Annotated in this window: 130 protein-coding genes, 1 tRNA gene, 2 pseudogenes and 1 riboswitch (2 of these 134 running past the window's edge); of the genes and pseudogenes, 21 read left to right on the forward strand and 112 right to left on the reverse strand. The window is 44.7% G+C overall.

The features are described 5' to 3' along the window. The 3 genes from bcd to MHB72_RS13705 all read right to left on the reverse strand — a co-directional run. Window positions 1-119, reverse strand: partial view of a branched-chain amino acid dehydrogenase gene (gene bcd / locus MHB72_RS13695; RefSeq protein ID WP_020452118.1) — the 5' portion only. It extends 976 nt beyond the left edge of the window; 119 of the gene's 1,095 nt are visible here — the first part of the coding sequence; its start codon is at window positions 117-119; its stop codon lies beyond the left edge, outside the window. A gap of 3 nt (window positions 120-122) precedes the next feature. Further along, entirely contained in the window at window positions 123-1,034 is a 912-nt protein-coding gene (gene yqiS, locus MHB72_RS13700; RefSeq protein ID WP_023855157.1) for a phosphate butyryltransferase, read from the reverse strand. A gap of 125 nt (window positions 1,035-1,159) precedes the next feature. Further along, a complete protein-coding gene (locus MHB72_RS13705) occupies window positions 1,160-3,226 on the reverse strand; it encodes a sigma-54-dependent Fis family transcriptional regulator (RefSeq protein ID WP_340904123.1) in 2,067 nt (688 codons plus the stop codon). Between the two features lie 153 nt (window positions 3,227-3,379). Between MHB72_RS13705 and MHB72_RS13710 the strand changes: the two genes are divergently transcribed. Beyond that, complete coding sequence (locus MHB72_RS13710) at window positions 3,380-3,634, forward strand: DUF2627 domain-containing protein (protein WP_020452121.1); 255 nt, start codon at window positions 3,380-3,382, stop codon at window positions 3,632-3,634. A gap of 110 nt (window positions 3,635-3,744) precedes the next feature. On the opposite strand, the gene MHB72_RS13715 is transcribed toward MHB72_RS13710, so the two are convergent. The 32 genes from MHB72_RS13715 to MHB72_RS13870 all read right to left on the reverse strand — a co-directional run bounded on the left by MHB72_RS13715 (window position 3,745) and on the right by MHB72_RS13870 (window position 30,374). Beyond that, window positions 3,745-4,470, reverse strand: a complete 726-nt coding sequence (locus MHB72_RS13715) for a glycerophosphodiester phosphodiesterase (protein ID WP_216920092.1) — start codon at window positions 4,468-4,470, stop codon at window positions 3,745-3,747. A gap of 134 nt (window positions 4,471-4,604) precedes the next feature. After that, the gene (locus MHB72_RS13720; protein WP_020452123.1) at window positions 4,605-5,225 is read right to left on the reverse strand and encodes an N-acetylmuramoyl-L-alanine amidase family protein; all 621 of its coding nucleotides are present in this window, start codon (window positions 5,223-5,225) and stop codon (window positions 4,605-4,607) included. Between the two features lie 35 nt (window positions 5,226-5,260). Then, window positions 5,261-5,566 carry a membrane lipoprotein lipid attachment site-containing protein gene (locus tag MHB72_RS13725; protein ID WP_020452124.1) on the reverse strand — a complete coding sequence of 102 codons (306 nt, stop codon included), beginning with the start codon at window positions 5,564-5,566 and terminating at the stop codon, window positions 5,261-5,263. Between the two features lie 499 nt (window positions 5,567-6,065). After that, window positions 6,066-6,635: a serine O-acetyltransferase gene (locus tag MHB72_RS13730; protein ID WP_023855161.1), complete on the reverse strand. Its 570-nt coding sequence runs from the start codon at window positions 6,633-6,635 to the stop codon at window positions 6,066-6,068. Between the two features lie 116 nt (window positions 6,636-6,751). Continuing rightward, window positions 6,752-7,048 (reverse strand): antimicrobial peptide LCI, encoded by a 297-nt coding sequence (locus tag MHB72_RS13735; RefSeq protein ID WP_020452126.1) that lies wholly within the window; start codon window positions 7,046-7,048, stop codon window positions 6,752-6,754. Between the two features lie 340 nt (window positions 7,049-7,388). Next, complete coding sequence (gene spo0A / locus MHB72_RS13740; protein ID WP_003183361.1) at window positions 7,389-8,189, reverse strand: sporulation transcription factor Spo0A; 801 nt, start codon at window positions 8,187-8,189, stop codon at window positions 7,389-7,391. A 289-nt stretch (window positions 8,190-8,478) separates the two neighbouring features. Continuing rightward, complete coding sequence (gene spoIVB / locus MHB72_RS13745; RefSeq protein WP_268460732.1) at window positions 8,479-9,729, reverse strand: SpoIVB peptidase; 1,251 nt, start codon at window positions 9,727-9,729, stop codon at window positions 8,479-8,481. A 214-nt stretch (window positions 9,730-9,943) separates the two neighbouring features. Continuing rightward, window positions 9,944-11,674 carry a DNA repair protein RecN gene (recN, locus tag MHB72_RS13750; RefSeq protein ID WP_216920088.1) on the reverse strand — a complete coding sequence of 577 codons (1,731 nt, stop codon included), beginning with the start codon at window positions 11,672-11,674 and terminating at the stop codon, window positions 9,944-9,946. A 31-nt stretch (window positions 11,675-11,705) separates the two neighbouring features. Then, on the reverse strand, window positions 11,706-12,155 hold the full coding sequence (gene ahrC, locus MHB72_RS13755) for a transcriptional regulator AhrC/ArgR (protein ID WP_020452129.1): 450 nt from the start codon (window positions 12,153-12,155) through the stop codon (window positions 11,706-11,708). 163 nt (window positions 12,156-12,318) lie between these two features. Then, complete coding sequence (locus MHB72_RS13760) at window positions 12,319-13,164, reverse strand: TlyA family RNA methyltransferase (RefSeq protein ID WP_020452130.1); 846 nt, start codon at window positions 13,162-13,164, stop codon at window positions 12,319-12,321. Then, window positions 13,161-15,062, reverse strand: a complete 1,902-nt coding sequence (gene dxs / locus MHB72_RS13765) for a 1-deoxy-D-xylulose-5-phosphate synthase (protein ID WP_216920086.1) — start codon at window positions 15,060-15,062, stop codon at window positions 13,161-13,163. The genes MHB72_RS13760 and dxs overlap by 4 nt, the downstream gene beginning before the upstream one ends. 232 nt (window positions 15,063-15,294) lie before the next feature. Further along, window positions 15,295-16,185 carry a polyprenyl synthetase family protein gene (locus MHB72_RS13770; RefSeq protein WP_020452132.1) on the reverse strand — a complete coding sequence of 297 codons (891 nt, stop codon included), beginning with the start codon at window positions 16,183-16,185 and terminating at the stop codon, window positions 15,295-15,297. After that, window positions 16,175-16,435: an exodeoxyribonuclease VII small subunit gene (locus tag MHB72_RS13775; RefSeq protein ID WP_020452133.1), complete on the reverse strand. Its 261-nt coding sequence runs from the start codon at window positions 16,433-16,435 to the stop codon at window positions 16,175-16,177. Before MHB72_RS13775 ends, MHB72_RS13770 begins: the two co-directional genes overlap by 11 nt. Beyond that, entirely contained in the window at window positions 16,428-17,777 is a 1,350-nt protein-coding gene (xseA, locus tag MHB72_RS13780) for an exodeoxyribonuclease VII large subunit (RefSeq protein ID WP_216920084.1), read from the reverse strand. The genes MHB72_RS13775 and xseA overlap by 8 nt, the downstream gene beginning before the upstream one ends. Window positions 17,778-17,859: 82 nt before the next feature. Continuing rightward, complete coding sequence (gene folD / locus MHB72_RS13785) at window positions 17,860-18,708, reverse strand: bifunctional methylenetetrahydrofolate dehydrogenase/methenyltetrahydrofolate cyclohydrolase FolD (protein WP_020452135.1); 849 nt, start codon at window positions 18,706-18,708, stop codon at window positions 17,860-17,862. Between the two features lie 16 nt (window positions 18,709-18,724). After that, window positions 18,725-19,114, reverse strand: coding sequence for a transcription antitermination factor NusB (gene nusB / locus MHB72_RS13790; RefSeq protein ID WP_020452136.1), 390 nt, complete (start codon window positions 19,112-19,114; stop codon window positions 18,725-18,727). A 292-nt stretch (window positions 19,115-19,406) separates the two neighbouring features. After that, window positions 19,407-19,790 carry an Asp23/Gls24 family envelope stress response protein gene (locus tag MHB72_RS13795; protein WP_031304734.1) on the reverse strand — a complete coding sequence of 128 codons (384 nt, stop codon included), beginning with the start codon at window positions 19,788-19,790 and terminating at the stop codon, window positions 19,407-19,409. Between the two features lie 47 nt (window positions 19,791-19,837). Then, window positions 19,838-21,190: an acetyl-CoA carboxylase biotin carboxylase subunit gene (gene accC / locus MHB72_RS13800; RefSeq protein ID WP_020452138.1), complete on the reverse strand. Its 1,353-nt coding sequence runs from the start codon at window positions 21,188-21,190 to the stop codon at window positions 19,838-19,840. An 11-nt stretch (window positions 21,191-21,201) separates the two neighbouring features. Then, window positions 21,202-21,681 (reverse strand): acetyl-CoA carboxylase biotin carboxyl carrier protein, encoded by a 480-nt coding sequence (gene accB, locus MHB72_RS13805; protein ID WP_035338362.1) that lies wholly within the window; start codon window positions 21,679-21,681, stop codon window positions 21,202-21,204. A 173-nt stretch (window positions 21,682-21,854) separates the two neighbouring features. Further along, a complete protein-coding gene (locus MHB72_RS13810; protein ID WP_035338363.1) occupies window positions 21,855-22,493 on the reverse strand; it encodes a SpoIIIAH-like family protein in 639 nt (212 codons plus the stop codon). After that, window positions 22,494-23,189, reverse strand: coding sequence for a stage III sporulation protein AG (spoIIIAG, locus tag MHB72_RS13815; protein ID WP_020452141.1), 696 nt, complete (start codon window positions 23,187-23,189; stop codon window positions 22,494-22,496). After that, a complete protein-coding gene (gene spoIIIAF, locus MHB72_RS13820) occupies window positions 23,182-23,811 on the reverse strand; it encodes a stage III sporulation protein AF (RefSeq protein WP_026579321.1) in 630 nt (209 codons plus the stop codon). Before spoIIIAF ends, spoIIIAG begins: the two co-directional genes overlap by 8 nt. A gap of 11 nt (window positions 23,812-23,822) precedes the next feature. Continuing rightward, complete coding sequence (gene spoIIIAE, locus MHB72_RS13825; RefSeq protein WP_026579320.1) at window positions 23,823-25,028, reverse strand: stage III sporulation protein AE; 1,206 nt, start codon at window positions 25,026-25,028, stop codon at window positions 23,823-23,825. A 21-nt stretch (window positions 25,029-25,049) separates the two neighbouring features. Continuing rightward, complete coding sequence (gene spoIIIAD, locus MHB72_RS13830) at window positions 25,050-25,445, reverse strand: stage III sporulation protein AD (RefSeq protein WP_256164082.1); 396 nt, start codon at window positions 25,443-25,445, stop codon at window positions 25,050-25,052. Between the two features lie 12 nt (window positions 25,446-25,457). Next, complete coding sequence (spoIIIAC, locus tag MHB72_RS13835; RefSeq protein ID WP_003183409.1) at window positions 25,458-25,664, reverse strand: stage III sporulation protein AC; 207 nt, start codon at window positions 25,662-25,664, stop codon at window positions 25,458-25,460. Between the two features lie 22 nt (window positions 25,665-25,686). Beyond that, complete coding sequence (gene spoIIIAB, locus MHB72_RS13840) at window positions 25,687-26,202, reverse strand: stage III sporulation protein SpoIIIAB (protein WP_020452145.1); 516 nt, start codon at window positions 26,200-26,202, stop codon at window positions 25,687-25,689. After that, the gene (spoIIIAA, locus tag MHB72_RS13845) at window positions 26,196-27,119 is read right to left on the reverse strand and encodes a stage III sporulation protein AA (RefSeq protein WP_020452146.1); all 924 of its coding nucleotides are present in this window, start codon (window positions 27,117-27,119) and stop codon (window positions 26,196-26,198) included. The genes spoIIIAB and spoIIIAA overlap by 7 nt, the downstream gene beginning before the upstream one ends. Before the next feature lie 91 nt (window positions 27,120-27,210). Continuing rightward, window positions 27,211-27,492 carry a YqhV family protein gene (locus MHB72_RS13850; RefSeq protein WP_003183412.1) on the reverse strand — a complete coding sequence of 94 codons (282 nt, stop codon included), beginning with the start codon at window positions 27,490-27,492 and terminating at the stop codon, window positions 27,211-27,213. 162 nt (window positions 27,493-27,654) lie between these two features. Next, window positions 27,655-28,212 (reverse strand): elongation factor P, encoded by a 558-nt coding sequence (gene efp, locus MHB72_RS13855; protein WP_020452147.1) that lies wholly within the window; start codon window positions 28,210-28,212, stop codon window positions 27,655-27,657. Window positions 28,213-28,243: 31 nt separating this feature from the next. Beyond that, on the reverse strand, window positions 28,244-29,305 hold the full coding sequence (locus MHB72_RS13860; RefSeq protein WP_026579316.1) for a M24 family metallopeptidase: 1,062 nt from the start codon (window positions 29,303-29,305) through the stop codon (window positions 28,244-28,246). A 15-nt stretch (window positions 29,306-29,320) separates the two neighbouring features. Then, window positions 29,321-29,758, reverse strand: coding sequence for a type II 3-dehydroquinate dehydratase (aroQ, locus tag MHB72_RS13865; protein WP_020452149.1), 438 nt, complete (start codon window positions 29,756-29,758; stop codon window positions 29,321-29,323). A gap of 79 nt (window positions 29,759-29,837) precedes the next feature. Next, window positions 29,838-30,374 carry a YqhR family membrane protein gene (locus tag MHB72_RS13870; protein ID WP_020452150.1) on the reverse strand — a complete coding sequence of 179 codons (537 nt, stop codon included), beginning with the start codon at window positions 30,372-30,374 and terminating at the stop codon, window positions 29,838-29,840. Window positions 30,375-30,625: 251 nt separating this feature from the next. Here MHB72_RS13870 and MHB72_RS13875 point away from each other — a divergent pair, with 251 nt between their 5' ends. Together MHB72_RS13875 and MHB72_RS13880 are read left to right on the forward strand one after the other, a co-directional pair. Beyond that, window positions 30,626-31,579 (forward strand): DUF1385 domain-containing protein, encoded by a 954-nt coding sequence (locus MHB72_RS13875; RefSeq protein ID WP_020452151.1) that lies wholly within the window; start codon window positions 30,626-30,628, stop codon window positions 31,577-31,579. 38 nt (window positions 31,580-31,617) lie between these two features. Then, the gene (locus MHB72_RS13880) at window positions 31,618-32,004 is read left to right on the forward strand and encodes an SA1362 family protein (protein WP_020452152.1); all 387 of its coding nucleotides are present in this window, start codon (window positions 31,618-31,620) and stop codon (window positions 32,002-32,004) included. Here MHB72_RS13880 and MHB72_RS13885 read toward each other — a convergent pair. From MHB72_RS13885 to MHB72_RS13895, 3 genes are all read right to left on the reverse strand, one after another. Further along, the gene (locus MHB72_RS13885; protein WP_020452153.1) at window positions 32,001-32,876 is read right to left on the reverse strand and encodes a patatin-like phospholipase family protein; all 876 of its coding nucleotides are present in this window, start codon (window positions 32,874-32,876) and stop codon (window positions 32,001-32,003) included. The genes MHB72_RS13880 and MHB72_RS13885 overlap by 4 nt on opposite strands. 389 nt (window positions 32,877-33,265) lie before the next feature. Next, the gene (mntR, locus tag MHB72_RS13890) at window positions 33,266-33,694 is read right to left on the reverse strand and encodes a transcriptional regulator MntR (RefSeq protein WP_020452154.1); all 429 of its coding nucleotides are present in this window, start codon (window positions 33,692-33,694) and stop codon (window positions 33,266-33,268) included. A gap of 91 nt (window positions 33,695-33,785) precedes the next feature. After that, complete coding sequence (locus tag MHB72_RS13895; RefSeq protein WP_216920082.1) at window positions 33,786-34,622, reverse strand: lipoate--protein ligase family protein; 837 nt, start codon at window positions 34,620-34,622, stop codon at window positions 33,786-33,788. A 154-nt stretch (window positions 34,623-34,776) separates the two neighbouring features. Between MHB72_RS13895 and MHB72_RS13900 the strand changes: the two genes are divergently transcribed. Then, complete coding sequence (locus MHB72_RS13900; protein ID WP_043054396.1) at window positions 34,777-35,190, forward strand: rhodanese-like domain-containing protein; 414 nt, start codon at window positions 34,777-34,779, stop codon at window positions 35,188-35,190. A gap of 154 nt (window positions 35,191-35,344) precedes the next feature. Here MHB72_RS13900 and MHB72_RS13905 read toward each other — a convergent pair whose 3' ends face one another. The 6 genes from MHB72_RS13905 to gcvT all read right to left on the reverse strand — a co-directional run bounded on the left by MHB72_RS13905 (window position 35,345) and on the right by gcvT (window position 42,619). Then, window positions 35,345-36,229 (reverse strand): glycine betaine ABC transporter substrate-binding protein, encoded by an 885-nt coding sequence (locus tag MHB72_RS13905; RefSeq protein WP_023855178.1) that lies wholly within the window; start codon window positions 36,227-36,229, stop codon window positions 35,345-35,347. Continuing rightward, the gene (opuAB, locus tag MHB72_RS13910) at window positions 36,229-37,083 is read right to left on the reverse strand and encodes a glycine/proline betaine ABC transporter permease subunit OpuAB (protein ID WP_023855179.1); all 855 of its coding nucleotides are present in this window, start codon (window positions 37,081-37,083) and stop codon (window positions 36,229-36,231) included. Before opuAB ends, MHB72_RS13905 begins: the two co-directional genes overlap by 1 nt. Further along, entirely contained in the window at window positions 37,083-38,339 is a 1,257-nt protein-coding gene (gene opuAA / locus MHB72_RS13915; RefSeq protein WP_023855180.1) for a glycine/proline betaine ABC transporter ATP-binding protein OpuAA, read from the reverse strand. Before opuAA ends, opuAB begins: the two co-directional genes overlap by 1 nt. Window positions 38,340-38,697: 358 nt before the next feature. Continuing rightward, window positions 38,698-40,155: an aminomethyl-transferring glycine dehydrogenase subunit GcvPB gene (gene gcvPB / locus MHB72_RS13920; protein WP_020452160.1), complete on the reverse strand. Its 1,458-nt coding sequence runs from the start codon at window positions 40,153-40,155 to the stop codon at window positions 38,698-38,700. Beyond that, window positions 40,148-41,494: an aminomethyl-transferring glycine dehydrogenase subunit GcvPA gene (gcvPA, locus tag MHB72_RS13925; protein WP_020452161.1), complete on the reverse strand. Its 1,347-nt coding sequence runs from the start codon at window positions 41,492-41,494 to the stop codon at window positions 40,148-40,150. The genes gcvPB and gcvPA overlap by 8 nt, the downstream gene beginning before the upstream one ends. 30 nt (window positions 41,495-41,524) lie before the next feature. Continuing rightward, on the reverse strand, window positions 41,525-42,619 hold the full coding sequence (gene gcvT, locus MHB72_RS13930; protein ID WP_023855182.1) for a glycine cleavage system aminomethyltransferase GcvT: 1,095 nt from the start codon (window positions 42,617-42,619) through the stop codon (window positions 41,525-41,527). Between the two features lie 245 nt (window positions 42,620-42,864). After that, window positions 42,865-42,969, reverse strand: a riboswitch (glycine riboswitch). Between the two features lie 245 nt (window positions 42,970-43,214). Between gcvT and MHB72_RS13935 the strand changes: the two genes are divergently transcribed. From MHB72_RS13935 to sinR, 4 genes are all read left to right on the forward strand, one after another. Next, window positions 43,215-44,894 carry a DEAD/DEAH box helicase gene (locus MHB72_RS13935; RefSeq protein WP_216920080.1) on the forward strand — a complete coding sequence of 560 codons (1,680 nt, stop codon included), beginning with the start codon at window positions 43,215-43,217 and terminating at the stop codon, window positions 44,892-44,894. A 6-nt stretch (window positions 44,895-44,900) separates the two neighbouring features. Then, complete coding sequence (locus tag MHB72_RS13940) at window positions 44,901-45,695, forward strand: YqhG family protein (protein ID WP_020452164.1); 795 nt, start codon at window positions 44,901-44,903, stop codon at window positions 45,693-45,695. A gap of 191 nt (window positions 45,696-45,886) precedes the next feature. Then, complete coding sequence (sinI, locus tag MHB72_RS13945) at window positions 45,887-46,063, forward strand: anti-repressor SinI (protein WP_096748221.1); 177 nt, start codon at window positions 45,887-45,889, stop codon at window positions 46,061-46,063. Between the two features lie 33 nt (window positions 46,064-46,096). Beyond that, window positions 46,097-46,432, forward strand: coding sequence for a transcriptional regulator SinR (gene sinR / locus MHB72_RS13950; protein ID WP_023855185.1), 336 nt, complete (start codon window positions 46,097-46,099; stop codon window positions 46,430-46,432). Between the two features lie 104 nt (window positions 46,433-46,536). On the opposite strand, the gene tasA is transcribed toward sinR, so the two are convergent. The 3 genes from tasA to tapA form a co-directional block, all read right to left on the reverse strand. Beyond that, window positions 46,537-47,331, reverse strand: a complete 795-nt coding sequence (gene tasA, locus MHB72_RS13955; RefSeq protein ID WP_020452167.1) for a biofilm matrix protein TasA — start codon at window positions 47,329-47,331, stop codon at window positions 46,537-46,539. A 72-nt stretch (window positions 47,332-47,403) separates the two neighbouring features. Beyond that, window positions 47,404-47,988: a signal peptidase I SipW gene (gene sipW, locus MHB72_RS13960; protein ID WP_216920078.1), complete on the reverse strand. Its 585-nt coding sequence runs from the start codon at window positions 47,986-47,988 to the stop codon at window positions 47,404-47,406. Beyond that, window positions 47,985-48,713, reverse strand: coding sequence for an amyloid fiber anchoring/assembly protein TapA (tapA, locus tag MHB72_RS13965; RefSeq protein WP_216920076.1), 729 nt, complete (start codon window positions 48,711-48,713; stop codon window positions 47,985-47,987). The genes sipW and tapA overlap by 4 nt, the downstream gene beginning before the upstream one ends. A 277-nt stretch (window positions 48,714-48,990) precedes the next feature. Here tapA and MHB72_RS13970 point away from each other — a divergent pair, with 277 nt between their 5' ends. Beyond that, window positions 48,991-49,311 (forward strand): YqzG/YhdC family protein, encoded by a 321-nt coding sequence (locus MHB72_RS13970; protein ID WP_023855188.1) that lies wholly within the window; start codon window positions 48,991-48,993, stop codon window positions 49,309-49,311. A 29-nt stretch (window positions 49,312-49,340) separates the two neighbouring features. Here MHB72_RS13970 and MHB72_RS13975 read toward each other — a convergent pair whose 3' ends face one another. From MHB72_RS13975 to MHB72_RS14015, 9 genes are all read right to left on the reverse strand, one after another. Further along, window positions 49,341-49,523: a YqzE family protein gene (locus MHB72_RS13975; RefSeq protein WP_020452171.1), complete on the reverse strand. Its 183-nt coding sequence runs from the start codon at window positions 49,521-49,523 to the stop codon at window positions 49,341-49,343. Between the two features lie 88 nt (window positions 49,524-49,611). Continuing rightward, a complete protein-coding gene (comGG, locus tag MHB72_RS13980) occupies window positions 49,612-49,977 on the reverse strand; it encodes a competence type IV pilus minor pilin ComGG (protein WP_023855189.1) in 366 nt (121 codons plus the stop codon). 11 nt (window positions 49,978-49,988) lie between these two features. Further along, on the reverse strand, window positions 49,989-50,477 hold the full coding sequence (gene comGF / locus MHB72_RS13985; RefSeq protein ID WP_340903076.1) for a competence type IV pilus minor pilin ComGF: 489 nt from the start codon (window positions 50,475-50,477) through the stop codon (window positions 49,989-49,991). Continuing rightward, a complete protein-coding gene (comGE, locus tag MHB72_RS13990; protein WP_216920073.1) occupies window positions 50,386-50,733 on the reverse strand; it encodes a competence type IV pilus minor pilin ComGE in 348 nt (115 codons plus the stop codon). Before comGE ends, comGF begins: the two co-directional genes overlap by 92 nt. After that, a complete protein-coding gene (gene comGD, locus MHB72_RS13995) occupies window positions 50,717-51,154 on the reverse strand; it encodes a competence type IV pilus minor pilin ComGD (RefSeq protein ID WP_020452175.1) in 438 nt (145 codons plus the stop codon). Before comGD ends, comGE begins: the two co-directional genes overlap by 17 nt. Before the next feature lie 5 nt (window positions 51,155-51,159). Then, entirely contained in the window at window positions 51,160-51,453 is a 294-nt protein-coding gene (comGC, locus tag MHB72_RS14000; RefSeq protein ID WP_020452176.1) for a competence type IV pilus major pilin ComGC, read from the reverse strand. Between the two features lie 13 nt (window positions 51,454-51,466). After that, window positions 51,467-52,501 carry a competence type IV pilus assembly protein ComGB gene (comGB, locus tag MHB72_RS14005; protein WP_302052722.1) on the reverse strand — a complete coding sequence of 345 codons (1,035 nt, stop codon included), beginning with the start codon at window positions 52,499-52,501 and terminating at the stop codon, window positions 51,467-51,469. Beyond that, window positions 52,491-53,555, reverse strand: a complete 1,065-nt coding sequence (gene comGA / locus MHB72_RS14010) for a competence type IV pilus ATPase ComGA (RefSeq protein WP_025811157.1) — start codon at window positions 53,553-53,555, stop codon at window positions 52,491-52,493. Before comGA ends, comGB begins: the two co-directional genes overlap by 11 nt. Window positions 53,556-53,712: 157 nt before the next feature. Further along, complete coding sequence (locus tag MHB72_RS14015) at window positions 53,713-54,552, reverse strand: STAS domain-containing protein (RefSeq protein ID WP_216920071.1); 840 nt, start codon at window positions 54,550-54,552, stop codon at window positions 53,713-53,715. A 107-nt stretch (window positions 54,553-54,659) separates the two neighbouring features. Here MHB72_RS14015 and MHB72_RS14020 point away from each other — a divergent pair. Beyond that, window positions 54,660-54,731 (forward strand) — tRNA-Gln (locus tag MHB72_RS14020). Between the two features lie 62 nt (window positions 54,732-54,793). Here the strand turns inward: MHB72_RS14020 and MHB72_RS14025 are convergent. After that, window positions 54,794-55,171, reverse strand: coding sequence for a Spx/MgsR family RNA polymerase-binding regulatory protein (locus MHB72_RS14025; RefSeq protein WP_003183482.1), 378 nt, complete (start codon window positions 55,169-55,171; stop codon window positions 54,794-54,796). A 210-nt stretch (window positions 55,172-55,381) separates the two neighbouring features. Between MHB72_RS14025 and MHB72_RS14030 the strand changes: the two genes are divergently transcribed. Continuing rightward, a complete protein-coding gene (locus MHB72_RS14030; protein WP_020452180.1) occupies window positions 55,382-55,627 on the forward strand; it encodes a DUF2626 domain-containing protein in 246 nt (81 codons plus the stop codon). 35 nt (window positions 55,628-55,662) lie between these two features. On the opposite strand, the gene MHB72_RS14035 is transcribed toward MHB72_RS14030, so the two are convergent. Beyond that, window positions 55,663-56,301: an MBL fold metallo-hydrolase gene (locus MHB72_RS14035; protein WP_020452181.1), complete on the reverse strand. Its 639-nt coding sequence runs from the start codon at window positions 56,299-56,301 to the stop codon at window positions 55,663-55,665. A gap of 155 nt (window positions 56,302-56,456) precedes the next feature. Here MHB72_RS14035 and MHB72_RS14040 point away from each other — a divergent pair, with 155 nt between their 5' ends. After that, window positions 56,457-56,630 carry a DUF2759 domain-containing protein gene (locus tag MHB72_RS14040; protein WP_003183486.1) on the forward strand — a complete coding sequence of 58 codons (174 nt, stop codon included), beginning with the start codon at window positions 56,457-56,459 and terminating at the stop codon, window positions 56,628-56,630. Window positions 56,631-56,690: 60 nt separating this feature from the next. On the opposite strand, the gene MHB72_RS14045 is transcribed toward MHB72_RS14040, so the two are convergent. The 14 genes from MHB72_RS14045 to MHB72_RS14110 form a co-directional block, all read right to left on the reverse strand. After that, window positions 56,691-57,005: an MTH1187 family thiamine-binding protein gene (locus MHB72_RS14045; protein WP_020452182.1), complete on the reverse strand. Its 315-nt coding sequence runs from the start codon at window positions 57,003-57,005 to the stop codon at window positions 56,691-56,693. 15 nt (window positions 57,006-57,020) lie between these two features. After that, on the reverse strand, window positions 57,021-58,121 hold the full coding sequence (locus tag MHB72_RS14050; protein WP_445684626.1) for a YqgU-like beta propeller domain-containing protein: 1,101 nt from the start codon (window positions 58,119-58,121) through the stop codon (window positions 57,021-57,023). A gap of 63 nt (window positions 58,122-58,184) precedes the next feature. Then, window positions 58,185-59,309, reverse strand: coding sequence for a M14 family metallopeptidase (locus MHB72_RS14055; protein WP_095291083.1), 1,125 nt, complete (start codon window positions 59,307-59,309; stop codon window positions 58,185-58,187). Between the two features lie 131 nt (window positions 59,310-59,440). Then, window positions 59,441-60,382, reverse strand: coding sequence for an iron-hydroxamate ABC transporter substrate-binding protein (locus MHB72_RS14060; RefSeq protein ID WP_033155114.1), 942 nt, complete (start codon window positions 60,380-60,382; stop codon window positions 59,441-59,443). Between the two features lie 174 nt (window positions 60,383-60,556). Then, entirely contained in the window at window positions 60,557-62,455 is a 1,899-nt protein-coding gene (locus MHB72_RS14065; RefSeq protein ID WP_216920067.1) for an LTA synthase family protein, read from the reverse strand. A gap of 181 nt (window positions 62,456-62,636) precedes the next feature. Then, entirely contained in the window at window positions 62,637-63,611 is a 975-nt protein-coding gene (locus tag MHB72_RS14070; protein ID WP_216920065.1) for an ROK family glucokinase, read from the reverse strand. Window positions 63,612-63,635: 24 nt separating this feature from the next. Further along, window positions 63,636-63,833, reverse strand: coding sequence for a YqgQ family protein (locus tag MHB72_RS14075; RefSeq protein ID WP_020452188.1), 198 nt, complete (start codon window positions 63,831-63,833; stop codon window positions 63,636-63,638). Window positions 63,834-63,932: 99 nt separating this feature from the next. Further along, window positions 63,933-65,387: a spore germination protein gene (locus tag MHB72_RS14080; protein WP_020452189.1), complete on the reverse strand. Its 1,455-nt coding sequence runs from the start codon at window positions 65,385-65,387 to the stop codon at window positions 63,933-63,935. A gap of 76 nt (window positions 65,388-65,463) precedes the next feature. After that, window positions 65,464-67,002, reverse strand: a complete 1,539-nt coding sequence (locus tag MHB72_RS14085; RefSeq protein ID WP_216920063.1) for a rhomboid family intramembrane serine protease — start codon at window positions 67,000-67,002, stop codon at window positions 65,464-65,466. A 96-nt stretch (window positions 67,003-67,098) separates the two neighbouring features. Then, window positions 67,099-67,272, reverse strand: coding sequence for a hypothetical protein (locus tag MHB72_RS14090; protein WP_020452191.1), 174 nt, complete (start codon window positions 67,270-67,272; stop codon window positions 67,099-67,101). Between the two features lie 42 nt (window positions 67,273-67,314). Further along, window positions 67,315-67,887 carry a 5-formyltetrahydrofolate cyclo-ligase gene (locus MHB72_RS14095; protein ID WP_216920061.1) on the reverse strand — a complete coding sequence of 191 codons (573 nt, stop codon included), beginning with the start codon at window positions 67,885-67,887 and terminating at the stop codon, window positions 67,315-67,317. Window positions 67,888-67,936: 49 nt separating this feature from the next. Continuing rightward, the gene (gene rpmG, locus MHB72_RS14100) at window positions 67,937-68,086 is read right to left on the reverse strand and encodes a 50S ribosomal protein L33 (protein ID WP_003183500.1); all 150 of its coding nucleotides are present in this window, start codon (window positions 68,084-68,086) and stop codon (window positions 67,937-67,939) included. Window positions 68,087-68,189: 103 nt separating this feature from the next. Continuing rightward, complete coding sequence (locus tag MHB72_RS14105) at window positions 68,190-69,302, reverse strand: glycosyltransferase family 4 protein (protein WP_216920059.1); 1,113 nt, start codon at window positions 69,300-69,302, stop codon at window positions 68,190-68,192. Continuing rightward, the gene (locus tag MHB72_RS14110; protein WP_254122062.1) at window positions 69,299-69,787 is read right to left on the reverse strand and encodes a hypothetical protein; all 489 of its coding nucleotides are present in this window, start codon (window positions 69,785-69,787) and stop codon (window positions 69,299-69,301) included. Before MHB72_RS14110 ends, MHB72_RS14105 begins: the two co-directional genes overlap by 4 nt. Window positions 69,788-69,971: 184 nt before the next feature. Between MHB72_RS14110 and MHB72_RS14115 the strand changes: the two genes are divergently transcribed. Next, window positions 69,972-70,322, forward strand: coding sequence for a hypothetical protein (locus MHB72_RS14115; protein WP_011198121.1), 351 nt, complete (start codon window positions 69,972-69,974; stop codon window positions 70,320-70,322). After that, window positions 70,319-70,798: an endolytic transglycosylase MltG gene (locus MHB72_RS14120; protein WP_216920055.1), complete on the forward strand. Its 480-nt coding sequence runs from the start codon at window positions 70,319-70,321 to the stop codon at window positions 70,796-70,798. Before MHB72_RS14115 ends, MHB72_RS14120 begins: the two co-directional genes overlap by 4 nt. 56 nt (window positions 70,799-70,854) lie before the next feature. Here MHB72_RS14120 and MHB72_RS14125 read toward each other — a convergent pair. From MHB72_RS14125 to MHB72_RS14205, 17 genes and pseudogenes are all read right to left on the reverse strand, one after another. Beyond that, window positions 70,855-71,082 (reverse strand): annotated as a pseudogene (locus MHB72_RS14125) (IS3 family transposase); the annotation flags it as partial. 544 nt (window positions 71,083-71,626) lie between these two features. Next, window positions 71,627-71,923 carry a hypothetical protein gene (locus MHB72_RS14130; RefSeq protein ID WP_020452196.1) on the reverse strand — a complete coding sequence of 99 codons (297 nt, stop codon included), beginning with the start codon at window positions 71,921-71,923 and terminating at the stop codon, window positions 71,627-71,629. Further along, the gene (locus MHB72_RS14135) at window positions 71,913-72,467 is read right to left on the reverse strand and encodes a stage II sporulation protein M (RefSeq protein WP_026579300.1); all 555 of its coding nucleotides are present in this window, start codon (window positions 72,465-72,467) and stop codon (window positions 71,913-71,915) included. Before MHB72_RS14135 ends, MHB72_RS14130 begins: the two co-directional genes overlap by 11 nt. Next, on the reverse strand, window positions 72,464-73,171 hold the full coding sequence (locus MHB72_RS14140; RefSeq protein WP_020452198.1) for an ABC transporter ATP-binding protein: 708 nt from the start codon (window positions 73,169-73,171) through the stop codon (window positions 72,464-72,466). Before MHB72_RS14140 ends, MHB72_RS14135 begins: the two co-directional genes overlap by 4 nt. Beyond that, entirely contained in the window at window positions 73,168-74,862 is a 1,695-nt protein-coding gene (locus MHB72_RS14145) for a hypothetical protein (RefSeq protein ID WP_020452199.1), read from the reverse strand. The genes MHB72_RS14140 and MHB72_RS14145 overlap by 4 nt, the downstream gene beginning before the upstream one ends. 72 nt (window positions 74,863-74,934) lie before the next feature. Continuing rightward, the gene (locus MHB72_RS14150) at window positions 74,935-75,279 is read right to left on the reverse strand and encodes an uberolysin/carnocyclin family circular bacteriocin (protein ID WP_020452200.1); all 345 of its coding nucleotides are present in this window, start codon (window positions 75,277-75,279) and stop codon (window positions 74,935-74,937) included. Between the two features lie 24 nt (window positions 75,280-75,303). Continuing rightward, window positions 75,304-75,957: a YIP1 family protein gene (locus MHB72_RS14155; RefSeq protein WP_020452201.1), complete on the reverse strand. Its 654-nt coding sequence runs from the start codon at window positions 75,955-75,957 to the stop codon at window positions 75,304-75,306. Window positions 75,958-76,114: 157 nt separating this feature from the next. Further along, window positions 76,115-76,386: pseudogene (locus MHB72_RS14160) on the reverse strand (IS3 family transposase); the annotation flags it as partial. 170 nt (window positions 76,387-76,556) lie between these two features. Continuing rightward, complete coding sequence (gene pstB, locus MHB72_RS14165) at window positions 76,557-77,336, reverse strand: phosphate ABC transporter ATP-binding protein PstB (protein WP_023855209.1); 780 nt, start codon at window positions 77,334-77,336, stop codon at window positions 76,557-76,559. A 12-nt stretch (window positions 77,337-77,348) separates the two neighbouring features. Next, window positions 77,349-78,161: a phosphate ABC transporter ATP-binding protein PstB gene (pstB, locus tag MHB72_RS14170; protein WP_043054596.1), complete on the reverse strand. Its 813-nt coding sequence runs from the start codon at window positions 78,159-78,161 to the stop codon at window positions 77,349-77,351. Window positions 78,162-78,195: 34 nt separating this feature from the next. Next, the gene (gene pstA, locus MHB72_RS14175) at window positions 78,196-79,083 is read right to left on the reverse strand and encodes a phosphate ABC transporter permease PstA (RefSeq protein WP_025811149.1); all 888 of its coding nucleotides are present in this window, start codon (window positions 79,081-79,083) and stop codon (window positions 78,196-78,198) included. Next, on the reverse strand, window positions 79,083-80,012 hold the full coding sequence (gene pstC / locus MHB72_RS14180) for a phosphate ABC transporter permease subunit PstC (RefSeq protein ID WP_003183532.1): 930 nt from the start codon (window positions 80,010-80,012) through the stop codon (window positions 79,083-79,085). Before pstC ends, pstA begins: the two co-directional genes overlap by 1 nt. Before the next feature lie 75 nt (window positions 80,013-80,087). Then, complete coding sequence (locus MHB72_RS14185) at window positions 80,088-81,005, reverse strand: phosphate ABC transporter substrate-binding protein (RefSeq protein ID WP_023855212.1); 918 nt, start codon at window positions 81,003-81,005, stop codon at window positions 80,088-80,090. A 192-nt stretch (window positions 81,006-81,197) separates the two neighbouring features. Beyond that, window positions 81,198-83,321, reverse strand: coding sequence for a peptidoglycan D,D-transpeptidase FtsI family protein (locus MHB72_RS14190; protein WP_035338382.1), 2,124 nt, complete (start codon window positions 83,319-83,321; stop codon window positions 81,198-81,200). 101 nt (window positions 83,322-83,422) lie between these two features. Beyond that, complete coding sequence (locus tag MHB72_RS14195; protein WP_340903094.1) at window positions 83,423-84,709, reverse strand: MFS transporter; 1,287 nt, start codon at window positions 84,707-84,709, stop codon at window positions 83,423-83,425. Between the two features lie 382 nt (window positions 84,710-85,091). Next, complete coding sequence (gene sodA / locus MHB72_RS14200) at window positions 85,092-85,700, reverse strand: superoxide dismutase SodA (RefSeq protein WP_023855215.1); 609 nt, start codon at window positions 85,698-85,700, stop codon at window positions 85,092-85,094. A gap of 182 nt (window positions 85,701-85,882) precedes the next feature. Then, window positions 85,883-86,365, reverse strand: coding sequence for a DUF456 domain-containing protein (locus MHB72_RS14205; protein ID WP_023855216.1), 483 nt, complete (start codon window positions 86,363-86,365; stop codon window positions 85,883-85,885). A 158-nt stretch (window positions 86,366-86,523) separates the two neighbouring features. On the opposite strand from MHB72_RS14205, the gene MHB72_RS14210 reads away from it, so the two are divergent. The 3 genes from MHB72_RS14210 (at window position 86,524) to ispG (ending at window position 88,897) form a co-directional block, all read left to right on the forward strand. Next, complete coding sequence (locus MHB72_RS14210; RefSeq protein ID WP_105981083.1) at window positions 86,524-87,282, forward strand: DUF1189 domain-containing protein; 759 nt, start codon at window positions 86,524-86,526, stop codon at window positions 87,280-87,282. Between the two features lie 84 nt (window positions 87,283-87,366). Beyond that, a complete protein-coding gene (locus tag MHB72_RS14215) occupies window positions 87,367-87,672 on the forward strand; it encodes a LysM peptidoglycan-binding domain-containing protein (RefSeq protein WP_254122022.1) in 306 nt (101 codons plus the stop codon). 106 nt (window positions 87,673-87,778) lie between these two features. Beyond that, entirely contained in the window at window positions 87,779-88,897 is a 1,119-nt protein-coding gene (gene ispG / locus MHB72_RS14220; RefSeq protein WP_085959519.1) for a flavodoxin-dependent (E)-4-hydroxy-3-methylbut-2-enyl-diphosphate synthase, read from the forward strand. A 37-nt stretch (window positions 88,898-88,934) separates the two neighbouring features. Here the strand turns inward: ispG and MHB72_RS14225 are convergent, their stop codons facing one another. Continuing rightward, complete coding sequence (locus tag MHB72_RS14225) at window positions 88,935-89,306, reverse strand: hypothetical protein (protein ID WP_023855219.1); 372 nt, start codon at window positions 89,304-89,306, stop codon at window positions 88,935-88,937. A 137-nt stretch (window positions 89,307-89,443) separates the two neighbouring features. On the opposite strand from MHB72_RS14225, the gene MHB72_RS14230 reads away from it, so the two are divergent. Then, window positions 89,444-90,028 carry a 5' nucleotidase, NT5C type gene (locus tag MHB72_RS14230; RefSeq protein ID WP_026579293.1) on the forward strand — a complete coding sequence of 195 codons (585 nt, stop codon included), beginning with the start codon at window positions 89,444-89,446 and terminating at the stop codon, window positions 90,026-90,028. A 70-nt stretch (window positions 90,029-90,098) separates the two neighbouring features. Here MHB72_RS14230 and MHB72_RS14235 read toward each other — a convergent pair whose 3' ends face one another. The 4 genes from MHB72_RS14235 to MHB72_RS14250 form a co-directional block, all read right to left on the reverse strand. Beyond that, window positions 90,099-90,530 carry a Fur family transcriptional regulator gene (locus tag MHB72_RS14235; protein ID WP_023855221.1) on the reverse strand — a complete coding sequence of 144 codons (432 nt, stop codon included), beginning with the start codon at window positions 90,528-90,530 and terminating at the stop codon, window positions 90,099-90,101. Beyond that, entirely contained in the window at window positions 90,508-91,368 is an 861-nt protein-coding gene (locus tag MHB72_RS14240; protein WP_340903097.1) for a metal ABC transporter permease, read from the reverse strand. Before MHB72_RS14240 ends, MHB72_RS14235 begins: the two co-directional genes overlap by 23 nt. Next, window positions 91,368-92,144: a metal ABC transporter ATP-binding protein gene (locus tag MHB72_RS14245; RefSeq protein ID WP_023855223.1), complete on the reverse strand. Its 777-nt coding sequence runs from the start codon at window positions 92,142-92,144 to the stop codon at window positions 91,368-91,370. Before MHB72_RS14245 ends, MHB72_RS14240 begins: the two co-directional genes overlap by 1 nt. Before the next feature lie 143 nt (window positions 92,145-92,287). Beyond that, the gene (locus MHB72_RS14250) at window positions 92,288-93,172 is read right to left on the reverse strand and encodes a YitT family protein (RefSeq protein ID WP_026579292.1); all 885 of its coding nucleotides are present in this window, start codon (window positions 93,170-93,172) and stop codon (window positions 92,288-92,290) included. Between the two features lie 126 nt (window positions 93,173-93,298). Between MHB72_RS14250 and MHB72_RS14255 the strand changes: the two genes are divergently transcribed. Next, window positions 93,299-93,553, forward strand: coding sequence for a DUF2624 domain-containing protein (locus MHB72_RS14255; RefSeq protein ID WP_023855226.1), 255 nt, complete (start codon window positions 93,299-93,301; stop codon window positions 93,551-93,553). A 29-nt stretch (window positions 93,554-93,582) separates the two neighbouring features. Here MHB72_RS14255 and MHB72_RS14260 read toward each other — a convergent pair whose 3' ends face one another. Together MHB72_RS14260 and MHB72_RS14265 are read right to left on the reverse strand one after the other, a co-directional pair. Beyond that, window positions 93,583-94,476 carry a deoxyribonuclease IV gene (locus MHB72_RS14260; RefSeq protein WP_216920048.1) on the reverse strand — a complete coding sequence of 298 codons (894 nt, stop codon included), beginning with the start codon at window positions 94,474-94,476 and terminating at the stop codon, window positions 93,583-93,585. Window positions 94,477-94,487: 11 nt separating this feature from the next. Then, complete coding sequence (locus tag MHB72_RS14265; protein WP_050820709.1) at window positions 94,488-95,807, reverse strand: DEAD/DEAH box helicase; 1,320 nt, start codon at window positions 95,805-95,807, stop codon at window positions 94,488-94,490. 255 nt (window positions 95,808-96,062) lie between these two features. Between MHB72_RS14265 and vrrA the strand changes: the two genes are divergently transcribed. Both vrrA and MHB72_RS14275 read left to right on the forward strand, forming a co-directional pair. Then, window positions 96,063-96,713 carry a VrrA/YqfQ family protein gene (gene vrrA / locus MHB72_RS14270; protein WP_145654282.1) on the forward strand — a complete coding sequence of 217 codons (651 nt, stop codon included), beginning with the start codon at window positions 96,063-96,065 and terminating at the stop codon, window positions 96,711-96,713. A gap of 120 nt (window positions 96,714-96,833) precedes the next feature. Further along, the gene (locus tag MHB72_RS14275; protein WP_023855228.1) at window positions 96,834-97,778 is read left to right on the forward strand and encodes a 4-hydroxy-3-methylbut-2-enyl diphosphate reductase; all 945 of its coding nucleotides are present in this window, start codon (window positions 96,834-96,836) and stop codon (window positions 97,776-97,778) included. Between the two features lie 26 nt (window positions 97,779-97,804). Here MHB72_RS14275 and MHB72_RS14280 read toward each other — a convergent pair whose 3' ends face one another. The 16 genes from MHB72_RS14280 to glyS all read right to left on the reverse strand — a co-directional run. Further along, window positions 97,805-98,926 carry a Nif3-like dinuclear metal center hexameric protein gene (locus MHB72_RS14280; RefSeq protein ID WP_216920046.1) on the reverse strand — a complete coding sequence of 374 codons (1,122 nt, stop codon included), beginning with the start codon at window positions 98,924-98,926 and terminating at the stop codon, window positions 97,805-97,807. After that, window positions 98,923-99,570, reverse strand: coding sequence for a tRNA (adenine(22)-N(1))-methyltransferase (locus tag MHB72_RS14285; protein WP_031304752.1), 648 nt, complete (start codon window positions 99,568-99,570; stop codon window positions 98,923-98,925). The genes MHB72_RS14280 and MHB72_RS14285 overlap by 4 nt, the downstream gene beginning before the upstream one ends. A 155-nt stretch (window positions 99,571-99,725) precedes the next feature. Continuing rightward, entirely contained in the window at window positions 99,726-100,451 is a 726-nt protein-coding gene (locus tag MHB72_RS14290; protein ID WP_216920289.1) for an endonuclease V, read from the reverse strand. Window positions 100,452-100,675: 224 nt separating this feature from the next. Beyond that, entirely contained in the window at window positions 100,676-100,900 is a 225-nt protein-coding gene (locus MHB72_RS14295; protein WP_035338386.1) for a hypothetical protein, read from the reverse strand. Between the two features lie 197 nt (window positions 100,901-101,097). Continuing rightward, window positions 101,098-101,805, reverse strand: a complete 708-nt coding sequence (locus MHB72_RS14300; protein WP_254122018.1) for a hypothetical protein — start codon at window positions 101,803-101,805, stop codon at window positions 101,098-101,100. Window positions 101,806-102,014: 209 nt separating this feature from the next. Further along, the gene (locus MHB72_RS14305) at window positions 102,015-102,524 is read right to left on the reverse strand and encodes an Imm6 family immunity protein (RefSeq protein ID WP_020452229.1); all 510 of its coding nucleotides are present in this window, start codon (window positions 102,522-102,524) and stop codon (window positions 102,015-102,017) included. Window positions 102,525-102,540: 16 nt separating this feature from the next. Then, window positions 102,541-104,559, reverse strand: coding sequence for a ribonuclease YeeF family protein (locus MHB72_RS14310; protein ID WP_216920038.1), 2,019 nt, complete (start codon window positions 104,557-104,559; stop codon window positions 102,541-102,543). Between the two features lie 25 nt (window positions 104,560-104,584). Then, window positions 104,585-104,848 carry a YwqI/YxiC family protein gene (locus tag MHB72_RS14315; RefSeq protein WP_025811144.1) on the reverse strand — a complete coding sequence of 88 codons (264 nt, stop codon included), beginning with the start codon at window positions 104,846-104,848 and terminating at the stop codon, window positions 104,585-104,587. Then, a complete protein-coding gene (locus tag MHB72_RS14320) occupies window positions 104,848-105,282 on the reverse strand; it encodes a YwqH-like family protein (protein WP_216920036.1) in 435 nt (144 codons plus the stop codon). Before MHB72_RS14320 ends, MHB72_RS14315 begins: the two co-directional genes overlap by 1 nt. Before the next feature lie 324 nt (window positions 105,283-105,606). After that, complete coding sequence (gene cccA, locus MHB72_RS14325) at window positions 105,607-105,966, reverse strand: cytochrome c550 (protein ID WP_020452233.1); 360 nt, start codon at window positions 105,964-105,966, stop codon at window positions 105,607-105,609. Window positions 105,967-106,321: 355 nt separating this feature from the next. After that, entirely contained in the window at window positions 106,322-107,443 is a 1,122-nt protein-coding gene (gene rpoD / locus MHB72_RS14330) for an RNA polymerase sigma factor RpoD (protein ID WP_020452234.1), read from the reverse strand. 206 nt (window positions 107,444-107,649) lie between these two features. Continuing rightward, window positions 107,650-109,473, reverse strand: a complete 1,824-nt coding sequence (gene dnaG, locus MHB72_RS14335) for a DNA primase (RefSeq protein WP_216920034.1) — start codon at window positions 109,471-109,473, stop codon at window positions 107,650-107,652. A gap of 32 nt (window positions 109,474-109,505) precedes the next feature. Then, window positions 109,506-109,997, reverse strand: a complete 492-nt coding sequence (locus MHB72_RS14340) for a YaiI/YqxD family protein (RefSeq protein ID WP_023855238.1) — start codon at window positions 109,995-109,997, stop codon at window positions 109,506-109,508. A gap of 264 nt (window positions 109,998-110,261) precedes the next feature. Beyond that, window positions 110,262-111,074 (reverse strand): pyruvate, water dikinase regulatory protein, encoded by an 813-nt coding sequence (locus tag MHB72_RS14345; protein ID WP_023855239.1) that lies wholly within the window; start codon window positions 111,072-111,074, stop codon window positions 110,262-110,264. Window positions 111,075-111,099: 25 nt separating this feature from the next. Beyond that, window positions 111,100-111,738 (reverse strand): helix-turn-helix transcriptional regulator, encoded by a 639-nt coding sequence (locus MHB72_RS14350; RefSeq protein ID WP_025804968.1) that lies wholly within the window; start codon window positions 111,736-111,738, stop codon window positions 111,100-111,102. 197 nt (window positions 111,739-111,935) lie between these two features. Beyond that, window positions 111,936-112,804, reverse strand: partial view of a glycine--tRNA ligase subunit beta gene (gene glyS, locus MHB72_RS14355; protein ID WP_145685675.1) — the 3' portion only. It continues 1,171 nt past the right edge of the window; 869 of the gene's 2,040 nt are visible here — the last part of the coding sequence; the start codon falls outside the window, past its right edge; the stop codon is at window positions 111,936-111,938.

The raw sequence follows: 112,804 nt of genomic DNA on the forward strand, positions 1-112,804 counted from the left end.
AGAGCCGGCCCGAGCGTCGTATCATGAATCGCGATGATCGCTTTTAATCCGGACTGTTTATCTTGGCAAAATACCAATTGCTCATAGTCATACTGTTCCATATATCGAAATAGTTCCATTTTTTATTCCTCCTCTTGTCGTGCTTCAGACGTACACAGCGCCAAAGCAATCGAATACAGCTTGTTTTCTGCGGAATCGGCCCTGCTTGTCAAGGCGATGGGCGCTTTTGCCCCTGCCAAAATGGCTCCCACTTTCGCACCCGCAAAATGAATCAATGATTTGTAAAGGACATTGCCTGTTTCAATTGAAGGAACAAGCAGGATGTCAGCCTCGCCCGCAACGATTCCGGAAATGTTTTTATGCCGGGCGGCAAGCGGTGAGATCGCGTTATCCAACGCAAGAGGCCCGTCAACGATGCAATTTTTGATTTGGCCCCGATGATTCATCTGCGTCAAGGCAGCTGCATTTAATGTCGCTTCCATTGCGGGATTCACCGTTTCCACCGCGGCGAGGCAAGCGGCTTTCGGCATTTGCACGCCGACCGCTCTCGCCACGCCGACTGCGTTTTCTAAAATTTGTTTCAGCTCATCAAGCTTGGGGCTGATATTCATTGCCGCATCTGTTACATAAATCAGCCTCTCAAACCCGCTGACTTCAAAAGCTGCTACATGTGACAGCACATGCGAGGAACGGAGCCCGTACTCTTTATTCAAAACGGCTTTTAATAGCACGGCTGTCGGGACATTCCCCTTCATGAGAACATCAGCATTTCCGCTTTTGACAGCTTGAACGGCAATTCTCGCCGAATCCGCCGGCGATTCCGAATGAATGATATCCACGTGCCGTTTTGAAATGTTCTGTTCTGTCATCATATGCCTGATCTTTTCTCTGTGCCCAATCAGCAAGAACCGGGCAAATTGTTTGTCGACCGCAAGTTTGACTGCTTGCAGCACTTCGTCATCTTCTGCATGTGCGACGGCGACCGTTTTATTGTCAAGCTCCGCCGCTTTTTGCAATAATTGTTTCAGCTTCATAGTACCCACCTTTCTTAGCAAACATCCGCCCACTATATCATGCAAGTTTCGTGCCAGTATAAAAAAGCGGTTCGGTACTGTGATCCTGTTTTACAGTTTGCATGATTTTGCACTCATTTTGCAATTTATCGCATGCTATCTTTTGCAAGATTGTATTTATCCATTTTGTAATAGAGATTGCGGATACTGATTCCAAGCGCTTTCGCCGTTTTCGTTCTGTTGTATTGATGCTTTTCAAGCGTTTCTTTTATGACATGAGCTTCAAACCGTTCAACCGCATCAGACAGCTTTTCCTCTTCAATCTCAGGGAAAGCTGCTCCGGCTTCCACCTTTTTTTTCGGACGGTCTGCTTCAGGCAGGTGTTCGAGATCAATCCATTCCATTTGCGGTTTTAAAAAGATCATCGCCCGCTCAAGGACATTTTCAAGCTCTCTGACATTCCCCGGCCACTTCCGTGCTTTTAACGATTTGAGTGCGTTTTTCGTGAGCCCCTTTACATTGCGTCCGTATTCTTGATTGATCTTCCCAATCAAATGCCTGCTCAAGGCTTCGATATCCTCTTTCCGCTGCCTGAGCGGCGGAATTGATATCGGATAGCGATTGATCCGGTAGTACAAGTCTTCGCGAAACCTGCCCTCAGCGAGCGCTTTTTCAATATTGACGTTTGTCGCTGCGATGACCCGGACGTTCACAGAAATCGGTTTGGTCCCGCCGACTCTGACAATTTCTTTTTCCTGAAGAACGCGGAGGAGCTTCGCTTGTGTGTTTTGCGTGAGCTCTCCGATTTCATCCAAGAAAATGCTGCCGTTGTTCGCCTCTTCAAAAAATCCTTTTTTGCCGCCGCGGCGCGCGCCTGAAAAAGCGCCTTCTTCATAGCCGAACAGCTCTGATTCAAGCAGTGATTCCGAAATGGCCGCACAATTGACGCGAACAAACTTATTATACTTTCGGTCACTTTCGTTATGTATGGCATGGGCAAAAAGCTCTTTCCCCGTTCCCGATTCGCCTCTCAGCAAAATCGTCGCAGGCGTCTTCGCCCCCAATTTCGCCTGTTCCAGCGCGACGAGCATCTGCTCGCTTGAACCGATGATATCGGCAAATGTATATTTCGCCTCGAGTGTACGGATAATCTGGCGCGCTCTGTTCAGCTCGTTTGTGAGCGATTGAATTTCAGATACATCGTGAATAACACCGACGCTCCCTTTTAAAATACCGTCAACAATAATCGGCGCGACATTGACGATCACTTCTTTTTTATTGGGGCCGACTTTCATTCTGACCCCTCTGACAGGGCGCCTCGTTTCAAGCACTTTCAAATGCATGCTTTCACCTTCGGATATGTCGGTATTGGCCGGCTTCCCGATCACCTGGTCTTTTGTCAGGCCCGTCATCTTTGTATACGCCCTGTTGATCATCATCCCGTTTCCGTTTTCATCAACGACCGATATCGCTTCATCCGAAGATTGAATGATCGCTTCAAGCATCGTTCTGACTTCCTTCAGGTTGGTCACCTCTTCAGCCAGCTCGACCGCATCGGTAATGTCCTTAAATATGCTAAGCGCCCCGAGCAGCGTCCCTCCGTCATCGATAATCGGAATTCTGGTCGTGACGATCTGCCTGTTCGGATGGAGAAATTGTTTTTGATGATACTCAGGCTCTCTCGTATTGAGAATGCGCGGCAGCTTCGTCGTCGGGATCACGCTTTGAATATGCTGGCCGATCGCTTCAGTGCGCTTTGTCCCGGTCATCACTTCCGCCATTTTGTTAAACAAAATGATCTCTTCGTTAATGTCGATAAAAATCATGCCGTCATTCATAGAGTTGAAAATACGGTCGTGTTTATACGTCTGCTCTTTTAACATTTGGATGAGCTGCTGCTTTTCGTTCATCAGCTGAGAGATGATATAAGCGAGCGATCCCGGCACCACGATCGTACTGTCGTGCTTTTTTCGCATCAGTTGCTTTAATACGCCGGCGTCTCCGGTCGTTTCAATGATGATATCGATCTGTTCTGTGATGTACGGCGCCCAATCGAGCGCCGTTTCGATATCGTTTTTTTGCGCGATGAAAAGCCCGGGAGCTTCCGGATTTTTATCGATGACCGCCTCGATATGCATCGTCTTTGTTTTCAGCAGCACATCCAAGAGAGCGGTCCCCCCTTTTCCAGCACCAACGATCAGTACTTTTTGCATCATCCCTTTACCCCTTTGTATGAAAAATTTTGCACACTATCACGTTCACTTGCAACAATTTGCACAACATCTATGTTATCATGTTTTCCTTTCTTGACAAACTTTTTTTTCAAATAGACAATAAAGGTAAATCTTTGGTAAGGGGATTCGTGTATGGGGAGAATGATCGCACTGCTCGTTTTGCTGATACCGGGAGGCCTGGCTGCTCTCGGAATTAAATTGATGCGCGACACTGTTTTCGGCGTTTTGATCAGCCCGTTTCAGATCCTTTGGCTTCAGGGGCTGGCGGGGTTCATATGCTTCGCAGGCGGCCTTTATTTATTAGGCGGATTTATTCTATACAGAGACAGAAAACGCAACCAAGTAAGCCCCCGCTTTAGAAAAAAGCAGAGCGGCCGCGAGGTGTGATCTCTGCGAACGGAAAGCAAAAAGCCGCAGATATTGTCTGCGGCTTTCAGATTGTTGACAAAATCCCAAAACGACTTTTAGTTTTGGGATTTTGTCATCCTTTCAGCGTGTCACATCTCGGCTTTTATTTTTAACGCTTTTTCGGGAAAATCGGTGAAGAAACCGTCAATTCCTTCAGCAATCAGCTTTTTCATCTCCTCTTCACGGTTGATGGTGAACGGCCGGACCGCTTTTTGTTTCAAATGGGCGTTTTTGATCATGTCAACCGACATTGAACGGCGATACGGATGAAATCCTGTAGCCGGAATCATTTCAATGTACTCCTCCGGCTTGTAGATGACATCCATGTAAAGCGCGGCCAACTCGATACTTGGATTCAATCTGCTGCATAACGCAAGGCTTTCATGATTAAATGATGAAAGAATGATCCGGTCTTGAAGGCCGTACGCTTCAATCATCGACATCACCTTTTCTTCCATCCCTTCATAACGGATAATGCTGTTTTTCAATTCCACATTGAGAAGAAATTCAGCATCTGCCGCCCACTCAAACACTTCTTCAAGGGTCGGTACCGGGACAGAGCCGGTTTTTTCTGAAAAACGGTGGCTTGCGTCTCCGCGCTTGATCTCCTTATATGTAAGATCCTTCACATATCCTTTCAGCGAAGTCGTCCTGTCAAGCTTTTCATCATGTATTACAACAAGACGTCCGTCTTTTGCCATTTGTACATCCAATTCGATGCCGTCTGCACCGATGGCCGCCGCCTGCTTAAACGCCGCCATTGTATTTTCGGGGAAAGTGCCTGAAGCTCCTCGGTGTGCAAATATTTTCGTCATTTCTGGTTCACCTCTACAAGAATTGCAAGTTTATATCCCATTATGAAGGTCTTACTGTTTTCTTTCCACACATAAGGCCTTTTTTAACATAAACATAACACAAGAACCCCGGTCTTATACCGGGGCCCCTATTGTTATTCGTAATAAGCTGTGACAGCGTCAGCAATCGCGTCTGCCGCTTTTTCCTGATATTCCGGACTTTCGAGTTTAGCTGCATCAGTTTTGTTCGTGATAAAGCCGAGTTCGACTAAAACACTCGGCATTTGAGAATTTTTGATGACATAAAACCCTGATTCTTTTACACCTCTGTCCCGAGTGCCAAGCGCATCCGGAAGGCGTTCTTGAATGTTAGACGCCAGGCGTTCGCTGTCAGCGGCTTGATAGGCAGAATCGAAGTATGTTTCTGTACCTGACGCTTCAGGGACGGCCGAGTTTGCATGAATGCTGATCAGCAAGTCCGAAGCGTGCTTGCTCGCTTTGGCCACCCGGTCTTCCAGCGTCAAAAACGTATCATCCGTTCTTGAGGCGACTGTGGCAGCTCCCTCTTCTTTCAGTTTTTCATCAACCAGCTTTGCCACTTCAAGATTGACATCTTTCTCAAGCAGCCCGTTCCCGACCGCACCGCTGTCTTCGCCCCCGTGACCTGCGTCAACATATACCGTCTTACCGGAAAGCGGCTCAGCTGCAAAAGCAGCTGGAAAAACCGCAATAAACGAAAACAGCAGCAAAACTAAACTCCTCATTAACAGTTTCACGATTAGTTCCTCCTACAATCCCTTTTTGCAAACGATCATTCTTTCTCTTTCATATCTTCAAGCTGTAATGTTCCGTCCTCTGTTTTCGTGTACTTCACTTCCACCTTTGTATCATCCTTGATCCCCTTATATTTATCCCGTTTTTCGGGAGGGACCTGAAACGTCGTTTCTTTACCGTCAATATTGACGGCGACGGTATGCTGATCCGCCAAACCGACAAAGGTGCCTTCTTTCACAAACGTTTCCCCGCCTGTTCCTTTTCGGCTCTCATTATGTTGCGTTGTCCCGCAGCCTGCCAATAGCAGCATAGCGAACAAAACAAGGATGACTCCTTTTTTCATGTCGACCACCTCGCCCGCTGAATTTTTTACACCCCGTACCTTATCTTTAATACCCGGCGGCTGTAAAGCAGGCCACTCCAGCAGATATTCGCCCGATTTACCCGTCCAACGCCCCAGGGATTTCCGAATTGTTAGAAGCCATCCGCTCAAAAACGTCTGTGAAAAACGGTCTACCCAAGGCGAAAAATGGTTGTCATCTGGAAGAAATCAGATCTATTTCATCATTTTTATTTTTTTGTATAAAAAAACGTCTTTTTTCATAAGAAAAAAGACGTTTCATGCGGCTTTCGCTTTATATGATTCAGTCTATGACGCCAATGCACCGGGCGTGAGACAAACTTTGAAAAATAGACGGATACACCGAAAGCTGGCTGTGTGCTATGTGGCTTTTATCAGAACTTGCAGGAATGCATTTTTTAAAGCCCGGCTGCTTCATGACAACATTTAGTCCTTCATAGCGGATGATTTAGCAGCGCTGCTCCTTCCGCAGTTCTCATGCTTATATTTGCTGCTGCAGAGCCTGCTTCCGGTCCATTGTTGACGGCGCCTCTTTAATTTTTTTGGCAGGCACACCGGCTATTGTAATGTTTTCCTCAGTGAAAGATTTGTTGACTACGGCGTTTGCGCCAATCGAAATGCCGTCGGCAATGTGAATGCTGCCAAAGAGCTTTGCTCCAGGCCCGATCCAGACATTGTCTCCGATTGTTGGAACATCGTGGTGAGCGTGATTTTGACCGATGTTAACTCCTTGATGAATGTCACAGTTTGCACCTATTTTTGCATTGCTGTTTACGATGAGCAATCCGTAATGGTTGATCCTCAACCCCGGACCGAAAACATTCACCGGGATGTCAAATCCGAGATTCAATCCTCTCTTTTTATGCAGATACCGGTAAACATGCTTGAACACCTTGGAGTTGGCATTTGAGTAATATTCATGTTTGCGCAAGGCTATCTGATACTTCCAAATATCATCGCCAAACCATTTAGGCCTTTTTCGACTTGAGATTCCTAACGCTTTCTTGTCTTGTTCGAGATAATAGCGAAGATCTGTTTTCGTAAAGATCATCATACCACCCGCTTATTTCATACTTTTAACTCGAGATTGGCTTTTTTCGAAAGGTTTTACATTCTCCGCCATCTATTTCCGTGAAAACAAAAAAAGGGGGAGCCCCCCTTTTTTGTTCATCCTTCGTAAAAACCAACCCAAGTGTTAAAAACATTACTGTAAAATTTCCCTTTGAAATACCATGTTCCATCGCTATCAGAAAATTTGTTACTGAAAACTCCTGAAGAAGATTTTACACATTTTGATGATTTGCTGCTTTTGAATGAGCTTGGCAAGTCACTTGGACAATTGATGTATTGAGCAGTCGGATGTGCAATCACCTCAGATGAATGCGGTGCAGCAAATACCGGCGCTGTAGAAATAAGTAAACCAACAGCCAGAGTCGTACCAGTTAATAATTTATTGACTTTCATTTTAAAACAACTCCTTTTCCATTTATTTCATTTCGATTTCATCATATAACAAACAGGCATGTCTAAAAAGTGCACAAATTACAATATTTTGGTATTTTTTGATAAGCTGTTAGGCTGACTTTACACAATACACACCGTGCTGAAACACAAACAGTACATTTAAGAGCAAAAAAACAGCCTCGTTTATAAAAACGAGACCTTCAAATACTGTATGAAACCCTTCGGATCGCAATTCATCGCAATAAGGCGAAAAATTCATCGGAATTACGATAAACTATTCGTTATAAAAAGGTCGGCAATTCAACGGTAAATCTTCGTCAAAACCGCGCCATGTCAACGTTTAAGAAGCCTTATGCTCCAGTCTCAGCTTGTCTGCGACCATCGCGATGAATTCTGAATTCGTCGGCTTGGCTTTTGACATGCTGACTGTGTAGCCGAAAAGTGACGAAATCGAGTCGATGTTGCCTCTGCTCCATGCGACTTCGATGGCGTGGCGAATCGCCCGTTCGACTCGGCTTGCAGTCGTGTTGAATTTTTTGGCGATATCCGGATAAAGCACTTTTGTAATGCTTCCGAGCAGTTCGATGTCGTTATACACCATGGAGATGGCTTCCCTTAAGTATAAATAGCCTTTTATATGAGCGGGCACGCCGATTTCGTGGATGATGGTCGTAATGCTGGCATCCAGGTTTTTCTTCGGCGATTCCGGCTGCGGCCGAAGCACACTGCTTTGAGAAGACGGGGCACGGTGTGTCAATTGAGATCCGTTTCCGCTGACCTGGCGGATATGGCCGACTAAGTTCTCCATGTCAAAAGGCTTCAAAATAAAATACGACGCGCCCAAATCTACAGCTTTTTTCGTCACGTCTTCCTGACCGAACGCCGTCAGCATAATGACATTCGGCTGCTTTTTAAGCTGCGATTCCCTCAGCCTTTCAAGAACGGCCAATCCGTCGAGGTGAGGCATGATAATATCCAGCACAAGCACATCGGGCTCCTTGTCTTTAAACAACGAAAGGCATTCCTGTCCGTTGTATGCGACACCAAGTACTTCCATGTCGCTTTGTCCCTCGATATATTCGCTTAATAGGCCGACAAGCTCCCTGTTATCATCAGCAACACATACTTTAATTTTCTCCACGTTTCTTCCTCCCCAATGTGTATGTTGATAAATTTCATCATTCTTTTTCTAATATGTTTAATTCGACAGCACCACTTTATTCCCTTTTTTTAAAAAGGATTTTTCCAATAATAGTGGTATCTCTCGCTTTTTCTCTGTTTTTTTCTGATTTTCTCGATTTTTCGACTCGAAATGCGACTTGACAAACCGGGGAACGTGAATTTGTCGAAAAATCTTTTCTTCTTTCATTTTAACGCACAACGCGCAAGAAAAAAAGACGAAATCAAAAACTGCCGGAGGAATCCGGCAGTCAGCTTGCTTTTTCTTTTTTATAAACATCGATTCCCGCTTCAGACAGCATCCATTCAATATGCACGCCGTATCCGCTCGTTGGATCATTGACGAAAACGTGAGTTACGGCGCCAATGATCTTTCCGTTTTGGATGATCGGGCTTCCGCTCATCCCTTGAACGATGCCTCCTGTTTTGCTCAACAGCCTCGGGTCGGTAATTTTCAGCACCATCCCTTTTGTAGCCGGAAACTTCTGAGGTGTCGTACTGACGACCTGAATATCGAATTTCTCGACTTTGTCGTTTTCGATAACCGTTAAAATTTGGGCAGAGCCTTCTTTTACTTCATCTGAAAATGCAATCGGAATGGCTTTGTCAGCGATGCGGTTTTTGATTGACTCGTGAAGCGTCCCGAAGATCCCGAATGGACTGTTTCTGTTGATATCACCGATCACTTTTCGTTCTGATGCGAAACGGGCCAGTTTCTCTCCGGGATTTCCGCCTGTTCCTTTTTCAATCGAAGTGACGGTCGATTTCACGATTTGCCCTTTTTCAACAACGATCGGTTTTTTCGTATCCATGTCTGAAATGACGTGACCAAGCGCTCCGTATTTTTTCGATTTCGGCTCGAAAAAAGTCATTGTGCCGATTCCTGCGGCAGAGTCCCTGATATATAAGCCGATTCTGTATTTATCTTCAGCCTGGTCTTTTTTCGGAATGAGCTTCGTTTTGATTTCTTGTTTATCTCTTTTAATCGACAGATGTAAGGTTTCTCCTGTTTTCCCGGCCTTTTGAATAAAAGGGGTAATGTCATTCATTTTTTCGATTTTCGTGCCGTTGATTTCGGTGATAATGTCGCCTACCGCGATTCCGGCTGCTTCACCGGGCGATTTTTTGCCTTCAGAGGTATTGATTTGATGAAAACCTACCACCAATACGCCAACGGAGTGAAGCTTTACACCAATAGACTGCCCGCCGGGGACCACTTTCAAATCAGGCAGGACATTTACTTTCGTTTTTTTAACTGGGAATCCGGCAAAATCATAGACGAGTTCTGCCTTTCCATTCTTTTCACCTTTTATTTCCACTTCGCTTTGATTTTCTTTCAGTGTGAATGCTTCCGATGATCCATCTTTCGAAGCACTGACGGATAAGCTCGTTTCAACCGCACGGGTACCCGTCTCAAAAATGTTCAAGTTTTTTGGGATTACAATGTATTCTTTCACCGGTTTGTAAAACCCTACACTTATTAAAGAAACAAGGAGAATCATACCCACAACTTTTCTGATTTTTTCAACATCCACCTTTTCACTCTCCTCGCACCTAACCCACACCATATAAAATTTCTTTCGCTACATTCATTACTTTTGCCTTTCGGACAGCGATTTATAACTGCGGACGGAAGAAAATCATTGGATAAAATGATAAGAATGAGTTTGTATAAGAAAATGCCGACAAAAAAATAAGCTGTTCAGGATGAACAGCTTATCCGGTAGTTTTAACAAGCTTAGCTTGGTTCAAAAGTTCTTTCGCATGGCGCTTCGTCAGATCCGTTACTTCGACTCCGGCGATCATCCGGCCGATTTCCGCTATTTTTTCCTGTTTTGTCAACGGTGTGACGCTTGTCGTCGTTCTCCCGTCTTTCGACTGTTTCGTAATCAAAAGATGGGTGTCAGCCATCGCGGCCACCTGCGGCAAGTGGGTAATGCATAAAACTTGAGAGCCGATCGAGACGCGGTGTATTTTTTCGGCGATCGCCTGCGCGACTCTGCCGCTTACACCCGTATCCACTTCATCGAAAATGATCGATGTAACATCCTGCTGAGCAGAGAAAATGCTTTTCATGGCCAGCATGATTCTTGACAGCTCTCCTCCAGATGCAACCTTTGACAAAGATTTGAGCGGTTCTCCCGTGTTTGTTGAGATTAGGAAATGGACGGTATCAATGCCGTGCTTTGTGAGCTGAACCGGCATACCGTTGACGACGGGTGCATCATCATCCCGTTCCGCTTTTTTCACCTGGAATTCCGTATCGAATGTCGATTTTTCCATATACAGATCTTTCAGTTCCTGCTGAATCTGTTTGGCCAGTTTTTTCGCCCATTTTTTTCTGATTTCGGACACATTGGCGGCTTCAATCGCCACATCCTTGCCGATTGATTCGAGGCGGGATTTTAAAGCCTGCAAGTGGCTGTCCCGGTTTTCGATCCGGTCGATCTCTTCCTCTATCTTAGCCGAATAAGCTTGGATATCTTCGACAGTAGCGCCGTATTTGCGTTTCAGCTGTTTGATTTCGTTTAATCGCGATTCGATATAATCGAGGCGCTCGGGGTCGTATTCGAGTTCATCCAGCATATTTCTGATCTGAAAAGTTGAATCTTCGAGAATGTAGTATGCGTTGGCTACAGATTCAGATACTTTATTGAGCCCTTCATAGATACCTGAGACGTTTTCAAGCTCGCTTGAAGCCATGCCGACCCAGTCAAGCCCAGCCTGCTCGTTGCGTAGCGCATTATAGGCATTTTGCAGAGCTTCGTATATTTTTTCGAAATTAGCGATTTGACGGCGCTCTTCCTGAAGAAGTTCGTCCTCTTTCGGCTCAAGGTTTGCAGATTCGATTTCATCAAGCTGGAACTGTATTAAATCGAGTCTGTGAGCCATTTCCTGCTCGCTTTCAGAAAGCTCTTTCACCTTTTTCATGACGTCCATGTAGCGGCTGTAAACTTCCTGATACGCTTTTAGAGCATGCTCGATTTCTTCTCCTGCAAACCTGTCCAGAAGCTGAAGATGGTGCTCATCCTCCATCAGCAGCTGATTGTCGTGCTGCCCGTGTATGTCAAGCAGCAGTCTGCCGACTTCCCGCAAAGCGGCAATGGTGACAAGTTTTCCATTGACGCGGCAGATGCTCTTGCCGTTTGCGTTAATATCTCTCCTCATAACGATCATGTCATCCGAGGCTTCAATCCCCAGTTCTGTGCACAAATCAAAAACCGGATGACCGCTGTCAAGGAGGAAAAGCCCTTCCAATTCGGCTCTTTTTTCGCCATACCTGACATATTCGGACGAGCCGCGGCCTCCGACAAGCAAAGAGACGGCGTCGATGATGATCGATTTTCCGGCCCCGGTTTCACCGGTCAGAACCGTCAGCCCTTTTTCAAAAGAAACGGTTAATTCTTCGATAATGGCAAAGTTTTTGATCGATAATTCAGCTAACAAGCTTTCATGACACCTCTTTTCAGGCCTTCGTTTATAAAAGCTCCAATATTTTCTTCTGTACGATTTTGGTATCATCATGCGTCCGGCAGATGATCAAAATGGTATCATCTCCGCAGATCGTTCCCATGATTTCTTCCCAATCCAAATTGTCCATCAGCGCCCCGATCGCCTGCGCGTTGCCCGGCATTGTTTTTAAAACGATCAGATGGCTGGCTGAGTCGATTTTGACAAATGCGTCCATCAATGATCTTTTTAATTTGGAAAGGGGATTAAAGCGCTGATCAGCAGGCAGGCTGTATTTGTAGGAACCGTTGTTTGTCGGCACCTTGACCAAATGAAGCTCTTTAATGTCCCGCGAGACGGTGGCCTGCGTCACATTATAGCCGTCTTTCTTTAAAATATCGACAAGCTCATCCTGCGTTTCAATTTCATTAGCGGTGATAATCTCCCTGATTTTAATATGCCTTTGACCTTTGTTCATTTCACACCTCGTTTTATACACAAATTGTGTATGTTTATACATTTATGTTAAATGATTTTGTCGGAAAAGTACATGTTTGCAGTAAAAAAGGAATAATAGCCCACTATTATTCCTTTTTGCGTGCCGGCCACCCTCGCATTCGCCGTACGACTCTCAAGGGTTTTTAATCACGCGGATCCGTTTTTTTCGCTTTTAATGTCTTGTGAGCTTCTTCGACAATTTGATTGATCGTTTCTTCTGCTATCGGCGTGCCAGGTTGCTCTTCTCCGTCCCAATGCAAATGGAGAAGGAATTCGATGTTGCCGTCGCCGCCGGTAATCGGCGAAAACGAGACGTTTCTGCAGTCATATCCTTCCCGAGCCGCAAACCGGCTGATGTCATCAAGCACAGCTTGATGGACGAGGGGATCGCGGACGATCCCTTTTTTCCCAACGGATTCCCGCCCTGCTTCAAACTGCGGTTTGACGAGAGCGATGCAGTCGCTTCCCGGAACTAAAATGCTCTTAAGCACAGGCAGGATGATTTTCAGTGAGATAAAAGAGACATCGATCGTCGCGAACTCCGGCAGTCCTTCCGTAAAATCGGCAGGTGTGCAATACCGGAAATTCGTGCGTTCCATCACTACAACCCGCTCATCCTGTCTCAGCTTCCAGGCGAGCTGATTATACCCGACATCAACGGCATATGAGCGGAGAGCGCCGTTTTGCAGCGCGCAGTCTGTGAAGCCGCCGGTGGAAGAGCCGATGTCAATCATCAGCTTGCCTTGAACGGAAAGCTGAAACTCTTTTAATGCTTTTTCAAGTTTTAATCCGCCTCTTGAGACGTATTTTAACGGGTTTCCTTTAACGGTCAGCGGAATCGTGCGGTCGACCTTTTCGCCCGGCTTGTCCAGTCTGTTTTCATTCGTATAGACGATGCCGGCCATGATGGCTCTTTTCGCTTTTTCCCGCGTTTCCATTAACCCTCTTTCTACTAATAAAACGTCGAGCCGTTCTTTTTTTCCTGTCATGATCCAATTCCTTTATGAGTCTTTACGGGCGTCAATAGTCTTATTCGTCTGATGACGTCTTCTTTTGTCATTCCGATCTCTTCCAGAAGCTTGGCGACGCTGCCGTGTTCAATAAATTGATCAGGTATCCCCATTCTGTCAATGATCGGGCTGTATGACTGATGTTCATGGGCATACTCAAGGATCGAGCTGCCGAATCCGCCTTGGAGCACAGCCTCTTCGATCGTTAAAATCGGAAGCCCTTCGTTCAGGATTTCCATCAGCATGTTTTCGTCAAGCGGCTTGATAAAACGGGCGTTAACCACTCTGACCGAACGTCCTTCTTTCTGCAGCTCCTCCGCGGCAGCAAGCGCCATCGGAATGGTGGTGCCGAATGTTAAAATGACCGCGTCTGTCCCGGGTCTCAGCACTTCCCACGTTCCGATCGGGATCACTTTCAATTCTTTATCCATTTTGACGCCGAGTCCGTTTCCGCGCGGAAAGCGCATGGCAATCGGGCCGTCATCGTATTTGACAGCCGTGTTGACCATGTGCTGGCCTTCGTTTTCGTCTTTCGGCATCATGAGAACCAAATTCGGAATATGCCGTAAAAAAGCAATGTCAAACACGCCCTGGTGTGTTTCCCCATCAGCGCCGACTAGGCCCGCTCTGTCAATGCCGATAAATACATTTAGGTTTTGCCGGCAAATATCATGGACAACCTGGTCATAAGCGCGCTGAAGAAATGTCGAATAGATCGCCAGAAACGGCTTCATATTCTGAGTCGCGAGACCAGCCGCCATCGTTGCCGCATGCTGTTCCGCAATGCCGACATCAAACATGCGCTCCGGAAACTCGCTCGCAAACCCTTCAAGTTTTGAACCGACAGGCATGGCCGGAGTAATGGCTACAATCCTTTCATCCTCGCGGGCAAGCTTCCTGACCGTTTCGCTTACGAGCGCGCTCCATGATGGCGCAGCGGCTTTCGGCTTAACAAAATCACCGGTATCGATTTTATATGGGCCGGTTCCGTGCCATGTGCCGGTTTTATCGGTTTCCGCAGGCTCATAGCCTTTTCCTTTTTTCGTAATAACGTGGAGGAGTACCGGGCCTTTCGTCTTTTTCGCATACTGCATGTTTTCAAACAGCTCATCATAGGAATGACCGTCTACAGGCCCTAAATACGTAAATCCGAGCTCTTCAAAGAACATCCCGGATACCAGCAGGTATTTCAGGCTGTCTTTGATCCGCTCGGCTGTAGCGGCAAGCTTCCCGCCAACAGCAGGAATCCGCTTGAACAAATACTCAAGCTCATCTTTGACCCATTGATATTTTCCGGCTGTGCGCAGCCTTCCGAGCATGGAATGAATCGCTCCGACGTTTGGAGCGATGCTCATTTCGTTGTCATTCAAAATGACAATCATGTCTTTTTGCTCATGGCCGATATGGTTAAGCGCTTCAAGAGCCATGCCGCCGGTCAGTGCACCGTCTCCGATGATCGGGATGATATATTCGTTTGTCCCTTTCAAGTCTCTCGCAGCGGCCATCCCCATCGCACCGGAGAGAGAAGTCGAACTGTGGCCCGTTTCCCAGACATCATGTTCGCTTTCATTCCGCTTTGGAAAACCGCACAGTCCTTTATGCTGACGCAGGGTGGCGAAGTCCTTTCCGCGGCCGGTCAGCAGTTTATGGACATACGATTGATGCCCCACATCCCACAAAAACTTATCTTTCGGGCTGTTAAATTCTTTATGCAATGCAATGGTAAGCTCGACAACGCCGAGATTCGGACCAATGTGCCCTCCGGATTCAGAAAGCGTTTCAATTAAAAAACGGCGAATTTCAGCGCTCAAGCTTTCCAGTTCTTGATTTGAAAGGTTCTTCAAAAATGCAGGGTCCTTTATCGATAACAGATCCAATCGGATCAACTCACTTTCAGCATGATTTCTGCAAGTATGCGCCTTGCTTCATTTTAAGTTTCAGCTTGAATTATTATATGACGAATTCATCCCCATGCGCAAACTTGCATATGCGGACGCTTCGTTTGAAAAAACAGCCGCTAACACAACGTGATAACGGCGCGGCGTTTTAGAGTTCAACTCTTTATATTTTAGCATAATAAGCCTTTGATGCTCAAATGGAAGCCCTGTATCAATGATCCCTTGCGGCAATCATATCGCAAAACTCGTACATAAGCTCTTTTTCAAGCGGAAGCTCTGAAATCAGCCGTTTTGCTTTTTCAATATGTTCATCAAGCTTTTGGCTGGCGCCCTCAAGCGAAAGGAGCGACGGATAGGTCGATTTTCCGTTTGTCTCGTCAGATCCGATCCGTTTGCCGATTTTATCCTCTGATCCTTCAAGGTCGAGAATGTCATCTCTGATCTGGAAGCCGATGCCGATATGATGGCTGAATTCGCGGAGCTTTTCGATCTCTTTTTCAGATGCATCTGCTAGAATCGCCCCCGCGATGACGCTGAAGCTGAGGAGTTTAGCCGTTTTTCCTTCGTGAATCCGCTGCAGTTCATCAAGAGAGACAGACTTTGATTCCGCTTCCATATCTAAAATTTGACCGCCGACCATGCCTTCAGCCCCCGCTGCCGATATCAGCTCATTCACCAGTCTGATGCGTTTTTCAGCAGATACATCAGAAGGCATATTGGAAGTGATCATTTTGAAGCTTTCGGTTAATAAGGCGTCTCCGGCGAGAATGGCCGTCGCTTCCCCGTATATTTTATGGTTTGTCGGCTTTCCCCTTCTGAGGTCATCGTCATCCATACAAGGGAGATCGTCATGGATTAATGAATACGTATGGATCATTTCAACCGCGCACCCTACCGGAATTCCGGCTTCTTCGTCTTTTCCGTACGCATGAAGAAGCGCAAGTACCAAAATCGGTCTCAGCCGTTTCCCTCCGGCTTCCAATGAGTACAGCATGGATTCCTTAAGGATGGACGGCGCTCGCAGGTCTTTAATATACATCGGAAGGCGTTCTTCAATTACTGTTTTTCTCGATTTTAAAAATCCGTCAAGTTTACCGGTCACCTTTTTCCTCCTCCCGAACACTGAAAGGAGCTAATTCCCCATTTTCCCGCAAAATGTAGTCCATCTGCTTTTCGACATTTTGCAGTTTTTCGTGGCACATTTTCGAAAGAGCCATCCCTTCCTGGAAGTAGTCGATCGCCTTTTCCAAAGGCACATCCCCTTCTTCAAGCTTTGATACGATCTGTTCCAGACCTTTCATCGCCTCTTCAAATGTCAGGTCTTCCCGGTTTGTTTTGTTTTCTTCAGCCATTTGTTTCGCCTCTCTTTTGCAGTACCTCACAGGTCAGCGTCCCATCGTTTAATGTGACGCGGATCTCGTCTTTTTCATGAACCTGTTCAATACTTTTAATCAATTCGTTTTCTTTATATGTCAAACTGTACCCTCTTTCCATCACTTGGAGAGGGCTTAATGCATTCAGTTTACCAAGAACCGTTTGAAACTGCGATTGAATCTGCTTAAGCTGCACATCCATATTCCGCTTCAGCCGGACTGTCTGCTCTTCATGCCTCTTTCTCGCTTGTTTAAGCTGCTCCTCGGGATGAAGCATCTCCAGCTTGTATGTCTGTTCGTTCAGTTTTTGTTTTTTGCGTTCAACGGTCATCGCCAGCTGTTTTTGGAAACGGTCGAATATCAGGTCGAATTCCTGTTCCTTTTGGGCATACAGCCGTTTCGGGTAGCGGAAGGCATAAGAGGACTGGAGGGTTTTCACGCGCTCCTGCCGCTTTCTTAAATCCTGCTTCATCGATTTTGCAATTCTCGCTTCGAGCGTTTTCAGACGCTCCAGCAAATCAAGCATATTAGGTACGGCCTGTTCGGCCGCTCCCGTCGGGGTCGCCGCTCGCAAATCCGCGACAAAATCGCTGATTGTAAAATCCGTTTCATGCCCGACGGCGGAAATGATCGGAATGTCGGAAGAAAAAATGGCCCTGGCGACAGCCTCTTCATTAAATGCCCACAGCTCTTCGATCGATCCCCCTCCGCGTCCGACGATTAATACATCGCATAACTCTCTGCGGTTAGCCTCTTTGATGCTGCTGACGATGGACTCGCCCGCGTTTACTCCTTGAACGAGCGTTGGAAAGACGATCACTTTTACAAGGGGGTATCTTCTTTTAATGGTGGTGATCACATCGCGTACAGCCGCTCCGGTTGGAGATGTGACAACACCGACGACGGATGGGAACGCGGGGATGGGTTTCTTATGTTTTTCATCAAACAAGCCTTCTTGCGACAGCTTTTTCTTAAGTTCTTCATACGCGAGATGAAGCGCGCCTATGCCGTCAGGCTGTATTTCTTTCGCATAGAGCTGATAATTGCCGCTCGGTTCATATACCGAAATGCCGCCTCTCACCAATACCTTCATCCCGTTTTCAGGGGTAAAGGCGAGATTTCTGTTTTGTCTGGCGAACATGACGGATTGAATGCGGGCGTTATCATCTTTCAATGTAAAATAAATATGGCCTCTGCTATGTATTTTAACATTTGACAGCTCGCCCTTGATCCAAATATCTTCAAGATGGGGGTCCACGTCAAATTTGCGCTTAATATATTTTGTCAAAGCCGTGACCGTGACAAATGAAATTTCACTCATGGCACAGTCTCCTTTCTAAGAAGGCACAAGAACGTTCATCCGCCGGCGCGAGACCAGGCGGATGAACGGCTGTACATTAAAGTTAAATTGTACGCTTCGCTGATTTAACCGTGTTATGGGCCAGCATTGTAATCGTCATCGGACCGACACCGCCCGGTACGGGTGTAATATAGGAAGCCTTTTCCTTCGCTTCTTCAAAATCGACATCACCGACGAGCTTTCCGTTGTCAAGGCGGTTAACGCCGACATCAATGACAACGGCTCCCTCTTTCATTTGATCCGCTTTGATGAAATTCGCCTTTCCGACAGCGACAATCAGAATGTCGGCTTTTTTTGTGTGAGCCGTAATGTCGGCCGTTCTTGAATGGCAGTACGTAACGGTTGCGTTTTCGTTCAAGAGCAGCTGCCCTACCGGCTTTCCGACGATATTGCTTCGCCCGACGACAACAACCTCTTTTCCCGACAGATCAATCTCGGTTTTCTTTAAAAGCTCCACGATGCCCGCAGGCGTGCAAGGCAGAAATGTATCTTCGCCAAGCAGCATCTTTCCTACGTTTAATGGATGAAAACCGTCAACATCTTTGTCAGGGGATATTCTTTCAATCACCGCTTGTTCGGAAATATGATCCGGAAGAGGCAGCTGGACAAGAATTCCGTGAAAGTCGTTATTTTGGTTGTACTGGTCAATTACTTCAAGAAGTTCCTGTTCAGAGAAACTTGCATCGAAATGATCCAGCTGAAAACGAATCCCCATGGCTTCAGCTGCTTTTTTCTTTCCCCGTACATATGAAAGAGACGCCGGATCATCACCAATTAAAATAACGGCCAGTCCCGGGGTCACTCCTTGTTTTTTCAGCTCTTCAACTTCCTTGGCCAGCTGCCCGCGCTTTTCCTTTGCTGTTTCTTTCCCGTCGATGATGGTTGCTGTCATTTGCTCTCCTCCTAGATTATTCAAGATCGGATTTAATGTTAGAAAGAACACCGTTTACAAACTTCGCCGACTTGTCATCTCCAAATTGCTTGGCCAGTTCAATCGCTTCATTCATAGAGACGTTGACAGGTATGTCTTCTAAAAAAATCATTTCATAGGCGGACAAACGCAAAATCGCGCGGTCGACATTCGCTAGCCTGTCAAGCTTCCAATTGACGAGATGCCGTTTGATCATCTCATCGATTTTCTCTTTGTTCTCTAAGACCCCGTAAACAAGCTGCTCGAAAAAAGCGTCGCTTTCCTGCCCGTCCAAGGCGTGCTGCATCGCTTCATTCGGTTCTGTATCACTGACATCAATCTGGAATAGTGACTGCAAAGCCTTTTCTCTTGCTGTTCTTCTTTTCATTCTTTCTTTTTCTCCTTTAACCCTCTTTGCCGCTTGCCGTTTAAGCCACAAAGAGATCATATCATATTTTTAGTCTTTCCGCATGCAAAAATCGCGGTTTTATCGTCAATAACCGAATAATAAGAAACAAACATTTGTTATCATTCGTTTTTCGAACTTCTTTGCAAACTTTCCGGTTCCTCTTATTTTTGGTCGATAACAGCGGAAAGATGCTTTTAAACGTCATTTTTTAAAACGGAACATGAAAAAACCAAAGGGCCGTCATTCCCCTTGGTTCTTCCACTTCACCGCACTACATCTCTTGATCGACTTCCACCTCGTGCGTTTTTGAATCGAATTGAATGCCAACGATGTGAATATTGATTTCATTAATCGAAAGAGCTGTCATATTGAGAAGCGTCTGGCGGATATTATCCTGAACGGCATTTGCAACTTTAGGAATCGAAACGCCAAACATCATCACGCAATAAACATCAATGATAATTCCGTCATCTGACAAATCAACTTTGACGCCTTTGCCGTGATTCTTTTTTCCAAACCGTTCCACGACACCTGTCGCAAAATTGCCGCGCATTTCAGCTACGCCTTCAACTTCGGAAGCTGCGATTCCGGCAATGACTTCGATGACCTCCGGAGCGATTTCCACTTTTCCTAAATGATTGTCTTCATGGCTCATTTCCAATAAGCTGTTGTCGTCTTTCAATATGTTCACCTCCGTTAAAATTACGACCCCATTACATCATATATTTCTAAAAACTTCGTATTGAATTCTCCGCTTACGAATGTTTCGTGCTCGAGCAGTTTCAGATGGAACGGTATCGTCGTATGAACGCCTTCGATGACGAATTCGCTCAACGCTCTTTTCATTCTTGATACAGCTTCTTCCCTCGTCTTCCCGTATGTGATGACTTTTGCAATCATGCTGTCGTAATAAGGAGGAATCGAGTATCCCGGATAAGCCGCAGAATCCACTCTGACGCCGAGCCCGCCCGGAGGCAGATACATCTCGATTTTTCCCGGAGAAGGCATGAAGTTTTTCTCAGGGTTTTCCGCATTAATCCGGCATTCGATGGCCCAGCCGTTAAAAGTGACTTCATCTTGGGTGAGGGCTAATTTTTCACCTGATGCCACTCTGATCTGCTCTTTAATCAAATCAACGCCCGTCACCATCTCTGTTACCGGATGCTCAACCTGAATGCGCGTGTTCATTTCCATAAAGTAGAACTTCTGCTCGCGGTAATCGTAGATAAATTCAACTGTTCCCGCGCCCGTGTACTTAACGGCTTCAGCCGCTTTGACAGCCGCCTGCCCCATTTGCTCCCTGATTCCTTCATCAAGCGCAGGTGAAGGGGTTTCTTCAAGCAGCTTTTGGAGCCTTCTTTGGATTGAGCAGTCGCGTTCACCCAAGTGAATCGTATTTCCGTGTGTGTCCGCAAGCACTTGGATCTCGACGTGTCTGAAGTCTTCAATGTACTTTTCAATGTACACACCCGGGTTTCCGAAAGCGGTGGCCGCTTCCTGCTGAGTGATTTTAATGCCGTTGATCAGTTCTTCTTCCGTACGGGCGACCCTGATTCCTTTTCCGCCGCCCCCGGCAGTTGCCTTTATAATGACAGGATACCCTATATCGCGCGCTAATGAAACCGCATCTTCAATATCTTCAATAATTCCTTTGGAACCCGGTACGATCGGAACGCCAGCCTGCTGCATCGTTTCCCTGGCAACATCCTTTGTCCCCATCTTAGAGATCGCGTCTGCTGTCGGACCGACGAAGGTTACGTTTACCTCTTCGCAAAGCTCGGCAAAATCGGCGTTTTCCGCCAGGAAACCGTAGCCCGGGTGAATCGCATCAGCGCCGGTCATTTTGGCGACGCTGACGATGTTCGTTATATTCAAGTAGCTGTCTTTTGATAGCTTAGGTCCGATGCAAAATGCTTCATCAGCCATCTGAACATGGAGCGCCTCTCTGTCGGCCTCGGAAAAGACGGCTACTGTATCGATCCCCAGTTCTTTACAAGCTCTGATAATTCTGACAGCAATTTCTCCCCTGTTCGCAATTAATAGCTTTTTGATCATCTTATTGCTCCTTACTCTGCTTTTACTAAAAATAAAGGTTGTCCGTATTCAACCAGCTGGCCGTTTTCAACCAATACTTCAACGATCTCGCCTTTCACTTCGGCTTCGATCTCATTAAAGAGCTTCATTGCTTCCACAATGCAGACGACAGAGGATTCTGTTACCTTCGAACCGACTGTTACGTAAGGGTCGGCTTCAGGCGAAGAAGACGCATAAAACGTTCCGACCATCGGAGAGGTGATTTTGTGGAGGTTTCCGCCGTCTTTTGCGGCTTCTTCTGCTGCAGGCGCATCCTGAACTTGCGCTTGCATCGCGGGAGCTTCCGGAGCCGGTGTTTGAACAGGCGCCGCAGCCACTTGCTGGATGGTTTGCACGGTTCCGCTTTGTTTTTTCAGTTCAACCTTCGATCCTTCGTTTTCGTATGTAAATTCATTTATCGAAGATTCATCAATTAATTTTATCAACTGTCTGATTTCATCAATGTTTAACATGCTATCGCACTCCTAATGAAAAAGATTTTACGCATTTATCAGTTAGTACTAAAAGTACATACTATATTCATCTTACAGGAGAGGAATGCCGAATTCAACTACAATCATGAGCGCCCTGCATCAACAGGGGCCTCAAGCATAAAAAAATCCCGCTTTTTGCAAGCGGGACATGTTTACTCTGCTGGCTCGAACGTCACAGCCACATCGTTTAAGTTTTTCACCTCTTTTGCGACGATGTCGATGATATCGGTGGCAGCGGCCTTCGAGTGCTCCTTCGCCTTCACCGTAATATTGACTTTATCGCCGTCGGCATTGACCAAGGCGTCTTTATAGCCTTTTGTTTTGATCAGCGTTTCAAGCGTCTTTTCCGTTCCTTCAGCTTCACTTAGCTCTGTCATCTTGTCGTAAGCTTCGCTTTTTTCTTTTGCCGTCGCTTTATCGCTTCTGACGATTTCGGTTAATTCCTCCCTCTCCCTGCTGCGCTGATCGTCCATTTCCATGCGGTATGTTGTGAATAAATCTTCATCACCGGATGATTCTTTTGTTACAACTTCTCCGTTCTGCTCACTCGCAGACGTTTCTTTATCTTTTGTGTCTTTCCCTTCAGTTTTGTCTTTAGCAGGCGCGGTGTCTTCTTTGCCATCTTTGGCAGGCTCTTCTTTCATCGGTTTTTCTTTTTCAGCAGCGACTTGTTCTTTGTCATCCACCGTGACGACATTTTCTCCTTCAGGCGACATAATGTAGTAGACACTCAGCACAACGACGAGACTTAACATGGTTAAAAGCCAAACCGTTTGTTTTTTCAGCATCATTTATGAATCCTCCTTCATTTTTTTAGGGGCAACAGCGACGCGGTGGCTCGGAACATCAAGAACCCTTGTCACTGCTTCAATGATGGTCTTTTTTATTTGAACGTTGTCGACTCCTTGAGCGACAACGAGAACACCCCTGATATCGGGCTTTTTCGTCTGAACGACGACAGGCGTCTCTTTATCTCCGTTTTTGATGATGACAATTTCTTCGTCAGAAGACATTTCAGACACCGTTCGCTTGCCTCCCTGTTTATCTGTCTCATTCGTTGAAGTCTCCTGGGTTTTTCTATTTTTCTCGAATATTTTCAATGAGGTTGCATCAACATTGACGACGATTGATACGTCTTCCACGCCGATAATCGTTTCCAATATGTCTTTGAGCTGATTCTCATATTCCTGTTCGTAATCTTGGATCGAGTCCTTCGGTTTGTCATCTGAGGCGGGTTTGAACACTTCTTTTTCACCTTCACCGCTCTGTCCGGCGCTTTCAGACGAAGCTTTTTGTGAAGCCGACGGCTGATCTGCCGCTCGATCTTGAGAAGGTTCGGAAGAGAAGATTTGACTGACGAGCATGAAGGAAACGCCGAGAACAAAAAGCAGCAGAAAATAGTGATATTTCGTCAGCTTTTTTCCGTTTTTCTCGTCTTTGGGTAGCAGGTGGCCGATCAGCTTTTCGATCCAGGTTCTTTTATTCATTGCCGCTTCGTTCTCCCCCTTCAATATGAACTGTAATCTTGTCGGGGCTTATTTCCCATATGCCTGCAAGCTGTTCTCTGACTTCCCCCGTCTCTTTCTTTTCTCTTTCTCGCATTGGCTGGTAGCCTCGATCCGTATTGATTTCGACAGGAGCGACGGCTTGGACCGTTTTTTCGGATGCCGGTTCCATGAATACCGAGACTTCCGCATGCTTACTGAGATCTTTCTCTGTTTTCAGCTGGCCGTCAGAAGAGACCGCGACTCGGTCAATCTTGTATTTGTCGCTGGTAAACCTTCCCTCTGCGCTCTTTTTCAATTGAACAGCCATCTGTTCTAAGATATATGCTTGTTGTGAGGCTTGTATTTCTTTTTTTTCTGAATTCAACTGATTTTTTATTTCGTTTGACTGAACTTGTCCGTTTTTTGTAAGCCTCTCAAAGATTACATCCGGATCGGTCCTGAATAAAGAGAAGATCGGATTCAGTATCACAACGATCAAGAGCAGGCTGATCACCATTTTCGCGTATTTTTGCATGCTCGAATTCGGCAGAAGCATATCGATGACGATCGCCATTAGAATAAATAGAATAATGTTCGTGAGCCACTCTGTCAGAAATTCCATCTCATCCCTCCCTACTTCATCATCATCGTCAGATTCCCCGCTGTAATGATCACGGTTAAGCTTAAAAAAAACATCAGCGAAACGATGGCCATGGCCGCGAAAATGTAGATGACGCTTTTGCTGATGACATCCAGGCAGCTGATCACCGGACCGCCTCCGAGAGGCTGGAGAACGGCTGCGGCAATTTTGTATATGAGCGCGAGGGAGAGGATTTTGATTGCGGGAAAGGCTGCGATGCAAATCAAGATCGCCACCCCGAGTATCCCGACGGTGTTTTTCAGCAGGAGAGACGCGCTGATCACCGTGTCCGTCGCTTCGGTAAACATGCGGCCCAATACGGGGATGAAGTTTCCGGTGATGAATTTGGCCGTCCGCAAAGTAATGCCGTCCGTCACTGCGGCTGAGGCGCCCTGAACCGAGATGACACCGAGGAACACGGTTAAAAATGCAGCCAGCGTGCCGATCGCCGCGTTTCTGAGGAGCTGAGCCAGCTGTGTGACTTTATACTGGTCCGTCATCGTGCTGACAATGCTTAAAATCGCTGATAAAAACAAAAGCGGCAGCACGATATATTGGATAAACAAGCCGCTCGTGTTCATGAGAAAGAGAATGACCGGATGAAAAAATGCGGCTGAGGCGGCTCCTCCCGAAGTCGCCATCAGCGCTAGAAGCAAAGGTACGAGCGACAGAATAAAGCTTGTCATCGTCTGGATCGCTTCATTCGCATATGTGACGGCAACCCGAAAGCTGTTGAGCGCAAGAATGATCAGTACCATGTAGACAATTGCATACGCCACTTTGCTGACGGTGCTTTGCTGAAACGCGTTTTGCAAAAGCTGAAGCAGCACGCAGAAGATGGTCAACAGGATCAGCGTCCCGAGCAGTTTCCCGTTAGCCAGCACTTCATGAAACAAGTAAGAAAACAGCGCTTTGCTCCATTCCTCAGGCGAAAAGTGCTTTTCACCTTTGACAAATTCAAGCAGGCTTCCTTTTTGACTTTCGGGAAGGTGTCCTCCATACTCAGTCAAAATGTTGTTCCAGAACTCCCCGACCCGGTCAAGCTCCAAACCTTCAGCCTGCTCTCTGGCCATCGCTTCAGCCGATTCTTCCGCGGCGGGTTCCCCAGCCGGCTCCGCTTCTTTTGGCGAAGCTTGTACATCATGCGCTCCAAAGCATACGATTCCTATGACCAAGAGCCAGAACAGAAAACGCTTCACTCAGGAAATCCTCCTTTCTGACTAAGACATGGAAGGGATGAGTCCGATGATCGTTTCGATAATGACGGTTAAAATAGGCACGGCCATGACTAAGATGAGGATTTTGCCTGCCAATTCGATTTTTGAAGCAATCGCACCCTGTCCGGCATCTTTCGTCAGCTGGGCGCCAAACTCCGCTATATAAGCAATCCCGATAATTTTCAAAATCGTTTCGACATACATCATGTTGATGTTGGCATTGGCAGCTATTTTTTCAATCATCCGAATGATTTCGTAGACTTGATCGACTAAGAATAAAAAAATCGTGCATCCGGCAAAAACGACAATCATAAAAGCAAACGTCGGTTTTTGCTCTTTCACAATCAAGCTGAGGAAGGTGGCGATCATTCCCAATCCTACGATTTGTACGATTTCAATGAGTGAGCCCCCCTATCCTTGAAATAGAAAGACAGCTTTTATCTTTTGGAATAGATCATCGACAACAGTAGCCACCATGAACAATATATAAATGAATCCTAAAAGCGTGACCCATTGGGCATATTCCTTCTTCCCCATTTGATCCAGTATGGTGTGAAGAAAAGCGACGACGATCCCGACGCCGGCAATTTGAAAAATAATATTTACGTCTACTCCCATTTCGTGTATGCTCCCCTCTTCATTACATCAATAGAAGAATCAGCAGCAGTCCCGACAAGAACCCAAGGCTCTTCACCATTTTTTCATTTTTCGCCTGGGCGAGATTTGCTTCAGCTTCCTCTGTCTCTAAATGGGTTAACGCCAGTTTGATATGTTTTTGCTGAGAAATCAGATCATGACGGCCAAGCGTTTCGCCGAATTGCCGTAAAATCTCGTATTCTTTCTTTTTGAGAGCCGTTTCGGGCCATACTTTCTCCAAGCTGTCTTCCCATGCCGTCCCCGCTGAAGCGCTGCCTTTTTCCAGCTGTTCTGCAAATGTCTGAAACAAAGAAGCTATCGGCCCGGAAAGCTGGTGTGCGATCTGCTTTGACGCCTGAAGGAGCGGTGTGTGCCCGTACATGATTTCAGCCTCTAAAGACTGCAAAGCGGCCAACAGCTGGCGGATTTGCTTCGGTCTATCCCTGAAAGGCTTCGCCATTTCAAATCCTGTCCATGTGGCTGCTGCCAAAATAAGCACGGCACCTAAAAGCTTCAGCATGATAACATCCTCTTCGCCGCACCGAGCGGCTCTCCATTCCCGTTCAAGATGCGGCTCAGGCTGCCGGGACCGTTCTTTCTGGATAGTTCCACGATTCTCTCAAAAACCCGGTGCTCCTGAAGCATTTTCAATGATGGACGCCTGGCGATATCGGCATATGAGGAGCCGTGAGCCGAAACGATGACAGACACCCCCGCATGGACCGCTTCCAAGAGCGCTTCTGCGTCTTCCATTCTTCCGATCTCATCGGCGATCATAACCTCCGGACTCATCGATCTGATCATCATCATCAGGCCTTCCGCTTTTGGACAGGCGTCAAGGATGTCTGCCCGGTCGCCGAGCCGATATTGCGGGATGCCGTTTACACAACCTGCGATTTCAGACCTTTCGTCGACGATTCCCACCTTTTTGGCAGACACGTTGCCGCTCCCTGAGCTGATCAGCCTGGCGAGATCTCTGAGCAGTGTTGTTTTTCCGGTTTGCGGCGGACCGATGATCAGCGTGTTCAGCCACGAGTTTTGAAATAAATGAGGGACATACGGTTCGGAAATGCCGATTTTTTCTTTGGCAATGCGGATATTAAATGATGATATTTCTCTGATTCCTTTGACTGCTCCGTTTTCGACGACAACCCGGCCGGCAAGCCCCACGCGGTGTCCGCCTCTGATCGTGACATATCCTTTTTTCAATTCCTCTTCCAGTGTATACATGCTGTAATTTCCCAGCCTGTTTAAAAGAAGCGCCGAGTCTTCAGGCGTCGCCGCATAAGGGAGAAAGCGTGGCTTTCCTTTGTTCACCAGTTCGAGCGGACGACTTGTCCGAATCCGAATTTCTTCTATCTGATTGATTTCATGGTCGCCAAGACCGTTGAGCGCGCGTTTGATCGTATCGGGGAGAATCTCTGTGATGTGATGCAAAAACACTCCCTCCTCTTTTTGCTTGTCTTCTATAAAAATGTATGATCAACGGAAGACATTATGACAAGTCGGTCTCTCTTATCATGTGTCACTATTTATAGATCCCCGCGATGATCAACACCACTCCCATAAAGATCAAAATCAGCTTTGCGTAAGAAAGCTGCCCTGCAATCTGATAGATGCCGATTGTCATTGTAATAATAAAGATGAGCGGTCCGACCATCGCAAGCACACTGTTGACCGCCACGGCTTTTCTGACGTCGTTTGTCAAAAGCATTACGACAGCCGCCGTCAGTTCGATCAAAGATGACACCACTCTTAACGCAGCCATTGTCAAAACCGTCGGATTGACTTGTCCAAAGAAAAGCTTCATGATCTTAAACCTCCAGTAACACATCCTCTTTTTTTACAATCTATGCTCCTCATTGAAAAAGTAGTCTTCCGATTTTTCTATTTGGCCTGTGAGAGGTAAAAGATTTCAGACAGCAAAAAAAGAGCCGGCTTCAATGAAGCCGGCTCTTTCCCGCTGTTACTCTTATGCTCTTGATACGTAAGATCCGTCAGAAGTATTGACAACAAGCGTATCTCCTTCGTTTACGAAGAACGGCACGTTGACAACAAGGCCTGTTTCTGTTTTTGCCGGTTTTGTTCCGCCTGAGGCTGTGTCGCCTTTAATGCCCGGTTCTGTTTCCACAACTTTCAGTTCAACTGTATTCGGAAGTTCGATTCCGATCGTCTCTGTCTGATACATCATGATGTGGACAGACATATTTTCAAGCAGGAATTTGAGCTCGTGTTCGATTTGCTTCTCGTTCAGCTCAAGCTGCTCGTAAGATGTCGTATCCATAAAAACGTGCTGGTCGCCGTTGGCATACAAGTACTGCATCGTTTTTGTTTCAATTTGGGCGCGTGCCACTTTTTCACCTGCGCGGAATGTTTTTTCCTGAATCGCGCCTGTGCGAAGATTTCTCAGTTTGGAGCGGACAAATGCCGCACCTTTTCCCGGCTTAACGTGCTGGAAGTCAACAACGCGCCAGATGCCTCCATCTACTTCAATCGTTAATCCTGTACGAAAATCGTTTACTGAAATCATGATTATCCTCCTATTGCTCCAATCAAACGGATTATAAAATAATTAATTCTTTCGCGGAATGGGTAAGGGATTCGTTTCCTTCCTCTGTCAGGACAATATCATCTTCTATCCTGACCCCGCCTTTTCCCGGTATGTAAATTCCCGGTTCAACCGTTACAACCATGCCTTTTTCAAGCATCTGGTCCGAACGTGCTGAAAGCGCCGGACTTTCATGAACTTCCATGCCGAGGCCGTGGCCTGTTGAATGGCCGAAATACCCGCCGTAGCCTTGTGAAGATATGTAGTCCCTTGTATAAGCGTCAGCCTGTTTCCCGGTGATTCCCGGCTTGATGCTCCGCATGCCGATAGCCTGCGCCTCAAACACGGTTTGATAAATGCGTTTCAGCTCATCATCCGGCTCTCCTACCGCGACCGTACGCGTTATGTCCGAGCAGTAACCTTTATAGTAAGCCCCGAAGTCCAATGTCACAAGGTCGCCTTTCTCAATCGCTTTGCCGCTTGCCACTCCGTGCGGCAGACTTGAGCGTACGCCTGATGCCACGATCATATCGAAGGACGAATGATCCGCTCCCTGGCTCCGCATGTAAAACTCGAGCTCATTGGCGACTTCAATTTCGGTGATGCCGGGCTTTATGACCGTCAGAATATGGCTGAATGCATCATCTGCAATCTTTGCAGCTTCCTTTAATATCTTAATCTCTTCACTAGACTTAATCAAGCGCAACTTTTCCACAGATTGAGAAACAGGAACGAGTTCAGCTGCGCCAAGCTGCTCTTTGTAGGCGGCATACGTTCCGTATGTCATTTTATCCTGTTCAAAACCGATTTTGTTTATCCCCATCTCTTTGATCACTTCGGCGGCCTTTTGAACGATTCCGCCGGCATGCTGAACAATGTCAAAGCCTTTGACTTGATCTTTCGCCTGTTCTGTATAGCGGAAATCTGTAATAAAGACCGCTTGGTCGCCGGAGATGACCGCCAGTCCTGAAGATCCGGTAAATCCGGTGATGTACCGCAGATTAACGCTGCTCGTCACCAAAATCCCGTCAATACCCAAACCGCCGAAAAGCTCTCTCAATTTGTTTAGTTTCATTGTCCACTAGTCCCCCTATTTGTTATTTGCGTTCATAAAATAACAGATGGCCAGCTTATAACCTTCAAAGCCGAGTCCCGTGATCTGGCCTCTTGCAACCGGAGCGATGACCGAGCGGTGCCGGAACTCTTCCCTCGCATGAGGGTTTGAAAGATGGACCTCAATCACCGGTATGCTGATTGCTGCCACCGCATCGCGGATGGCATAGCTGTAATGGGAGAAAGCCCCCGGATTCAGGACGATTCCATCGTATTGTTCCTCTGCCTCATGAAGAGCATCAATCAGGTCCCCTTCGTGGTTTGATTGAAAAAAAGTCAATTCAATCTGAATGCCTTCGGCAAATTGAAAAAGTTTTTGTTCCAAATCAGTTAATGTGTCTGTACCGTATACATCGGGTTCGCGTTTTCCAAGCCGGTTTAAATTCGGTCCGTTCAATATTAAAATATGCGGCAACTCTGCCTCCCCCTTCTCATCACGCAAAAAAATGTCCACTTACAGTGAACATTTTATCATATTGCTTCCTGATCAGGCACTATTCTCTTGTTTCTCCAAGGGCCCGCGTCAACTTTTCAGAATTGAGCTCATTGTATTCAAACGAAATGGAATAGCCGACGAATAAACCGTAAAGCAGGTAAATGCAAAGCGTCGTCACAACCGTTTCCCTCTTTAATTCAGCCACAGTCTGAACATCTGGGAACATCGGATTGAACAGGTAAAACACGACAGCCCACAAAACGGCTCCATATACAATGCCTGCCCACATGCCTTTGACCTGCTTCAAAGTGCCGTAGTAAAGCAGGGCAGCTCCGATGGAAATAACACCGATCAGCAGGATGCTGATAAACGTCCCGAGAAATCCGTTTTTCCAATCGCCGATGACAAAAGGCTGGAGAATCATGTTTGCATTGACTTCGGAGAACTTAAAAAGGTACGCAAGCTCACCGAGTGCACTCCAAAGCACTCCGCCGACAAAGCCAGTCGTGATCACCCTTCCGATGAAAGTCATCGGAGTTTCACGCTTATTTTGCTCAAGCTCTTCCGGCTGTTTTTGATTGTCTTCATTACCCATACAGTCCAGATCACCTCCATTTCCAGTATGTCCAAAAACAGCCTTGCCAACATCAGCTTTCCCGGATTTTTAAGATCCGAGTGTAAAAAGCATGAAAAAGGGTATACTTTAATTAGATTTGGCTTTGTAATAGGTTCGAATTTCTTAAATTTTTGAGCCCGTCAATCTAGAGGTTTCAGCGTTTTTCCTGTACAATAGGTGTAAGGAAATGGTTAATGTACTCATAGATTGATACAGATAGGTTGATGCAAATGTCAAATCAAACAAAACAGCCCGCATACGGAGGGCAGGCTGTCGTCGAAGGCGTTATGTTCGGCGGCAGGCGCCATTATGTAACCGCGATCCGCAGAAAAGACGGAAGCCTTGAATTTTTTAAGCTGCCTCGGAAAACCAATCCGGCGCTTGAAAAATTTAAAAAAATTCCTTTTCTCAGAGGGATTATCGCGATTATTGAAGCAAGCGCGAACGGCACCAAGCACTTGAATTTTTCGAGCGAACGCTATGACCTCGATCCTTCTTTAGACGATCAATTGAAAGAAGAGAAGCCGTCCAAGCTGACGATGATTTTTGGCCTCGCCGCAGTCGGCGTCCTGTCTTTTTTGTTCAGCAAGTTTATTTTTACGCTCGTGCCCGTTTTTTTAGCGGAGCTCACCCGTCCGGTCTTTCAGTCGGACGTCGCGCAGATTATGATCGAAAGCTTTTTTAAGCTGCTCCTTCTCTTAAGCTATATTTACGCCATATCATGCACTCCTTTTATTAAAAGAGTTTTTCAATATCACGGAGCAGAACACAAGGTCATAAACTGTTACGAGCAAAATCTGCCGGTCACGGTTGAAAACGTTCAGCGGCAGTCAAGACTGCACTACCGATGCGGAAGCAGCTTTATTTTATTCACCGTCATCGTGGGCATGTTTGTTTACTTGCTCGTTCCTACTGACCCTCTCTGGGTCCGTATTTTGAATAGACTCGCACTGATACCCGTCGTTCTCGGCATTTCATTTGAAGTTCTGCAGCTGACAAACAAACTGAGAGACATCCCCGTATTGAAGGTGCTCGGCTATCCGGGTTTGTGGCTGCAGCTTTTAACAACGAAAGAGCCGTCTGACGATCAGGTGGAAGTCGCCATCGCAAGCTTCAATGAGCTTCTTCATATGGAGACCAAAGCAGAGGACGAACAGAAGGAACCTTCTAATATCGTAATGTAATGCAACGAATTGGTTAATTTTTTGGGAGGTGGACAGTTATGAAGCAACGCGTACATCCTGTCTCAGCTTTAATTATTGCGTTTGGAATTTTTGGGTTTGTCTATTTCGCCGTCACAAGTCCGGGCCGCCTGCTCCAATACTTGGTTGTTTTTGCAGCGGTCGGCGCCATCATTTATTTCGTGATCAGGCGCATTTCCAATCGCGATATGGGCAGTGAAGGAGCCGCTTTTAAGAAAGCAGCCAAGCAATCCAACAAGCGTTTTCAAGATCACAAAAAACGCTCTATAAAAGGCAAGGTTAATCATCTGAGAAGCGTACCGTCTATTAATAAATCGAAGCCGGTATTGGTGAAGAAAAAAAGCCAGACTCAGCTGACAGTGATTGAAGGCAAAAAAAGCAAAAAGAAAAACAGGGCTTTCTTTTAAAACGTCCACTGTTTCAAAAATAATTCTGTTCGTTTTTTTCCTAGCTCGATTAGAGCTAGTTTTTTTTCTGCCGACATCGCGAATTCAGTCGACAGGACTTCCTCAACAGGTAAAAAAATGATGTTGCGCTCATGTTTTGTGGCAATGTGCCTGGCGTCATGCGCCTCTTTCATCGTCTCAAACAGCGCCCCGAACAGTTCGAACGCATTTTTAATCGTTTTCTTCGGCCTCTCTTTTTCATTGGGCATCAGCGTGATCCCCAATACCGGCCGTTTTTTTTCTGTTGTAAACAGCCACATCGGAAAATTGCTCAGAACTCCGCCGTCTACGACAACGCTGATGCCGCTGGAGGACTTGAGCTTCACCGGCTCAAAAAAATAAGGAATGCTGCAGCTCATCCGGACCGCCCTGGCGACGGAAAAACGCCTTGGGTTTAAGCCGTATCTGTTTAAATCGTCAGGCAGCACAAGCATCTTGCCATTCGATAAGTCGGAGGCGATCAACTTCAGTTTTCCCTGTTCAAGATCCCCGAAAACTGAAATGCCTTTCGCTTTCAGCTTTTCGGAAATCCAGTTTTCCAGTTTATCTCCTTTATATAAACCGAGCCGCCAATAAATCGATGCCCATTGCAGCATTTTCAAAGGCAAGAGTGAAAATCTCGGGTCAAGGAGCTCGCTTTCATTTAATTCTTCCATCATTTGACGGATCTCCGCGCTTGTATAACCTGCCGCAATAAACGAGGCAATAATCGAACCGGCGCTCGTTCCGGCCAGCCTTTTAAATCGGAAGCCCCGTTTCTCAAGCGCCTCGTATGCCCCCACAAGTGCAATCCCTTTCATACCGCCGCCTGAAAAAACCCCGTCGATGTACATCGCGATCTCCCTCCCTTAAAAGATGGCTTTACACCATTTTAAGAAACGGACAGAAAAAAAAGACCATGAGACAAAGCGGCAGCTGGAAAAACTGATACGGAAAGAGAAAAGCCGCCGTTCCCCGGCGGCTTCAGCGTGTCGACAAACCCTCGCATTCGTTGTCAGGCCTGCGCGTCGGTGCTCACGAATAGAGGAAGGATCGGCGGCTAACCGCCCAGGCGTCCTGCCTGAACGCCGCCGTCATCACTTCCTGTGAAAGTCTGCTCCGATGCTCGGCCTTCCTAGACTGCAAGGGTTTTCAATCACGCTGATAGGATGACAAAATCCCAAAACCAAAAGTCGTTTTGGGATTTTGTCAACAATCTGAAGCCGCCGTTACCCGGCGGCTTTTATTGATTTTCCTGTTCGTTTCTTTTTTGGACGCTTCTCAAATCGTCGATTCTTTTGCTGTCGTCTTCAAAATACTGCACAAGATCTCCGACACGGTCAATGCTGTTCCAGCTTAAATGATGCTCGATTCCTTCGACATCATCATAAATTTTCTCTTCGTCAACACCAATGATTCGTAAAAACTGCTCCAATAATTCATGTCTGTATACTAAACGTTTGCCTATTTTCTTCCCTTTAGGCGTCAGCACGAGGCCGCGATACTTTTCATAAATCAAATATTCGTCTTTATCGAGTTTTTGAACCATTTTTGTAACCGAGGAGGGATGGACGGCCAGAGCTTCGGCTATATCTGAGACCCTTGCATATCCTTTTTCTTCAATCAGCATATAAATTTGTTCTATGTAATCTTCCATACTCGGTGTTGTCATCAAATCCCTCCAAATCACACCTATTCAAATCATAACAAGTTTACACTATGTGCATGTAAAAAACAAGCAACGGGATAACGTTTTCACCCGATTACCTTCTATAATTCCATTCATCTGCCGCATACTTCGTTCTGGCGAGATCGGCGACAAATTCCGTTTCCTCTTCTGTCAGTTCATAAGGCTCCAAATGAATGTTAAGCCCCTTTTCGAACCCTTTTTTAAAAGCTTTGCTCGCTTCTTCAATCGTGATTTTTTCTTTTGCGAGCTCATTGATGGCGACCGCTTTTTGTTTGAAGTTTCTCTGCATGCGCTCTCTGAGGCGATCATTTTTGTAAATAAACAAATCAAAGAGCTTGTCCTCATCCAGATCAAGAAGGATCGAACCGTGCTGGAGAATGACTCCTTTCTGCCTCGTCTGGGCGCTTCCTGCGACCTTTCTGCCTTCGACAACGAGCTCATACCACGACGGCGCGTCAAAACAGACGGAAGATCTCGGGTTTTTCAGGCTCTGTTTCTCTTTTTCCGTTCTTGGTATGGCGAAATACGCATCAAGTCCCAGCTCTCTGAAGCCTTCAAGAATACCTTCTGAGATGATGCGGTACGCTTCCGTCACCGTCTTGGGCATTTCCGGGTGTTCTTCAGACACAATAACACTGTAGGTCAGCTCTTGATCATGGAGCACGCCTCTTCCGCCGGTCGGCCTTCTCACAAAGCCTAAACCGTGTTTTTTGACGGCATCCAGATTGATTTCCTTTTCGATATTTTGGAAATAGCCGACTGAAAGCGTTGGCGGATTCCAGCCGTAAAAGCGGATGGTCGGCGGAATCTTATTTTCGCTGTGCCAATAAAGGAGCGCCTCGTCGAGCGCCATATTAAAAGCGGGATCCTGTCGTCCCGAATCGATAAAACGCCATATTTCTTTTTCCATAACCTACCCTCTTTTTCTTTGGTATAAAATAAGTCTACCATTCCCTCTTAAAATTGAAAATAAATTCGGCGAATCAGATGACAGATTTCTGAGGCTTTACTATAATAGTATTTGTCTTAACATATCGTTAAAAATCTCCCGATTATCAGACGGGATGAATTCAAAAAGGAGTCGGATCAGATTGTCTACCAGCAGCATTATCATTCTCTTGATTTGCGCCGCGCTCATCATCTACGCGGTCGTTTCATACATCTATCAGCAGCGCATTATGAAAACCTTGACAGAAGAAGAATTCCGGGCCGGCTATCGCAAAGCGCAACTCATCGATGTGCGCGAGCCGAACGAGTATGAAGGCGGCCACATTTTGGGTGCGAGAAACATTCCGCTTTCACAGCTTAAGCAAAGAAAAAGCGAAATCCGTCCTGACAAACCGGTTTACCTGTACTGCCAAAACAACGTCAGAAGCGGAAGAGCCGCCCAAACGCTCCGCAAACACGGCTGTAAGGAGATTTACAACCTGAAAGGCGGGTTCAAAAAATGGGGCGGAAAAATTAAAACGAAAAATTAATAACCGCAGCTGTCTCCAGTTGCGGCCAACATCCTAAAGCGTCTTTGCGTTTTAGGATTTTTTTTAGCATATCCTGCAGACAATCAAAACAGGCGGAGCAGATGATCCTTCAAATAAAAATAAGCCGGCGAAATGGGTTCGCCGGCTTTGTTCGTTATTTTTTCAAGTCTTCGATTGAATTGACATCTTTCATGTATGTCGGAACGACAAGGCCAATTTTTACGCCTGTCATGCTTGTACCGATATCTTCGTATTTGCCTTTGTATTTTTCAGCATATGTTTTATGCGTTTGCGGCAGCCATGCAGCAAGTGAAGCATCGACGCTTCCATTTGCAATTCCAGTCCACATCGGGCCTGCTTCTACTTGGCTGAGCGTCACGTTGTAGCCTAAGTCTTCAAGAACTTTTGCGATGACATTTGTGCTCGCAATTTCACTGTCCCATGCCACATAGCCGAGCTTAATTTTTTCGCCGTCCGCTTTATCGACGCCTTTTGTCCATTTCTTAACAAGGTCTTGATGTTTTTTAACGAAATCTGCTGCAGCTTCTTCCGCTTTTTTGCCTTCCTGAACGGCAAGCATGACTTCTCCCATATCATCCTCTGTCCAGCTGAATTGGCTGAGCAGCTTGTGTGCGCCCGGATGATCGTCCTTGAATCCTTTGCGCGTAACAGTATGGATTTCTTCGGCATCGCCGTAAGAACCTTTTGGATCTTTCAAATATTTGAGATCGTATTTTGCAAACATCCAATGCGGTGTCCAGCCCGTAATAATGATCGGATCTTTTTTATCGTAAGCTTTTTTCAATGCGGCTGTCATCGCTGAGCTTGAGCCTGATGTTACAGCCCACTTGCTGAGATCGTAGTCCTTGAGCGCCTTGTCCGTTGCATTCATAATGCCCGCTCCAGGATCAATGCCGGTAATTTTATAACTGACTTGATCGCCTACAGACGCGTTTTCATTATTATTGCTGCTTCCGCAGGCAGCCAGACCCAATGTCAGTACTGCTGCAGTGCCGATTCCCGCTATCTTTTTCCACATTATGCATTCCCCCTGCTTTTTTTCAATTTTATATTTTGTGTAACCCGGTCAAGTACGATCGCAATAATAACAATCGCAAGCCCGGTTTCTACACCGGTACCCGTTTGCAGCTGGGTAACAGCCCGGTAAACTTCTTCTCCAAGTCCAGGCGCACCTACCATGGATGCAATAACGACCATTGACAACGCAAGCATGATGCTTTGATTGATACCGGCCAGAATGGTTTTCGTCGCAAGCGGCAGCTGCACTTTAAAGAGCCGCTGGCTTGTCGTTGAACCAAATGCTTCTGTAGCTTCAATCAGATCTTCCGGCACCTGCTGAATTCCTAAGATTGTCATCCGGATTGTCGGAGGCATCGCAAAGATAACGGAAGCGACAACACCCGGCACAACCCCGATATTGAAAAAGAAGATGGCCGGAAGCAAATAAACGAATGCCGGCATCGTCTGCATTAAGTCAAGAATGGGCGTAACGATTCTCCGAACCGTTTTCTTTTGGGAGCCCCAGATTCCGACCGGAATGCCGATAATGACAGAAATCAGAACGGATGTGACGACAAGCGCCAATGTCTGGAGCATGGCGTCCCAATATCCTAAATAATCAATGATAAAAAATCCGATTAAAGTAAACAGCGCAATGCCTCTTTTGCTGATCAGCCAGACGAGCGCGGCAAAGATAACGGTCAAAATAACCGGCGGAACAAAACCCAGGCCTTGGACAATCGCATCAACAAACGATTCCACTCCGCTGGCAATTCCGTTAAATACCCCGCCGAACGACACCGTCAGCCAGTCAACAAACTGATCGATCCAATCGGCTAAAGGAATGCGGGGAAGCGATGATAAAGTAAACATTATCTCACCTCCTGAACAACAGTTTCATGAGCTGGTTCATGATCTGAATGTGCATTAATATACCGGTCATTTCCGGCAAGCGCTCCGATTAACGCGCCTTTGACGATGATCCCTTTCATCCGCTGTTTTTCATCGACGACAGCAATCGGGATGCTGGCATCAGAGACCAATTCAAAAATATCCGTCAGGACCGCATTCTCTTCCACGGTTGTAATGTCTCTCGAGATGACGCTCTCCAGCGTCTGGCTTTTTTCGGCTGCTTTTTTAGCTGTTTCAGCATCAACAGAACCAAGAAGCCTATTGTGTTTGTCAACGGCATAAATCGAGGAAATCCCGAGGTTTTTCATCAGCGTCAGAGCGACGCGCGGCCCTTTGTCTGCGCGTACGGTTTCAGCGCGTTTCATAATATGACCGGCTGTCAGCACTTTAGACAAGTCGACATCTTCAACGAATTTTTCAACATATTCATTTGACGGGTTCATTAAGATCTCTTCCGGCGTACCGATTTGAACGATGTTTCCGTCTTTCATCAATGCGATTCGATCGCCGATTCTCAGCGCTTCATCAAGATCATGGGTAATGAAAATAATCGTTTTGCCTACTGATTCATGCAAATCGAGGAGTTCATCCTGCATATCTTTGCGAATCAGCGGGTCAAGCGCGCTGAACGCTTCGTCCATCAGCAGAATGTCCGGATCATTCGTCAATGCGCGGGCAAGCCCGACGCGCTGCTGCATCCCGCCGCTCAGCTGATCCGGATATTGCTGTTCATATCCTTCAAGACCGACAAGCTTTAATGATTCCATAGCTCTTATCCGGCGTTTACTTTTATCGACTTTTTGCAGTTCCAATCCGTACTCTGTGTTTTCAAGAATCGTTTTGTGCGGAAACAGAGCGAACTTTTGAAAGACCATGCTGATTTTTTTCCGGCGGATTTCCCGAAGCTGGTCTTTGGACATATTTGTTATCATGTCACCATCTATGTACACATGTCCTGCAGTCGGTTCAATCAGCCGGTTTAAAAGCCGCACCAAGGTTGATTTACCGCTCCCTGATAGACCCATGATGACAAATATCTCACCTTCATACACGCTAAAATCCGCTTGGTTCACCCCGACGGTCGCCCCGGTTTCTTTCAGAATTTCTTTTTTGGTTTTGCCATCGGCAAGCAGCTGCGTTGCTTTCTTTGTATTTTTCCCAAAAACTTTAGACACTTTTTCTACTTTTATCTTGATTGGCTTTTCGTCTGAATTCATATTTCTCCTCCCGTATGAAGCAATCTAATATACCGTAACATTTATGTAACATATGAGACAAACGGCATATTCACTGTCATTTTGTATCAAACCTTCATATTCATCGTTGTCACTCTCTACCCTTGTGAATCCTTTTAAATACTCCATAATCCTCTTCTTTTAAGGCAAATTAAACCATTATATTTGATAAAAACATTGAAACTATCACGTTTTACAATGTAATTTTTATTTTTAATTTTAAATTTGATGAATTTACTATTTAATACGAGAGAAATCCTTATCATTCAGTACATAAACCGTTTACATAAAGATGTTTTTTTTACAAAAAAACCGGCGAAATCGATCCGCCGGCTTCTTATCATTTTTCATAACGCAGCACGGGCTTCCGCGCAGCTTTTGTTTCATCCATGCGTTTCACAACGGTTGAATGCGGTGCTTCCTGAACGACTTCAGGCGTTTCCTCCGCTTCTTTTGCAATCTGGATCATCGTATCGATAAACGCATCGAGCGTTTCTTTAGACTCTGTTTCTGTCGGTTCAATCATGATGCATTCCTCGACATTGAGCGGGAAATAGATAGTCGGCGGATGGAAGCCGAAGTCCAAAAGCCGCTTTGCGATGTCAAGCGTCCTGACTCCCAGCTTTTTCTGGCGCCTTCCCGACAGCACAAATTCGTGCTTACAGTGCCGGTCAAACGGCAGATCGTAGTATGGAGCAAGCTTTCTCATCATATAATTCGCATTTAAAACGGCGTTTTCCGTTACTTCTTTTAGCCCGTCCGGCCCCATTGAACGAATGTACGTATAAGCTCTCACATTGATGCCGAAGTTTCCGTAGTAAGGTTTCACCCTGCCGATCGAATGCGGACGGTCATGGTCAAAGGTATAACGGCCATCTTTTTTCACCAGCACCGGCTTCGGCAAATACGGAATCAATTCCTTCTTGACGCCGACAGGGCCTGATCCAGGTCCTCCGCCTCCATGCGGTCCTGTAAAGGTTTTGTGAAGGTTCAAATGGACGACGTCAAATCCCATGTCACCCGGCCTTGCTTTGCTGAGAACGGCGTTCAGGTTCGCTCCGTCATAGTACAGCTTTCCTCCGGCTTTATGGACGATTTCAGCCATTTCTAAAATATTTTCTTCAAAAAGGCCGAGCGTATTTGGATTAGTCAGCATTAACGCGGCTGTTTCTTCATCTACGACACGCTTTAAATCTTCGAGATCAACAAGACCGTCGTCATTCGATTTGACGGTGACCGTTTCAAATCCGGCAACAGTCGCAGACGCCGGGTTTGTACCGTGGGCCGAATCAGGTACAATGACCTTCGTCCTTTTATGATCGCCGTTTGCCTCATGGAACGCGCGGATCATCATCAGCCCGGTCCACTCGCCGTGCGCACCCGCAGCCGGCTGAAGGGTGACCTCATCCATCCCCGTGATCTCTTCCAAATGCTCGCTCAAGTCGTACAAGAGCTCCAGCGCACCCTGCACGGTCCGTTCATCCTGGAGCGGATGGATCGCAGAAAGTCCTGGGATTCTCGCGATTTTTTCGTTAATCTTCGGGTTGTACTTCATCGTGCATGAACCGAGCGGATAAAAGCCCGAATCCACTCCGTGGTTGCGCCTCGATAAAGCCGTATAATGGCGCATAATATCAAGCTCAGACACTTCGGGGAGATCTGCCGGTTCATCTCTGAGATACGCTTCGTCAAGGACGTCTGTCACATCTGTTTCAGGGACGTCAAGCTCAGGAAGGCTGTAGCCGACCCGCCCTTCTTTTGATACTTCAAAAATAAGCGATTGATCCTGATTATTCATGGCGATCCCCCAATTCATTCATGAGTGTATCGATTTCCTCTCTTGTTCTGAGCTCTGTCACGGCGATCAGCATGTGCTGTTTTAAATCCCGATATGAAGCGCCGAGATCGTAGCCTCCGATAATATTTTTCTCAAGCAGGCGTTCATTCGCTTTTTCGACAGGTTCATTGAGCCTGACGACAAACTCATTGAACATCGGCCCGTCAAACACGACTTCAAGACCGGCCCGTTTAGCTGCTTCTTTTGCGTAAGCCGCTTTTTGCAGGTTCTGCCATGCGATTTCCTTGACGCCTTTTTTGCCGAGCGCCGTCATGGCGACTGATGCGGCAAGCGCATTGAGCGCCTGGTTGGAGCATATATTTGATGTTGCTTTATCCCGTCTGATATGCTGCTCGCGCGCCTGCAAGGTGAGAACGAATCCCCTTTTCCCGTTTTCATCTTCCGTCTGACCGACGAGACGGCCAGGCACTTTTCTCATCAATTTTTTCGTGACGGCAAAGAATCCACAGTGCGGCCCGCCGAAAGCGGCCGGTATTCCGAACGGCTGGGCATCCCCGACAACGATGTCAGCTCCCAGTGCCCCGGGCGGTGTTAAAAGCCCGAGAGCCAGCGGATTGGCGGACACGATGAACATGCTTTTCCCTTTATGGGCGATCGGTTCAATGTCTTTCAGCGGCTCAATTCGCCCGAAAAAGTTAGGGTATTGGACGATCACTGCTGCTGTATCTTCGCAGACGGCTTCATCAAGAGCCGCAAGATCTGTTGTTCCGTTTTTGGCAGGGACTTCTACCACGTCGATGTACTGTCCTTTCGCATACGTTACTAAAACCTCGCGCGATTCGGGATGGACGGTTTCCGAAACGACGATTTTTTTCTTTTTTGTATGTCCTGAAGCAAGCATTGCCGCTTCGGCTAATGCCGTTCCCCCGTCATACATCGACGAGTTGCTGATATCCATGCCCGTCAGCTCGCAAATCATCGTTTGAAATTCAAAGATCGCCTGGAGCTCCCCTTGAGAAATTTCAGGCTGATACGGTGTATAAGCCGTGTAAAATTCCGACCGCGAAATCACGTGGTCCACGATGACGGGCTGGTAATGATCGTATACGCCCGCTCCCAAAAAAGAGGCGTGCATCACTGTATCTTTATTTTTAGCCGCGAGTTTCGTCAGCTCTTTTGTGAGCTCAGTCTCGGACTTTGCCTTTTTAATTTGGTATTCCCCTTTAAATTTGACGCTTTCGGGTATATCGGAGAATAGCTCTTCGATCTTCTCGACTCCAATTGCCTCAAGCATTTCTTTTTTATCCTGATCTGTAGCTGGCAGGTAACGGTGCTTCATCTTCAGTCTCCTTTCACGGCCTTGGCAAACTTACGGCTGCCGTTTGTAAAATGGGGTTTTCACGATTTTGGCTTTCAAGCGCTTATTTCTGATTTCCACTTCAACGACGGTGTCGAGGGCGCAGGCTTCTTTTTTCAGCAATGCGAGGCCGACGTTTTTCTTTAAGGTCGGCGACTGTGTGCCGGTTGTCACCTCGCCTGCTTGTTCGCCTTGATAATAGACGGCGTAGCCGTGCCTTGGAATGCCTTTATCGATCATTTCAAGGCCGACGAGCTTTCTGTCCGCTCCATGTTCCTTTTGGCTTGCCAGGACGGCTTTTCCGAAGAAGTCCGAGGCTTTGTTTGTTTTGACGGCGAATCCGATGCCGGCTTCGATCGGTGTAATATCTTTTGAGAGCTCTTGTCCGTACAGCGGCAGCTTCGCTTCAAACCTCAGCGTATCTCTGGCCCCGAGGCCGCACGGCACTAATCCCGAATCCTTGCCCGTTTCAAGAAGCAGCTTCCAAATGTAGGCTGCATCTTCACTCCGGCAGTAAATCTCAAAGCCGTCCTCTCCCGTGTATCCCGTTCTGGACACAAGCGCCTGCACGCTGCCAATCGCCGCATCATCCCTGAACGTAAACGGCTTTAACCCGGCAAGATCGCTATCTGCGACCTGTTTTAAAATCGATTCGGCCTTCGGTCCTTGAAGGGCAAGCAGCGCAATCTCGCCAGACACGTTTCGAACCGAAACGTCTCCTTCTTGGTGCTTGTTCATCCAATCGACGTCTTTGTCGATATTGGCTGCGTTAATGACGAGCATGTAGACATTGGCCGCTTTTTTATAGACGAGGAGATCGTCGATCGTTCCGCCGTCTTCATAGCACATGGCCGTATACTGGGCACCGCCTTCTTTCAGTGTCGAAACATCGTTTGTCAACAGTTTTTGCAAAAACGGAAGGCTGTCTGTTCCTGTGATTTCGACCTCCCCCATGTGTGAGACGTCAAAAAGCCCCGCTTTCGTCCTGACGGCTTCATGCTCCTCTTTAATTGAAGAAAATTGAACAGGCAGTTCCCAGCCGCCAAAATCAATCGTTTTTCCGCCATATTCCTTATAAAGGTCAAATAAAGGCGTTCGTTTAAGCATTCTGCTTCCCCCTTCGCTTTTCAAACTAAAAACAAGTTTGCCAATCATCAGAAAACAAGAAAGATTCCAACATCACCTGGATGGTTCCGCCGCTTTGGACGGCACAAAAAAGGACAGAGAAGCCCCTTTGTCAGTTCTGAGGCTCTCTGTCCTGGCACCTGAAAGTTTACTTTGCATCAAAAGCAAAGATGTCCCCTTTGGTGGTTTGTTAAAACATCATATGATACAAACTCTCTCCAGAGTTGCGTCAAGCAAGAGTTCTTTTGCCTGAGAGATTCACTGTTTCCCCAGCTTGCTCCTTCGGCGCCGCTTTAAGGTTTCCCGCTATCGGTCTCTCCCCTTGCTGTCATTCGCTCATATTCATTTCTTTTCATGGACATACTATATAAAGCTTATGATTTTTTTACTGATGATCTACAAATATCCTACCATCATCACAACAATTGGGCAACAGGAAAAATCATTAACAATTTATTATTTTAAAATAAGAATGTTCGTGTTTTGTTTATTTGTTAGTAAAATCCGTTTTTTTCACCGCAAGATTTTCTTTTAAAAAAGAACATTTGAATCTCAGAAGAGAAAGGCGGCATTAGTGATGAGACCAGACATTCATTTCGACAACGAGTGGCCGGAACAGTTCAAAAAGCACCTTGATGAAGACGGACCATGGGCGAATTGGGAGCTTTACAAGCTTTCCTGTGAAGTGCAGAAAAGGCTTGCGATTCCGACGTTTGAAGGCTTGCAGGCCCCTTATCACCTCCCAGGCTTCACCCCGCTTCCCCATCAGCTCGAAGTCGCCCGGAAGGTAGTCGAGCAGATGAACGGAAAAGCCATCTTGGCGGATGAAGTGGGCCTCGGCAAAACGGTCGAGGCTGGGCTGATATTAAAAGAATACATGATTCGCGGGCTGGCCAAGAAAATCTTAATCCTCGTCCCCGCCTCGCTCGTCTCGCAATGGGTGAAGGAACTGCGGGAAAAGTTTTTAATTCCGGCCGTGGAACAGAAAAAAAGCTATGTCTGGGAGCAGTGCGATGTTGTCGTCTCCTCCCTTGACACGGCAAAGCGGTCGCCGCACAGGGAGACGGTTTTGTCGATCCAGTATGATGTGGTGATTATTGATGAAGCTCACAAACTGAAAAACAATAAAACAAAAAATTACGAGTTTGTCCGCAGCTTAAAGAAAAAATATTGCCTGATGCTGACGGCGACGCCCATCCAAAACAAGATCGACGAAATATTTAATCTCGTTTCCCTGCTAAAACCCGGACACTTGGGAAATGAAAGCAACTTCAACAAAGATTATACAAAACAGATCAATTCAGCTGAAGCGCATGAACGCTTAAAGTCCCTTATCAATAAAGTCATGATCAGAAACAGACGGCATGATACCGGCATCACCTGGACGAAGCGCCATGTCGAAACCGTGCCCATTTCCTTTTCTCCTACAGAACAGGCTTTGTATGACGAGATTAAAAAGCTGAAGACAAGTCATCAGCATTCATCAAGCATGTTCTCAATCATGACATTGGAGCGCGAATGCTGTTCAAGCAGAGAAGCTGTCTATATGACGCTGAAAAACATGCTTGACCGAAAGGATCGCGAAGCGCCGGTGATCTCCGAACCTGTCATCCACCATTTGATCGAAAAGGTCAACGAGGTCGCGCAAAATTCAAAAGCGCTGAAAGTTGTTGAGCTCATTCAAGAACTCGATGACAAAGTCATCATCTTTACTGAATACAGGGCGACGCAGATTTATCTGCAATGGTTCCTCCAGCAGAACGGCATCAGTTCTGTACCGTTCAGAGGCGGATTTAAAAGAGGAAAGAAAGACTGGATGAAAGATTTGTTCAGGGGCAAAGTTCAAGTTCTGATCGCGACTGAAGCAGGCGGTGAAGGGATCAACCTTCAATTTTGCAATAAAATCATCAACTATGACCTTCCGTGGAACCCGATGCGTCTCGAACAAAGGATCGGCCGGATTCACCGGCTCGGCCAGGAACGCGATGTTTACATTTACAACATGGCAACAAAGCATACCGTAGAAGAGCATATTTTAAAACTTCTCTATGAAAAGATCCATTTGTTCGAAAAAGTCGTCGGAGACTTGGATGATATTTTAACAAAAATCGAGGTCGGCAATTTTGAAGACCACCTTCATGACATTCTCTTTTACTCCGCGACAGACGAGGAAATGAAGATTAAAATGGAAAACTTAACCTCTTTCATTTCATACGGAAATGAAGCCGTTTCAAACCAAGAACAGACCGGAGGCTAAAATCAAATGCGTCAGGAAGAAATATACCTGTTTTTAGAACGCTTTTTCATCGCAAACGGCTGCACGATCACCGACAAAAGTTCAGGCCACATGACTGTGCAGCTGACGGTTGAAGTCGATAAACAGATTATGAACAGGCCGTTTTACTGGCACTGGCTCGAAAAGACGGGCGGAGAACCTAATCCGATGAAAATCACGCTGATCACGAATGAAGACGAGGCCCCTTCCGATATCGAAGGTGAGTTTATTCATTTTGGATCACCAAGACTTTTTCAAATTTTCCAGGCCGTGCAAAAAAACGGCAAATTTATTCGCCTTTATGAGAAAATCCGTTCCGATGGAGCCCATATTTCCCTGGAACCGTGGCTCGGCATGAATGTGACGATCTCGTACCAATCCGACATGAAAAAAGATAAGCTTCTGTCTCTCGGCCTTCATTTAATCAGCGGTCAGCTGGTCGAATCGTTTCAAGAACAAATGGAGGCCCGAGATCTCTCTTCACAGATCTCTGACTACTGCTACACGATGTCGCCGTTGATTAAGCCGGAAAGCGGCATTAAACGGCTTGAGCGCTATATCGAACAGGCGGCCAGAAGCGAGCCGCTTGATTGGGCTGAAGCTTCCCTGAAACGCTGGAATAACGACCTGTCACTTTTAAACCAATTTTACGAGGATACTGAAGAAAAACCGGAGGAATACGAAATTGAGAAAAAGGCTCTCCAAACGCTTTACGAGCCTAAAATCGATATTAAAGTTCAAAACGGGGGATTATTTTATTTGCACAAAAAAAATTCAGGATAATTTTTCCGATTCGACAACATTCTTGTTTTTATTCAGTGAGCTGGACTTATAATAGAACTAAAGAGATAGGAGGAACTTTCGTAACACCATTTGGACAAGCTTGGTAAAGTGTTGAGTCTCGGGGTTTATCTTTGTTTATCACAACACGGTTGTCTGAAATACATAATGAAGTATTTTGGGGGGGGAAATGTATGAATAAAGATAAAAATGAGAAAGAAGAATTGGATGAGGAGTGGACAGAACTGATTAAACACGCTCTTGAACAAGGCATTAGTCCAGAGGATATACGTATTTTTCTCAATTTGGGTAAGAAGTCTTCAAAACCTTCCGCATCAATTGAAAGAAGTCATTCAATAAATCCTTTCTGAATGTGCTATAATATCGAAAGGAAGGTGATGACATTGATTGGCCAGCGTATTAAACAATATCGAAAAGAAAAAGGCTACTCACTATCTGAACTAGCTGAAAAGGCTGGGGTAGCGAAGTCTTATTTAAGTTCAATAGAAAGAAACTTGCAAACAAACCCCTCCATTCAATTTCTAGAAAAAGTCTCCGCTGTTCTGGACGTCTCGGTTCATACCCTGCTCAATGAGAAAGATGAAACCGAATACGATGGTCAATTAGATAGTGAATGGGAAAATCTAGTTCGTGACGCTATGGCATCAGGGGTTTCTAAAAAACAATTTCGAGAATTTTTAGATTATCAAAAGTGGAAGAAAAGACAGGAAAAGGAGTAAGGGAAACATATCTTACTCCCTTTGGCATCTTTTACGCTGAATAAGCCGATTCCTCATGAACATAAAAAAACGGATCATACAGATCCGTTTTTTAAATTGCACCATTATTTATCTTCACTGTGCGCTCTTTCGTTCTCTTTTACATAACCTTTTTCATCGGCATGTTTTTTGCCGTCGATTGTCAAGCCGTTCCATTGAGTACCTTCGAATGAGAAGTCAAGCTGCACAGAATCTCCTTGATATTTGTTCTGTACCATTCTGCCGCTGGCGTCTGTTGTTTTGTCATTGACGAACTCAATCACCAATTGAACTTTGTCAAAGTCATATGGATCTTTCGGAATGCCGTCGTATTCAGGCGCCGTTTTTCCGTTGATTGTCGCTACATTGATTTTGCCATTGTCATGCAGGAACTCTGGCTCGATTGCTTTCTTCACTTTTTCGTACGCGGCCTTATCTTTTTTCGCGGACATATTGTACAGATCATAAAGGTTGGCTTCATCTAAAATGATGTTTTTAGGATAGCCGTTTCCGCCTTCAACTCCGACAGTCAGAACGCTGACTTTAAATTGTTTCAGGAAGTCTTCCGCTGTGCTTTTTCCGCCGTTTTTCGCGTTTCCGTCAACGAAATTGCTGTAGCCAACCTGCATCAGCACTTCTTTAATCGCAAGTGATCCGTCATTTTTGAATTCGAAATCTTTAGTGAATTTGTCGCCAGGTTTTAAGTTGGACAAGTTCACTCTTGCAGATGTATCTTTCGCATTCAGGTCAAGCGTACCTGCTGCATAAGTTGCTTGAGTTGTTTCGATGTCGTTAAACGCAGCCCAAGTTCCTCCTCCTACTAATGCCAGTCCAAGCGCAGCAGACGCAACGCCTAATCCGAGTTTTTTCTTTGTACCCATTGATAACTCCTCCTTTTATAATAAGAAAATCTGTATATATGGAGACCTGAATGTTCAGGTGACCAACGAAGATTACATGGAAACTGATTGATCTTTCCCGGCGGCTTCAATTGCCTTAGTTTTTTGGTCAATCTCTCTTAAAGCCGCGGATACAGTAATCACTGCGTAAAGAATCAACAAGAGTCCCGGCACGATCAGCAATATGGCTGTGCCGATCGGTTTACTTGCAAAATCCAGCAAATACCCGGCATACGGAACCGTAATGCCCGAATACTTAGCGACAACATTTTCCGCCAGCACCGGATCGGAATCAGGGTTTTGGTTATTGTCACCCTTTGTTTTAAACATGAGGTTTGATTTATTTTTTGTTATACCGATAATTCGGTGGGTAACCATGGTGTTTTCGTCTTGCATGAATGTAATGACATCTCCCTTTTTCAAAGACCCGGGATTTTCAATCTTTTGAACGCCTATCACAGAACCTGTTTTAAATTCCGGCTCCATCGAACCGGATAAAACCGTTTTCAATTGATAGCCGAAAAGCTGCGGCTCTCCGCCGGACGACTTTGTCGAAATTACGACGATGACCGCGGCGATGATGAGTGTGAAAATAATCACATATAAGATATTGCTGACCCATTTGATCACATGTTTCATGACGCTTCCCCGCTTTCTAATGAATTTTCTTCTTTTCTATTTTCTTTATCTACGGATTCACTGCTCTTTGGTGTTTTCTCTATGTCCTGTTCAGACTTTTCCCGTGTTTCTGTCTGTTCTGTTTGCTTCGGCTTTTCTGATGCTTTTTTAGGCGGCTTCGGTGTTTCTTCTTTACAGTCTTGAAGCTTCATCACATTTGACCAAATAAAAGGTTTGCCCTTTTTCACATCGGGATGGCCTTCAGGCTTAATCAATTTAAATGCGTAGAGCCCTCCTTTTGCCGCCCGCTTTGACTCTATCCGGTAGATGTTCTTTTCGGCTTCTTTTTTGAACGCGCCTTTATCGATCACAGTCCCGTCCTCTAACGGTTTTTTGGCATTACCGAGTTTATGCAGCTCCCACTTCCATTCAGAGTCGGCGATTTGGCTGCCGCGGTTTTTATATTCTGCAAACAATGTCAGCGGTGCACAGACCGCTCCTTTCGTCTTTGTCTGTTTTTGAAGCTTCAAATTGCTCCCGTCCCACTGTTTCCCGTCTTGAGGAAATGAAGAGGCCGCTTTCATTGTCATGCTGTATGTTTCCACATCGTGAAATGATGCGTTTGTATGCTGTGACAGCTGACTCCCCAATCCAATTAAAAGATAAATGATCAGCAGCGTTTGAAAAACGATGATGTTTTTTCCGGCTCTTTTTCGGGATCTCCTAGTTCGAGATAATCGGATCATGACTACCCTCCTAGCGAGTATGTAATGGCTTTTTTCGTTCGTTCGTTTTAAAGAACTTGATAGTTAGAGTATAAAGAACAAATGTGCCATTTGAAAACTATCAAAATAGTCGATTAAGTTCGTTTTACAGAACGTTTTCGTTTAATTCCTCAAAAAATCTCTCAAATTCTCATCTTTTTGAAAAGTTTGAAGTTCTTTATAAAGTACATAATTTCTTCTTCATTTTTGTATAAACACTGTTGACAAGGAAAAAATAGGATAGAAAGGATGATGCCCCGTGCTGAAAAATGCTATGTTATGCTCTTTTTTACTGCTTGCAAGCATTGGGCCGCTCAATGCCCATGCGGCAGCTTACGAAACAGCCCGCATGTCTAAGTGGGAAGAAAAAGCGGTTGAGGAAGCAAAAAAGAGATATCCGGAAGCAGAAGTGCGTCTCACGAAAAAAGTATGGGATCGAAAGCGGGCGGATGAAGCGGTCAAACAATACCATGTCACATTGAGTGAAGGAAATAAAAATTTCGGAGTGTTTGTTACAATTTCATTTGAACCTGCGACACACAAAATCAACAAAGTCGTCGTTGTGGAAGAATATAAATAAGCCGCTTTGCAGTAGAAAGCGGCTTGTCTTTATTTATGCCTTTTAAAAAACATGATACAGCCAAGAGGAAGAATGCCGAACCATTGATATATCCTGGACGGCGGCTTTGATTCTTTACGTTTTTCTTTCATTTCTTTTCTTTCCTGCTTAGGCGTGTCCATATATTTTACGAGCTGTTCCGTCATATATTTAACATAATCGTTCGTTTTCATCACATCACCTCTTGGGGAGTTCTGTCAGTTGAAGTGTTGTCATACGAATCTTTTTTTATACATTCTTCATGATTCCGACACACAATTTTTAATATTCTTTCCACTGTGTGATTTTCTTAGTGCTCAAATCATATTGAAATTCAGCGCTCGTTCCTGTGCCGGAAGCTGTCGTTACCTCTATCTTCACTCGCTTGAGCCGCTGATGAGCCGGATTGACAGTATACGATATCAAGCCATGCTGTTTTTGAATTTTCACTTTTGTCTCTTCGTGAATATGAGACAAGGCATGGAGCATTCCATTTTGGAGTAGGTTTTGCTGAATATGAAATTCTTTTGTTTGCTGTGCAAACATTCGTTGATTCGATAATAAAACGGCTGAGTGACCCGCGCAGAGCATGCAAATCACAGCTGTGAAAACAGCAGCCGGATAAATGAATCCTTTTGAATTTTTCACGTGATCACCTTTTACATATGATAGAGCGGAATGGACTTACGGTATGACTTGCCGCTTAAACTTATCGCTTCAAGGATCAGCAGATGATCTTCAATCACAAACCTCATGTGTTTGACATGTTGCAAAAGCGGCACATGACCTTTTCCATTGACTCTTTTTCGAATAACTGTCTGATATTTCTCATAGCGAACGGCGGCACCTTGGCGATTTGTCATTTCCAATGACTGATGATCGTCGCCCGCTCTTAGATCAACCGAGTTCCTGCATTCCTTCAATATTTGCTCGGCAGTAATCGTCCATTCGCGCGGGTGAATATCCGCACCGTTTCTTTCCGGGGATAAAAACAGATGAAATATCGAGGCCATCGTTCCTGCAATGAACATATACACCATTAAGGAAACAAGTACATTAAGAAGGGTAAATCCCTTTTGACCGCAAAATGGTGAAGCAACGCCGTTGACTGTCTCTTTTTTTAATGGAGATGCATACTTTATAATCATCTCCCTGCTCCTTCCATTCAATAAAGTAAGATGTGTTTCGGTAAAGCACAGTTTCTTTAGGCTGAAACCGTCCGGTCAGTGTGTAGCGGCTGATCTTTTCATCCAATATGCGATATGCCTCTTCTTCTTTTTCAGATGCCCCGCGCTGCAAAGACAGCTGATGAACCATAGGAATCAATAACATGGTGATCATGACCCAAATGCCTAATGCGGAAACAGCTTCAACTGTTGTAAAGCCTCTATTTTTTTTGCACATTAATCTTTCCGCTTCCTAAATAGATCGTCAGTGCAAAAGAGGCGTGCTGTGTATCGATCACGATTTTTCCCCCTTGATTCGGAACTCCGCTTGGGTTAAAAGTAAGAGTTCGTTTGAGCGTCGCTTTTTTGAACGCAATATGGCAACTGTATGTCCTGACCAGCTTAGGCGATGAGCCTTCGTCCGCGTGCTTAATAATATAGCGGCAGCCGGCAAAGTCAAACTGCACCTTAACCGTCGCATGGCGGACGAGAGCTGTCTGCTGTGCGTAAAGCAGATCCTCTTCAAGCTGTGAGACAAAGTGCTGAACAACTCTTTTTTCATAAACGGGAGGCAGTGCGGCAAAGAGAAGAGAGAGCATAATGGAACCGATCATCAATACAGTTAGGCTTTCCAAAAGCGTAAATCCTTTTTGATTCATAACCGTCAATCAGCCTGTGCTTTGCCGTTTGAAATTTTAATTGCTTTCCCATTCGGGCACTTTAAGTTCTTCTTCACGTAACCTTCAGATTCAAGGTCCGCCCTACTCGGCGTTTTCCCGTCATGATCCATTTGATAAGCCGTGATTTGCGCTTGAACCATATTAATTAACCCTTCACATCCTTTCTTTTGAATACTTTGATTATGCTTGGTCACATTCGGTATGGTGATCAACAGCAGGATGGAGATGACGAGCATGACGACTAACATTTCTATCAGTGTAAATCCCTTTTCATTCACAGTTCCGTCCTCCTTATAACTGGTTCATCATTTGATACATTGGCAAAAGCATAGACAAATAAAGAATTAATATCATCGCCGCTGTTAGGCCGTAAATCAATGGCTGGATCAAACCTGTCCATTTTTCTGCTTTCCGTTCAAGCCGTTCAATCAAAAATTGACTGTATGAATACAGCTCTCTGTATAAGTGTCCGTTTAATTGGCCGTGAGCAACAGCCTTCGCCAGATCATTTTCATAAAACGGATGCCCGGCCAGCATCTGCTCCAGACTCTCCCCTTGTTTCAGCCGCTCGATCAGGCGCTTCGCTTCATTTTTATGAAATGATAAAAACGGCTGGCTTTCAAATGCTTTTAAACTGTCATATACAGACAGACCAGCTTGCAAAAGATTGCTCAATTGGAGCGATAAAAAATAACTGTTGAATAGTTTGAAGGTTTGGCCCAGCAAGGGAATTCTAATGAGAAAGGTCATTTTGTCTTCTGGAGGTTTACGGCGAAATGAACACAGATAATAGAGGGATAAAGCGGCGGCAATCAACATCATTCCTGTGATAAAAAGATAAAAATGATCAAAAACCGAAAAGATGAGGGTCGTTGCAAAAGACGTTTCAACGTTCATTGATTCATAGATCGCGGAAAATTGCGGGATGATTGCCGATTTCATAATAGAGATAATGACACAGACCGTTAAAACTAAAAACAAAGGATATCTGGCGGCTTTCTTTAGTTTTTCGGTTTGAGCGATCTTGCGGTGAAGCAGCTCTCCGCTCTGCCGAAAGGCATATGGCAAATTCCCGTGCTGTTCGGCAAAGTAAACAATGGTAACAGCATCCTTATGAAATGAAATCATTTCAAGCACTTGAAACACAGGCCGCCCTTCTGTCAGCTTCTCCATCGCAAATGTCAGATCTGCTCTTCGCCTTTCATTCAATTGCAGTTTCAGCATACTTAAAGCATCCAAAATCGTATATCCGCTCTTCATCATGTCTCCGAGTTTTTTCAGAATGTCCGCCTGTTCCCGGACGGGCCACTTCATTTTAATCTTCATGGCCTATCCAGCGTTCATAAGTATTCGACGGCAGATATCCGAGTGCTATTCCCTTCTGGATCAGCGTTTTCAAAGTTTCTGTTTTTATGTCACCGCACCTGCCTTTTGCTTCTTCGATGCAGAGATTGAGGCTTTTTCCGTACAAAAGCTCGAAGACGCTTGCTCTTCTCACAGGCCTCGACAATCTGCAATATAAAGAGCAGCTGTCGCCGCAAAACGGGCAGACGAGACCGACGAGGCGCTGGGCGCTGATTGCGACCAGTGTTTGTTCAATTTCTGTCATATCAACGCCGAACTCGAGCAGCCTGTATATTGCGCCTTTGGCATTTTTCGCATGCATGCTCGATAAAACAAGGTGTCCTGTCAAAGCTGCCCTGACTGCGATTTGGGCTGTTTCGGCATCGCGAATTTCCCCGAGGATGATCATGTCCGGATCGTGGCGAAGCACCGCCTTCAACCCCGCAGAATAAGTCATGCCAGCTTTTTCGTTTACTTGCACTTGCAAAATGTTTTCGCTTCTTGATTCAACAGGGTCTTCCAAGGTAATGATGTTTCGCTTAAAATGCCGCTTAGCGTATTCGATTAAAGAATAGAGTGTTGTCGTTTTCCCCGAGCCTGTCGGACCGGTGAACAGAATTAATCCGTGGGAATGCTTCAGAAAAGACAGCAGCTTGAATGTTGCACTCGGAAACAATGAGAGCTTTGTGAGCGGCTTGCTGCTCATCTTGGGAAGAAGCCTGATGACCAAGCTTTCATCATGGATGGTGGGCAGAGTGGACATTCTTAAATGAACGGGCTGACGGTTGATATAAAGAGTCAAAGCTCCGCTTTGCGGCAGCCGTCTTTCCCCAATATCCATCGAAGAAAGGAATTTAAAGTGAGAAATGAGCCTTGAGCACTCATTTCTCGTTAATCTGTCTTTTTGAAAAAGTTCATCATCAATCCTGAAGCGAACCACCGCCTCTTTTTCACCGGGAACAATATGAATGTCTGACGCCTTCATTCTATATGCCTCGTCAATTAATCTTCCGCTTAATGATTCAATCGTGTACAAACCATTGCGCCTCCTTTCTAAGCGCAGTTTATACGAAAAACATCGGAAGCATCAAATCCTTAAAAATCGCAAATCAAGCTGAATACGAAGCAAAAACGGAATTTCCGAATACCGATTTGACTATTTTATTCAGCTTCCAACTGCTGAAATGAGAAATTTAAACCTTCTCTTCAGCCTTGCCGTTTTCACGGATGCAAAAGCCTTTATTGCAAAGCGCCTTAGCAAGGCTCTGTTCTGTGTTAATATGCGAAAAATCCATCCCAAGCTTCACAACTGTTTGGGCAATCTCCGGTCTCAAGCCCGAAAGAACCGTCTCAACGCCAAGTAGTTTTGTGCTGTCTACGACTTTGAACAACTGGTAGGCAACCATCGTATCGACGACAGGAACACCGGAAATATCAATAAACAGATGCGAGAGATGAAGCTCAGCACACTGCTTAAGCGCAGATTCAATGATCACCGTTGCCCTGTGAGTATCAATTTCGCCAATGAGCGGCAGCACACCGATGTTTTCTGATACCGGTATAACAGGTGCGCTCAGTTCGCGTATCATCTCGGTCTGCGCCTTCAATTGTCTCTTTGTCGTATGCTCATATTCAAGAATAAACTGTTCAATAACCTCATCCATCATTGAGTGAAGCTGTTTATTCCAGATAAAAAAGTCTTTTTTCGAACAGTCCGGTGCATGTTTATCCGAAAAATGCTCGATTTCATCTATTAAAAGTTCACGGCACACTTTAAACCCCTTTATGCTTTCAGTCACCGGAATTTGGCTGACAGCCCTGTCGTAGGCAATTTCCTTGGCGCATCCGGAGGCTTTATCCCAGCATAGCGCCTGTTCATCCTTGGCAAATACCCTTGAAACAGCCAGTAAAAAGTCCTTATATTGCTGTGCCGTTTTTTCTTTTTCAGACGCTGTTCGGGACAGCCATTCATCGGTGATTCTGTCCGCCTGTTTGACCAAATACTCATAAAGGGCTGCATGCTTGTTTTCCATGTCAATCCTCCTCATTGTTTTCCTTTAAAATCAATCGGCTATATGACCAACATTTTGATCACTATGTATAAAACGAAATCGATTGTCTACACTATACGTAAGCGCATTGGGCTATAGCCAAGCGGTAAGGCAACGGACTTTGACTCCGTGACGCGCTGGTTCGAATCCAGCTAGCCCAGTTACACAGGCGAAAAAACGAAGATATGCTGAACATGCAATGTGTCAGCAATCTTCGTTTTTTTCAGGAAACAGAACGGTGTAAGGTGTGTTTTTTTAATTTTAAGAGTTCGCCGGGATTATATCCGACAACCAGCTTATCGCCGTTTACGATAATCGGGCGTCTCAGCAGCTTTGGTTTTTGAATTAACAATTCCAGCACTTCGCTGACCGTTAATTCTTCGATATCAAGATTTAACTCTTTAAATGCCTGGCTTCTTGTCGCCAATATCTCATCAATTCCTTCGGTCGTGAGAGACAAAATATGTTTCAGCTCGTCCTGATTCGGCGTTTCCCTGAAAAGATGCCGCTCTGTAAAATCAACCTGGTTCGCTTTCAGCCAATGTTTCGTTTTCCGGCATGATGTGCAGCTCGGGTATGAATAAAAGGTCAGCTCTTCCATGAATGATTCCTCCTTAAAATGTACTGACTTTGTCTTTGTATGTTTTAGTACCCGTGATATTTTCCGTTTAAACACGTGACAGGTGATTTTTTAAAAATGCTTATCACAAAATTGTAAAAAATGAATTGATTTTCCCAAAATGAAAATGTTTACATTTCAAGATAAATTGGCTTATAATAAAATCAAAGGGGCTTTTTGGGAGGGATATAAATGAATCGCATGTTCCGTGTGTTAGGATTCTGGACAGGTATCTTTGCGGTCATGTTTTATTTAGGAAATATGAAAGATGCATCACTGCTGTTCTTCGGTCAAACTGTATTTTTTGTGTTCTTATCGTATCTCAACTTGACCGAGCGGATGTACATTTATATTTTCGGTGCTTACTTGACAGTCTTTTTTGCCGCATTTACATATTATTCTGTGTTTATTATGGTTCCCGGGCAGGGAGGCCATTAAAAAAGACGATCCATCAGGATCGTCTTTTTTATGTTTTACAAAGTAAATCCGTTGATGAACGGGTTTTGTTCCTGTTCTGTTGCAATGTCCGTCTCGGGGCCGTGACCGCTTAACACAAGCGTCTCTTCCGGAAGCGTCAGCAGTTTTTGATGAATACTGTCCATCAGCACCTTTTGATTTCCTCCCGGCAGGTCTGTACGCCCGACTCCCCCTTTAAATAAAACATCCCCGGAAACGATCAGGTTTTCTTCTTCCGCATAATACGAGACGCTGCCCGGAGAATGTCCAGGCGTAAAGAGCATGCGGAGCGTAAAAGAGCCGATTTTAAGATCCCCCTCTTCTTCGATCAGATGATCTGCTTTTTCTGCTGTGATCGTCTGTCCCGTAAGCAGCGCTGAACCATTTAATGAAGGATCAGTCAGCCATTCAGCTTCATTTTTATGTACGTATACAGGAATGTTCCATTCTTTTCTGACATTGTCCACGGCTCCGATATGATCAAAATGAGCGTGAGTGAGCAATACTGCAAGAGGCTTCAGGCCGTTTTCTTTTATGTATGCATTCAGTTTCCCTGATTCGCTGCCGGGATCAATTATTAAACAGGTACCGTCATCATGGGATAAAATATAAGCGTTCGTCTGGATAGGCCCTAAAGGCATTCTTCTCCATTTCATTTTCTTCACCTCAGATTCATCTTTCTTTGTTCCATTATGAAGGTTTTGTGGGAAACTTTCAATGAATCATGTTGTCCTCGACAAATTTGATGAAAACGGTTAAAATAAAATTGGAAATATACTGCAGGGGATCCAAACGAAGGGGGTTTATATTGATGTTGCTCGTGATCATTTTCGGTCTAGTCACGATATTATCTGCTCTTGGAGTTCTTCGTTCTCTTAAACAAATCAACGTTCTTGGCATCTTATTTGGCGGGGCGGCTTTTTTAGTGTTTGGATGGTTTACCGTCATGACAATCATTAACAGCGGGTATCCGACAGTCCACTAAACCCGGTGCCTTTAGACAAAAACAGCCTTATTCCGTTATTCCGGAATAAGGCTGTTTTTCTTATTGGCTGAAATGACGCTGGACGCTTGCAAGCTTGCCTTCCATCGTCGTTTTCTTGTCGCGGCGGTCGTCAATCCTGATATTCGTCGCCACTCTGTGGATGCCTTTTTGGAAAGGCGCTTCGTGAATCGTCTGAATCACCTCAAATAAATCGCTTAATTCCCCTTCAATCAAAGTATTCATCGGTGTCAGCTGATATTGGATTTTGCCTTCTTTTTTAAATCCTTCTAAAATGGTTTGAATCTCCGCTACATACGCGCTTACGCTCGGAGTTTCGGTACCGATCGGTATGATGGTAACGTCTGCTATGGCCACTGTCCATTCTCCTTTCTATTCTTTTGTCACCAGGGGTGCTGCAGTTTTTGAGTTGAATGAAATGATTTGATCCTGGGTATAACCGTACAATGCATAATCCCCGTCAGGAGATACGGTAATCGGAAGCATTTCCACTTTTTCACGAATGATTTCCCGTTTGCCGGTTTTGAGACTGACGGAAATCAGATCATACAAGGAGCCCGACTCATTCGGCTGATACGTATAAAACAGCTCATGCCGAGGGTCGTAGCTGTATTCCATCGGTGACAGGCTGCCATATTCCGAGAACAGCGGCAATTTGAAAAAAATTTTCTTTTCCGAAGAAGAAACGTCTGAAAATATGTAGGTGCCCTGGCGATGACTGGATGAAGGCGCTACAATCAGCCGCATATCCCCCAGAACATCGAGCAGTACGGCATCACCGGCGAGCTTCTTTTCCCGTCCGTCCGCTGTGTTGAAGGAATAAACAGGAGCCGGTTTTTCCCGGTCCCGTTCATTCCATTTGATATATTCAAAAGTGTCGGCGGAAGTCCAATGAACAAAGGCGGCCTGTGCGATGTCTTTTTCGGTTTGCTGTTCTTTCGCATCAATCAGGCGCGATTCATAATTCCAATCTTTCGTAAAAGTTGTGACGTATAAAAGATAAGGGTCAAACCGATTCCAGTCCACTTGCAGTTCATGCGTGCGAAATTTTTTTGTGTACAGCTGTTTTCCCTGTAAATTAAGCAAAGTTAACTTCATTTCAGAGCCGTTTCCGGCGGTTTGGATGAGAATCATGCCTTTTTCCCTGTTTACTTCCGCCGCTATCAGCCTGTCATCCGTCTTGTAGATCGTTTCGCCCGTCCCTTTAAATATATCATATGATTTGACTTCACTTCCTGCGACCGGATCGGTTGCGGTGTATATAACGGTTTCATCATCAAGCCATCCTGCCGCCTCATCAAAGTGCCGGTCCTTCAGCGCTATCACTTTTTTATCTTTTACTGCTGCACTGCTTTTCTTTTTCCCTTCCGGCTCCTCATGATGAACGCTTTTCGTTCCTTCCTGATGCTGCGGTGTGCAACCAGCCGCAGCCACGGTCATCACAGCGGCAATAAGCCATAACGAAACTCTCAAACCGGCCATTCTCCCTCCATAAATGATTGGCTGTCTAATTTACGATTTTCACCGTGAAAAGTTTCAGCTTTCAAAAAAGCAGGATGCCCAAAGTATGCCTCTGCTTTTACAATATATATCGTCAAATTGTTTCATTGGTAAAGGATTTTTTCCTTTGCCGAGTTCAACAGTATATCCTTCTCTTCCGAAAAAATGAATAAACCAATCTCTAAATCCTGCATAGCTGTCTATATATCTGACGCCCTTATAACCGCTCAGGCGCTCAAATGTTTGGATCACATCGGCTGATTCAGGAGGCTCCAGCCCCTTGTATCCCCAATAAATTTCCTCTCCCTGTGTGTGAAGCGCCACAAGCCGATCAGGCGGCTCGTTTGCGATTAAATCCCTCATCGCTGCCGCTTCCGGTTCTGTCAGCGGTTCATCTCCGGGGTAGTCCCTGTAGGAAGGGGATTTGGGCGGTTTTCTCTGTTTTTCGATCTCCCAAAAAGACGGAAACTGATTATTTAAATCCACTCCGTTTATATTGGCTTTCCATTCCCGGAAATCCGGTTGATGCTCATTCATCTCATCCAGTGCTTCCCGCGCTATCCCAAGATGACCGGGACCGTTAAGCACAAGATCAACCCCGTCGGGATTAACGATCGGCACGACGGAAAGCTTTGTTGATGAAAAAATGTCAAGCGGTGAAAAACCTAAAGCGGACCGGCCTGTACATAAATGATAACAATATTCTTTGAGCCATTTCATCAAAACAGAAGTGGTGATCCATTCATTGGCATGAAAAGAAGCATTCATATGCGTTTTTTTTTCGGCATATTCAGCTCCGAGGAGCAGTTCGTATATAGGCTGGCCCATGCTTGAGCGACCGATGATGCGGGAAGTAACAAACGGAAAGCACTCCGTCAATCTGTCAATTTCCTTTTTCAGTACTGCTGAATCGTAAACGACTGTTTTTGTCAGCCACTGTTCATCTTCAAGTGTGTATTGATTCACCAATAATTGCAGCTGTTCATATGTTTCGGCTGCTGGAACGTTTTTTCCTGCTTGAAAAGACGCTCCCGGAAAATAAAATTCGTCCGCGGCTGCATTCGCGTTTGCGCTGATTAAAAGCGGTTCGGGTATGTTCAGGATATTAGACAATCTTTCCATATTCTGCTTTAACTCCGGTTTGATGTTGATGAATGCCATCAATGATCCCTCCCACAATAGCATATGATGAAGGCTCGTTTAAAAACTCTCCCGGTTCGCTTAAAAAACGCTTTTTCAATAAGGTTTCAGCCCGCAAAAAAACTTCCGCCCAAATAGGCGGAAGTTCATCTTTATTTCGCTAAGCTTTCTGTAATAAAGTCAAGCTGGCCCTCTAATGAAATCGGATCGGAAAAGTAGAAGCCGACAGGGTCGATTTTATAGACATGTTGATTTTTGACCGCGCCAAGGTTCTTCCAAATAGAGGTATTAAGCACGGCGCTGTCGTCTCCGCTTGATTCCCAGGGCCCTATAAATATATAATCTCCGGCGAATTCAGGCAGCTTTTCTAATGAAATGCTCGTGTAGCCCGGCCCTTCGTCGATTGCTTTTTCCTTCGTCAGCTTTGTCGCCTTTAAGCCGAGATCTTGATAAACAATGCTTCCTCCCCTTCCGAATTGATCGCCGAATACAAAGATTTCTTTGCCATTCGTTTGCATAATGGAAACCGTTTTGTCCCCGACCGCTTTTTGAATTTTTGATTTTGCCGCGGCAACTTTTTTGTCCCATTCAGCCAGCCATTTCTCCGCTCGATCTTCAGTACCTGTCATTTTTGCGAAATCCTTCAGCCGTTCAGTGTTATTCAAGCTGTCATATTTCAAAGCGACCGTCGGAGCGATTTTTTCCAGCTTTTCGATATCAGCGCCTTGGGTCGTCCATACGACAATCAGGTCCGGTTTTAATTGAATAACCTTTTCAGCGGAATTTCCTTCACCAATGTTTGTCACACCCTCGGTTTTCCCCTTGAAATAAGGATTTTTGAATACCCTGTCAGGTGCACCCACTACATTGAGACCGAGTGTCTTGAAATAGCCGAAATAATCGTCAGCCATGACAACCACCCGTTTCGGATGCTTCGGAACTTTAACCGTTCCGTTTTCAGCCTTGTATGTAATCGTTTCTTCGCTTTTTGATTGAGAAGACGAATCTTTGCTCTCCGTTTGATTACCGCATGCTGTCAATGCTGCGATCAATAATAGTACAAAGCATGCTCCAGCGAGCGTCTTTCCTTTCATATTCACCTTTCATACCTTCTTTCTGGTTTGAATATCGATAAAGAGAATCATTATCAATTATATCATAACCGGCATCGGCTTGGATCATGATTTTTATGACGGACTCTTGTCATTAAAAACAGGCCGGAACGATATCCGGCCTGCTGCATCAGCTTTCTCCGCCAAAAGAAAAGCTTACTCGTCTTTCGGCTTGGCGTCAGATTGCTTTTTTAAGCGCTCGCTGTCATAAAACCTCAGCAAGTCGCCATAAATGATTTGATCTGAATATGAAAGCTCCTGTTTCGCTTTTTCAATGTACGGCTCACAGCCTTTTTTATCTTTAGACGGCTCTCCTGTCGATTTATCATAGCATATGCCGTCTGTGTATACTTTGTCTTTCGTAATAAAGCTGCCGTCGCGAAGCACTGTAAACTCCGTTTTGTCTTTGGCAAACAGGTCGTTTCCAAACTGGATTTGATCGCTCGAATCGATTCCGAGAAGGTTCAGTACAGTCGGCCGAATATCGATTTGGCCGCCGACGGTGTCAATGGCTTTCGGCTCTTTATCCGTCACTCCCGGAATGTGGATCACAAGCGGGACTCTTTGAAGCTGCACTTCCTCAAACGGGGTTACTTCTCTGCCGAGGAATTGGCTCATCGCTTCGTTATGGTTTTCGGAAATCCCGTAATGGTCACCGTATAACACGATAACAGAATTATCGTAGAGGCCGTCTTCTTTCAGCTTTTCAATAAATCGTTTAAGCGCTTCATCCTGATAGCGGACGGTCGGGAAATATCTGTTTAACGTACGGCTTTTTGAATCAAATTCATCGATCAGTTTATCTTCCTCATCCAGCTCAAACGGAAAATGGTTTGTCAGCGTGATCAGGCGGGTATAAAACGGCTGAGGCATTTCTTTCATCAGCTCTGATGTTTGTTCAAAGAATTCCTTATCTTTCAGTCCCCAGCCCACTGAGTTTCCTTCGTTTACATCATAGGAATTGATATCGTAAAACTTATCGTATTTAAACGTATCGTACATAATATCCCGATTCCAGAAGCTTTTGTTGTTCGCATGGAAAATCGAGGAATAATAGCCGTGGTTTTTCAATATTTCAGGCATTGCCGTATATTCGTTTCCTGCATTCGTAAAGAAGACCGCTCCTCTTCCAAGAGGATAGAGAGAGTTGTCAACGATGAATTCGGAATCTGCCGTTTTGCCTTGGCCTGTCTGATGATAGAAATTCTCGAAGCTGTAGCTTTTCTTTATCAGGTCGTTTAAATAAGGCGTAATCTCTTTGCCGTTTAACTTTTGGTTCACGACAAAGCTTTGGGTGGATTCCAGGGAAACGAGGATCACATTTCGACCCTTGGCGATCCCGGCCAGGTTCTGATTGGTGTCCGTGCGGTTTGCGTTGACATAGTTTTCAATCTCCGTGAGGCTGTTGCTGTCGGCCAGCGCACGCTGTGCAGACTGCTTTGACTGGATCAGCCCGTCATAGATATGGAAGTTGTAAAGACTGATATTCTTCACAAGAACTTCCCTGTCAAACGATCTTGTCAAAAGCTGCGGTCTTTCTGTTTCAGAAATCCCTAAATTGAAAAAGAAAACGGCAGCGACAAATAGATAGTAAGCCGCGCGTTCCTTTCTTGTCGCCTTTCCGCCTGTTTTGGCAGGCTGGCGCTTGTACAGCCAAATTAAAATGGCAATGTCGACGACGAGGAGCAAATCGGTCGGCATAAACAAAGAGTTGATACTGCTTCCCAAATCACCCATATTATTCGTCTGGAACAATACAGGAATCGTTAAAAAGTCGTTGTAAAAACGGTAGAAGATCATGTTCGCAAGCAAGACAAACGTCAGGACGATACTTGCCCCGATAATAAACCGGTTCCTGTTTTTTTCTTTGAAAAACAGGCCGATTCCGAATATAAACAGCAAAAAGCTTAAAGGATTGATGAACAATATAAACTCTTGCATGAAGTTTTCAATTTTAATGTTGAAGCTTGTTTTGTAGACGACATACGTTTTCAGCCACATCAGCAATGTCGCAATTAACAAAAACGAAATTTTTGAAAAAAATGACTTTCGCATTCGAAACCTCCCTATGCAGCAAGACGCATGTTTCCGCAAACTGAATTTCCACATATTGTTTTATTTTAGAAAAATCGCTAAAATTACTAAATCATATCTTAACCTGTCTGTACAAAAAAATCAATCATTTTTCACATTGGCTTAAAAGTGTTAACAATGCTGCAAAGCGGTCCGAAAATGCTTATAAAACAGGCTCCGCCTGGCTTTTCAGCCATTGGTTTTTGGCGATCCATGCGCCGCCGATCACGCCTGCGTCGTTTCCAAGTGAAGCGATTACGATCTCAGCCGCCTCGCCGGCCCGCGGGAATACGAAGCGGTTGAAAGATTGTTCAACTTTGGAGCGCAGGATTTCTCCTGCTTTTGAGACGCCTCCGCCAATTACGATTTTCGAAGGATTGAGCGAGCTCGCCAAGTTGCCGAGGACCATTCCTAAATGACCCGCCACATAATCGACGACTTCGCAAGCAACCGGATCATTTTCCCGGGCCGCTTCAAAAATATCGCGCGCCGTGATATCCGGACATGCACGCAAGTCTGTATCTAGATGATCGGATTCTATTTTTTCTTTGGCAATCCTGACGATGCCCGTAGCCGAAGCGATCGTTTCGATACAGCCGCTTTTCCCGCAGTTGCACGGCGCTCCTCCTTCAGGAACTGAACAGATGTGGCCGATTTCTCCGCCTGCACCGTTTTGCCCGCGGACGATTTCTCCGTTTACAATAATGCCGCCTCCGACACCCGTTCCCAACGTGACAAGAATCAAATCCTTTGCGCCGTCTCCCGCTCCTTTCCACATTTCGCCGAGAGCCGCGATGTTCGCGTCATTTTCAATGACCGCCGCTAATCCTGTCTCTGCTTCAAGGTGGTCTTTTAACGGATAGTTCTCCCAGCCCATGTTCGTCGTTTTATAAACGATGCCGGTCTCCGTATTGACGGGGCCCGGAGCGCCCATGCCGATCCATTTTAAGATGTGCTTCGGTTTGCCGAGCTCTTTTAATTTTCCGTCGATGGCTTTTGCGATGCTTACCGTAACCGTTTCCCCCGATTTATCGGTCGGAATTTCCCACTTGTGCAGGATTTCACCATAAGCGCTTACAAAAGCGAGCTTTACCGTTGTTCCTCCAAGGTCGACTCCAACCAGCCAGCTGTCATTCATTTTGCTCCCCCTCTAATCCCTGTTTTATTTTCTCTTTACTTTTGTGAGTTCATTCTGCAAAATTGAAACGCCTTTAAGCCACTGTTCTTTTTCTATCAGATTCGAAAGAAACATTTCTTTCAGTTCGTCCATCATATATTCAAGTTCAAGTTCGCGATCTCCAAAATAAACATAACATCCAAACTGTTTCAGCAACAGCTGTACATCATAGGCTGTTTTCATTTTATTTCACCATTCTTTAAAGGTCTAACATTAGAGTATTCATAAAGCTGTCCGGCGTCAAGCAAAAAAAAGCCTGTTTTCCTGAAGGAAAACAGACATTCAGCGGTCTGGATCCTGGGGATCCAAAAATACGGGCCTTCTATTTTTCAGCGGCATTGGCGTTCGAATCGCGATATCTCGAAAGGCTCTGTAGTCAAAGGGGATAAACGGCCATAAATACGGCACATGAAACGACTTCATTCTGACCAGATAAATCACCCAGCAGAAGATCGCGATGACAAAGCCGATCGGTCCGAATGCGCCGGCCGCGATCAGGAGAACGATTCTTGCCAGCCTGTTCGCTATGCTCAGCTCATAGCTCGGCGTAGCAAACGTGCCGATAGCCGCAACAGCGAGATACAAGACGACTTCATGCGAGAAAAGTCCGACCTGCACCGCCACTTCTCCGATCATTAAAGCAGCTACAAGTCCGAGAGCCGTAGCCAGAGACGACGGGGTGTGGATTGCAGCCATCCGCATCATGTCGACGCCTATTTCAATTATGATGAATTGCGCAAGCAGCGGAAGGGCCCCTTTTTTTTCAGGCCCTATATATTGAAGGGCGTCCGGCAAAAGATCGGGATGGACAGAGAGCAAAAACCACAGCGGCAGCAAAAAGATCGATGCCAACACAGATATAAAACGGACCACTCGCAAATAGGCGCCTGCAAGCGGTTTGTTTCTGTACTCTTCGGCATGCTGCAGATGGTGCCAAAAAGTAACAGGGGTAATCAGCGCGCTTGGCGAACCGTCCACAAAGACGAGAATGTGGCCTTCGTACAAATGAACGGCCGCAGTATCAGGCCTTTCTGTATAGCGGACCGTCGGATAAGGATTCCAATGACGGCCGCCGATATATTCTTCCAGTGTCTTTTCCGCCATTGTCAAAGCGTCCGTATCGATCGCTTCAAGCGATTGCTTCAGCTTTTTTACACTTTCCAAATCAGCGATATCTTCCAAATAGCAGATGACAACATCTGTTTTGCTTCTTCTGCCGACCTGAAGGAACTCCATTCTGAGGGAACGGTCGCGGATTCTTCTTCTCGTCAGTGCGGTGTTGAACACGATCGTTTCGACGAAGCCGTCTCTTGAACCTCTGACGACACGTTCATTGTCGGGTTCCTCCGGGTTTCTTGCCGGGTATGTCCGCGCATCGATAATAATGGCATGGTCCACCCCGTCGACAAGGAGAACGGCCGGCCCGGACAGCACCTGGGCGGCTGCTTTGTCGAGGTCGTCTTCCGTATCAATTTCGATGTATGGGATGTACGTTTTGATCAGCTTCTCAAGCGGATCGTCTTCCAGACTTTCAGGGGTGAGCCTTGAGAGATTCTTAAGCAAGTGATGCATAATATCATCTTTTACAAAGCCGTCGACAAGATAAAGCGACATGTCTCTATCAGCATAAACAACATCAAGCCGGATCATATCGAAGCTTTTGTCGACCCCCAGCTTTTCATTTAAATATTCAACATTTTTCGCTAAATTTTTTTGGACCGCATGCTTTTTTTCCATTGTATATTAAAAGCTCCCGTCAAATGAGTCTATACTAAAGACCATTTTTAACATAACGGAAGCTTTTCATACTTGGTTACCGGGCGGTTTCTTTCTTAAGTTCGTCCCGAAACGCTTTATACATCTCTTCATCAGGCTTTTCTGCCAACGCTCTTTCAACAGACTGTTCGGCTTTGGCGAACTCGCCTTTTTGATCATAGAGCCTGGCAAGAATATAGAGTGAGGCGTGGTCTGATGGATCTTTTTCAACGACGGCCTCGAACCTTTTCTCAGCGTTTTCAAACTCGCCGAGCTGAAATTCGGAATAAGCGAGCAGCTTTAAAGTGTCGCTGGAAGCGTCCTGCTTTGAGCCCGCTTCCTGCAAGGCATCTTTTACCTTTTCATAGTCTCCCTCTTCATACCATTTCGCCGCCTGATGCAGCATGGCATTTTCCTGCATCGAAGCTGAATGTGTCCCAATGTACAGAGCGCCTCCTCCGATGACAAAGATGAGAACCCAGCCTGTCAGCCGCTGGAGCGGTCTTTTTTTCCCGGGGATTCCGACCGCCAAGGCCGTCAGGAGCCCGCCGATCAATCCGCCGATATGGCCGGCATTGTCAACATTTGAAATCGTGAAACCGAGGCCGAGGTTCAGAATGATAATCACAATGATATTTGTTCCAATCGTTTTTAAGAAAGCTTTCCGATTTGAAAAAGCCAGATACAAAAGTGCTCCCAAACAACCGAAGATGGCTCCCGAAGCCCCTGCGGACGGATACGGGCTGAACAGAAAGCTGCCGATCGATCCAAAAATTCCGGCTGATATGTATATGACAAGAAAGCGGAATGATCCAAACACCCTTTCTGCCGCGGCTCCGACAGACAGCAATGCAAATGTATTGAACATGAGGTGGACCAATCCGATATGAAGAACGATCGGCGTGACAAGCCGCCACCATTCCCCGGCTAACAGGAGGCTGTTTTCCTTCGCACCGAACCGGATGAGCGTGTCGGTATTCTGACTGCCGCCCGACATTTCCAGAAGCAGAAACATGAAGACTTGAAGCACTGCAAAAATCCAGGTAAACATCGGTTTGCCTTTCTCAAATACAGCCGCTTCCCGCCGCCTTTCTTCTTCTCTTGCTTTAGCCGCTGCTAATACTTCGGCTCTCTTCTCTTCCACATTCTCGTATCCGGCATCGTGCATGTGGCCTGTCAGCTCATCCGGCCCCATGTTTAAAGCAACGGCGAGTTTGCGGAAGCCTTCTTCAGCCGAAGCGTGCTCAATAAAAACCGGCACGATGCTGATCCGTTTATCTGCGACCGGATGACTGACAACATCTTCCCACTCATCTACAGGTGCTTCCTGTGACAAATAGACGTTTAATATCGAGAGCTTTCGCTGCCTTGATGCTGCTCTCAGGCGCTCCGCTCTTTCATAAAGAGATTCCAAGTCACCGACGAGATCCTGTCTGAAATCGATATCCTTCCGAAAAACGCGAACCAAATCATACGGCGCGCTCCCCCTTGCTTCAAGCCAGGCTTCTCCGAATGAAGCTGGTGCCTGCACAAGCTCAAAATCCCTGTCTAAGAGGTTCCCGATGAAATTCCAATACAAATAATCGATTGAATACATACCGACGCTCCACAATTGTTTTTGTCCATTATAACAGGAAACGCGTCATTCTGCGCCTTTTAAGCGCTTTAAAAAAATCCCGTTTTTAAACGGGATTCAGAAAGCCTGCTGTATAAACTTATTGCGAAAAAACGGAATTCTCATCATCAAATGGATAAAATAGTGGCGGATCTGGTTTTGACCAAGAATGAAATTGATGACACGATAACGGTTTTGAAAAAACACAAGGGCGGCAATGACGCCTACTGCAATGAATGTAACTTTTCTCATATGATCCCTCCTATAACCGTATCGTGTCTCATTTTTTAATAATTATTCAGCAGACCCGCTGCAGGTGTAAACGGCGTCTTCGGTAAAAATTTGCTCAACCGGAATGTCGTGCGGCTCCTTTGGGACATGATCGATCACTTGGCACTCGAAAGCCAGCGATGCGGTATCTTTTGTGAAACCGGCCAGGTATCTGTCATAATAGCCGCCTCCATAGCCGATTCTGTATCCTGTCCGGTCATAGCAAATTCCCGGCACAAGGATGAAATCGATGTCTTCAGGCTCCATCCGCCCGGTTTTGTGCACGATCGGTTCCTGCAGGCCAAAATACACAACTTCAAGATCGCTTTCATCCTGAAAGCTGCGAAAGTGCATCTCTTTTGTATCAGGCATACATTTCGGAATGCACACCGTTTTTCCTTCATGCCGTGCCTGTTCGATAATCGGTTCTGTCGGAACTTCGCGATTTCTGGATATCGTAAGGGCAATGACAGACGCTTTTTTCCACTGTTTGGATTGAAAAAGCTTCCGGTGAATCGCTTCCGCCTTTAGAAGAAACTCCTGTTCCGGCATGTTTGCAAGCCTCTTTCTGACCTCATTTCGTAAAGAACGCTTCACATCTCTTTCCCCCTTAAAAACAGAAAAACAGCAGGAAAATCCCTGCTGCTTACTTTGTTTCGCGGTGTAATGTTGATTTTTTGTCACGTGGGCAATACTTTTTGAATTCAACGCGATCTGGATTGTTACGCTTGTTCTTTGTAGAAATATAGTTACGCTCGCCGCATTCAGTGCAAGCTAAAGTAATATTAACGCGCATTTATTTTTCCCTCCAAACTATATATCATTTCTGTTCAGACTTATCTATAATACCACTTATGATGCCGGAATGCCAGGCGTTTTTTTTAGTTTGTCACGGTTTGTTAAAAAGACGTGTGATACACATGTTGCAAAAACACATTTTTGATATATCCAGGATCATGCAAATCCAATATATAAGCCTCTGCCGTTTGCCCGACCTTGAGCAGCTGCTCCTTATCGCGGACAATTTCTGCAAGCGCATATGCAGCTTTATCAGGATGATTAAAATCAATCTGAAAGCCGGTCACCCGATCGATGACGAAATCGTTCCATCCCCCGTTGGTTCCGACGGCGACGGCAACGCCGGCTGCCATGCTATCTTGAGCAGCGATGCCGAACGGCTCATAACAACTTGGGAAAACAGCCATTTCACAAAATCCCAGCCAGCTCTCTCTTTCTTCTTCACAAAGGAAAGGAAGAATTGTCACACTTTCCTTAATGCCCAATTCTCTTGCCTTGGTCTCGATCCCGCTTTGAAGCGGTCCTTCCCCGGCAATGACAAGTTCAAGATCAGGCTGCCGTTTGCGAAGCTGCTGAAAGGCGTGCAGCCATTCGATAAACCCTTTTTCCGGAACAAACCTTCCGCAGGAAAAAAAGTACGGTACGCTTTTCATTCGTTTTTTCACCGTGCGGCTTTTTATGCACGGATGGGGAATGACGCGGACTTGCTCGAAAGGAAGCGAAAACGCCTTTTGCATGTCTGTCTTCATCATGCTGCTCAGCACGAGAATTTGATCGCTTTTTTCAGCCAGAAGCCGTTCGAGGCTTGCTCTGTATGGGTGGACATTCTCGCCTGCTGCCGTTTTCCGGCCGCTTTCAAGGCCGTGTACCGTGGAAATCAGCGGAAGAGCCAGCACCTCGCTGAGATAAACGGCGGCAGGCGCGGTGATATCATCATTTGCATGGATAAAATTAAATTGTCCTTTATACGCCAGCACGGTTTTGATCATCTGAAAATTCATGGCGGCCACCGCCTCTTCAAAAGAAGCGAACGCTTTTAAATCAAGCGGAATCTCAAGCGTTTTCCATCCATGGCTGTTTTGCCCGGCAGCCGTCGTGCAGACGGTAAAGCTGACTTCGTTCCGCAATAGTTCAAGGTGACTTTTCACATAGCGCCCCGCTCCGCTTTTCAATAAAAGAGGATTTTCCAGCGACAGCAGCAATACGTTGATCAACGGAAACGCTCCTTTCCTTCTATTAAAGAATAACTCGTGTACGCGGAAAATTGAGTCGTCCAATCCTGCTGATTGTCGTGATACAGAAAACAGCTGCTGTTTGAATGGATTCCGTTTTCCCCAAGGTAGAAGCAGCCGGAGGTGAGAACGGCCAGCGACATGTTGAGCGAATTGTATATCCGGTATTCCGCTTTGTAGAACGCATTGCCTGCAGCGGGAAAAACCGAGGCTTCTCCTTTAAATGCATCGGTATGGATCGTCCGTACGCTGCGCTCTCCGTTTTTTACGCAAAAGAGAAGAATTTGCTTTTCGACGTCTTTTATACTTTCAAACAGAACCGCTTCAGCCGCTGAAAGCACAGCATCTGAGATTTCCCAGCTCAGCCGAACGGTTTCATGATCCGGCGAAGATATTTTTAAAATATCGTTACAAAACAAAGATTCGCTTCGAATACTATGTTGAAAAGGTTTTTTCGAGACGATCATCCTTTTCACCGTGCGCCCTCCCGTTAAGCCCTGTTATGTATTTATCCTATTGGAAATGGCCCCGCAGGCGCAACAAAAATAAAATTCTTCGACAAAATTTTTATTTTTTGCATTAACTCCTTTTGAAGCAAGCGTTTTTATGGTATAAAAAAGAAGGAGAAAATTAGAATTGAAGGTGATGAACGTGGAAATTGCTATCATTGCGCTGCTCGTTGTCAGCATTGCGCTGATTGCATTCTCATATTTTCAAAGAGAACCGATCAAGGAAGTTGAACAGGAGTTGGAAACCCTTCAGCTGTCCGCCATGCAGGAAATCTATAAATTGAAAAAGAAGATGACCGTGCTTGAGGAAGAGCTCCTCGATTCAAATGTGGTCGTCCGCAGACCAAATGCCGGCATCAGCCAGCATATTGCGAAGCAGATTCTTTCAAAATACCAAAACGGCATGTCTGTAGACGCCATCGCTAAAGCTGAGCACGTATCTGTCGAAGATGTGAAAGCGATCATTAAAGACAATGAGAGGGTGCTTGTATGACCAGACAAAGTGTACAAGCATTTGCCGGTGGAATAATTTTGGCTACCGCCGTTCTTGCAGGCGCATTTTATTTGACAGATAACGGAAAAGCTGAAGCTTCTAAAGACGCTCAAAACATCAGCGAAACCGATGTCAAAACCTATTTAAAGGACAACCAGCAGGTTTCGCTGAAACGCGAAGAATACCAGCAGCTGCTCCATTATAAAGAGACCGCTCTGAAGCAGGATGCTTCGTCTCAAAACAAAAAAGAGAAGGAAGCAGAAAAAAAAGATTCCAAGTATAAGCTTGAAATCAAAAGCGGCATGAGCACGGCTGAGATAGCAGACCTCCTTGCAAAAGGAAAAGTGATTTCATCTGCCGATGACTTCAAAGATTATGTAAAAAAGACCGGAAACGAATCTAAAATCCGCGCAGGTAAGTACGAACTGAAGCGCGGTGACAGCTTGAAAAACATCGTCAAAACACTGTCCAAATAAAAAAGCAGGCTGGAACGGGACTGACCCCCGTTTTGAGACAGGATTTAAAAACACCTTTAAACAACCAATTCCCGATAGTTTACCGGTGATTGGTTGTTTAGTTTTGTTTTAATACGAATATTGTTAAAATAATGAATGTATTTCTTTAACAGTGTGTTCTACGATGGCAGTCGTAGTTCGATCAATGCTGTTAAGATCAAACGTTTCAGACTTTAGTGAGGAATGAAACGATCCGATGGAGGCATTATATTAATAGCTTTCTGATACTCATAAGATGTATACACTTAACCTTGATCGCACAGTAAGCAAGGACCCATATGTAATTTTTACAAGCTGAAGCAGTGCGGGTACAGTTCATAAAAAGGTTGTGGCTCCTGCACCATCTAAGTGTGAGATCATCCCACTTGCAGCTGTACCCATGGAAACAGTGACAACATTCCCCTTTGTCAGCTGTTTAATGCTTTGATTAGAGGTTCAAAGAATCCTGTGTCTTGTAAAATGCAAAAATTAAAGTGGCGAAGATAAACATGGTCGCCACTGGCAGTACTTTGATAATCCCTTCTTTAAATATCATTGATGCCAAATCCAGCAATAAGCACCCCTATCAAAGGCACCATGGTCGGACTTGCTTTCCCCAAACCAGCAAACCAGTAAACGTTAACATAAGCCCTCCCCCTACAGAAACCGTTTACATACCTATACAATAAAAAAGATGGAGAACCCATTCGTAGTACGGAGTGGAACTTGTCAAAAAGCAATTCAAATTATTAATTTAAACGATATAAAAAAACATCCATTAAGGACGTTTTTTGATTGAGAATTAAGCAATCAATTTAACCAAAAGAAAGTAACTGTAATTAAAAGTATTAAATATATGGCCGAAAAAATTCTATAAATACCTTTTTTGGTTTGGAAAGGTGGGGATATAAAAGTTACTAAAATGGTCGGGCCAAACAAAGCAATCAAAAAGTACCTATAATCAAAAAAGACAGTACAGATTGATAGTAGTATTGAAAAATAAAATACTATTATAAATGAAGTATTAACTTTACTTTTCGTTTCTTTTTGTTCTTCTTCTGTATGATCATCCAGTAATTTATCTATCTGCTTTTTATTAAAGAACATAAGAGCCTCCTAATGTTAATTTGTTAAGTAAATAAGGTGTTATTAATGCTTCTGTAACAGCAGCAAGTAATGTCAATAAAAAAAGTATAATAACAAAGTACAAAAAATCTTGTAAAAACTGTTTTTTTGAAAAATAAATACCCCTTATCTTCATATACACGTAATCTAACAATTTGAAACCAAGTGCTCCCGACAAAATCATTGCCGGAATCTCAAAAATACCGTGAGGAACCAAAGCAGTTAATATAAATAAGACATCGTTTCCATGGTCAGTGATACTATGTAAAGAAGATAGACCGACTAAGAAGCCATTCAATAGTAATAAGATAGATGTCAAAATTCCAAATGTAAACATTGAAAAAATGAGAAATAAATTTGCTGCAAAATTATGTGTAAAGTAACCTGATACTGTGATATTTTGAACATTATCTTGACTAAGGCTAGGTAGAATATTGTTAAAAATCACACCAAGAACTAAACCCACTATGTAAAAGGAGCTTGCTATATAGAGTATACGCTTATTTCTTTTTATTAATTCCTTCATTTTAGTATCGTATCCATATCCCTTATAATCAAATCTTCAAAATCCTTTATGTCTGTCAGGTGATTATATTCTTTAACTAAAGTACCATTAATCAGTATACCAACCTTATCGCATAGTTGTTGCGCTATGTTTACAAGATGTGTAGACATGATGACAGTATTCCCCTGTTCAGCATAACGTTTGAGAAAACTTTTCATCATCTTTGTAGTGGGGGGATCAAATGCCCCTAATGGTTCATCTAATATTAATATTTCTGGTTCATGAACTATGGCTCCTGCAACAGATAACTTATGTTTCATACCAAAAGAAAATGTAGATATCATGTCGTTTTCATTATCTTTCAATTTAAATTGACTTAACAAAAGATCTATTCTATCATTTTTAATCTCATAAGGGACTTCTTGTAAATCAGCAACAAACTCAAGGTACTCTCTAGGTGTTAAATAATGATAGATAAAAGGTGCGTCTGGAACGTATCCTATATATTTAAGGTAAGAGGATCTTTCAGATTCCAAGGTTTCTCCTTTGACAGTGATTTTACCTTCGTAAGGTTTCACTATACCAAGGATACATTTTAAAAGAGTTGATTTACCAGCTCCATTTGGTCCAAGTAAGCCGTAAACTTTGCCTTTCTCTATCTTTAAATTAATAGATTCAAGGATCAGTTTATCTTTATATTTGAAAGACACATTTTCAATGTTCATGTTTTCATCTCCCAATTTTTCGTTCCTATTCTTTTAATCCAAAAATAATAAAAGACTCCAATACCTATAACAAATAAAATGGTACCTGTCACAATGATTAAAAAGAATACTCCCCTATTAATAATATTAAAAGTAACGAGAACGCCTGTGATACCATACAACTGAAGGTAAAATGCCAGTAACACTCCGAGAATAGTATGTTCAAAAAATGATGCTTTAACAGATGAACCAATGTCTTCAAAGTTCTCCCAATCTAAACGAGGATAGAGAAATGTTCCAATAATTTGTCCAGCCCCTATGATAAGACTGATGGAGTTAATCATGATGAACAATATAAGCTGCGTCATAATATCTAAGTTGAATAACAATAAGATGAATAAAAATAACGTATTCATTAAAATAAGAATCACAGATAAGTGCAATAAAGATTTTCCTGCGATCAATTTAAAAATAGAAGCACCCGAGCTCTTATAAACGTAAAGGTTCTCACGCTCTGCATCTGCTGAAGTTACGCCAAGTAATCCCTCTCCTAATAAAGATGTATTATAAGTCACAGCAAATAAAATTGGGTAGATAACAAAAATGTCTGAGAAATCAAACCACTTTTGATTTAAACTAAGACCTATCAATACACCTAGTTCTACTGCAATCATATTAATGGAAAGTACCAGTCGTTTTTTTATTGTAAAATTAGCTCTTAATAATGCAGTAAGGTCTTTCTTTAGAATAGCAATATTTTGCCGTGGTAAGGTCTTTTGTAAGAAACTTAAAAAAGGCAACTTGATTGGTTTTAATTTTGGCAAAAGATTATTAGGTACTGCTTCTTTTATAATCAATACTTTCAAAATTAAATGAAAGGTAATAAAGGCGAAAAGGCAACCTAAAGCAATATAACCTATAGAACATAAAAAAAATAAATGTATATCACTTGTTGAAAGTAAAAACCAATTTGTAGGCAGCCAATTGGTGGTTAATATCGTATCTAATTTGAATAGATATATGAAATTGCCAATAGCTTCGAGGAGATCATTTTGATAAAAATAATTAAGTCCAATCCAACCAAGAAAAGTAGTTGAAATGGCAGATATACAGGCAATTCCTATAAGGGATAACAAGCTTTTTAATCGTGAATTTAAAATGTTATGTAGAAATTTAGAATAAACGATGTATGTAAGCGATGAATAAAGACTTGTCAGTCCAACAATAAATATTAGCAGTGATGGAAATGATAACAAAAGATATATACGGTCATGTGTAGAAAAATTTATAAAAAAGAGTATAGGGAATAACACTACTGTTAATTTAAACAGGATGTTTAGAAAAATTGTTGTGAAGAATCTTGATAATAAAATTTTTTTGGGATCCGTTTTTAAAGTATGAAGAAGAAGAAAATCTTCAGGATATACATATCGATGTATGATATCAGTCGATGATTTTAATATATTCAAAACAAAAAAGAGAATGATAAAGTTAGTACCTAGAGTTAGAATATGCTCTGGAACTCCAGTTAAAAGAGTCTGTGAGGCTTTATATAGAATAAATATATACACCAAGAAAAAGGGCGCAAAGACAAATAGAATTTTATTTGATTTAAGTAAATTTTCGCTTGATGGGAAAAAATAAATCAAGCGATTTAAAGTTCGTCTATAGGTTAGTTTAAAGTTTGCAATGAGAACCCTTTTGTTGAGCATGTGTATATTCCTCCTAGAACGAAAATAAGGAGGAGTATAATTATACTCCTCAATCTCTTCCTTTTGAGCATCTTACCATTCAGCAGCATATTTCTTGCCGTATTTTTTAGCTAGCTTTTTCGCTGTAGCTACCATTGCAGCTGTAATTAGACCAGTTCCGCCCAAAACAACAGCCAATAGGCTGAGAATTGTTAATACATCGCCTGTTGTCATAATAACACCGATTGCTACATAGGCTGTTTTTTTACTAATTCCTAGGTTTGTTGCAAGGTCTAAAGCGAACTGATGACCTGAACTAAAGTCAATAGAAGCTAAACCTGCAATACCTTCTGACGAGCCCATAAGGAAAGTAGCAATGGCAAAGAGAGAAACTACACCTGTAATACTTGCAATTTTAAAAAGATTGCTATTTTTCATCTTGAAATCTCACCTCCTTTCAGTTTATAAAAATAAACTTGTTGAAAAAAGAGAAATAATACCTAAAGACATTGTAATGCTAATGATTATGATGGTTTTTTTATAAGAAATTTGATGTATTACTTTTAAGGCAATACACCCTAGAATAGTAGACCACCAAAAGAAAGGGTCGATAATAATATTCAAGATAATATCTAGCGGCTGTTGAGAATTTGGGTAAATAACTGAAAAGGCGAAATCACTACCTAAAAAGAAAGAAAAAATAATGAGTATTGTAAATTTGATGCCTATAGGTATGATTGAATAAATAAAACTAGGGAAAAATTCTTTGGCTGTAGCGGTCCCGCCAATTAATATCCCAATAATATGTATAATAAAAAAGCTTACAAGAACCATCGAGGTAAATTGAATAATACCTAATACTAATGTAATGATCATAATGAGTGTATTCATATCAGTTGTATAATCAATTCCATTGTCTTGAAATGAATTATTAATCAAGGTAGAGAGTGTTGGGAAGATAGCTAAATAAAAGCCTAAGAACAGAAACAATACAGCTAGGAAGACAAACCAAGAATGACGATAATTCTTATCGCTAGAATACTTGATAGAAAGAAAGTCCTTTGGAGAAAATATGAAATGATGTACGAGAGTAATAAAGTTTTGTTTATTATCCATAAATGCTCCTTATATAAACAAAAGTATTTTTTGGTAATTCTATTAAAAACATATCACCTTTTACAATGTTTGGTCAATATGGGATTTTATTTATTAAGGTAAATTTAAGGTTGAATTGTTTCGTGAAAATCGAAAAGAATGCCTCTGGGACTACCCCCTTTTTTAAAACTTCATTTTGTTGTTTCAGCTAACGACTTTCTGCCTGCATTCAGAAGAATACTCGGGATCCTTTCGATAAGTATATTGTTTTCCAACAGGCTGTTCGAATCAGTGTTTATCCGCAGCCTTATACCACCTGCCCCATGCCTGAACCCGCGCCTTATTCTTGATATTCGATTTCTGCATGATCTCTTTCTTAGGTACGCCTACCAATCTCATTTCTAAAGCCTTCCGTTTGACTTCAACCGGATAATTCACTCTTGTCCCCATAGAAAAAACACCTCCACGTCTTATTTCGGATAACAACTATCCGTTCAACTTTGAAGGTGTTTTTTATTTGTCTCATCTTATGGGACCGGTCCCCTTCGTACCAGCCTGCTTTTTTATTGCCTCCGCTCCGGTGCAAAAAAGGCTGCCGCTTTAAAGCGGCAGCCTCTTTCTCATCCGAACCGGCCTGTAATATAATCTTTTGTCCGATAGTCGTCAGGACTTGAAAACATTTTGACCGTATCGTTGCACTCAATCAGCTCGCCCATGAGGAAAAATGCCGTTTGATCGGAAATTCTCGATGCCTGCTGCATATTGTGCGTGACGATTGCAATCGTGTATTTCTCTTTCAGCTTGAGCATCAGCTCTTCAATTTTCAAAGTCGAAACTGGATCAAGAGCTGATGTCGGTTCATCCATCAAGAGAACGTCCGGATTGGTGGCCAGCGCCCTTGCGATGCAGAGGCGCTGCTGCTGCCCCCCGGAAAGTCCGAGCGCCTGGGAATGAAGGCGGTCTTTCACTTCATCCCACAGCGCCACATCCACAAGCGCTTTTTCCACCCTCTCATTCAATTCCTTTTTGTTTTTCAGTCCATGGATCCTTGGTCCGTATGCGACATTATCAAAAATCGACTGGGGAAACGGATTTCCTTTTTGAAACACCATACCGACTTTCTTCCGCAGCTCAACAAGATCGACTTTGCTGTTGAGTACGTTCGTTCCGTTGTAGCTGATCTCTCCGGTCATTTTGACATTCGGAACCATATTGATCATGAGATTCAGCGTTTTAATGAAGGTCGACTTTCCGCAGCCTGACGGACCGATGATGGCGGTAATTTCGTACTCGGGTATTGTCAAGTTAATGTTCTTTAATGCGTGATGTTCGCCGTACCATAAATTCAAATCATTGATCTGGTACACATCTTTTGGCTTTACGGCTGTTACAGCGCTCATACCGGCCCCTCCTTATCCAAACCTGCCGTTGATGTAATCCTCTGTCTTTTTTTCTGAAGGATTCATAAAGATCTTTTCCGTACGATCGTATTCGATCAAATCTCCGTTAAGGAAAAATGCCGTTTGATCGGAAATTCTTGAAGCTTGCTGCATGTTATGCGTGACAATGATGATCGAGTATTCCTCTTTTAAACCGACGATTAATTCCTCTATTTTCGCATTTGAAATCGGATCGAGCGCTGAAGCAGGCTCATCCAAAAGCAGGACTTCAGGCTTCATCGCGAGCGTCCGGGCGATGCAGAGGCGCTGCTGCTGCCCGCCTGACAGCGAAAAAGCCGACTCATGCAGCCTGTCTTTCACTTCATCCCACAGCGCGGCTTTCCTCAAGCTTTCTTCCACGATCTCATCAAGCACGGATTTACGCCGTTCGCCCGCATACTTTAAAGCGTGGGTAATGTTGCTGTAAATCGATTTTGGAAAGGGATTCGGCTTCTGAAATACCATTCCGATTTCCCTTCTCAGATTGACGACATTGATATTGGAATCAAGGATGTTAAGTCCTTCATATCGTATTTCTCCGGATGTTCTGGCTGATGGAATCAGATCGTTCATCCGGTTGATGCTTCTTAAAAAAGTCGATTTTCCGCAGCCTGACGGGCCGATCAAAGCCGTAACGGCATGTTTGTCAACATGCATGGAAATGTCGTTGACGGCCCGCTTTTCTCCATAGTAAATATTTAAATTTTTCACTTCTAAAATATGTTCTTTCGCTTCAGGAAACGGAGCGATTCCGATAGTGTCGCGCACGGTTTCCAAAACCGGCATCTGAACCTGAACCATATGATTTCATCCTTCCTTCTTATTTGTTTGCCGTTAACTTTTTATGAATAAAAGAGCCGAGCCATCGGGCTGCCAAATTAAAGATCAAGACGGACAGTACAAGAACGGCGGATGCCCCGTTTGCGATCGCTTCAGCATCAGGGATGATCCCCTGTGTGTTTACATTCCAAATGTGAACGGCCAGCGTTTCAGCCGGTCTGAAAATATTGAGCGGCGAGGTCTCAGAAAACGGATTCCAATCGGCGAAATTCAGTCTCGGCGTGGTTAGTCCGGCTGTAAACAGCAAAGCGGCAGCTTCGCCAAATACGCGGCCCGACGCAAGAATCGCCCCTGTGATGATGGACGGCACCGCACCAGGGATCAAGACCGTTTTAATCGTATGCCACTTGGACACACCTAAAGCAAGGGAAGCTTCTTTTTGTTCCTTAGGTACAGAGCGGATCGCATCCTCTGTCACCCTGACCATGACGGGAAGGTTGAAAATCGTCAAAGCAAGCGCTCCGCCGATAATGCTGTACCCCCATCCGGTCAAATTAACAAACAGCAGCATGCCGAACATCCCCATGACGATCGAAGGAAGGGATGACAAAACTTCAATACAGACACGGATAAAATCGGTCAATTTGTTGGCGGGCGCATATTCAGCCATATAAATTCCTCCGCCGACTCCAAGGGGAACCGTGATCAGCATCGTCAGTGCGAGAATATAAAACGAGTTGAACAGCTGATCGCGGATTCCGCCGCCGCTTGAAAGCGCACTGGAACGCGAAGTTAAAAAGCTGAGACTGATATGTGAAACACCATTGATGATGATATAAGTGAACAAACCGACAAGAATGGCGGCGATTACCGCAGCAATCAATCCAAAAACACCGGTTGCTAAACGATCTGTTACTTTGCTGTTCATTACAGTTTCCTCCTGGATGACAGATAGCGGATGAGCAGGATGAACAAGAACGACATGATCAGAAGGACAAGGCCCATTGACCAGAGCGTATTGTTTTCCACGCTTCCGTATGTTGTATGGCCCATATTCAACGTTATAATCGTTGTTAATGTCCCCGCAGGGTCTAAAAGGCTCTCAAACAGGTTTCGGGAATTTCCGATGACCATCTGCACGGCCAGCGCTTCGCCGAACGCCCTCGCCATTCCTAAGACGACGGCTGTCAGAAGCGAAGGCAGCGCTGCCGGTATCAGCACTTTTCGGATTGTCTGCCAGCGGGTTGCGCCCAATGCGTATGATCCTTCGCGCAGATTTTTCGGCAGCGACATGAGCGCATCCGTTGAAATAGAAGTGACCGTCGGCAAAATCATGACAGCCAGGACAATCGTTCCCGCCAGAAGGCTGTGGCCCGATCCGCTTGACTTAAACTGTGAAATGAACGGCACTAACACTGTAAGGCCTATGAATCCATAAACAACGGAAGGAATACCAACAAGCAATTCGACAACCGGCTGCAGTACTTTTCTGCCCCATGATGGCGCGATTTCCGTCATGAAAATCGCACCTCCTATTCCAAGCGGTGCAGCAATCAAAGATGCAAGAAGGGTCACTGCAAAAGATCCGAGTATAAACGGAAGGGCTCCGTATTCAGGGTTTTCGTTCGTTGGATTCCAATCTAGACTGGTTAAGAACTCAATTGGACTTACACCATTGGCCAGAAAAGATTGCAACCCCTTATTTCCGAGAAAAATTGTGATCGAAATCGCCGCCGCCATCATGATAAACGCGCACGACGCAACCAAAATCCTCCCGCGGATTTCATCCATTTTGCGATTATGCTTGGAGCTGATCAGCCGCTCTTTTGCGGACAGTTTCTCTATTTTTTGAACCATTTTTTTACACTCCTATAAGAACAAGTCATAAGAGGGAAAGTGTCAGGAGCACACTTTCCCGCCTTCTATTGTCAATTATTTATCAGTTTGCTTTCCATTCGCATCGCGCTTGACTTCCATGTCTGTTACTGGAATGTAGCCCTGCTCCGTCACGATGGATTTTTGAATGTCATCGTTCATCAAATAGTCGAGGAATTCTTTCGCCAAGCCTTCAGGCTCGCCTTTCGTATAAGAATGCTGGTATGCCCAGATCGGGAATTTGCCTTTTTGTACATTTTCGGCTGTCGGCTTAACGCCGTCGATTGAAAGCGGAGTGACAGTGTCATCCTTGATATAAGAAAACGCAAGATATCCGATTGCTCCAGGCGTTTCAGCGATTAACTTTTTCACTGTGTTTGAAGAATCTTCCGTGATTCCTTCAGCCGGAGTTTCTCCGTCAAGTGCATATTTAACAAAAGTCGCGCGGGTTCCTGAAGAATCAGGACGGTTGACAAGCGTAATCTTTTGATCTTTCCCGCCTAGTTCCTTCCAGTTCTTGATTTTACCTGTGAATACCTTTTTGAGATCCTCTAACGAAATGTCATCGATGCCTACTTCAGGATTGACCGCAGCTGCCATTCCGACAACCGCAACTTGATGATCGGTAAGTTCTTTGGCAGGAATGCCTTCTTTTTCTTCGGCAAAGACATCGGAGTTGCCGATTTGGACTGTGCCTTCAGCCACTTGGGAAAGACCTGTGCCAGAACCTCCAGCCTGAACTTGAATATCGGCATCAGGATTTTCATCCATGAATTTTTCAGCCGCTGCTAAAACAAGAGGCTGCATCGCCGAAGAACCCGAAATCGTCAAAGAACCTGAAGCCTTATTCTCTGCTTTATCGCTTTGTTTGCCTTCGTCTGCATTGTTGTTTGTACTGCTGCTTCCGCAAGCTGCTGCGAAGACAACTAAAACGGACATGATGAACATCAGTGTGATTTTTTTAAATGGTTTCACTTCTTAATCCTCCCGCGTAAATGTGTAATTTGTCCTACGGGTATAGCGTAACTTTTCAGTGTTAATCTTGTTTAAATGAATTATTAAGGTTTTGTAAAATAAGCTTGAACTTTGTATAGAATGCGGGTGAAAGGAAGTTGCGCACAAAAAAACACCTGCATGGTTCAATGCAGGTGTTTTAATGAAAAAGTCCTATTCTGTAGCTTCTTTTTCGATTTTGTCTTTATTTTTTTCGGCGGTATTTTCTTTCGATTGTTTTGATTTCAGTTCAAAATACTTATCAAGCACTTTCCGGCCGAGTTCGTTTGTAATTGAATATCTTTGGCCATAGTCATTATAAACCCAAGGAACGACGACGGAAATTGCGACTTCAGGATTATCGTAAGGAGCGTAGGCAACAAGCGTTGTATTGTATGTCGGTGTTCCCGTTTTCGATTTGTCCGGTCCGTCATAGAAAGACTGGGCCGTTCCTGTTTTTCCTGCTGGTTTATATGAAGCAGAAGCAAACTGACCCGCTGCCGTACCTTTTGTCATTACGCGCCTGAATCCGTTTTGGACTTCTTTAATATATTGATCGCTCATGTCTAATTTGTTCAATACTTCAGGCTGCACGGACTGTGTAACGGCCCCGATTCCTTTTTTCGAATCAGGCTCCCTGATCTCTTTCACGAGCTGCGGCTTCATGCGGTACCCGCCATTGGCAATCGTTGATACGTACTGAGCCAGCTGCAGCGGTGTGTATGTGTCATACTGTCCGATGGAATAGTCAAGCAAGAAACCAGGCAGTCTTTGAGATCCTTTGTAGCCTGTTGCTTCATTTGGCAGATCGATTCCGGTTTTGACGCCGAGGCCGAACTGGCTGAAATAATACCTGAATGTGTCAAATGCTTTTGTTTGAAGATTGAGAGGCTGGTGCGCCTTATATTGACCTTTACCAAGGGCGATCGCTGTTTTAAACATGAACACGTTTGAAGATTGTTCAAGCGCTCCCTGGATACCCAGTGTTCCCAAGCCCACTCTCCATGACTTTTTCGGATTCGGCGAGTCACCGATCCAAAGCGGTTCATCAAGAAAAGTCGTATTTAAATTAATGGCTCCCGTCTGCAAACCTGTTAAAACAGTGGCCCCTTTGACAGCCGAGCCCATCGCGTAAGAAGACGTCATCGCGCCGAGGGCATAGTCGTCAACCTTTAATTTGCCGCTTTCGTTTTTAAGCTGCTTGCCGGCAATCGATAACACTTCCCCGTTTCGCGGGTCCATCATGACGACGAATGCGCGGTCGAGAAGCGGAGCGCTATGCTGGGCTTTGGCAGACTTCAGTTCATCCTCGATAATTTTTTCAATCTCTTTTTGCATATCAACATCGATCGTCAAGACTAAATCTTTTCCGCTTTTCCCCTCTGAAATGACTTCCGTATCGACGATGTCCCCTGATTTGTCGGTAATATTTTTCACTTTCTCTTTCTGTCCCTGAAGCACATTTTCATATTCGGCTTCAAGGTAGCTTTTTCCAACCCGGTCATTCCGGTTGTAGCCGAGCGACAAATAATGATCAAGCAGACTTTTCGGAAGCCCTTCATTTGAATCAGATATGCTGCCGATCATCGTTCTGAGCAGACCGTTATAAGGATAATCCCGCTTCCAATCTGACGTCACATCGACTCCAGGGAGCTCGTCCAGGTGTTCGCTGACAACCGCCATTTCTTTTGCGGTTACGTCCTTGTTTTTAATATACTGCGGAGTCAACGCGTATCCAGAATCCATCTGACGCTTGATTGCCAAGACTTTCAAATCTTGATCTGTCAGTTCTTTCAGTTTATCTTCCGTGATCCTGTCAAGCTGCAGCTGGTATAAATCGTCTTCTTTCAGCTTGCCGTCCTTAACTTTTTTCCGATCCTGATCGGTGATGAGCTTCTCGGCTTTTTTCGGCCTCGTTAAAATCCAGTAGTCCTTTTTATCGCGCTCCGTTATTTTATCTGTATCGATTTTGATCATTTCTGCAAGTTTTTTTGCTATTTTAAGCCTGTCCTTTTGAGAGGTCGATGATGTCCTTGTGTATGTAATGGCATTCATCGGTTTATTTTTCACGATCGTGTTTAAGTTCCGATCATATATTTTCCCCCGCGGAACGCTTGTCGAGACATCGACTTCTTCCTGCTTCTGCACTTCGTTCGTATAGTCTTCGCCAAAGACGATCTGCACCATGCCGAGGCGCACGACGACGATGGTGAAAATAATAAAAGCGAGCAGGAACAATATGTTCAATCTAATGGGGAGCGATTTGCGTTTTTCAGTTTTCATTTTTTTGTTCATCATTAGCATCACCTTTTTGAAATAAAGAAAAGACACCTTATGAAAAGGTGCCAAATCTATTGTAAAGTTTTTTTCGGCATTTTTCTACTATTTTCCCTTGCGGCTTACCTTTTTCCTTCTAAATAATTGGGTTCAGCTGTTTGTTTATGCGCATCTTTTCCGACCGTTTCGCGGGCGGGCTCTGTCAGACGGATATCTTTGACGAAATAGTAGATCAGCGTGTGGCCTGCCCCCAGCAAAACGAGGGAAACCGGAATGCCCAGGTCTTCTTTCAGCAGCGACACGAGCAGCAAAAAGACCAAGATCGAGACAATCCGTCCGATGTTTAAAAAAACCTCTCTGACGACAATATATTCGATCCGCGCTTTCCGGGCATACCTTGCTTTACCGATCACATCATATGTGAGCGATGAATACGGTACGAGCAAAATCGGATAGCCGATCGCAATCGCTATAGCATACAGCAGCAGCGTCACATACGTCATATGAAACAAAATCAGAAAGAGAGCGCCGAACAGGATGAGACCGCCCATTAAAATCGCCTTTTTGCGCGCTCCTTTTTTAATAAGCCGCGTTGCGAAATAGTATGCAAAAAAAGAAACAGCTGAATTAATCAAGCCGAACTTCCCCAATGCCAACTCGCTCTTTGTCGTAATAAAGACAAAGACATTGATTAAAAAAACGAAAATCCCTTCTCTCAGCCCCTGAAAAAAATGAGCATTTGTAATGCTGCGCCAATTCGGGTCTGAATTTCGTTCCGCCCAGATTTTCTTCAAAATGTAGCGGCCGCGCGATTCACGCCTCTTTAAAAAAAAGCTCGTGATGACAGCCACTGAAAATAAAGCCAAAGACAGGCTGAAAATCACCGTGTACCCCGTGTTGTCAGCAAGCCATGAAATAACATAGCCGGCGACAATCGGACCGATCATTCCCGCGCCGGAATTTAAAATGCCGAGAAACCCGTTAAAAAAATCTCTCGTGTCCGGCTCAGTGATTTCAAATGTCAGGACATTAAACGCAAGCCAATAAAATCCGTAGCCAATTCCGAGCACACTGCCGAGCAGCACAAGCCGTGATCCCACATTCTCCCCCGCCAACAGCACGGTTAAATAAAATACAGCCAAAAACGAAACGCCAAACCTGAGTATAAACACCCTGTCGATTTTTTTAGCAAGGCGGCCTGCAAACATAAAGATGATAGGCTGCATCACGACGATCGACAAATTGTAAATGGCCAAATCGACAAACTGTCCGGACTGCTTCCACAGATATACATTCACAAACGTATTGGAAAGGGCAATGCTAAGAGAATAAAGGCCGCCGACTGCAAGTAGCAGCAGGAGGTCCCTGTTTACTTCAACATCGCCTATTATGTTTTTGATTCTGCTCATAACTGACTCCCCTTTACTGATCATCATTAGTCTGTCTCATCAAAAGTCAGTTATGTACTTCAGAGCAAAAGAAACGAAAAACAAACAGACCGGCTTTTTGCCGGTCCTTCAACAGCCGCTCCGCTTCGCGAACAACATAAAAAGGCCCGCTTTCCGCGGGCCTCTCAGCGTGTCGACAAACCCTCGCATTCGTTGTCAGGCCTGCGCGTCGGTACTCACGAATCCAACATTCGCTCCGCTCCGATGCTCGGCCTTCCTAGACTGCAAGGGTTTTCAATCACGCTGAAAAGGGATGATAAAATCCCAAAACAAAAAGTCGTTTTGGGATTTTATCAACAATCTGAAAGGCCCGCTTTTCGCGGGCCTCTTTTCTCAAACTGGATTATTTTGCTTCGCTGTAAAGGCGTGCAACTTCATCCCAGTTCACGACGTTCCAGAATGCTTTAATGTAATCTGGACGGCGGTTTTGGTAATTCAGGTAGTATGCGTGCTCCCATACGTCAAGACCTAAGACAGGGGTCTTGCCTTCTGAAAGAGGAGAATCTTGGTTTGGCGTGCTTGTGATTTCAAGCTCTCCGTTATTGACAACAAGCCATGCCCAGCCGGAGCCGAAACGGCCAGCTGCTGCAGCGGCAAAGTCTTCTTTGAATTGATCGAAGCTGCCGAATTTGCTGTTGATCGCTTCTGCCAATTCACCAGTCGGAGCGCCTCCTCCGTTTGGAGAAAGAAGTTTCCAGAACAATGAGTGGTTGGCATGTCCACCGCCATTGTTGCGGACAGCTGTGCGGATGTTTTCCGGTACAGCATCAAGGTTTGCAACAAGCTCTTCAACAGATTTGCTTTCAAGGTCCTGTTTGCCTGCCACCGCTTCGTTCAATTTTGTAACATATGTGTTATGGTGCTTCGTATGGTGAATATTCATCGTCTCTTTGTCGATGTGAGGTTCTAACGCATCGTAAGCATAAGGTAATTCTGGAAGTTTGTAAGCCATATCAATTCCTCCTTAATTTGTATGTATTGAAATGCCGCCTTTAGCAAGCCTTTCCTCTTTCAATGTATCAAAAGAAAAGGCTTGTTTCAATGGAAATGCTCACAAAATGATCACAGTTGCATTTCAAGCGCTCACTAAACTTTATCCTTTTCCCCTTCTTTTTAAACATGGACGGGAAAATTTTAGAGCACAGTATATAAAAAGTAGCCGATCATTATCAGCTGAATCACACTTTTCGCAAAAACGCCTGAAATAAATCCGATCAATGAACCGATCCCGATTCTGGCCGCTGTTTTCATATCCTTCTGATGGACAATCATCTCACCCGCCAAGGCCCCGACAAACGGCCCCAAAATAATGCCCGCCACAGGTATCACAAAAGGCCCGATCAAAAGGCCGATTGTGCTGCCCCATATCGCCGCCCTGCTGCCGCCGAAGCGCTTAATACCGAGGAGATTTGCAATATAGTCAGCAGCAAACAATACGGCTGTAAAAATGCCTTCAATGATCCAAAACAGGTAGGAGTAATGCCCGAATGTAAATAAAAAACCGTATAGAACAAAGCCGGCTACGATGAAAACGACGCTCGGAATGATGGGATAAACAAGGCCGATGAACGCAATGACGAACATCGCCGCAATGATGATCCAATATAAAACATCCATCCGAATCTCCTCCAATCGATTGTGATGCTTCATATTATACCCATTTTTCCAAAAGGAAACTTCCAGAACCCCTGTTGATCGATAAGTTTTCTTGTATTCGTCCTTTTGTGACGATACAATAATGCAGATACATTATAGAAATAGGAAGTGAAAAACGAATGAATTTATTTCAGCGATTTTTTAAAAGTACATATTCCCCTCACGCGATTGGCAAAATGCGTTTCCAAGGCATAGGGAAAACGATTTTATACGTATTTTTGCTCAGCATCATCGCCGCTCTCCCGAACCTTTACCATATCAGCAGCGGAGTGGTGAATACAATGAACAGCTTTCAGTCAGCTGTAAAAGAATTCCCCGCTTTCTCCATAAAAGACGGCTCACTGCAAACAGATGCAAAGAAAGCGATTGAATCACAGTCATTCGGATTTGTCATCGTTTTTGATCCGAGCGGCTCTTATAAAACAAAACAGATCGAAGACAAACGGAATTCCGTCGGCATTCTGAAAGATAAGTTCGTCATCGCCATTGACGGCCAAGTTCAGGAAATGCCGTACACCATGCTTCCCGAAGACATGTCCAAGAACGATATCCTTTCTTTAGTTGATCAAAATAAATCGGTGATTGTTCCCGTCTTATGCGTTCTGCTGTTTTTGGCGACGGCAGCCGGAAAATTCATTGATGTCTCGGTTCTTGCCGTCATCGGGCTGATCATTCGCAATGGACAGAAGAAAATGCTCTCCTATAAGCACCTTTGGGTGATGTCTGCTTATTCGATCACGCTCGCGACCGTGTTTTTTGCAATTATGGACGCGCTGGAGGCAGTGGTTCCAAGTCAGTTTCTCCTGAACTGGTTTGTGAACTTTATCATCCTGTTTCTCGCCATTAAAGAGACGCCGTCTTCTAAAGCAGCAAGGTAAAACGGGCAGGAGCAAATTTATTGTCATGTTGAAAGAGGGACAAGCGTAACATAATAAAAAATGCACGAAATGGGGACAAATCAGATGAAACGTGTGATTGTGCTGTTTTCGATTTTACTCGCCCTGTTCATTGTTTATTATGACTTGAAATCAGGCACCATCCCTCAAAACGCCTTGCCGGCTTCAACCATGGCAGCAGAAGCTCCGGCTGCAAGCCTGCAATATAAGACCGTTACCGTCAAACCCGGACAGACCGTATTTTCAATTATCGGGAACAGCGCCGTTCCGGCCGACAAAATAGCCGAAGATTTTGAAGCGCTGAATCCGAGTGTGAAGGCGAGCCGCATTCAAGCAGGCATCACCTACAAGTTTCCCGTTTATCCTGAATAAGCGTTAATTTCTTGTCAGTTTCATGAACGGGCTGTTACAATAAGACTTGTAAACGATTTGGTATAAGAAAAGGAGCAACCGCCTCCGAATTATACTTAAGGAGCGAATTCAAGTGAGTGAAATCACACATCGTACAAAAACGCGTCCCGTTAAAGTGGGACCTTTAACAATAGGCGGCAATAACGAAGTCGTCATTCAAAGCATGACAACAACAAAAACACATGACGTTGAAGCAACCGTCGCCGAAATCAACAGACTCGCGGAAGCGGGATGTCAAATCGTCCGCGTCGCCTGTCCTGATGAACGTGCTGCAGACGCGATTCCTGAGATCAAAAAGCGGATATCCATCCCTCTTGTCGTGGATATTCATTTCAACTATAAATTGGCTTTAAAAGCGATCGAAGGCGGAGCCGATAAAATCCGCATCAATCCGGGAAACATCGGCCGCCGCGAAAAGGTTGAAGCGGTGGTCAATGCAGCGAAGGAAAAGGGCATTCCAATCCGGATCGGTGTCAATGCAGGCTCTCTGGAAAAACGAATCCTTGAGAAATACGGCTATCCGACAGCAGACGGCATGGTCGAAAGTGCACTGCACCACATTAAAATTCTTGAAGATCTCGATTTCCACGATATCATCGTCAGCATGAAGGCGTCTGATGTCAATCTGGCGATTGAAGCGTACGAAAAAGCGGCAAAAGCATTCGATTATCCGCTTCATTTAGGCATCACCGAATCGGGTACGCTGTTTGCAGGTACGGTGAAAAGCGCCGCCGGTCTCGGCGCGATCCTTTCAAAAGGAATCGGCAATACATTGCGGATTTCTTTAAGCGCGGACCCGGTCGAAGAAGTAAAAGTCGCCAGGGAGCTCCTGAAATCTTTCGGGCTCGCTTCCAATGCCGCGACATTGATTTCCTGCCCGACTTGCGGCCGGATCGAAATCGATTTGATCAGCATCGCCAATGAAGTCGAAGATTACATCGCTAAAATCAAGGCGCCGATTAAAGTTGCCGTTCTCGGCTGTGCCGTCAACGGTCCCGGAGAAGCGCGTGAAGCCGATATCGGGATTGCCGGCGCACGCGGCGAAGGCCTCCTGTTCCGCAAAGGCGAAATCGTCCGGAAAGTGCCTGAGGAAACGATGGTCGAGGAATTGAAAAAAGAAATCGACAAGCTCGCCGAAGAGCATTATGCCAAACAAGCGGCCGAAAAAGAAAAATTAAACACATAATCAAAAAGCTTGACGGATATCCGTCAAGCTTTTTCCGTTAGAAAAACGGGGTGATGAATATGCCAAGCACCAAGGAAACTGCACCGATACCCATTGCCCATGCTCCTAAGCCAGCTGCTCCTTGTCTTCTGGCTATATAACCGACAATGATCCCTGCAATTCCTAACAGCACTGGAAGCATAAACAAGGAAATAATCGAAAGCGCAAGCGCGATATACCCGGTTACGCGTCCGCCGGCAGCATCGGCATCGTTACGCGCGTCACCGTTGTCCCTGTTATCCGTACGATAAGTCGGGGCAACTTCTGCTGCTGTTTCTTCTAAAAAGTCATCATTATCTAAAGTCGCATCGACTAGGTCAGCATCATAACCGGCCCGGTTACGACCGCGAACATTTTGATCTCTTTCCATTCGATATCCCCCCTCTTTAATCCATAAAGGAGCATTTATAGTTTAAGCATTTTAGCCCGATTCATGTTTGCTAAACTTTACTGTAAATGTTAAAAGATTATGATACACTGGAGGAATGGATGATAAGGAGTGTGGACATGTTACATTTAGGAATCGATATTGATGGAACGATCACTGCCCAGGATACTTTTGTTCCCTATTTGAACGAGTCGTTCAGCCTCTCCATTACATTGGAAGATATTAAGGAATATGACTTAACAAAGCTGCTGAATATATCCCAGGAAGATTTTTGGAAATGGATGAACGAAAACGAGCCCCGCATCTATCAGGAAGCATTGCTGGCTCAATATGCCAAACAGACGCTGGATGAGCTGAAAAAGCAGCATAAGCTGATATACATTACGGCAAGAAGACACCATCTGGAGGATATCACCTTTGATTGGTTCGAGAAACGCGACATTCACTATGACCATATAGAACTTGTCGGCGGTCACGATAAACTGGAAGCCGTCTTCAGGCATAAGATCGATGTTTTCTTTGAGGACCATCACGGGAATGCAACCATGATTGCAAAAGAAGCAGGCATTCCGGTTCTGTTGTTTAATACGCCGTATAATCAGCTTCCGATCGATTCAAACATCGTCAGAGTCGACAGCTGGCTTGAAGCCGCCCAATGGCTGAAAAAGAACGAGAAAACGATTAAAGGCGCAAAAAGCATGTAAGATAAAGTCCCTTACATGCTTTTTGCGTTAAAAAGGCATATGGCTTTTTAACGCCATATGCCGCTTTTCTTTACTGCGCTTCTGCGCTTTTTTCTTCGCATCGCGGGCACGTTCCGTAAATTTCAAACTTGTGGCCGCTGATCTGGTAGCCGTCAAGATCGTCTGTCAGCTTTTCCATCGGGCATAGCTCGATTTCCTTCGTTTTGCCGCACATCATGCAAATAAAATGATGGTGGTGATGAGCAGAAGAACATTTAAAGCGAAACAGCTTTTCACCGGAAAGCTCAGTCGTTTCCAAAATGCCGAGTTCTTCAAACAGCGACAAATTCCTGTAGATCGTATCAAAGCTTAACCCCGGATAATCATCGTTTAAAGCGGAAAGGACGTTTTTCGCCGTTAAATATTTATCAGAATCACTAAACAGCTGAAGCATATCCTCCCGTTTGCTTGTATATTTATATCCTTTTTCCTTCAGTAAATCAAGCGCTTCCTGTACGTTCACGGCGAATCCTCCTTTTGATTTTATTATAACTGATGCACAGTATCAGGATAAAGATCGACAGCATCACGATCGTTCCCCCCGGCGCAAGATCGAGATGATAAGCAAGCACCAGGCCGACGATGACGGAAAGTTCACCGAATAGGATCGATAAGAAGATCGCCTGCTTAAACGCCTTGGCAATGCGCATGCTCGCAGCGACAGGGAGCGTCATCAGCGCTGAAACGAGAAGCGTACCGACGATTCTCATAGAGGCGGCGATAACAAGCGCAACGATCAAAATAAATATAAAATGAATCCACTTTGCGGAAATCCCCGAAGCTTTAGCATGCTCTTCATCAAACGACAGAAGAAACAGCTCTTTAAAAAGGGAAAATACCACAATCAAAACGGCCGCGGAAATTCCGACGATCACCAGCATGTCTTCCCGCGAAACAGCGCTGACGCTGCCGAATAGATAGCTGAACAGATCCGTATTAAATCCGTCCGCAAGTGAAATAAAAATAACGGAAATCCCGATTCCCCCCGACATGATAATCGGGATCGCCAGCTCCTGATAATGTTTATAAACCGTTCTCAGCCTCTCGATAATCAAAGATCCGGCAACGGAAAACGCCATTCCGAAATAGATCGGGCTGACGCCGGCGAGCACTGCAAACTGTTTGCCTGCATACAGGCTCGCTGCTATGCCGGCTAAAGAGACGTGGCTGAGCGCATCTGCGATCAGCGACAGGCGCCTGACAACGATGAATACACCGAGCAAGGGCGCGATGAGGCCGATTAATATTCCTGAAATAAAAGCGTTTTGCAAAAACTCATAATGAAAAAAAGGTGTCAGCATTATTCGTGTCCTCCATGATGATGGTGATTGTGGCTGATGGCTTGAACATCATGCCCGTAAAATTGAGACAAGTCTTGATCTGTCATGGACTCAAACTCTTCTGTATTGCCGTGAAAATGAAGATGTTTATTCATGCAGGCAACGTGTGTGACTTTATCGGAAACCGTGCCGACATCATGGGTGACAAGAATGAGTGTAATGCCTTTTTCACGATTCAACTTCTCCAGCAGCTTGTAAAACCCTTCAACTGTTTTTTGATCGACTCCAACCGTCGGCTCGTCAAGAATGAGCAGCTTCGGTTCGCTCACAAGCGCTCTCGCGATGAAAGTTCTTTGCTGCTGTCCCCCCGAAAGCTCGCCGATGTTCCTGTCTTTCAGTGACGTGATGCCGACGGCTTCGATCGCTTCATCCACCTTTTGCTTATCGGCTTTGGACATGCGTCTGAATAAGCCGAGCTTCGCTGTTAAACCGCTTGCCACCACTTCATATACGGAAGCGGGAAAACCGGTGTTAAAGCTGTTTGCTTTTTGGGATACAAAGCCGATTTTGCTCCAGTCCTTAAATTTTCTGAGAGGGACGCCGAACAAATTAAGTTCGCCTGTCTGCGGCTTAATCAGCCCCAGAATGCATTTCAGCAATGTCGTCTTTCCCGATCCGTTTGGACCGACCAAGCCGAGAAAAGTCCCTTCTTCAATGTTTAAATTGATATCTTCTATCACATTTCGATGATCATAGGAATATGATACATGCTTCATTTCAATAATAGGTTGTTTCAATACGTTCACCTTCAACTTCTCCAGAATCATTACGATTTATCGCACAAAAAGAAAATGGCAGCCGAAAAGCAGCAAGCCATTTTCACGATTGACCAGTTCATCTTTAAATTATACATATAAACTAAAAAAAAGTAAATGAAAGCCTAATGGATGGCATTTTTGAACTTTCCTCCACGCGTTTCGTGCGTGTCCATAATCGTTATAAAAGCATTGTGATCAATATTGAAAACAATCGATTTCAGCTTTGTCACTTCAAGCCTGGTCACAACGGCATAAATCACCTCTGTATCCTCATCGGAATAGCCGCCTTTCCCTTTGAGCTTTGTCGTTCCCCGGCCGAGGCGATGCAGCAGCGCATCGGAAATCTCCTCGTATTGATCTGAAACGATGATGACCGCTTTCGTCTCATCAAGCCCTTGAATAACGGCGTCGATCGTCTTCATCGCAATATAGTACGTCATAACCGAAAACATAGCCTGCTCAAGGCCGAATACAAAGCTTGCCCACGTAAAAATAAAGACATTGACGAACATGACAAATTCGCCGACTGAAAATGGCAGCTTTTTCGTAAGCAAAATGCCGAGTATCTCAGTTCCATCCATAGAACCGCCGTTACGAATAACAAGCCCTACGCCGAATCCGAGCAGAAGACCGCCGAATACGGCTGCCAGAACGGGCTGAGTCGTAACCCCTTCTACATGATGCAACAAGGTTTCAATAATTGATAAGCTGATGATTCCGATCAGGGTTGAAATTAAGAACGTTTTTCCGATGTGCTTGTAGCCTGAAAACATAAACGGAATGTTAAGAACGACGACGAGCAGTGCGAAGTTGATATACGGAGTATCTTTAAAAATGTAGTCCAATATTAGTGAAATGCCGATAATGCCCCCGTCAATGATGTTGTTCGGCACTAAAAATAATTCGATGCTGGCGGCTGCACAGGCAGCCCCGACGAGAATCATGACGATCCGAAACGCCACTTTGACCGCTGATTCTTTTTTATGCTGTTTTATGGTATTTGCCATTCTGTCTCTCCTTTTTCCAAACTGGCCAAACTGTCCCTTATCATCATATCATTTAACAGACTGAAATAAAAAAATGACACATTTTTAATTTTACGCCATACATTAGTTCAGAGGGGAGGAATGGACGTGATTTTATTTCAAAAAATCGTGCTGCAGCGTTTAAATCAGGTCACGGCTGACGAGGTGCTGAAGTACGCTAAACAATACGGAATTCATGTAACAAGAAAACAGGCGCTTGAAGTGGAAAAGCTTGTGAAAGGAAAAAACATCAATATTTTTAATGAGGAAGAACGCAATAAACTGCTCAAGCAGGTGGAAGCGGTCACTTCAAAAGAAGCGGTGCAGCTCTTGAACCAGCTATTTTCTCAATACGTATCATAAAAAAAGGGGAGCTGATACGCCCCCCTTTTTTATTGCTGCTTGATTTTTTCCAGCAGCCCTTCATCAAACTGTTTATTTTTAAGCATTTCAATTTCAAACCGGTATGGCGGCTTTTTGTTCTTTTTATCTTCTCCTACATAAGGCGTTTCAAGGATTTTCGGAATATCTTTCAGCTGATCGTGGTGGACGATGTATTGAAGCGCATCAAAACCGATTTCTCCGAATCCGATGTTTTCGTGCCGGTCCTTTCTCGCGCCTCTGACATTCTTGCTGTCATTAATATGAAGCACTTTTAAACGGTCGATTCCGACGATCTTATCGAATTCGTTTAAGACACCGTCAAAGTCGGATACGACATCGTAACCCGCGTCATGGGTATGGCATGTATCGAAGCAGACGGATAAATGTTCATTGTGTGTAACGCCGTCGATGATCTGTGCCAACTCCTCAAACGTCCGTCCGCATTCTGAACCTTTGCCGGCCATCGTTTCCAAAGCGATCTGCACATTCTGATTCGAGTCGATGACCTCGTTCAATCCTTCGATGATTTTTTGAATGCCCGCTTCTGCGCCTGCACCTACATGAGCTCCCGGGTGAAGAACGATTTGTCTGGCGCCGATCGCCGCCGTCCTTTCAATTTCAGAACGCAGGAACTCGACACCGAGCTCAAATGTGGCCGGATTTGTTGTATTGCCGATATTGATAATATACGGGGCATGAACGACGATATCAGAGATGCCGTTCTCCTCCATATGGGCTCTTCCTGCTTCAATATTTAAATCCTCGATTTTTTTCCTGCGCGTGTTTTGCGGCGCTCCCGTATAGATCATAAATGTATTGGCGCCGTAGGAGCTTGCCTCCTGACTGGCCGCAAGCAGCATATGTTTTCCGCTCATTGAGACGTGTGAACCAATTTTCAACAAAACTGTTTCCCCTACTTTCCTTTTCTAAATTGCTTTCTTTTTTGCTGTCTTTTTATTTTATTGATTTCCGTCTGCATTTTCTTCTTATATCCTGGCTTGACTTTTCTCGGTTTTTTCACAAGCCGCTTGGCGACCTCATCCGTTTCATCAGGCGTTCTTTTTCGATTCTGACGGCGCTTGCGGTCATCAATCTTTTTCCACTCGCCTTTTTCAAGCCTCATGTTTTCAAACACGATTCCCATCTGTTCAAGCTTCACAAGTGCATCTTCGTCAGAGGTATCATAAAACGTCATCGCTGTTCCGGATGTTCCGGCGCGCGCTGTACGGCCGACGCGGTGAACGTAAAAATCAAGATCGTCTGGCAGTTCATAGTTAATGACATGGCTGATACCTTTAATATCGATTCCCCTTGCAGCCAAATCAGTGGCTATGATATAGGTGAATTCCAGATCGCCGATTTGCTTCATCACTTTTTTTCGTTCCCGCGGCGTAAGCCCTCCGTGAAGAAGTCCGACTTTCATCCCTTTGTCCGTCAGGTATGCGGCGATTTCGTCAGCCGTTGTTTTTGTATTGGCAAAAACAATCGCCAAATACGGATTTAAATGGGTCATAACCTCGAGCAGCAGCTCATTTTTATCCCTGTGTCTGGAAGGTATCAGCACGTGTTCGATTTTTTCGGCCGTGATGTGCTTCGGCTCAACATGCGCATACCTCGGATTGGCCATATACTTTTTCAGGAAAGGCTTTAATTTTTCTGGAATCGTTGCGGAAAATACGAGCATCTGCAAGCCTTCAGGCATATGCGACCCGATAAAATCGACATCTTCCAAAAATCCCATATCAAGCATTAAGTCCGCCTCGTCGATAACGAGCGAACCGGCTTTATGAACATCGAGCGCCTGCTCCCTGATCAGATCTGCAATCCGCCCCGGCGTACCAACCACCAGATGGGGCTGTGTTCTTAATTTGTCAATCGATTTTTGTTTATCGGTACCGCCGATGAAACATTTCGAACGAACCGCTTCATCAGGCCCTAAAAACTTGGTGATTTTCAGGACTTCCTGATGAATCTGGTTGGCGAGCTCCCTTGTCGGAGCCGTAATCACGACTTGAACGAACTCTTTTTCAAAATCGATCCTGCTTAAGAGCGGGAGCAGATAGGCATGCGTTTTTCCCGTACCTGTCTGCGACTGTCCGATCGCGCTCTCCCCTTTCAGCGCCGCAGGAATTAACCGCTTCTGAATATCAGTCGGCTCATAAAATCCCAAGTCGTGAACAGCCTCTATAATAAACGGCTTTAAATCGTACATTTCAAATTTCGTTTGTTTCATTTTCCCAACTCCTTCTTGGAAAGCCTTTATTCCGGCGCTCCAAGCTTTATCCTATATGGCTGAATTGTGCGCTTATGTATCCTTTTTTATGCCGCACTGCTTAAAAAAAGGCTGATATCATGTCCATCATTAAATTATAACTGATCCTGCGGAAAAAAACCATCACCCCCGCCCTATTCGGGCCGGCGGCAAAGGCACTTTGCCACCGTTGGTGCATACCCTATCAAGAGAAGGATTTTGAAAGGAGGTACAAGTATGTTTCAGCAACAGCCGATGAGAAATCAGCCAAGACCGCAGATGCCGCAAAGGCCCGGCAGAGCCTTGATGCCGAGACATCCGGGGATGAGAATGCAGCCCCCTCAAGCGCAGCAGCGCGGCCTGCAGCAAATGTTTCAGCCGATGGGCGCCGCCCAGGAGCAAGCAGGGGCGCGAGGAGGCGGCGGGATTCAGGGTTTGCTCTCGAAAATCCTTCCTGGATCTGCCGCGTCCGGGGGAACAGGAGCAGGCCTCGGCGGAACCGGAAGCGGCCTTGGAGGCATTCAAGGTCTTGCCAATCCGGCTACCATTTCAAACATGCTCGGCAATGTTCAAAAAGCGCTCGGTGTAGCCCAGCAAGTAACGCCGATGATTCAGCAATACGGACCTCTCGTCCGCAATCTCCCCGGCATGGTGAAAATGTTCAGACAGCTGAATTCCGATGATACTGAAGCGGAGGACAGCGAACAACAAAAAGACGAACCGGACAACAAGACCGAAACGAGCGGCGAAAAGAAAGAAGAAATAAAAGTGTCTTCCAAAACACCCGAAAAATCCAAAGCCGAAGAAATTAGAAAAAAACGGAGCCGTTCAGCCCCTCCGTCTGCAAAAAGAAAAACCGGAGGATCAAAACCTAAACTGTATGTATAACATTCTTTGATATCTCCTGCGGGATCAGATATAATGAGGTCTATAGAGACTGCAAAAATAAGCCGTTTTTTACGGCTTTTTATCATGCCCGGCTCTTACTTCTTTATAGGAGGACTAAGAATGAACGTAATTAAAATATCGCCGCGCGGCTATTGCTACGGTGTCGTCGACGCCATGGTCATCGCAAAAAACGCGGCTCTCGATAAAAGTCTGCCGAGACCTATATATATTTTAGGAATGATCGTTCACAATAAACATGTCACCGACGCATTTGAAAAAGAGGGCATTTATACGCTTGACGGTCCGAACCGGCTTGAGATTTTGAATCAGGTCGACAAAGGAACGGTGATCTTCACCGCTCACGGCGTTTCGCCCGAAGTCCGTAAAATAGCTGAGGATAAAGGTCTTGTCGCGATTGACGCCACCTGCCCTGATGTGACAAAAACACACGATTTAATCCGAAAAATGAAAGCGGAAGGCTATCACGTCATCTACATTGGAAAAAAAGGACACCCGGAGCCTGAAGGAGCGGTCGGTGTCGCCCCGGATATCGTTCATCTTGTCGAAACCGAAGAAGACGTGGAAAGGCTGGACATTGAAGCGGAGAAACTGATTGTCACGAACCAAACGACGATGTCCCAATGGGATGTCCATGATATTATGGAAAAAGTAAAAGAAAAATATCCGGATGTTGAATTCCACCAGGAGATTTGTCTGGCCACCCAGGTGCGTCAGGAAGCGGTGTCCGAACAGGCGAAAAAAGCCGACTTGACAATCGTTGTCGGCGATCCGAAAAGCAATAACTCGAATCGCCTCGCCCAGGTCTCCGAGGAAATCGCAGGCACGAAAGCATACCGGATCGGCGATTTAAGCGAATTAAAGCTGGAATGGCTCGACGGCGTGGAAACCGTCGCTGTAACGGCCGGCGCATCGACCCCGACTCCGATTACAAAAGAAGTCATCCGCTTTTTAGAACAATTCGATCGTGAAGATCCTTCCACATGGAAGATCAGTCACGAAGTACCTCTTCAAAAAATCTTGCCTAAAGTAAAAGCAAAAACCTGAAGCATCCATCGCTTCAGGTTTTGTTTTTATAAAAATGTAAACGGGTTCGTATTTGTATCTGATGGAAAGACGGCGACATTGTATTTTTTCTTTCGGCACATCGCCGTCAGCTTTTTCGCAACTCCGTTTTTCATGATTTGTTCGGCATAATGTCCAGGGTCGACCACATTCAGCCCGATCATCATGGCATCGTGCGCTGTATGGAAATAAAGATCTCCTGTTACATATACATCGGCGCCCATACGTTTTGCATGATGGATGTATTTATTGCCGTCGCCGCCTAATACAGCGACCTTCTTCACTTTCGCATCAGACTTGCCCACCATCCGCGCTCCGTTTGCCTCCAGCTTTTCTTTCACATAACGGGCAAATGCTTCGAGTGTCATCTCTTCATTCAATTCACCAATACGGCCCAGCCCTTTTCGAAGCGGACTCTGCTCGACGGGATAAATATCAAAGGCCACTTCTTCATACGGATGAGCCTCATTCATCGCTTTGATCACGGATTTTTCAATACCTGACGGATAAACGGTCTCGATTCTTACCTCTTCGACCCGTTCAAGCTCGCCCCGCTTGCCGATAAAAGGATCGGCTTCAGACAGCGGCTTGAAGCTGCCGACTCCTTCTGAAGAAAACGCACAGTGGCTGTAGGCGCCGATATGACCGGCTCCGGCGTCTCCAAGCGCTGCGCGCACCTGTTCTTCATAATCTTTCGGGACATAGACGGCGAGTTTTTTCAGCGGCTCTTCGTAGGTTGGAACGAGCACTTTTGTGTTCTTTAATTCCAGCGCTTCCGCAAGCATGTCGTTGACACCGCCGTCAGCAACATCGAGATTTGTATGAGCCGCATAAACGCCGATATCATGCTTGATGCACTTTTCGATCAGCCTTCCGCCGGGCTGGTCTGTGATGACATGTTTCAGCGGCCTGAAAACAGGCGGATGGTGCGCAATGATTAAGTCAACGTTCTTTGCAATCGCTTCATCAACCGTTTCTTCGAGAACATCTAGCGTGACCATGACATTGGACACCGTTTTGTTCAGCGTGCCGATTTGCAGGCCGATTTTATCGCCTTCAACGGCGTATGACTTTGGTGAAAATTGTTCAAACAATTGGATGATTTCATGCCCGTTTATCGTTTTTGTCATCTTCTAAGTACCTCCTTTAAGACCTCTATCCGTTTTGACAGTTCAAGCAATTTTTGTTGATTTTCTGCACTCGGAAGAGCCGCTTCAATTTGTTGATAGATGTTTTCCGTATGTTTCAGTTCTTGCGACCATTTTTTGATAAAAACAGCATTTTTTTGTTTGGCCAAAAATGGGCCGACAAGCATGCCTGCCGCAAAGGAAATCCCATCGTAAGCCGCATCCCGATCGCCCGCTTCCGCGACGAGAACCTCATAGTACTTGCCGTCTTCCTCAAGGATTTCTTCATTGATCAGTGCATAGCCTTCCTGATAGAGCCATTCTCTAATATGGTGAGCGTGGATATTCGGCTGTAAAACCAAACGTTCCTTACCTGAGAGCTTATCCTTGCCCGCTTTTAGAATGTGAGCAATGAGCGAGCCTCCCATTCCGGCAATCGTGATCACATCAGCTTCGCCCTTTTCAATCACTTCAAGCCCGTCGCCTTTCCTTACGGATATGAGCGGACTTAATTGCAATTTCTCAACCTGCTGCTTCGCAGAAAGAAAAGGACCATCTGTGATTTCTCCGGCGATCGCGGCGCTTGCCAGTCGATTCAGCACACAAAAGCAAGGCAAATACGCATGATCAGACCCGATATCAGCCACAACCGCCCCTTTTGTTATGTATTTCGCCACAGTCTGCAGCCTTTTCGATAACTTCAATTCATTCACAATTATCACAACTTTTCTAGATTCATTTTTCCTTTACTATCATATAAAAAATCGCTTTAGTTTCCAAGCTGGAACAGCAAATCAACATTCTACTCGATCAATTTTTGATTTTCTCTGTAGTACGCACGTAAAGTATGAGTCTCAAGATCCGCGAGCCGAACCGGAATCGGCAGCCTGCTTTCTCGATTGACCAAGTTCATCGCGATGTCATAACTGCTGTCTAAATCAATCAAATGTCCGCATGATAGAAATATTGGTTTGACATCTTGCCTTGTCCGCACCGCACGTCCGTAGACTTCGCCATCAATTACAATATCAGTATAAGCACCGAAATTATTATCAGGCATCACAAAATCAGTTTGTTTTATTTTCAAGTAAGTTTTCGCAATGCCGATCGTTGGCTTTTCGAGAAAAAACGCCGCATGTGTCGCAATCCCCATATGGTTAAAATGGAGATAGCCATTCCCGTCAAATAAAAAAACATCCGGTTCAATCGTCAGCTTCTTAGCCGCCTTAATAATAAGCGGCAGCTCCCTAAAAGCAAGAAACCCCGCGATATAAGGCACAGCGATTTTTCCTGCACTATGTACTTTTTCAATGACACGCTTCGTATGAAAATCCAGCACGATGATACTGCAGACACCAAACGCTTCACCATCTTCCTCCCAATAAGCTAAATCAACCCCCGCACAGGTTTGCAGAGCGTCTTTACTGATGGAGTTTACTAGATTGATATGTTTTTTTAGTTTTGTTTGTATCGTTAAGAAGTCATTTTCTTGGTTTAAATTAAAATCGTGTATGTTGTTGATGTTCATTTTTAAAACCAACTTTCTATCATCCCATTTTTCAAAGCACTTTTATCCAGATCATATCTAAATTGTTCAGTTCATTCAAAGTTATTGATTCATACCGGGATAAGCCGGGACAGCAAGATGTCTTATAGAATGAGCAGCATATAAAAAAGAACCCCTCAACAAGCAAAAAATTGGGAGCTCTGTTTGTCTTTTTGTAAATCGGGGTATTTTCTAATCATTCATTATTATTCTTTATTTCTCAGCTTCATCGTCATACTGTTTACACCCTCAAAAACAGCGTCCCGTATGATTTCAGTGTAATTCTCATAACTGTCGCTTTTGGCTTTAATGATATCTAAAACTTGTTTAAATTGTCCATCTACGATAATCGTAATGCCTTCGACCTTTTCACCTGTCTGATCATTCACAAATTCCTCATTTAACATGGTTACCGTATCATTACTATTCATAAGACACTCTCCTATCTTTTTGAAAATAAACTCTTCCCTTTATGATTGATCCAATACTTTTGATTTGCAAGAACCAGACTTGTAAAGTCCTCATAAATCCCGATCCAATGATTCGGTACATATTCTTCATAAGATGCTGGCTCTGGGTATATGGAATACAACTTTTTTTGACCAAAATCTAACAAATCATCGGCTGGCTATTTATATTTATGTTCGGCTGCTTTTTGAAGTGTGGCTTCGATGTGGTCCACTAATTTTTCCGGTCTTCTCGTTTCCATGTCTTCTAACGGGTTATCCCAGTCTAGATTTTTTATTAACAGCATATAAAAGGTGCCTGAAGGATCAATATCTATGTACCAGCCGACATCTAAAGTCAAGCGGCTTTCTTTATGCTCCAACTGCAATAATGATGACGTAAAGTTGAACCAGTCATCACTGTCTTCCTCTAACTGATCTGGATCGATATCAATTAGTTTATTATAAGAGACAGTCCATCCTTGAGGAACTCTCAGACGTAAATAGTCAGGAGGGCCTTCAAAAATAAAAATGTTCCCTCCAAATGCCGCCGCTTCTATTTTCCAAATGATCCGTTCCAATTCGTCCACTAACTGCTGGCGATCTTCAACATTGATTGTGTCAATCGTTTCTCCATGATTGTCACAAATATGTATAAGATAATCATCATGGCCTTTAATGATTTTGACCGCAGCATGATATCTTTGTTTTTCTAATTCTATTAATTTGGTATTTGGTTCAACTGTTTCTTGTGTGACGGTTAAATCATGATATTTAACGAACCAGCCGCACGGTATATTTATAGGTTCTAATGATTTTATGGAATTAGACAAATCGTTCACTCCTGATTTGTATAATATAAACTGTTGATTTGTTACGATGACTTCCAAGAGAATACAACCCTTTATTTATCCCTCTTTACATTTCACGGCCATTAGAATCACTTCGTAAAATTATAATGTACCTACTCATTTTCTATCCTAAAACTAGAAAAAGCATTTGTTTCCTTTTATTTACAAGCAAGTGCTTTATTCTTAACTTTAGGAGCAGTTAATAAACATATATTAAACTTACGATTGTTATATAAGTTTTTTCCTAATTAAAATAACTTTATAAACTCTTCTCTTTTTGTTGGGATCTCAGTGTTTGTGCTCTGATAATTTTCAATGCCTTTTCCTATTTTTTCAATCTCCTTCAATGTGATAAAACCAGTTTCCACTGCACTGTTTAAAAAGATGGTAATACTATCGTTATTAATACTCTCTAACGCTTGTGGTAAATATTTCACTTTTTCCTTTTTATAAGCTTCCCAAGAAGTATAAGCGACAGCATCAACTAATAGTGACCATAGCCTAGCAATATTTAAGTCTTCTTCTTCCTCAGCAAATTCTGAAATTCCTGTAAAGTCTGCGTTATCAATTAGCTCGTATAAGTCATCACCAGTAACAGCATGAGATTCAACCCATAACCAGCATTTGTCCAATGCTTCTCTCCCTTCAGGATACCTTTCATCGTCTTTGCTGATTACAGAAAATACTCTTTCGGCAACTGTTAAAACAAAGCCTACTTTAACTTCATTTTGTAAATTATCGATTGAAATATTATCCATGATTTCCTCCTTAAAATTATCCGATAATCTTTCCATCTTTTAAAACGAAAGATAACAGTCCATTAGTTTTAACACTGTCATCAATCTCTGATGTTACTTCTATTGTTAGATTGGGATATTTCTTGCTTGCTTGATAAAATATACCACTCTTTTCAATAGGATAAGGTTTAAGTAATCCTTTACTACACTTATTACATACGCCTCTTGGATTAGACTGGTGAACTCTTAATGTACCTGTTACTTCCGTCGGTTTGATGCCTGCCTTCTTTACAGCAGAATCAAACTCGTTTAAAACTCCTTCTTCAGCATGTCTTGTAAACTGTGCTAATTTAGGATTTTTCATATGATCGTATGGGGCCCTGATCTCTCTATTTGGTAAGATTGTATCCAATGAAGGCAGTCCAGCTTCTTTTCTTACTTCTGGAGATCCACCTTCAAAAGTCCTTTTTTCAAGTCCTTTTACATCGGTTTTACCAACTGCAATTGTATTAGTCTCTGGAACATTCCACTTTTTCCGTAAAACATCCAGATCTTCTTTACCCAGTTGGATCTTACCATTACCCATCCCCTTACCACTCACCATCTTCACAATTCCAAGCTCTTTCACCGGCGTTTTCTCAACATTCACGCGGACAATTGGGTTGCCGATGCGGTGGCCTGTTGCGGAGGCCGGCTGTTCGACGTAGACGCGGACGTTTGTCGGGACTTGGAAGGATTTCACCTTTTCAAGGATGCTGTTTCCTTTTTGCACCAGCACTGCTTTTGGCGATTTGGCGAGCGGAATGTTTTTGCCGGCCGTTTTGGCCAATGTTGGAGCGCCGTGGTTTGCCGTTTTTGCGACAGCACCAGCGCCGACGAGGCTCAAGGCCGCTTCGATTATGCCTTGTTTCCGCCTTTCTTCAGAAACTTTGTTTCCAAACATGTCCTTGCCCGTGACAGCTTCTGAGAACCCATTTGAAGCGACAAGGCCGTAGGCGCCCATTTCCGTCATTTTCAAGACGTTCAACGTTTTCGAGGCTTTGTAGGCGTCAAGCGCGTGATCAGCGGCGATGAGTCCTTTTCCTGTTTTATAGATGGCTTTGCCGCCTTTGAAGGCTCGGCCTGCCCACCCTACGATCGGAATAAATCCTGCTGCCGCCATTGCTCCGGCGGCGACACGCTGGCCGTCTGTCAGCTTTTCTCCTGTGACCGGGTCGACGCCGTCAGCGGCTCTCTTATAATCATAATACCCGCTGACTTCTCCGACAAATGTTCCGGCTGCGTCAAGCGCTTTTAAATACCAAGGCTTGTTCGCTTCTTCTTCTTGTTTTTCCTGAAGCCTGCGCGCTTCTGCCTGTTCGTTTTTGAATTCAATATAATTGGCGGCTTGAGTCTCAACTTCTATCGTATTTTTATAGATCTCGCTTGAATGGAACGATTTCAAGCTAAAATACATCGGCGAGGCGGTTTTTCCGTGGCTTGTAGCTTCCATCAGCCCGGAATATTTGCCGAGCACGGCGCTGTCGAGCGCTTGTAAATTCGTGTATTCGGTCTTGAGCGATTCATCCAGCTCATCAACGGCGTCGATGGTGTTTTGCCGGGTTGTTTGCGCTTTAGACATTTTATCAATATAATCGTCGAGCGTCCAATTGTCCAAGTCAACGATATCGCTGATGCTTGCGATGATTTTATCCATTTCCAACTTGAGCCCCGAGACGATTTCCGTCGCTTTCAAATCCGCGTTTTTCAGTTCATGATCCAAAAAAGAGACTTCCACATAAGAATCGGACAGCTTTTTGTCCTTTATATCACCCGATATACCTTTAAAAAAAGCAATCTGCGCTTCAACAAGCTTTAACCAGCTGTCTACGATCTCTGCCTGTCCTTTGTAGAAGTCTTTAATGTTGTCGGCACCTTTCCCCTGAAAATCTTCACCTAAATCAGCGACCCCAAGAAACGCTTTTTTGAGCGTCTGCAGTTGATCCTCAAAGGTTTCGTATTGTTTCTTGCGGTTATTCGCTGCTTCAATTAAAGAATGCGCTTCAAATACTTTCATTGAATTGTCCTCTCTAACCTAAGGGCTATTTTCTGGCGATTGCTTTGTCCTGCTCTTTCAGCAAATCGACATTTTCCTTCGTATCCTTTATGTTTTTGTGTACGGCTTTTTTGTAATCGGCCACCATCTGATGAATGTTCTGCTCGCGTTCGTGGCACTTTGTCACATATGTCAATTTATTTTTCCCCGCAGCTTTCGGAGGATTTGGCAGGTCTAGGGCATCGAGCGCCTCTCTTACGGCCTCCAGCTTTTTGATGACCGCTTCATGTTTCAGCTTGATTGTCGTCATTAAAACCAGCTCCAACTGTTTTTGATTGAGCGGAGTTTATCGCTCAACTGATCAACCGCTTTTTCTCCGAGAGAAAGCAAATGATCAGCCTCTTTAGCTGCCGCTCCCGCCAATTCAAGGCTGTGTTTTTCAATTTCCAGCGCGAAAATTTTTCTCTCCAGCTGTGAAATATAGCCTTCGTACTTTCCGTTCACGATGTTGTACATTGATGTATGAGCTTCATCCCGTTCGTCATCAAAATCATTGGCGAAGTCCCCCGTCCAGTGGCTGTTCAGGTGAGGGTGCAAGATTTGTCTGATCTCGACAATCCCGGTTTCGTGTTCTTTCTCAATCTCCTTTTTTGCTGTTTTGATACGTTCAATCCGGCTTTCTACATCAGCCAGCTTTTGGTTGATCGTGCTGTGGATATGATTCAATGTGCTCGCATGACTCATATGATTCACCTCAAGAAATACTCAAATAGACGGATGAAAACAGTGCATCCGCTGCATTCTCTCCATTTATATAATAGTAAAATAGATGCAATCTTACTTAAATAGGGTGGATTGCTTATTTTTTCCCTTGCAAAGATGAGTGCAGTCTTCAGAAAAAGTAATAAAGACCTATTCCTGATAGACGCCGCACCGTCATAAAGGACGGAATCACGGATGCTGAAACAGTTCAGATCACCCATTTACCGAAAACAGAAAAAGGATTCCCACAAAAGCTCTTATCAAAGCTTTCATTGCGAATCCTTTTGGTGATGAAACGGTTTTAACCTATTTAATCTCTGACACCCATTTTGCCATATCATCAAGCTTTTCCGCCGGAACCAGTCCTCCCGGCATTCCGTTACCGCCTTTTTCAATCTTTTCTTTAATCGCACCTGTATCCATCCGGTCTCCGACGCCCTTCAGTTTAGGTCCTGATACACCTTCATAATTCTCGCCGTGGCAGGTTACACAGTTCGCTTTGTAAATTTCTTCAGGCGAGGCATCCGCTTTGTCTTCTTGAGCTGTTTTATTCCCTTCGCCTGCAATTTCTTTTTCGTCATAAAGGCCTTTTATGGATAAGATAAAAACCAGTCCTATGCCCATAATGGCGATTAATAAAAATGGTATCAATGGATTGCGGTTCATTTTACATCCCCCTTTTTAATTTACCCCTGCCCCTTATGTAAACAATTCTAATTCTACTTTAATTTTACAAAAAGTAAACCAATTATGAAACAAAAGCTGATGAAGTTCACATTTTAGACAAAATAACGGATGATGAAGCAATTGTTCATTTTCCATTTAAAGACCAGTTTTTGAATACGGTTACAACAATAATTATAAAGGGCTTTTCCTTCGATCTCAAGGTTATAATGACTCAAAATGCACTTTTGGATATTTGCAAATTCGAAAGAAATTAAGTAAAATATAATCGGGTTACCAATAATAGCGCTTTCATTCTGTCGTGAAAAAAAGAACGGATCTCCTGACCCGTTCAAGTTTATTCGAGAAAATCTTTCAAGCGTTTGCTTCTGCTTGGATGTCTTAATTTACGAAGTGCTTTAGCTTCTATTTGACGAATTCGTTCTCTTGTTACCCCAAATACCTTACCAACTTCTTCTAATGTTCTTGTACGACCATCATCAAGGCCGAAGCGAAGGCGGAGCACATTTTCTTCACGGTCTGTCAATGTATCCAGTACATCTTCAAGCTGTTCTTTCAGCAATTCATATGCTGCATGATCTGACGGAGAAGTCGCTTCCTGATCCTCAATGAAGTCTCCCAGATGTGAATCGTCCTCTTCACCGATCGGAGTCTCGAGTGAAACCGGTTCCTGGGCGATCTTTAGAATTTCACGGACTTTTTCAGGCGTCAGATCCATATCTTCCGCAATCTCTTCAGGCGTTGGCTCGCGGCCGAGATCCTGAAGGAGCTGCCTTTGAACACGAATCAGTTTGTTGATGGTTTCAACCATATGAACAGGAATCCTGATCGTTCTCGCCTGGTCGGCAATCGCTCTTGTAATCGCCTGTCTGATCCACCATGTCGCGTATGTGCTGAATTTGTATCCTTTGCGGTAGTCAAACTTTTCTACCGCCTTCATCAGGCCCATGTTTCCTTCCTGAATAAGGTCAAGGAAAAGCATTCCGCGGCCGACATACCGTTTTGCGATGCTGACGACAAGTCTCAAGTTGGCTTCAGCCAGACGGCGCTTCGACTCTTCGTCGCCTTCTTCGATTTTTTTCGCGTATTCGATTTCTTCTTTTGCAGACAAAAGGTTTACCCGTCCGATTTCTTTCAGATACATGCGGACAGGGTCGTTTATCTTAACGCCCGGAGGCACGCTTAAATCGTTAAGGTCAAATTCTTCTTCGGCCTTGGCCAGCTGTTGAATATTAGGATCCTCATTTTCTTCGTTCTCGCTAATTAATTCAACGCCTTGTTCTCCTAAAAATTCATAATACTCATCCATTTGGTCTGATTCGATCTCGAAGCTGGACATGCGCTCTGCAATTTCTTCATATGTGAGCACTCCGCGCTTTTTTCCGGCTTCTGTTAATTGATCCCTCACCTGTTCAAATGTGAATTCAGTTTCGGTCTCGTGTGCTTGTTTATCAGCCATTCATGGATCCCTCCTTCCAAAACTTACAGACGAATTCTAAAAGCATCCCGCTTTTTTTGTTCCTATTTCACGAATAAAGCCTTCTCTCTCATCTAGGGCTTCACGGGAAAGCAAATCATAAATTGACAATATATGATTAGGACAAGCAGCTTTTGCTCCTCCGTTAGGATTCATTGCCAAAAGCTTTTCCTATTATATATAACGGTTTATTTCAGCGAACGGTTCAGCTTAACAATTTCCTGTGCCAAAGTTGCCGCTTTGATGAAGTCTTTTTGCCTCTCGGCTTCCGCCCTTGCAGCTTCTTTTTCTTTTATCATTGACCAATTTCGATAATTCAACACTTTTTTTACATAATCAGATAATTCCGCTTCACTTAATTCTTCGTTCACCTGAAGCATTAAGATATCTGTCAGAAGCTGACCGAGTTCCTGATCCTCAACTCTCTTAAAGAGCTCCTGGATGGAAATGTCCGCTCCTTCTTCATACATGGCGTACAAATAAGCGGCAATCGCGCGGTGCTGATCAAGGTTGAATTCAAAGCCCACCCGGTCTAAAACCTTTCGAATGACGTCCCGGTCATGAATCATGTGAGCCAGGAGCATCCGCTCCGCGTTCTCATGAGCCGGCCGAAGACCTGTCTTTCTCCGCGGGGCGCGCGAAACGGCCGCCTGCCGCTCTTTTGAGTCCTGACGGCTGCTTTCCCTGCTGCGGCTTACAGCCTGCTTTTCAAATACGGAAAGCTGATCCTTCAAGGATTCAAATGAGATTGAAAATTCATTTGCCAGCTGTTTGACGTATATTTCCTGTTCCAAAGGTCCGCTGAGAAGGCTGACTTCCTTCAGTACATCGTTGATATAAGCTAAACGGTCTCCTTCATCAGACAGGTTTCTGCCCTTGCGGAAATAGTTCATTTTAAACGTCATCATCGTAACGCTGGCCCCTATTACATCATTCTTAAATTTCTCGCTTCCGAATTTTTTGATGTAGTCATCGGGATCCAGCCCGTCAGGTATCATGGCCACCTTGACGTCGCAGCCTTTTTTCTGAAGAATCTCCGCCGCTTTCAGCGTGGCTTCATAACCGGCATGATCCGAGTCATAGCACAGTATGACCTCTCCGACATTTCGCCTGATGATTTTCGCATGCTCTTCTGTCAGCGATGTGCCCATCGTGGCGATCGATTCTTTCACACCGGAACTGACGGCTGAGATGACGTCGGCAAATCCTTCAAAAAGGACGGCCCTCTCTTCTTTTCGAATGTGAAGGCGGGCCTGATGGAAATGATAGAGAAGCTTGCTTTTTCGAAAAAGCGGCGTTTCCGGGCTGTTCATATATTTTGGCTGCTCCCCGGTGAACGTCCTTCCGGAAAAAGCGACCGTTGCGCCGTGATGATCATGAATCGGAAACATAATCCTGTTTCTGAAACGGTCAAAATAGCCGTCACCGTTCTCGCGTCTGATGATGAGTCCAGCTCTTTCCATCAGCGCAAGATCAAAACCTCTCCGTTCCAAAAACTTTGTGATGAAATCCCATGAATCAAGGGCGCATCCGATTTCAAACTGCTCGATCTGCTCCTTCTCAAAGCCTCTTTCGAGCAAATAATCGAGCGCTTCCTGGCCTTCCTTTGTATTGACCAGCAAATGATGATAAAATTTCTTTAACAGATCATGAGCTTCCGCCATTTTCTGTTCATCCGAACTGCCTGTGCTGTATGCTGATACAGCCGCTACCTGCTCCGGCAGATCTATTTGATATTTGTCCGCCAGGTGAGAGACGGCCTCCGTAAATGAATAACCTTCCATTTGTCTTAAAAATGAAAAAACATTCCCTCCCGCTCCGCAGCCAAAACAATGAAAAATCTGTTTTTCTCCGGAAACGGAAAAAGATGGCGTATTCTCACCATGAAAAGGACAAAGCCCAAAATAATTACGCCCCTGTTTTCTCAACTGGACGTACTCTCCGATAACTTCTACGATATCAGCTGATTTTTGCACCTGTTCTACAATTTCGTCTGGTATACGATTGCCCATGTTCCAACACTCCGTCGTACATAATTCGCTGCTTAGTACGTAAATCCTTCAATTTTCGACAAGATTTTTTGCAGCTCTTTGACAAATCGCTCTCGGTCTTCCTTGACCAGTTTTTTCGGGCCTTTCGTGTAACGTCCGCTTCTTCTCAATTTTTGTGCGACGTGACGGCGGAAAAGAGCATGATCGATGGAGTCCTCTTCGAAAAGATAGCCTCTCTCCGACATCACATAGACCTTTTTGCCAAGCAAAAGTGATGCCAGCCCGATATCTTGTGTGACGACGACATCACCTGGTCGAACATGGTTGGCAATGTACAGATCGGCTGCTTCTTTATGCGGATCGACATATGTCCAATTCTCTTCTTCTTTCCTTGTGACTTGAAAATGCTCGAATGAAGCCACGAATATGACCTTTACGTCGAAATCCGCCGCTGTTTTGAGCACTTCATCTTTCACCGGGCATGCGTCTGCATCGACAAAAATCGTCCTTTCTTTTTCAAGAAGACTAATTCTCCATCCCTCCATCAATCTCCTGCTATAAATACAGGCAAAATCACACAGGTTTCAAAAATAATCGATCTATAAGAATTTGTCGAAAGTTTTTTTCGGGAAATTCTTGACACGATACCCATAATAGTTTATTCGTTCTGTACTAAGCTTAAACCTAAAAGTTAATTATTTTATCACAATTTTTTATTATAATACAAATGGGTTAAAGATGCTAACATTTTCACTTTTCCCAAAACCATCAAAGCAAAAACCCAGGATGGGGTGTCCTGAGTTTTATTCTTAGACCCTTTTTGTCATCATGTTGTGAATAATGTTGGCCGTTTCCTCTACAGCTTTATTTGATACGTCTACGACATTGCAGCCGATGCGGCCGACGATCTTTTCAAAGAACTCCAGCTCTTCTTTGATGCGGTTGATATTAGCGTAAATCGCTTTGTCGTTGAGGCCGAGCGATTTCAGGCGCTCCTTGCGAATATGGTTCAGCTTATCCGGGCTGATTTTTAACCCGATGCATTTAGCCGGATCAACGGTAAAGAGCTCTTCGGGAGGATCCACCTCAGGAACGATCGGTACGTTTGCCACTTTTAACCGTTTGTGCGCCAAGTATTGGGATAACGGAGTTTTGGACGTTCTCGACACACCGATCAGCACGATATCCGCTTTTAAGATGCCCCTTGGGTCTCTGCCGTCGTCATATTTTACGGCAAATTCGATGGCCTCTACCTTCTTAAAATAATCTTCGTCCAGCTGCCGGACTCTGCCCGGCTCGTATTTCGCGCTGAAGCCGTAGACCGTCTCCATTTTCTCAATCAGCGGGCCGATGATATCGTAATACACGACATTCGCCTTTTCCGCTTCGGCGATTAAAAAATCACGAATCTCCGGGACAACAAGCGTAAAACAGATGATGCCTCCGTCCGCTTCTGCCAGCGAGATCACTTCTTTTATTGTTCCGCGGTCTTCGACATAAGGAATCCGCCTGATGTTTGTCTGCTCGGATGAACCGTTAAACTGGCTGATAGCCGCCTTGACTACGAGCTCAGCGGTCTCGCCGACAGAGTCTGATACAACATAAATCGTCCGATTACTCATGATATCCCTCCATTTGAAGTTCACTCTACATGATTTCATTTTCAGATAAGCCGACTAAAATTTTTGTCATGTTCGTTTTCGTAATTCTTCCCACAACTTCATAGCCTTTTTCTGTATCTTTTACAACAGGCAGTGCGTCAATTTGTTTTTCGATAAGCATCTTGGCAATGTCCAAAATGAAATCGTCGCGCCTGCAAAGCGTAATGTTCGGCATTCTCGTCATAATGATATGGACGGGTATTGAAGGGAGCTCCTGTTTGCCGATGCTGGCTCTGAGCAAGTCTTTTCGTGAAAGTACACCGACTAAGATGGCATTATCATCAACGACAAAAAGCGTTCCTACGTCCTCTAAAAACATCGTGCAAATCGCATCATAAACGGAGACATTTTCATGAATGACCACCGGAATGGACTGGAAGTCTTTCACCTGCAGCTTTTTCAGCTTATCAGCCAAGAGCTGCGTGCCCGTCTTTCCCGTGTAGAAATAACCGACCCGCGGCCTTGCTTCCAAAAATCCTGACATCGTCAATATCGCCAAGTCCGGACGAAGCGTAGCCCTTGTCAGATTCAGCTTTTCCGCGATATGTTCTCCGGTAATCGGTCCGTTCTCTTTGACAATCTGCAAAATATGCTCCTGACGTTTATTTAGTTCGATCGTACTCACCACCTTTAAGCCGAAGCTCACAATTCGTTCGTTATGTATAAAAGTCGATAACATATTATAACGCATATGAAGACTAAAATAACAGCAATTACAATTGAATTCTATGAAAAAGACAGGCACAATTTGACAAGGATGTGAAAAATCAATTTGAGCAAAAAGACGATTGCCAGCTTGTCAGCAACCGTCTTCTGCGGTGTTTATTTTACAATGATGGCATTGATGTTTGCAAAAGATCGGATCAGCTCCGCCAGGCTTGCCATTTGCGCCAGGCGGTTCGCTTTTAATCTTTCATCTTCGGCATGGACCATCGTGTGATCAAAATAAGCTTCGATTGGCTCTTTCAGCTTGGACAGCTCACTGAAGGCTCCCTCATAATCTTTTGCTTGGTAAAGGGTCTCTAATTGCTGTCTGCACGCCTCATAAGCTTTGAAAAGCTCCTCTTCTTGAGGGTTTTCAAACAGTGACGCGTCAATGGCGTTCGTTTCGCTCTTTTTGCTGATCGAAATAACCCTTGCCAGCGCTTCAGCCGTTTCTTTAAATTCCGGTTTTGCTGCAGCCGATTCAAGAACAGCGGCTTTTTTGACAGCCGAATACGGCTCAAGGTTCGAGCTTTCGAGCACGGCATCCACCACATCGTAGCGGATGTTTTCCGCTGTTAATACGTATTTGAGGCGCTGTTTAAAGAATTCGAGCAGTTCGCTGTTTGCTTCCTGTCCGGCAAACGCAGCCAGTTCTTTGAATGAAATGCCCCAGTTCCGGTCAAGCAAGATTTGGACGATGCCGCTCGCCTGTCTTCTTAGTCCATACGGATCCTGAGATCCTGTCGGAATAACGCCGATTTTAAAGAATGAAGCGACCGTATCAAGTTTATCCGCTAATGCGACGACGGCGCCGACGATTGATGAAGGTGTTTCCCCTCCGGCTTGTCTCGGCATATAGTGCTCATTGACAGCGAGCGCCACTTCTTCTTTCTCCCCGAGCATCCGCGCATATTTTTCACCCATGATGCCCTGCAGCTCAGGAAATTCGTAAACCATGTGTGTCACAAGGTCGAATTTTGAAATGT

Source organism: Bacillus sp. FSL K6-1284, from assembly GCF_038002625.1.
Classification (GTDB): domain Bacteria; phylum Bacillota; class Bacilli; order Bacillales; family Bacillaceae; genus Bacillus; species Bacillus paralicheniformis.

Coding starts and splice junctions, on each gene's coding strand:
- cccA (WP_020452233.1), bottom strand. CDS start 105,966: ATGAACCGCAATCCATTGATACCATTTTTATTAATCGCCATTATGGGC.
- MHB72_RS14030 (WP_020452180.1), top strand. CDS start 55,382: ATGAATCGCATGTTCCGTGTGTTAGGATTCTGGACAGGTATCTTTGCG.
- MHB72_RS14150 (WP_020452200.1), bottom strand. CDS start 75,279: ATGAAAAATAGCAATCTTTTTAAAATTGCAAGTATTACAGGTGTAGTT.
- MHB72_RS14070 (WP_216920065.1), bottom strand. CDS start 63,611: ATGAATGACAGCTGGCTGGTTGGAGTCGACCTTGGAGGAACAACGGTA.
- MHB72_RS14310 (WP_216920038.1), bottom strand. CDS start 104,559: ATGAAAGTATTTGAAGCGCATTCTTTAATTGAAGCAGCGAATAACCGC.
- MHB72_RS13880 (WP_020452152.1), top strand. CDS start 31,618: ATGAAGCAACGCGTACATCCTGTCTCAGCTTTAATTATTGCGTTTGGA.
- rpmG (WP_003183500.1), bottom strand. CDS start 68,086: ATGCGCGTTAATATTACTTTAGCTTGCACTGAATGCGGCGAGCGTAAC.
- MHB72_RS14345 (WP_023855239.1), bottom strand. CDS start 111,074: ATGAGTAATCGGACGATTTATGTTGTATCAGACTCTGTCGGCGAGACC.
- MHB72_RS14055 (WP_095291083.1), bottom strand. CDS start 59,309: ATGGCATTCATCAACATCAAACCGGAGTTAAAGCAGAATATGGAAAGA.
- pstB (WP_023855209.1), bottom strand. CDS start 77,336: ATGAGCGCTGTAACAGCCGTAAAGCCAAAAGATGTGTACCAGATCAAT.
- MHB72_RS14145 (WP_020452199.1), bottom strand. CDS start 74,862: ATGCTCAACAAAAGGGTTCTCATTGCAAACTTTAAACTAACCTATAGA.
- MHB72_RS14295 (WP_035338386.1), bottom strand. CDS start 100,900: ATGAATAGTAATGATACGGTAACCATGTTAAATGAGGAATTTGTGAAT.
- MHB72_RS14080 (WP_020452189.1), bottom strand. CDS start 65,387: ATGGAAAAAAAGCATGCGGTCCAAAAAAATTTAGCGAAAAATGTTGAA.
- MHB72_RS14195 (WP_340903094.1), bottom strand. CDS start 84,709: ATGAGCAGAATCAAAAACATAATAGGCGATGTTGAAGTAAACAGGGAC.
- comGF (WP_340903076.1), bottom strand. CDS start 50,477: ATGATTATAAAGTATGCATCTCCATTAAAAAAAGAGACAGTCAACGGC.
- MHB72_RS13795 (WP_031304734.1), bottom strand. CDS start 19,790: ATGAGCCATGAAGACAATCATTTAGGAAAAGTGGAAATCGCTCCGGAG.
- MHB72_RS13905 (WP_023855178.1), bottom strand. CDS start 36,229: ATGTGGAAAAAGATAGCGGGAATCGGCACTGCAGCAGTACTGACATTG.
- MHB72_RS14155 (WP_020452201.1), bottom strand. CDS start 75,957: ATGGATAATAAACAAAACTTTATTACTCTCGTACATCATTTCATATTT.
- MHB72_RS13850 (WP_003183412.1), bottom strand. CDS start 27,492: ATGAAGCTTTTCTTTGGACAAGTCAATCCGACGGTTTTGACAATGGCT.
- MHB72_RS14280 (WP_216920046.1), bottom strand. CDS start 98,926: ATGACAAAAACGATAAACGGGCATGAAATCATCCAATTGTTTGAACAA.
- efp (WP_020452147.1), bottom strand. CDS start 28,212: ATGATTTCAGTAAACGATTTTCGTACAGGATTAACGATTGAAGTAGAT.
- folD (WP_020452135.1), bottom strand. CDS start 18,708: ATGACAGCAACCATCATCGACGGGAAAGAAACAGCAAAGGAAAAGCGC.
- accC (WP_020452138.1), bottom strand. CDS start 21,190: ATGATCAAAAAGCTATTAATTGCGAACAGGGGAGAAATTGCTGTCAGA.
- comGD (WP_020452175.1), bottom strand. CDS start 51,154: ATGAATCAAAAAGGATTTACGCTTTTGGAAAGCCTAACTGTATTGATG.
- sipW (WP_216920078.1), bottom strand. CDS start 47,988: ATGAAACATGTGATCAAATGGGTCAGCAATATCTTATATGTGATTATT.
- opuAB (WP_023855179.1), bottom strand. CDS start 37,083: ATGTTTACTTTATCATCGCTTCCCCGCATTCCTTTAGCCGATTGGATC.
- MHB72_RS14275 (WP_023855228.1), top strand. CDS start 96,834: ATGAACGTAATTAAAATATCGCCGCGCGGCTATTGCTACGGTGTCGTC.
- MHB72_RS14230 (WP_026579293.1), top strand. CDS start 89,444: ATGTTACATTTAGGAATCGATATTGATGGAACGATCACTGCCCAGGAT.
- MHB72_RS13870 (WP_020452150.1), bottom strand. CDS start 30,374: ATGGGTAATGAAGACAATCAAAAACAGCCGGAAGAGCTTGAGCAAAAT.
- MHB72_RS14085 (WP_216920063.1), bottom strand. CDS start 67,002: ATGTATTCAATCGATTATTTGTATTGGAATTTCATCGGGAACCTCTTA.
- mntR (WP_020452154.1), bottom strand. CDS start 33,694: ATGACAACACCGAGTATGGAAGATTACATAGAACAAATTTATATGCTG.
- vrrA (WP_145654282.1), top strand. CDS start 96,063: ATGTTTCAGCAACAGCCGATGAGAAATCAGCCAAGACCGCAGATGCCG.
- ahrC (WP_020452129.1), bottom strand. CDS start 12,155: ATGAACAAAGGTCAAAGGCATATTAAAATCAGGGAGATTATCACCGCT.
- MHB72_RS14120 (WP_216920055.1), top strand. CDS start 70,319: ATGACCAGACAAAGTGTACAAGCATTTGCCGGTGGAATAATTTTGGCT.
- MHB72_RS13895 (WP_216920082.1), bottom strand. CDS start 34,622: ATGGAAAAAGAAATATGGCGTTTTATCGATTCGGGACGACAGGATCCC.
- MHB72_RS13725 (WP_020452124.1), bottom strand. CDS start 5,566: ATGAAAAAAGGAGTCATCCTTGTTTTGTTCGCTATGCTGCTATTGGCA.
- MHB72_RS13710 (WP_020452121.1), top strand. CDS start 3,380: ATGGGGAGAATGATCGCACTGCTCGTTTTGCTGATACCGGGAGGCCTG.
- MHB72_RS14205 (WP_023855216.1), bottom strand. CDS start 86,365: ATGGATGTTTTATATTGGATCATCATTGCGGCGATGTTCGTCATTGCG.
- MHB72_RS14225 (WP_023855219.1), bottom strand. CDS start 89,306: ATGGAAAGAGATCAAAATGTTCGCGGTCGTAACCGGGCCGGTTATGAT.
- MHB72_RS13940 (WP_020452164.1), top strand. CDS start 44,901: ATGCGTCAGGAAGAAATATACCTGTTTTTAGAACGCTTTTTCATCGCA.
- opuAA (WP_023855180.1), bottom strand. CDS start 38,339: ATGAATTCAGACGAAAAGCCAATCAAGATAAAAGTAGAAAAAGTGTCT.
- MHB72_RS13735 (WP_020452126.1), bottom strand. CDS start 7,048: ATGAAAGTCAATAAATTATTAACTGGTACGACTCTGGCTGTTGGTTTA.
- MHB72_RS14290 (WP_216920289.1), bottom strand. CDS start 100,451: ATGAACATCAACAACATACACGATTTTAATTTAAACCAAGAAAATGAC.
- MHB72_RS14015 (WP_216920071.1), bottom strand. CDS start 54,552: ATGGAAAACAAGCATGCAGCCCTTTATGAGTATTTGGTCAAACAGGCG.
- MHB72_RS13730 (WP_023855161.1), bottom strand. CDS start 6,635: ATGATCTTTACGAAAACAGATCTTCGCTATTATCTCGAACAAGACAAG.
- MHB72_RS14240 (WP_340903097.1), bottom strand. CDS start 91,368: ATGCTGACACCTTTTTTTCATTATGAGTTTTTGCAAAACGCTTTTATT.
- accB (WP_035338362.1), bottom strand. CDS start 21,681: ATGTTAAACATTGATGAAATCAGACAGTTGATAAAATTAATTGATGAA.
- dnaG (WP_216920034.1), bottom strand. CDS start 109,473: ATGGGCAATCGTATACCAGACGAAATTGTAGAACAGGTGCAAAAATCA.
- MHB72_RS14135 (WP_026579300.1), bottom strand. CDS start 72,467: ATGAAGGAATTAATAAAAAGAAATAAGCGTATACTCTATATAGCAAGC.
- MHB72_RS14190 (WP_035338382.1), bottom strand. CDS start 83,321: ATGATGAACAAAAAAATGAAAACTGAAAAACGCAAATCGCTCCCCATT.
- spoIIIAC (WP_003183409.1), bottom strand. CDS start 25,664: ATGGGAGTAGACGTAAATATTATTTTTCAAATTGCCGGCGTCGGGATC.
- MHB72_RS14315 (WP_025811144.1), bottom strand. CDS start 104,848: ATGACGACAATCAAGCTGAAACATGAAGCGGTCATCAAAAAGCTGGAG.
- MHB72_RS14320 (WP_216920036.1), bottom strand. CDS start 105,282: ATGAGTCATGCGAGCACATTGAATCATATCCACAGCACGATCAACCAA.
- rpoD (WP_020452234.1), bottom strand. CDS start 107,443: ATGGCTGATAAACAAGCACACGAGACCGAAACTGAATTCACATTTGAA.
- comGE (WP_216920073.1), bottom strand. CDS start 50,733: ATGTGCAAAAAAAATAGAGGCTTTACAACAGTTGAAGCTGTTTCCGCA.
- yqiS (WP_023855157.1), bottom strand. CDS start 1,034: ATGAAGCTGAAACAATTATTGCAAAAAGCGGCGGAGCTTGACAATAAA.
- tasA (WP_020452167.1), bottom strand. CDS start 47,331: ATGGGTACAAAGAAAAAACTCGGATTAGGCGTTGCGTCTGCTGCGCTT.
- MHB72_RS13875 (WP_020452151.1), top strand. CDS start 30,626: ATGTCAAATCAAACAAAACAGCCCGCATACGGAGGGCAGGCTGTCGTC.
- MHB72_RS14035 (WP_020452181.1), bottom strand. CDS start 56,301: ATGAAATGGAGAAGAATGCCTTTAGGGCCTATCCAGACGAACGCTTAT.
- MHB72_RS13760 (WP_020452130.1), bottom strand. CDS start 13,164: ATGACAGGAAAAAAAGAACGGCTCGACGTTTTATTAGTAGAAAGAGGG.
- MHB72_RS14340 (WP_023855238.1), bottom strand. CDS start 109,997: ATGGAGGGATGGAGAATTAGTCTTCTTGAAAAAGAAAGGACGATTTTT.
- MHB72_RS14060 (WP_033155114.1), bottom strand. CDS start 60,382: ATGAAAGGAAAGACGCTCGCTGGAGCATGCTTTGTACTATTATTGATC.
- MHB72_RS13860 (WP_026579316.1), bottom strand. CDS start 29,305: ATGAAACTAAACAAATTGAGAGAGCTTTTCGGCGGTTTGGGTATTGAC.
- MHB72_RS13935 (WP_216920080.1), top strand. CDS start 43,215: ATGAGACCAGACATTCATTTCGACAACGAGTGGCCGGAACAGTTCAAA.
- MHB72_RS14075 (WP_020452188.1), bottom strand. CDS start 63,833: ATGAAAACAGCCTATGATGTACAGCTGTTGCTGAAACAGTTTGGATGT.
- MHB72_RS13885 (WP_020452153.1), bottom strand. CDS start 32,876: ATGTACATCGACGGGGTTTTTTCAGGCGGCGGTATGAAAGGGATTGCA.
- MHB72_RS13705 (WP_340904123.1), bottom strand. CDS start 3,226: ATGCAAAAAGTACTGATCGTTGGTGCTGGAAAAGGGGGGACCGCTCTC.
- MHB72_RS13715 (WP_216920092.1), bottom strand. CDS start 4,470: ATGACGAAAATATTTGCACACCGAGGAGCTTCAGGCACTTTCCCCGAA.
- MHB72_RS14090 (WP_020452191.1), bottom strand. CDS start 67,272: ATGAGAAAAGTTACATTCATTGCAGTAGGCGTCATTGCCGCCCTTGTG.
- MHB72_RS14140 (WP_020452198.1), bottom strand. CDS start 73,171: ATGAACATTGAAAATGTGTCTTTCAAATATAAAGATAAACTGATCCTT.
- pstA (WP_025811149.1), bottom strand. CDS start 79,083: ATGAACAGCAAAGTAACAGATCGTTTAGCAACCGGTGTTTTTGGATTG.
- tapA (WP_216920076.1), bottom strand. CDS start 48,713: ATGATCCGATTATCTCGAACTAGGAGATCCCGAAAAAGAGCCGGAAAA.
- pstC (WP_003183532.1), bottom strand. CDS start 80,012: ATGGTTCAAAAAATAGAGAAACTGTCCGCAAAAGAGCGGCTGATCAGC.
- spoIVB (WP_268460732.1), bottom strand. CDS start 9,729: ATGATTCTCCTTGTTTCTTTAATAAGTGTAGGGTTTTACAAACCGGTG.
- MHB72_RS13810 (WP_035338363.1), bottom strand. CDS start 22,493: ATGATGCTGAAAAAACAAACGGTTTGGCTTTTAACCATGTTAAGTCTC.
- MHB72_RS14110 (WP_254122062.1), bottom strand. CDS start 69,787: ATGATCGTCTCGAAAAAACCTTTTCAACATAGTATTCGAAGCGAATCT.
- pstB (WP_043054596.1), bottom strand. CDS start 78,161: ATGCCGGTTTTGGAAACCGTGCGCGACACTATCGGAATCGCTCCGTTT.
- MHB72_RS14305 (WP_020452229.1), bottom strand. CDS start 102,524: ATGGATAATATTTCAATCGATAATTTACAAAATGAAGTTAAAGTAGGC.
- MHB72_RS14210 (WP_105981083.1), top strand. CDS start 86,524: ATGAATTTATTTCAGCGATTTTTTAAAAGTACATATTCCCCTCACGCG.
- comGB (WP_302052722.1), bottom strand. CDS start 52,501: ATGAAGATTAAAATGAAGTGGCCCGTCCGGGAACAGGCGGACATTCTG.
- MHB72_RS14250 (WP_026579292.1), bottom strand. CDS start 93,172: ATGGCAAATACCATAAAACAGCATAAAAAAGAATCAGCGGTCAAAGTG.
- sinI (WP_096748221.1), top strand. CDS start 45,887: ATGAATAAAGATAAAAATGAGAAAGAAGAATTGGATGAGGAGTGGACA.
- MHB72_RS13775 (WP_020452133.1), bottom strand. CDS start 16,435: ATGGCTGAAGAAAACAAAACAAACCGGGAAGACCTGACATTTGAAGAG.
- MHB72_RS14130 (WP_020452196.1), bottom strand. CDS start 71,923: ATGTTCTTTAATAAAAAGCAGATAGATAAATTACTGGATGATCATACA.
- gcvT (WP_023855182.1), bottom strand. CDS start 42,619: ATGCTTAAACGAACGCCTTTATTTGACCTTTATAAGGAATATGGCGGA.
- MHB72_RS14065 (WP_216920067.1), bottom strand. CDS start 62,455: ATGCGAAAGTCATTTTTTTCAAAAATTTCGTTTTTGTTAATTGCGACA.
- gcvPA (WP_020452161.1), bottom strand. CDS start 41,494: ATGAAGCACCGTTACCTGCCAGCTACAGATCAGGATAAAAAAGAAATG.
- MHB72_RS13975 (WP_020452171.1), bottom strand. CDS start 49,523: ATGAAAACGAACGATTATGTTAAATATATGACGGAACAGCTCGTAAAA.
- spoIIIAB (WP_020452145.1), bottom strand. CDS start 26,202: ATGCTGAAGCTTTTAGGTGCCGTGCTTATTTTGGCAGCAGCCACATGG.
- MHB72_RS13900 (WP_043054396.1), top strand. CDS start 34,777: ATGAATTCAAAAAGGAGTCGGATCAGATTGTCTACCAGCAGCATTATC.
- sodA (WP_023855215.1), bottom strand. CDS start 85,700: ATGGCTTACAAACTTCCAGAATTACCTTATGCTTACGATGCGTTAGAA.
- xseA (WP_216920084.1), bottom strand. CDS start 17,777: ATGAGTGAAATTTCATTTGTCACGGTCACGGCTTTGACAAAATATATT.
- MHB72_RS14215 (WP_254122022.1), top strand. CDS start 87,367: ATGAAACGTGTGATTGTGCTGTTTTCGATTTTACTCGCCCTGTTCATT.
- spoIIIAF (WP_026579321.1), bottom strand. CDS start 23,811: ATGGAATTTCTGACAGAGTGGCTCACGAACATTATTCTATTTATTCTA.
- MHB72_RS14040 (WP_003183486.1), top strand. CDS start 56,457: ATGTTGCTCGTGATCATTTTCGGTCTAGTCACGATATTATCTGCTCTT.
- nusB (WP_020452136.1), bottom strand. CDS start 19,114: ATGAAAAGAAGAACAGCAAGAGAAAAGGCTTTGCAGTCACTATTCCAG.
- MHB72_RS14265 (WP_050820709.1), bottom strand. CDS start 95,807: ATGAAACAAACGAAATTTGAAATGTACGATTTAAAGCCGTTTATTATA.
- gcvPB (WP_020452160.1), bottom strand. CDS start 40,155: ATGAATAATCAGGATCAATCGCTTATTTTTGAAGTATCAAAAGAAGGG.
- MHB72_RS14025 (WP_003183482.1), bottom strand. CDS start 55,171: ATGGAAGAGCTGACCTTTTATTCATACCCGAGCTGCACATCATGCCGG.
- spoIIIAG (WP_020452141.1), bottom strand. CDS start 23,189: ATGAATAAAAGAACCTGGATCGAAAAGCTGATCGGCCACCTGCTACCC.